This window comes from Clostridium sp. CM042 (genome assembly GCF_055080995.1).
Window position 1 is genome coordinate 1,325,275 of sequence record NZ_CM143646.1, and the last position, 115,343, is coordinate 1,440,617.

Genomic DNA, 115,343 nt, shown 5'->3' on the forward strand with positions numbered 1-115,343 from the left:
AATATAAAATAATTAAAACACAATGCAGATTAAAAACAGAAATTATGGTTGTGCAATATAAATATAATGAAAACATGAATGATTTAAAATATTTGATTGGAGATGGATATAATGCAAAAAAGAAATGATTTTTTAACCTTTATGGCAGCCTTAGTTCCTGGGCTTGGATATATGTACTTAGGACTTATGAAAAAAGGAATACAAGCAATGGTTATATTTTTCATGGTAGAACCCTTATTTAGATTTATTGGGTTAGGAGGATTAACAAGCGTAATTCAAATTCCACTTTGGTTCTATTTGCTCTTTGACACATTCAATATCGCTCATAAGCTTGATCGAGGAGAAAATGTATGTGACTCTGACTTTATATTTAGTAATTATCATAATTTCAATAAGAAAGAAAATCTAAATAATGATACTATAGAAAACATGAAAGATAAAAGTGGGCTAATAGTCGGCTGTGCATTGGTGATAATAGGTGTTCTTTCAATTATTAATAAATTATTTGGAAGTAATGCAATATATGATTTTATAAAACAGAGCATAGGAATATACTTTGTACCAGTACTTTTTATATTTGTGGGGGTATATCTTCTAGTGAAGCCACATCAAAAGAAATAGTATAATTCCTTTATAATATTCCTATATGTCATCCCAAGCTATTTCCTATATAATAAAAAGTTGTGTTTTTATGAATGTACGATTTTATATTAAATCGTACATTCGTTTATGACGCAATTCACGAAAAATGCGAATTAACTTCTACTTGTGATTATGGTCATTTGACGTAGATATGTTTTTTCAGCCACTGTCTGAAAAATTCCAGTTGTTCTTCTGTATGAAAATAGTGTTCTCCATGCTCCATTACTTGCAAATCACAGTCGAAGCGTTTTGCAAACGCAGATACCACATCAAACTCACATAAGTTATCTTCTGAACCATAGAGAATTGAAGTTGGATTATTCCAAGCAACAATAGGATGTTCTTTTACATAACAGTAGTAATCCCAATAAAGTGTTTGTCCAATAGGTGTCGATACTTCTGTTTCTGTTTCTAGTCTATTCTCACTTATGCTAAACCATGTCATCATATTATTTATGATACGTTCCATATTTACCACAGGAGAGATAAACAAACACTGTTTCAACAGCTCAGGACTATATGCTAATAGGCTAAAATATGCTCCCATACTACAAGCAAATACACTTATATTATTTGATAATGATTGTGCATAACGCATAATGACATTAAGGTCTTGAACACAGTTTTGAACTTTACAAGCATAGGTTTCATCCTTACGGTCACCATGTTCGGGCAAATCGAAACTAAGCACTTGAAAACCTATTACTGTTGCTTCTTCTGCAAATACAACAATCGTATCGTCTGCCTTATTTGACATATTACCATGTACCACTACGAATAACTTATCTGATTTGTCGCCCCACAAAATTGCAGGAATATTTTCTATTTTCAAATTTTGTTTTATCATTGTAAATCCTCCTCAATAAAATATAATATCAGCTGTAAATCCTAAACTCAATGTTTTAAAAACAATTAAAAAGTATTTAGGACTTATTATAGAATGCTTTTGTATGATTTTTACCGTAGACTTTGTATTTTTATATTTGCCCAAACTTGTAAAAAAAAATCTTGATTTTAATGTTACTTATGACTACACATCAAGCATGTTGTTACGCGCTTTATTTGCAGCTTCAATATTTTTGATATTAATAAATTATATAGGTAAAAATGCTTTTGAGCTTTCAAAAAAACATTTTTCCAAGCTTGCTGATTTTATATTTGGTTGCAGTGTAGCTGTGTTGTTAATGCTCTTAATATTAACAACAAAATTAGGGGTATACATAGTAATTTTTTCTTTAAATATTCGCTATATGCTAGGTATAATAGTAGTGTATTGGGTTTATAAAGGAATAAAAAAAATAATAAAATAAGTATCAAAGGGCATTCAACATAATTTTAATTATCTTGAATGCCTTTTGATCGTTTACTACGTAGTTTGAGAAAATTATAAATTAACTCACTTGGATATTTTTTCAAGTGGTGGCATGAAAGCACAACCCAATGCAAACACAATTAAAGTGACACTTCTATAACTCACACTTCTATAATTCATACCAATAATACTACAGAAAGATAGTACTATCACGACAAAAATAAATAATGAAATAATATAGAAAGCCATAGGAGTTTTTATCTTAATATTTCTTTCCAAAGCAGTCCATAATGCTTTGCTCCATCCAAATTTTATTGAGATTTTCATGAACAAAATAGGAGTCAAAAAATAAAGCACAATTCGAATTACTAACCAGAGCATTACTCACTCCCCCGTTTATCTTGCTTCTTAATTTTCTACCATTACGACGTAAAATACTTAATTAATTATATCATTATTACCAAAATTTTATATAAAAAATCAATGGATGATTTTAGCCAAAAGATTAAATGGATACATAATAATTTAAAACTTGAAATTTATGAAGATAATCTAAATTGCAATTAATCTATATCCAACCCCTTATTATTATTATTATTATTTATTAGCAATAGTTAATACTATTAATGCTCATTTTAAGAATATGCTTTTCTTATTTGCTTGCAATTCGTTTGATAATAGATGAATGAATAATTCTTCAATAACAGCGATACTTGCAACCATACAAATATATACATCAGCACATCTGATTGAACAAAAGCAAGTGATAGTGGGAATGTAAATAGAACAATACCCTATATTTAAATCAGCTTCTCAGGAATAAATTTAGAAGAAATTCTCTTTATTAATATATAATCAATTATCAGGAGAACAGCACCCGCTGTAAACATAATAAGGTTATTGAGCATAATTACACCTGTCATTTGACCTACCAATAGAATAATTACAGGAAGAACAAGGATGCCGCTTACCTGCTGTGCTTCCTGAAAGGTTTTTGATTTTGCTGATACCATCACAGTGAAGGTTAAGGATAACAAATTAATAGCAGGTGAAATCCAAAGTATTATAATGAGCCATTTTATATCTGGAAAAATAAGTCCTCCAAAATATATGAAGCCACCTATATTGATTATTATGCCAAAAGCTATAAATGAAAGCAGAGTTATAATATAGGATGGTATAAAAACGCCTAAAATCTTTGCCCTTAGCAGTTGTTCCATGGATATTGGTGTATAAAGTAGTGTCTCCATTGTCTTATGTTCTTTTTCGCCTACTAAACTACTGGCGCCAATAATTCCTGAACACATTATAGGAATTATAAGAAAGTATGATGGAAATAAATAATTTATAACAATTTTTATTACAAGTTGTGCAGGGCTATATGCCTTATATTCAGAAGGCAGCTTTTTTAGAAGAGATCCGAACCCTCTTAAAACATCTGAAGCATTCCCGATATAATTGACACCGATAATTAATGCCAAAGGTATAAGTACGGTGAGAACAATTGGTACAATAGCCATTGGCACAATTACCCGCTTTGAACTTGTTATCTCATTTAAATCTTTTTTAATTAATACTTTTTCACTTCTATTCATATTAATCCCCCCATTATTACAATAATACACCGTCGGCTGTGCCTTTTATATACATAAAATACAGCTGCTCCAGGGACCATTTCTGTTGTACAACCTCATAAATTTCTCCACCGTTTGCTATTATATTATGTATAATAGCATTCACTTCTTCATCCCCTGAAATAGATTTACTATATAGATTATGATCTTCATGAATAAGTCCAAATTTCTCAGAAATATTTTTTCCCCTGATTTTTAATTGAAGACTTGCATTTTTCTTTGACGCAAGTTCATCAAAAGTACCGAATCCAAGAATATTACCATTATTTATAAAGCCATACAATGTGCAAATATTTTCAGCGTATTTTAACTGATGAGTGCAAAGAAAGATTGTAACTTCATTTTCTTCTGCAAGTTCTTTTATAAGTTTTGAGACATTAAGTGCATTTTCTGGGTCCAAGCCAGAAGTAGGCTCATCAAGAAATAAAATTTGAGGATTGTGAATAATAGCTATAGCTAGAGAAACTCTCTTCCTCATCCCTGTACTTAAAGCTTGAACCTTCTTATTTCTTATATCTAGTAATTCCAGCCTTTTTAAAATGAAATCTATGCGTTCCTTCAGCAGCTTTTCTTCCATACCGTGCATTCTTCCAAAGAATATTAGATTTTCCTCAGCGGTAAGATTTTCATAGCAGAAAGAACTTTCGGTCATAACTCCACATAATCTATGGAGTTCAAGATTATGTTCATTCACAGGCTTTCCTAAAATTTCAGCATGACCTGAGGTTGATGAAAGAATTCCATTGAGAATTCTAACAGTAGTAGTTTTTCCCGAGCCGTTAGGACCAAGAAATCCAAATATTTCACCCTTGGGTATACTGAGACTTATATTATTTAAAGCATTAGTATTTCCATCATAAGATTTTCTAAGATTCGATATATTTATTGCATTCATTTTTTTCACCTCACAATTATTAAACGTAGACTGGGACAAAAAGTTCAAAAAATTTACTGCAAGTAAAAAATTTTCATTTATTAAACGAAGGGGTAAAATACAACCACAGTATTTGGGAAATAAATGATATAATTGAGGCAACATAAGATTAAATACATGGAGGTCATAGACTATATCAGAAAATACAACAACAGTAGGATTTGAAGATAAATTATGGTTAGCGGCAGATAAACTTAGAGGAAGTATGGATGCATCTGAATATAAGCATGTAGTACTAGGTTTGATATTCTTAAAATATGTATCAGATTCTTTTTCAGAAAAATATGATGGGCTAGTAAAAGAACATGAAGACTTTGAGGAAGATAAAGATGAATATACCGCTGAGAGAATATTTTGTGTACCGTTAGAAGCTCGGTGGAGTGAAATAGCAACACATGTTACTTCTGTAAATGCAAATTATCAATAGATATATCCGTTTTCTCTGAAACTTCTTTAATCATCATATCTAATTACCCCTTTAATATAAACTTTGTTTTAGAATATAAAGCTTCAACATAATAAAATATACAACCTATACATCTAGCAGTATATTATTAACTTAACTATAACCCATGAAGTCAACTTCATGTCAAGTATATATTTAGCGATTTAGCGTATCTTCTCGGTTTAATTAAGTAGTTATCACACCAGGGCTTTGCGGATATATTCTCCGAAGTTCTCAGAGTGTCAAAAAGGCAAAGTGTGTTGGCTATCAACAACCATTCACCTTGCCTATACGAGACTTTGTTTTATCTACCCACCTTTGCAACTGCATTTTTGGCATATTTGCGGACCTTGCTTAAATCGGTTTCGTTTGGGTGATTCCGATTTATGAATACCCATGACTGCCCTTTACAAGTAAAAGGCTCATCAACAACCCTTATTCCTTTATTCTGTACGAGCTCTTTTATGTCAGTGCCGATTTTAGCTTGCCCTCCATATGTGGCAAAGATAGCTGCGTTTTTTATCATTTTCGGATCTAATCGGTCAATTAAGGAGAGTGTCCTTTTATTTGCTTTTCCAAAATATAACCCATCTCCAATGAAAAGTAAATCGACAGGCTCAGAAAAAGAAATAGGGTCTTTTCCTAACAGTTCAGCTTGGATACTTAGCGTATCAGCTATTGCGCGTGCGAGTTTTTCCGTATTGCCTGTTGACGAGTGATAAATTACTTTGATATTCATAGTTGCCATATTAACCTCCATTTTATAAACTCTGAATCTCTTGTTTCAGAGAAGCGATAAACTCCGCCTTATGCAATGTCTTCTAATTAACTGATCATGGGCATCGCCAATTTGGCACTACCACAGGGGTTGCTATAATCAATACATAATTTGACCACAAAAAACTCCCCTGACAAAGCTCTATTTTACGCAATATTCTCCACCAACTGTATTCTCATACCATTTGGATCCTTTATAAAGAAATATCTAACATGCGGGTTAGGCTGGGTCGGCCCGCTGTCAACATTGATACCTTTTTCTTTAACCAAAACAAGCATCTTATCAAGAGACTCGACTTCAAATCCCCAGGAAATATCGTTGCCGACAACTGTATCCCTTCTCTCATCGTCGCAAATGAGCTCAATTTTTGTTTCTCCTTTGCCTAAAAATGCAATCTCCACTCCAGGCCCTGCATTAAATTTGCTAACCACCTCAAGCCCTATGATGTCTGTATAAAACCTGATTGATTCTTCTAAGTCCTTTACGTTTAGGGTACTCCAACAAAATCTCATAAAACCACCTCACAAAAATATTATAGTGTAAAAATAAATCGCTAACCCTTTAAAATAATTCTCACAAATATTATACAAGGTTAAAATTGTAGGGATTTGTTACATAAAACTATATAATTTTACGCTTATTTCAATATTTATTTAGTTATAATTGGCAACTATGATCTTTTACTTTGTATTATTCTAAGAATAAAGGATGAAAAATTATTTGGCTTTCGACCTAATATCCAAGTTAAAACATTTGGATTACCGACAAATCCATGTTCATTATAATGCTTAAACATCTTTAATAGTGTATTTACTTTATAGTCCCCTAATCCAACCTTTTTTAATTGTGCTGCAAACATTTCGTCCTGAGGCGTTTCAACTATTATTTCACGACCAAAATGTTGTTCCATAGCTGCTATCATATCAGACAAAGATAAATTTTCAGGTCCACAAAGTTCATATGTAGCCCCCTTATAAGCTGGACTTGTGAGAATTATAGAAACAGCCTCAGCTAAGTCTTCTAAGTCAAGCAAACACATGCGAGTTTCTGATGAAGTAAAAAATTTTTGTTGAAATATACTTTTTTCAGTAAGTGACTTCCAAGACTCGAGGATATTCTGCATAAACACTGCTGGCTGAATAATAGTATATGGGATTCCCGAATTCACTAAAAGCTCCTCAACCATGAGTTTCTTCTGATGATGTGGCATATCTTGAAGTACAGAATGCAACACTGAATGGTATACGAAATGCTCCACTTTAGCCTTGCGAGCAGCGTTTATTATCATTTGTCCTATCGCGACTTCATCGGGGTTTACAGCAGAACATATGTGATAAACCGTACTGATTCCGCTTAATGCTTTATCAACCGCCTTTTGATCCATCATATTTCCTACAACTACTTCCATCTCGCCTAAGGATTTAATTTCCTCAACTTGTTCGGTCCTAAAAACGAAAGCCCTAATCCGCTCTCCTTTAGATAATAAAGCCTTAATGATTGCACGGCCAGTTTGGCCATTTGCTCCAGTAATAAGTATCATAAATATATCTCACCTTTCAATATTTTAATATTTTAATAAATTCTTTGATAGTAAATTTAGTAAAGAGGTTAATTCCTTCAAATGACCATCCTCAAGTCCAGACATTAGGTTAGTAATTAAGGTGTAGTGCACTGGCAGAATCTCGTCCAGTATTTGTAATCCTTTTGAACTAAGGTGAACCAAATAACCTCTCTGATCACAAGGGTTGGGGATTTTCTCTATGAATCCTTGATTTTCAAGGCCTGCTAATAATCCTGTCATAGTTCCCTTAGTAACCTCAGCCTTTGTGCTAAGCGATATTGGAGATAATTGATAATCACTCTGCCTATACAAAAGCATTAAAATAGTAAATTTCCCTTCCGAAATACCATACTTAGAAAAATGCTCATCAAATATTTCTAAAATATCAGAAGCCGTTCTGAGAAGTGCTATACAAGTTTCAACTGCTTCTACATTTAGACTTGAATAATGGCTAGAATATTCTTTTAAAATCTCCTGTTTTGGCATATCCCTAAGGCTAAATTTATATCCTTTAATAATAAAACCCCCTCATATTCATATAGTAAGCCACCTTACTTCATTTGTAAAGATATATTTTATTATAAAAAGAAATATATTTCAGCTTCTTAATAAAATTTACTTTCCTTCTATTCTCGGGGTGCAGTTTTTGATATATCTGCTCTATGGCTACATCACTTAGCTTTCTGGTTTGACATATATCGCTACGCGTCTTCGGAAGAAGGGCATCAAAACCAAATCTATTATATTCTGATTCCCAATTAGAAAGTGTTAATAAAAAATGTTCCTTGAAAATTAAATGGTGTGATATTTAGGCATAACAGTATCAATTACTTTCCCGTTTTGAAATAAAAAGTTACATCAGCTTTTTGTTGATGTAACCCGTATAATAGTTAAAAATCATTTTTTCTTAAATTCCTTATTATCTAAAATAATAACCCCTAACTTATCTTCCTTTGCTTCCTTTGCTGCCTTCTTTGTGTGATTTACAAGTTTTATAACGTCCTGGTATGATTGTTTTACTCCCTTTACAAGCAAGGGCACTCCTATAAAATCAATTTTTAGCCATCTAGAAAATAATCCACCAAAGGTCATTGGTAATGGAACAGTTGGTGACGTATTGGAAAATATAATTTTCTCATTTAATAGATTTTGTTTATGAAGCATAGAAGCTAAATTATATAATCCAGGAATCAAAACCTTTGAACGTCCCCTACCTACAACATAGACTTTATTTCCATCTTCATCACTTCCATAATAAAAAAGTTCTCCACGATTTCCATATACTAACTTATTAAAGTTAGGTAATTCCAATATTTCATCCTTAGTCGGTTCTCGGGTTTCATCTAGCATTTTTAAGTGATAGGCAATTGCTAAAATAGATGAGTGGGTTCCGCCATAACAATTATATATGTATATCATTTAAATCACCTGATTTCTTATTTTTTAGCTTTGTTTTAATAATTGTAGTATATGCATTAAACATTGATATTAAACATCCTTTGAACACACTTTCTCAAATGCCTTAAATGTTTCTACAATCCTTTATACATAAAATAAATATAATATGTTGCAACGAAAAAAAGGTAGCTCTTAATGACTCTAAGATTAATTGTCGGAATGGAAATAAAGTTTAATCTAGCCAAACTAATCTCTTAATAATTTCATTGATCTATGTGCACTTCCATCAGCATTAACAATATCATCATCTGTAAGACCTGCCTCAACTGCAATATTATAAGCTTTACCAAAATACCCTACATCCTCCGATTTGTGTGCATCACTTCCCAATGAAAATTTAACACCCATATTCTTTAACTTTTTTATTGTTTCAATATCCATATTCCTATGACCTCTGTTAATCTCCAAAGCAGTATTTCTTTCAACAGCAACCTTTCCAATTTCGATAATATCTGGATTAACATGCTCTAAAGGATGATTTAATATTGCAATTTCATATTTTTTAATGGCATTAATTGCAGCTTCTGTATAATTCCTCAATAAAAATGGATTTTGTACTGCTCCAGGATGATAACCCACACAAATTATATCCAGGTAATCAATTACTTCATCTTTAATATCTATATCCCCTTTTTTATTAACAATATTACATTCTACGCCAAGAAGAATCTTAAAGTCATTCTCCTTCAATAATGAACTCTTATTAAGATCATCAATTGATTTGCGTAATTTTTCATATTGATATAGTTTCATCCCGAAGGTAATATGTTTATAACCATGGTCTGTTATGGCAATTTCTTTTAATCCTCTTTTTATTCCAGCTTTAACATTTGATTCAATACTTCCTTTTGCATGTTCTCCTAAAATAATATTAAATAAGGGAATATGTCCCTTTGCAATATTAGTATGAGTATGATAGTCTCCAATAATCTTAAAACTCATTTTATCCCCTCCATGGTTTAACATCTTTTAATTAGCCGCTTCATTATCAAATTGAAAAGCTTCTTGTATCCACATATGTAAATTCCTTATGGCATGTTTATCATCCAGTTTTAGTTTGCCCATATTACTGGATAATACTTATCTCCTATTGGTGGTAAATCATTATTTAAAAAAGACAGGAAAATCAATTGCAAAAGCTACATTAACACCTATGAGTGAGATTTTGAGGGAAATAAAGGGTTTTTGGTATGAACGATCAGCTTAACACTGTAAATGAACCGACAGAGCTTACAGGTATCACCATTAGAGGTAGCGCCAATTTTTCCGACAACAACCCCTCTAATACATAAAACGGATAAATATCTTATAATTTACCCACTCTAAGAAATAGTAGTCCATGGTACTTAATGGTATAATTGACTTAAAACTATTGCGTAATTGTTAAATATTGTGGTGCGATGTTTATATTTGAGAAAAGAGGTGTTGTTTTGAAATTAGTATTTTTAATTGGAGATACTGCTGTCGGTAAAATGACAGTTGGACAGGAACTGACCAAAATTACGGATTTTCGATTATTCCATAATCATATAATTATTGAACCTGTAATAGAGACATTTGGATATTTTTACGGAAAAGCAATAACACGAATGAGGGATGTTATTTTTGAGGAATTTGCAAATTCTGATTGTTACGGATTAATTTTCACATATATGTGGGCATTTGACCAGAAATCCGATTGGAATTATGTAGAACATGTCTGTGATATTTTTAGAAAACATAGTGCGGATATATATTATGTAGAACTTGTTGCACCTCAATCTATCAGACTACAAAGGAATGCTACTGAAAATCGTTTGAAGCACAAAGCAACAAAAAGAGATGTTGAAATGTCAACCCAAAGACTCATTAATGATGACAACAACTATCGTTGTGTCAGCAATGATGGCGAAATTCCATTTGAAAATTATATAAAAATCGACAATTCCAATCTTCCAGCAGAAATTGTTGCAAAGATGATAAAAGAACGATTTGACTTATAATATCTTAGAATATAAATATTAGTTATACATTGCAACAGTAAGACATATGACGAATTAAAAAAAGTGGTGGAAAGAAATGAACTGGATTGGTATATTACCCGTTTTAATGGTAGTATTTATTTAATATATAACGTACTTTTCCCCTCCCTAAATAAAGGCTTTATGCTATTTTTTTGTTTCTCCTGGCGGAGTATAGTTTTGGCAATTCAACTTCTCTTTTGTAATCATTTTGCTAATTTAACTTCTGGCATAATGAAACAGATGGACGATGGGGAACGTTATGAAATTAAGGATGTCTATGTGGGTAAGGAAAAGACGCTAAAAACAAGGCTTATTTTATATAAACTAACAAAGGCGCAATTGAAAAAAGAACTGAAAAATCTGTGAAGGCTATGGCGTCGCGCCAACATTTCCGACTTATATATATACACCACATAGAAACGCCTTAGATAATTGATTTTAATGTTGTTTATATATAAACAATGTAGGGTCTATGTTTATGGGAAATTTGTGCCAAAGTATAGTAAATTATGATAATATTACATAGAGAGTTACGACACAGTTGTATTCTATTCTGTAACAAGGAGATGATTATATTGGATATGAAAAAGAATAAATTATTTGCATTACTTAATTTTTTTATTATTTTCTTAACGTTTTTTATAGGTTTCGAAGTTATCAATCTAAAACGCAATCTAATTAATTATACTATCCTGGCAATAGTAAATGGAGGAGTAATGTACTTATATCCGAATCTATTTGATAACAAAAATTAATTCATAAACTTCTTTTTTTACGCAACAACTAGTTTCAAAATTGGAAGCGATTTTAGATGATTACCCAACCGAGAACTATGTTCTGGATGCTTATGGATGGATTACATCCCGTAAGAAAGACCAGCTACTAGAATTGTTTGCAAATAAAGACACTGTTACGAACGGTGCATCTGTAAGTGGTGCGTATATCGAAATGCTTAAATTCAATCTTACAAGTATAAATCTTGAACTTAAATGCCCTGAGCAAACACCTACACCAATAGAAAGTAAGAATCCAAGAGTTGAGGAACTGGAAAAAGAAAATAAAAGGTTAAGGAATTAATTGTGATTTGCAACTGCTCCTACTCTTTAGATAACTAGAATATTTCCTATTCTTTTCTTCCCAATTTTGATTATATATTGTTCTTTGCTTTTTTCCACTTTGATCACTCCAAATCAAGATATTTTTTTAATCACATCATAACTTTCAATTAGTTCAAACTGTCCAAATAAAGTTACCATTTTAATTTTAGCGAATAATACTTCCTTGTTCGCATAGGGTAACTCTTTAAGTCGTTTAAATGCCATCATTACGCTATCACCACAGTAAAATACTTTTTCTTTGTCATATCCTCTGTTAATCACCACTAAATATTTTTCATCCATAACCACACGCTCCTATGTTTTGCATATAAAAATAGTGTTACAATGTACATATCCCCAGAAGGAATTATAAAAAATGAGGGGCAAGAAATTATTGTTAAGTTTTTTTAATAAAGTCGTAAAATAGGAAGACTTTACTATAAAAAATTATTATTAAGAAAAACTAATAAAACATAAGTATGGAATAGTAAGGAGCTTAAAAATTTGGCTTCTTTTTTATTTTGTCAATTTAATATTTATACATATTGTAAATTTCGTAATTTGGGCTAAATTACGTCGTACTTGGCACATATTTTTTATAATGTTTTAGGATTAAATTTGCACGATTATTAATCACTAAGACATTCTCTAATTCTGCCTCATTATATTTGCAATTTTCAAAGGATATTATTATATAATCTGTATCATCAAAATCTCCATAAAAGGAACAAGCCATCCCTTGTCTATGGCTCCTTTTAGTCTAACTTCATAAACAATATTGTAATCACAAAGGGCTAAATACTAAGTCAATTAGTTAATTTTTTCTTTACCACACACTATATTATTTCTAGCTTCATCCTGTTTACAGGGATTTTAAATGTGGAACGTATTATTATATTTGAAAATTCATCACCCTCATTGAATAATTATTATAAGATCGTCAATAATTTAGATATCCTACTTTAGTTAAAAAATTATTTACAAAAGCTTATAAATAGATTAGCAAAAGATGCAAAAGTAATTCTACATCCGATGAATAATTTGAGAATTATTTATAGGAGGAATTGTCATGAAGCATCTTAAAGTAGGATTTTTCGTAGTATCCATCATAATACTTTCCATACATTATAAGGTAGTGGAGATTAATTTTAATATCCTGTCAAAGAATGTAGGGACTATTGCTGTATGGATAGCTTGTACTATGCTAGGAGCGATTATTTCATCCTGGCTTGAATAATGAGACGGAGGGTAGCTTCAATAAAAAGAAGTTGCCTTTTGCTTTTTACAAATTATTTACAATTCGCAATGTTTAGTAAGTTCGACATATCACAGTTACTGCATTTTGTTCGTCAATTATATCATACAATATATTCTCAATATTGCTCTTAATAATCACAGCTGTTCCTGTTATTGTAACTTAAAACAACCGATATAATTTATATATGAATAATGTTTCCTGCACTTGCTTTTTCTAATCGATTGATTATAGAATTCCCTAACCCACTGTTATTGGGAGCTTGTATATAAATATGACTCACATTCAGCTTATCACATTCTCTAATCAAATCAAACATCTTTTGTGCAGCTATATTTAACATTTTAAAGCTTCCTAAACTATATATATGTTGATAGCCATTAAAATCGTTTAAAAATTCTTGAAAACAAATTACAACATCATTCTCATTTGCATTTTCTTTAATCCATTTAGAAGTTTTTATATAATCTCCTTCGACCAATGTTAGTGCTGCATCTGGTGCATAGTGTCTATATTTCATTCCTGGAGCCTTTGGAATTTCATTTCCCTTCACGCTTAATAAATCCTTTTTATATATAAGATTTGGAATTACATTACATATGTCATCCAAGCTTATTGCTCCTGGCCTTAGAAGTATTGGGGCTGGAGTAGACATATCTATAATTGTTGACTCTAACCCAATTGAACACGGCCCCCCATCTAAAATACAAGGAATTTTTCCATTTAAATCATTATAGCAATGCTCGGCACTAGTAGTTGATGGCTTTCCTGATAAATTTGCAGATGGAGCTACTAATAAAGTTCCGCTTTCTTTAATTATATCCCTTGCTATTTCACTTTTTGGAAATCTAACTCCTACAGTTTTCATTCCTGCAGTAATTGTATCTGAAATGCAATCTTTCTTATTAAAAATCAAAGTTACTGATCCCGGCCAAAAAGTACCAAATACCTTCTCTGCTTCTTTTGAAATATCTTTACATATATCATAAACTTGCTCCAATTTATATATATGTACCAATAATGGATTATCCTGCGGCCTTCCTTTAACTTCAAATATTTTTTTTATTGCATTTTCATTAAAAGCATCTGCAGCTAATCCATAAACAGTTTCTGTTGGAATTGCAATAACTTCACCATTTCTTAGATACTCTGCACCTTTTACAATATTTTTATAATTAATATTTAAATCTTTAACATTTAATATTTCTGTTTCCATAGATAAACTGCCTCCTATTTGCGTAATTTGTTTGGTATCATATACAAGAACATTGTCCCTACTTCAATCATTTATTCCTCTCTCCAGTAATATCTGCATCATCTGGCCCATCAGTCAAATTGCCTGAAATTAAAATTGAATGTCCCCAGAATAAGTCACTATCATTGTACCAAAATTCGAATTCACCATTTGGGTTTATAGTAATTTCTTCAAGTATTATACAATTCCTGAATTGCTCAGATGTTATCTTGTCCTCTTCTTCCTCAAGCCAACTTTCATTTTTGATTTTCAATAATTCATGTACAGCAAGCTAGCGCAGCAACAGTTTAATCTTAATGGCTATGACTTCGACGTAATTCAAGTAATTGGACTTACTAACTCAGATCCTGTTTCTGCTGAATATCGTTGGCTTAAACAAATAATAGAGCGTCTCATATAGGTAGAATACGTTTATGTTAGTTATAAATACCATGGATTAATATGGTAATTCTATTGACGTTGCTGTCCCATTACTACCTAATCCCCTATAAGTACAAGAGTGGGAACTTTTTCGACATTAGTTTACCATATCTCCCTAAAATACTCAATAAAATGCTTATAATATGTCCAAGTTCATTTTCCAAAATTAAAACCGGAACTTTTAATTTAAAGATCTGGTTATTCATTACCATATTTAGGAATTTAATTTTCAGTACAGGACAGCTATGTTCTTTATACCCCCTATACCACGTCTTGTACTAGCCTTGAGACAGGAAAGACTTGTTTCACTATTTTATATAACATCATATAAGATTTCCAAAAATCATTTAATTATATTTCCTCTCTGCAAACTGCATACCTAAGCAACACACCGAATGCAAAAAACACCACAACCATACTCACCATAACTGCATATGGTCTCCAAATCCCCATGTCAAACTGAAATCCAGACACTTCATTTATAATTTGTGATGATGCCAGTGGCAATGCATTTAAGATAAATTGGAAAAATTTCCACGGAAGCTTAATAAATAAAGACATGATGATATAGAAAATATTTATTCCTATTCCTATTGATGTAGCAAGGCTTGTACTTGCTGTTTTGTAGGATATCCATCCCATAATAGTTGTTAACGATAGCACCCCTAAAAGTTCACTTACAAACATTAAGAGTATTCCACTTCCTAATGTAAAGTTACCTATAGAAAATAATGCAAATACCTTTAAACTACTCTTTAAAGTCTGAAGTCCAGTAGCTGAACCTAAAATTAATACGCTGCAAAGTGTTGCTGCCAAAGTTAAAAGCAAACCATATATCATAACAGGAAGAAGGCGAATGCCCATCATCTTTTTGCCAAAAACTGTTGCATACATAATTTCCATACTACCGTCTTCCATGCTATCAGAATAGGTGGATGCCGCAAAAAATGTTACCATAAATATAATTATTAGATAAAGAACCTTAAGAATATTAAAGCTTTCAGTCCAAAGATAATAGCCTTCATATTGATAAAAAGGTGTTTTCACCTTATCTAGTTCTTCCAATGCTTTTGCTTGATTATTTTTAGGTATTTTTTCTATAAGTGCAGTAGATTTCTTTTCCCAACATGCATAAAAATTTTTGGCATAATAATCAGGAAATTCGGTTAGTTTATCTTCATTGTATAGGATTCCTGGATAAGAATAAACTAACCGACTTATAAACGCTATGAGTGGATTATATTTTATTTCATCTGACTTTTCGTCCCGCACTTTTTCTAGACCTAGCCATAATTTACCTTCAGTCATTTCACCAGCATATACAGACTCTTCTTTAATGACTTCATGTAGATTTTCATTTATTGCTATAGTGCGTAGATTTAATACACATGTAAGCAAAAGTAGACCTATTATTGAGAAGAAAACATATCTTGTAAAAAGGCGACGCTTTAATTCTTGATATATCATCTCCTTACCTCCTTCTATAGTTAAGTGTTGTAAAAATGGTACTAAGTAAAAATATAATTGAGCTTGCTATGAGCAAAATGGATGGCATCCATAGAGTCTTCCCTAAAATTGTAATGAATGGAAAGTCTATAGATTGGAAATATGAAAATCCTATTCCTCCTGGTATAAGCATCTTAATTATATCCATATTCCTAGAGGGACTAGTGATAAATGTGCTTAAAATAAAAGAACCTAATATTGTAAGTATCGAGAATTGGATGGCTTTTGAAGATTTTTCAGATATAGATGAAATCCAAGTAGAAAAGCTTGACACTATTAAAATTCCTATCCAGCCTACGATAAATACATTTCTAAGTAAGTCACCTTGAGTATATGGGAGAAAACTTCTACTTAAAACCTGTATTGAAGTATTTAAAGCATCAGCAGGTAATAAATACTTTAATAGCAAAACATAAAGACCAACTCCACAAAGATATATAATAGATGCCATAATTAAAGGTATACTAATTTTTGCTATAGTGAGGTTTTTCCTGCCTTTTGCTGTAGTAGTTATAATTTCATCCATTCCATTTTCTTTATCATTGGTTATTATGGAACTTGAAAAAACCCCTAACATAACCATAAGTACAAATGAGAAAAATGCAATATGCACAATTCCAGCGTTCCATTGCATAAATCCAGTGTAATAAGTATAAGGTTTTTTCACTTTATCCAATAGAGAGAGCGCTAAGGTCTTTTCATTTTTATTAAGTGCATTTTTATCAATATAATTACCATAGAATAAATCTTCATTTTCATAAAAATTCATTCCTGCATCCTTAGGAATATGCAAAAGGTCACTTGCTGATTCTCCTATCATAGTTTTCAAGCGAAACTCCTGGAGAATTAATTGGTCAGCATAGACAGTATATTTCAACAAGTCTTTAGTAATTACTACATCCCTGTCATTATCACCTTTTAATGACTTTAGAAAAATATCACAGCCACTTTGAAATTTATCTAAAGTCATTTTCCCTTCAGTGCCTACTCTATCCTTACCTGCTGCTTCTATTGCTGATCTACCTTTATATTCTTTGTAAACTCCTTGCTGCAAAAAGTCTTCAGTAGCTCCCCCTACAATAAACCATGTCCATAATCCTGCCAAAGCAATTGCAATTAAAACATATGTTAGAAGCCTTTTAAAATTTAGTTGTCTTTTTAACTCTTGAAAAAACACATCCATTTTTATACCTCCTTAACTTTTGAAAGGTAAAAATCATTAAGAGAAGGTGAAACTAATTTACTATTTTTTAATGGAATATCTGCAACATAACGAATTGAAACCTTCCCACTAGATTCATTACGAAAATTCATAATTTTATATTCATTTTCTAGCCGTGAAAGTTCATTTTCATCAATAACAGTCTCAAACACATTACCATCAAGTGTTTCAATTAAAGAATGAGCTTCTCCTGCTGCAATTACTTTACCTTTTTCCATAAGCACAAGGAAATTAGCAATAAATTCAATGTCTGAAACAATATGTGTAGATACAATAATGATTTTTTCTTTGCTTATTGCAGTTAAATACTTACGAAATTTGTTTCTTTCCTCAATATCTAAACCAGCAGTTGGTTCATCTACAATTAAAATATCAGGATTATTTAACATAGCTTGACATATTCCAACTCTACGCTTCATACCTCCGGAAAGTTTATCAATCTTTTTTTTTCTAACTTCCGACAAATTAAATCCATTTAATAATTCACTGATTCTTTTATTTCTAATTTCTTTATTAAGCCCCTTTAAAGTTCCAATATAATGGAGAAAATCTTCGACAGATTGATTTTTATCATATCCAAAGTGCTGAGGTAAATATCCTATTTTATCTAGATACGAATCCTTAAGGCTGGCTATATTTACATCGTCTAACATTACTTTACCCTTACTTGGCTTTATATTAGAAGCCAGCATTCTCATTAATGTGGTTTTCCCCGCACCATTTGGTCCTAAAAGTCCCCAAATCCCTGGAGTAAATTCAAGATTTATATTATCAACAGCCTTTAAATCTTTAAACTCCTTAGAAATATTATAAGTAAATAATTTCATATCTTTTTCCTCCTTATTAAATCAATAAAAAACCTTTCTTTCATCTTCAGTATAACTGAGATAAAAGAAAGGTTTATTCATAAATTATTTAGTATTTATAAAGATTTTATTAAGAATTGGGTAGAGTAATAATAAATACAGTATGTCCATCCTGACTTTCCGCGTCTATTGAGCCCTGATGCTTTTGTACAATTTCTCTTGCAATAGCCAAACCAAGTCCTGCCCCACTTGATTGACTTCTTGACTGATCTCTTCGATAAAATTTTTCAAATATAAGTTTTATTTCCTGCTTACTTATTACGTCACCATCATTTTCTACAAATAATCGCATATTACATTTTCCTATTTCACCCTTTATTTTTATGACAGAATCCTTGTGGCTATATGCTATAGCATTCTTTAATAAATTGTTTAACACCCTGGCAAATAGTGATCCGTCGGCGTAAATCTTAATACTCGGAGTAAGGTTTATATCAAATTTCAAGTTTTTCTCCTTAAGTAAAGGATATAGTTCCTCAGTCAACTGTTCTAGGAAAAACTCTGCATCTAATAAACTTTTATTCAAAGGGATTTCCTGAAGACTAAAGCGAGTAATATCAAAAAACTGATTGGTTAAATCTTCCATTCTATAGGATTTTTCCAAAAGTTTCTTTATATAGTCTTTACGAACCTCCTCTGGTACCTCAGATTCATCTAAAATTGTGAGATAGCCAACGATGCTTGTTAATGGAGTTTTTAAATCGTGTGCTAAATAGGTTACAAGGTCATTTTTCTTGCTCATCTCCATTAATATCTCCTGCTTCACAAGTTCATTCTCATGTCTAAGTTCATTTATCTCAGAATCAATTAGTTTTAGTTCTTGAACTTTTTCAGGTATCTCTCCTTTGCTGAGCAAAGAAATTCTTTGCTCTAACTGAGTTATTATCTTTTTTCGTTCCTTACTTTGTGAGTATCTTGATGTATAGTAAACAACAATCGCTAAAAGAAGAAAACTTCCAATAACCATATCTCTCAAAAATTCTGCCACAGTTAATTGCAATTTCAAATCAATAAATAACATTAATCCTATAAATATAAAAAAAGCTAAAATAAAATAATTCCAGTTCCATTTTTTAATCTTCAATGATATAGCCTACCCCCCAAACAGTTTTAATATATTCCGGATGTTCAAAAGATTCCTCCATTTTTTCTCTTAAGTTTCGAATATGAACTGTTATTGTATTTGTAGATTTTGAATAATACTCCTCCTCCCTCAACAAATGAAACAACTTTTCTCCATTTAAGACATGTCCTTTGTTTAATAGTAATATTTCAATAAGGTTAAATTCTGTAGGTGTTAGTTTTAGTTCCTTGCCATTGAAATTAACATGTCTACTATTTCTATCTAAGATTAATCCTTTATAATATATAGTATTATTTTCCTTTGTACCTTCCCCATATTCCTTGTATCGCCTAAGCTGAGCTTTAACCCTTGCCATGACTTCCAAGGGATTAAAAGGCTTAGTGATATAATCATCTGCACCATAAGTAAGGCCTATTATTTTATCTTGATCCGCTGTTTTTGCAGTCAGCATTATTATAGGAAATTTGTATTTGGTGCGTATATTTTTACAAATGTTTAGCCCACTTATATCTGGCAGCATTAAGTCCAAAATAACTAAATCCAGCTCTTTATCTTCAAGAACTTCAAAAGCTCTCTTACCATTTTCAGCTTCCCATATTTCAAAAGATTCAGCTTTTAAATAGATTTTTAATATATCTCGAATATCTTTATCATCTTCAACAATCAAAATTCTCTCCATTTAATTCCTCCATATGTTTATATTAAAAAACTTATAATATTCTCAATTCCATTTAAACATATTATACCAAATAAAATTAGTGTATTCATGCTTATTTATATTTTTTACTAAGTTCAACATGGATTCATCACAATTCTCTCTGCGGCCTATATAGTTCTCTGTGTACGCTTCGTCTTGCTGTTACCAGCTTCAACGCAATACTCGATATGAGTGGTTGGTTAGACCCTTCTCAACAGGGACTTTCACCCTGCAAGTAAATGCCAAGCTTTGCTTCTCTCCTTAATGATTAAAATAACATATTAATCACATTCATAATATGAGAAACTAATAAAATAAAAAATGTGTACAGGCTATATTATTTCAGTAATTGATAGTCTGGGATCTAAATTTTAAATAATATCCACCTACAAGTACCCATCTCATATTTAATCTCATATAACCTTTCAGCTCCGTCAATTACACTCTGACACTTATAAATAATCATAACATTACCTGCCAATTTCTCAGTATCTTTTACTATAACCTTATCTATTTTTATAACTTGCATAGGTTCATCGCCTACTTGCATTCTAAACCTTATAGGCTTTATATCGCCTTTATTATCAGTGTATGAAACCATTTCTATAGGTAATGCTAAAACCTTCATTTATTATAAACCTCCTTAAAGCATTGCGCTCATTAATGGATAATCTTCCTCACCATCTGCCATTCCACCACACATACTATTTAGCCCTGAATGAAGAAAACAAGACCTAACTACAGCTTTTGGCCCATATTTTAATCTTATTTTATCAACGGTATCATTTATCTTTTTATCTTTTTCATAATCAAAACTATCTAGCAAAGAACACTGATAAAACTCATTACTACAAAAGTCTGTGATATGTATCCCCAATTGCCTTATTGGATTGCCTTTCCAAACATTATCAAATAAATAGCATGCTATTTCATATATTTTGCGAGTAGAGTCAGTTGCTACAGCTACTTTCTTTTGACGAGAATAAAATATTAAGTCGCTCCCCCTGACGCTTATACTTATCACAGTACAACAATTGTGTGAATCTCTTAAACGCATGGAAACTGTTTCACACAAGGATAGTAACACTTTATGAGCCGTGTCTTTATCTTCCACATCAAAAGCTATTGTTGTAGAATTACCTATACCCTTCATTTTAATATAATTGCTCTTGCGGACTTCTGAAAATTCGATGCCATTGGCGTAATTCCAAATAACTTGACCATGACTCTTTAATTTATTCTTTAAAATATCCAAATTATAATTTGCTAATTCTCCAATAGTATTAATATTTAAATTGTGCAATTTAGGTGCTGTCGCTCTACCTACCATAAATAAATCTTCAACAGGTAATGGCCACATTTTATGTTTTATTTCATTTGGGAAAAGTGTGTGAATTCTATCTGGCTTCTTAAAATCCGAAGCTACCTTTGCAAGCAATTTATTATTTGATATCCCTATATTCACTGTAAACCCAAGCTCATTCTTTATCCTCTCTTTTATAGTTTCAGCGAGTTTCAAATAGTCAGGATATAAATGTTCCATATTAGAAAAGTCCAAAAAACTTTCATCAATTGAAAAACGCTGAATACTTGGAGTGTATTCTAAAAATATTTGATGCATAGCTTCGCTACACTTCATATATAATGAATATCTTGGAGGTACAATTATTATTCCAGGACACTTAGCCCTTGCACTATATAAAGTCTCTCCTGTGTGAATATCAAATTTTTTAGCAGGCATTGATTTAGTTAAAACAATTCCATGCCTGCTTTCTTCATCTCCGCCTACTACAGATGGTACCGCTCTAAGATCTAACTCTTCCCCTTGTTGAAGTCTATATGCAGCTTCCCATGATAGATAGGCACTATTTACGTCAATATGAAATATCAATTTACTCATAGCATAAATCATCTTCCTTTTTATTAATCTTAATTTGCTCATATTAGAACATCAGTTCGTTATACTTATTATATACTACTTGCTTACTTTTTAGAAGCAAATTCGCATATTTTTTTTGTAATATATGTATTTCACATAGATTATTTCACTATGATGGGAATTCTATTAGTAACTATTCCCAAGGATCAGGTGCCTATTCATCAAAAAATCAAAAAGAACCAGCTAAATTACACCAGTTCTTTACTATTTCCATATATATTTAATTAACTGAGCTTATGCTTTTAATGCATGTTCTTCCATATTTTCTGTAAGTCTTTTTAATTCACTTAAATAATGGCTATTTTCTTTTGATTCTTCTATTGCTTCATCTATTATTTTTTCATCTGCTTCATTCGGATTATATGAATAGATGTGCATCAGTAAATTTATATAATAACAGCTAAATTACCATAAATAATCAATAATTTTAGGTACCGATGATACAAGAATTACACCTACAATAGCAACTAAAACAACTTTAATTAAGTCTCCTTTTACATCCTTTTTATTTTTATCCATTAGTACACCTATGACTATCCCAAGAAGCATACCCAATCCAGCTCCAATAGCTATATTATCAAATATTGATCCTAATGCAGCTCCGAGTGCTAATCCAATTCCAATTCCAGCACCAAGATAATAATTCTGTTTATCTTTTTTTCCATTATTATTGTTTTTATCAGACATATTCAACCTCCTTTACTGCGCTTAATCTAACTATTACGCAATAATTTCAAGTCAATTATACCATTATGTACCATAGATTACTATTTTTTAGCGTGGTTTTTGTAGTTCTAACTCATATTCTGGTATGAAATCTGGCGTAGTGCAAATGTTTCTGCAAGTTAAGCATGGGCCATCCATTTCTGAAATCGTATCTTTTGCAAAAATACCCAAGCCCTTATTTTTATAACCTACCCATAAATAATTGCTTGCAAACTTTTTATATTCCTCATCCACAGTTGTTGCAGGATTTTCGCTTTCTTGTATCACATAAATACAGTGGGAGTATAAATCGCCTTTTGAAGTCGTTAATTTATCTTCTGCGAAGCTATGCATCATCTAAGAATATGAGCAGCTCCGCAGGTGATAATTTAATCTAACTCCATAAACAATATTGTAATCACAAATGTAAAAAAGCTACACATCCCAATAATAATTAGGAGTGTAGCTTTCTCATGTTAAAAAACTAGAATTTTACAATATCTATTTAAGTTTTAATAAACCCGCTAAAATCAATCTCTGTAAAGCTGTGTTTTCATGCAGATTTGCACCAAAGTTAATTAGATACATTGATTTTAATACATTTCTCAGTATCCTACTTATCTTACTTATAAAATTTTATATATTATTTTAACTTGCTTGCTAGTTTTATATTTGATATAACCACTGTACAAGTAGTAAATATTGTAAAAACTATAAATGATACTAAAATAACTAATACATAAGTAGGTATAATTTCACCTAATATACTATAAATCTCAGGGTGAATATAATAACTATTAAAATTAGTCATATTGTACGGTAAGAAGTTCTTAAAAAAATGATTTAAAATAAAATCGTTATTAGGTAACATAGTCATTATAGCTAAAAAGAATGTTACAACTACCGCTGATGATAGAATCTGCTCTACTATCACTGTAAATAAGAGTGTTATAGACACCATTACTATAATTGCCATAAACCCTATTGTTACATTTAATAAATACTGCTGTAAATAAGTTATATTATAGGGGCAAAATAAGTAATTCACACTACTTTGAATAGGTAAATTTGCTCCCTTAAATCCAAGGATTGATAACCTTGAAAGCGAAAATATTAATACAGCTGTACCATAAATTACCGCACCTACTTCAAATCCTGTTATTATTTTAGCTTTAACTAAAGTTTTTTTACCATGTTTAGTTGCAATGTAAAGTTGTTTCATTTTTGTTTTGGGATCTTCTGCAAATATAGGTAAAATGATAAATGGTACAATAAATATGATAATTGTCACAAAGTCTATCATATCATTATTTAGGTTTTTCCAACCTTCAGCATATCCTAGTTGTAGGGGTGTATTAAGTTCTTCACCCTTAGATGCTAATTTGTCTATATCATCTACCATAGCAGTTCCACCTAAATTTACTTTTACATTTGATAATCTTTGTTTGTAAAAGTTACTTATATCATCATCTGTAAGCTCTTCTACTAATTTTTCAAAGTTTGAAGCAACTAATGTCACTAAATTTGAATTATATAAATACTTACTTTTATCTTTTCTATCTACAACATCCCTTAAGGTCTTTTCGTCTAGTAATTTATCATGTTTATTCAATTTTGATTCTTTTAAATTGTCTGTACTAGATATAATAATGTTTCCTGATGAATCATATACATTATAATTGTTCAAAGATCCTAAACTACTAAAGATAGAAAATATTAAAATAACTACAGAGAATATAAGGAAATTTCTTAGACTTAATATTCTTTTTCTTTCAACTCTTATAATTTCTTTCATTTAATTTAACCACCTAGTCTAATATTTAAATTTTTATTTTCAATATACTTTTACTATTATCTAATTTAACTTATATCGCTTATACTGTCTTACTGTTAAACATCTTATAATTAACATATAGATACATGCTATCACAGCAAATACTAATGTATAAGGAATCATTATATCACCTATAAAATAATAAATTTCAAAGGCATTTGGTGTAGCGCTATAAAAACTTGTGGCAAAATAAATAGGATTTAGTTGTAATTGTAGCGTATTGCTTGTATATGTTAACCTTTCAAGTATATATATACTTGATAAAGATAGCAGTGTGGCTAATTTTGAATACTTAACTTTTATAGATATAAGCATGACTAGATTTGCAACTATTAATACTCCTAAAAGTCCATGTGCAATCATAATTAATACCCCTGTTCCTGCACTTATGTTATATAAACAAGTGTACCACAGATTTTGTATAGACACGCCCCACCCTTGCAAAGAGGCTACAGCTCCAAATTCTATTAAAAGTGTCCCTATAAATATTATATAAACTGCTACTGCAAACATATTTCCAGCTATAATTCTTGCATTCATACTTTTCTTTCTTCCAAATTTAGAAGATAGTGTAAGTTCATCTATTCCATTATTGCTATCCTTTGAAAACAATGAGCTTAAGGCAAATCCTACTACAATAAGAACAAGCAAATATTGTCTTTCATATTGCCATATAAAGTGAGTTAATCCTTCATAATAGTCTACCTTAAAAGGAGTTTCTAATTTATCTATTTTTTCATTTATCATATCCATATGATTATCTGTATATTTAAACCAATTATTTGTATTATGAAATCTTATCGTATCACTTACTGATTTTTTATATTGACTGTAAAATTCTTTCTCTGATTTTAGAAAATCAAAGTCTAAATCCATCATATTGTTAAATGTATCCTTACCATAATTAGCAAAGTTTATAATATGGTTTGTATAATTATACTTCGTCGTAAGATCTAATCCAAGGCTATCTTTAAACTCTTGTTTTTCTTTACTTGAATTAAATTCTTTAACTAAATTATCTAAATAATCTTGATTCATTACTCCCTTTATATTCTTTGACTCATTTTTGATTGTTCTAAAGGATTTTATACCTTTTACTTCTTTACCATCACTAGTAATAGCTACAGAACTATCATAGACGGCTATAAGATTAGTTATTGTGGAAATTACGATAAGTGATACTACAGCTACTATAGTAAGTTGAGTCCATATCTTTCTAAATTCATATTTTACTAATTCTTTCATCATATTAACTCCTACTCTTTATAATTATTTCCATGATGTATTACTTTCCATGAACTATCCTTTGAATCTCTTACTAAAAATATATAGCTATATACATCATCTTTTTCAGTTTCATATTCTTCTATATATATATTTTCATTATCATATCCATCAGCAACCCCTTTATCTTTATCATCATAAATTGCATTTATTCTTGGATCAAGACATGGTGCTATATCATACCCAGATGGAGATCTTTTAGGAACTTTTAGTTCATTTTCAATATAATCCAATATAACTTCAAAATCTTTTTCTTCTAAATCATCAATTATGGGGATATTTTTACTTTGACCTGGTAACTTATTACCTGTTCCTGCATATGATTCTGTCGCACCATTCTTAACAGCAACACTTTCTTTTCTTGCCTTTCTTATACTTTTAAGAGCCTTATCTAATTCTGTATCTTTTTGATCTTCTGGAAGTCTGTCTATAACCTTTCCATCTAAACTATTTACATCATCACTTCTTGGGCTACACCCTACAGAAAATGTCAAACTCATAAGTATAGCTCCCATTATCATTAATTTTTTTGTTCTTTTCATTACAATCACCTCGTTATTTTTTTAACAAATGTATGTATATTATTACCTTAAAAATATAGATAACCTTATAATTAAACTATTGAAGGTCTACCTAAAGGCATGTAGATACATAATAATCTTCTAAACTCGGTTCTAAGGGTTTATTTGTAATGCCTTCATATTCATTTCCTACATATCTTACACGTATGTTTTGTCTTTCTTGTTTTCTATGTATTACTTTTCTTTCTTGACTTATTTTATTAAATGTATCTTGGTCAACTAATGCTTCCCAAACTCTACCTCTTACTTTTTCAACTAAGTTATCAATATTGTCTGCTTCTACTACTTCCCCTTTATTAATTATTATTAAGCCATTTGCTATTGCTTCTATATCTGATAGAATATGTGTAGATAATATAACTATTTTATCCTTTGACATAGCACTTATAATATTAGAAAACCTTATCCTCTCTTTAGGATCAAGTCCTGCTGTTGGCTCATCAAATATCAATATCTTAGGGTCATTAAGTATCGCTTGTGCTATACCTACTCTTCTTCTCATACCTCCTGAAAAAGACTTTACTTTTTTATTTGCTACATCATCCAAATTTACAAACTTTAGAACCTCTGGAATCTTTTTATCTAACTCATATCTTGGAATACCTTTTAATGTACCCATATATTCTAAGAAGTCTTTTGCTGTAAAACTTGAAAACACATTATAATCTTGTGGCATATATCCTATTATATCTCTGTACTTTTCATCAAGCTCTACTATATCCTCTCCATCGAAGGTTACATTTCCCTTAGTTTGAAAATCAACGGTAGTCAGAATTCTCATAAGTGTACTCTTTCCTGCTCCATTTTCTCCAAGAAGTCCGTATGTACCTGATTTTATTACAATATTTATATCTTTTAATGCTTCTTTATTTCTATATGTTTTATATAGGTTTTCGATTTTTAATTCCATCCTTACCTCCTTATTGTATCTAACTTAAAAGTATTTTTCCTATTAAAGCTTAATAACTTAGATCAATTACAAAAGTATCTAAGTTATTAAGTTTTATTTTTACAGTTTATTAATTACTTTTAATTATCCAAGTTTATGATAGATATTATTTTACCTTCACTTACAACGCTAGGAATTATATTATTTTGTATTAACTACAAATTCAGAGTATTTATTTCTGAATTGAATGACGGATGAATCCGGTAAACTACTTGGCGAAATGATACTATTGATGCCATAATAGCTACAACTAAAACTATTGCAGCAATTTTTCCATTTTTACGTTTTTTATTACTTAAAATTTGATCTATTCTACTTTTTATTATATTAGATTTATTTAAATTTAAATATGATACAAACATAGATGAATTAAGTTTATTTTTATACTTCATAGTATCTAATAATAGGAGTGAATACTCTTTGATTTCATTAAGTGTGAATTTCTTTGTTACTAATTCATCACAAGATAGTTCACACTGGTCATTAAAGTATTTTTTAAATAAATGTATAATTGGATTAAACCAATGAATAATCGTTGCTACTGTTAAAATTACTTTTAATATATTATCTTTTCTTTTATAGTGAATTAACTCATGTCTAAATACATAATTTAAATCATTATATGTATAATCTCTATTTGGAATTATTATCTCAGATTTTATAAAACCTACAATCATAGGAGAGTAAATTCCATCTAATTTATATACTTTAATATTTCTTTTTATATTTAAATCTTTTTTATGTTTTTCTAACAGGTTATAAATACTATTATCAGTAATTTCTTTCTTTAAGTTATTTAAGTTTATATAAAGTTTAAAATGATAAAATGTGTAATACATTGCAGTTAATATTGCACCTATTATCCAAATACAACATATTATTTTTAAATAATCAATGTTATTATTTGGCTCAACAATAGTACCTATACTACTAGAGTTCTCTATATAACTTATTGATTTTAAGAATTCTGGCATTGGTATAATTATTTTTCTAATAAAGATACACCTTAGTGTTATACCTATACATAAAATATAATTAAACATTGATGTATACTTACTCAAAAACTTTTCTTTTAATACTATTACTATAAGTATTAATATACTCACATAAAGACTTATATTTAATACTTCTTTAAATATACTAATCATTTGTTATCACCTATTTTTTATCCATTTTTCTAACTCTTTTATGTCTTCCTCGCTTATATCATCACTTTCTCCAAGAGTACTTACAATACTAGTTAGAGATTTGTTATGGACAAAACTAAAGAACTCTTTAGTTTCAAACTTTATATATTCTTCGCTACTAATTAGCACAGTATATATTGTGTTTCTTCCATCCTTTTCTGACTTTAAAAAATTCTTATCAACTAGTCTTGAAAGAACCTTTCCTGTAGTCGGTTTTAACCAAAAAAATGTTTTAGCCATATACTCTGCGACATCTTTTGAAGCTACCTTAGTCGTATTTTGAGCCCATATGTATTTCATTGCTTGATGCTCTGTTTTAGGAAGTTTTTTCATAAATAATTTCACCTCTTTTCCAAGACAATTGTCTAACTGTTTAATTTAATTGTATTAGACAATTGTCTTATTGTCAATAATAATTTATTTTATATAGAATAGTATTAATTTTAAAGGGCAGTTCCTAAGCTTAGTTCAAAGTTTTTATCTACCCCTATCATTTTACTTAAAGATTTCAACTCAATTTTATAATTTTTAATTAAATTTTCTATATTTTTTCTTAAAACATCTTCATTATGATTTAAGTTTTTAGAAACTACAGCTCTAATTATATTAATTTCCATTATAGTCTCCTTTCACAATATTTATAAATTATCCTTACTTCATACTTTGAATAGGTTTGGATTCAGATGTTGAGCCGATAAAAATTATCACCCTAAGTATATACTTAAATGATGATAGCCTATAAAATTGCTCAATTTCTGAAACAAGCTATAGAACGATGCCGCGTTTGCACTACTATGGAGATTCAATCTTTTCCCTCTTTCTGAAATTAGCTTTAAACTTAAGGTTGTTAACTGTAATTTCCACAAATGTATCTAGAATCCTTCTAAGTTCATATTGTTTTCTAAAAATAGACGTACTTTCCCACTCCCCTAAATTGCATTGGGAAATGGACACTGTGGTAGGGAAACAGGGTACAAAGACTGTGATAATGGTGTTAAGCGAAAGGGTACCTCGCAAAGAGTTGATCTTTAAAATACCATCTAAATCGCAGGTAGATGTCGTGAAGGTATTAGACAAATTGGAACGTAAAATGGGAATGTTATTCTCTGAAACATTTAAAACAACCACCTGTGATAATGGCTGAGAGAACCTTAATTTTGAGGGTATTGAAAACTCCGTAAGGAATAAAGGAAAAAGAACCAAAGTGTATTATGCCCATCCTTACAGTTCATGGGAACGAGGCACAAACGAGAACATCAATAAAATGATACGTCGATTTATCCCCAAAGGCGTAGATATTTCAGCATTTACCGGAAAGCAAATTATGCAAATACAGCATTGGATTAACAATTATCCTAGAAGGATTTTCAGTGGTCTTTCTGCTAATATATTAGAACAGAAAACCGTTATAGCTTAACATTATATTTTTCTTGAATTTATGGACATTTTATATTGCAATCTACAGGACAACCTGCTTTGCTCAAAGATTGTTGTATTTTTTATTCTCACAAAAAGAAGTGAATGCCTTTGAGGTATACTGTGAGCCCTGATCACTATGAATTATTAATCCCGTAGTGAGCTTATGATTAGATATGGCTTCACTAAGTGTATCAATAGCTAGTTCTGCGGTTATATTACTAGCTATTTTAGTGGCTACAATACTTCTATCATATAGATCTAAAATAGAACAATTGTACATTATCTTACCGCTAGAAAGATGTATATAGGTGAAATCTGTGCACCATTTTCACTGTGAAAAATTTTCTCTATATGTTTCAAAATTAATTTCTTTTGTCTATTATAGATACTTTTTCTGAATTTCAAATAATTATAATATGCATTGGGTGATAGCTCAAAACGGCGTAATAACCATCTGACGCCAAATTCCTTATTGTTGGTAGATATAAACTGGTAGATTAACTGTCTATTTCCTTGACGAATAATGCCACAGCTTTTTTTAAGAAAGCATTTTCCTTTTCTAATTCAAGAGTTCGCTTTTTTAGTAATTTATTTTCCTCATAAACACTAGGAGATATTTTTTCTACATTCCAATATGGATAGATTAAAATGAGATGTATTATGATAGCTGAAATTATTTGTGCTATATCTACATTCCAATATGGATAGATTAAAATCATAATTGGACAAATTTCAAGTGCTTCACTCATATCAATCTACATTCCAATATGGATAGATTAAAATGAAAAATGGTAAAAGTTTAGCTGATATGTTTGGTTATCTACATTCCAATATGGATAGATTAAAATTTCTATTGTTAAATTCGGCTTAATCACTATAGCTGTATCTACATTCCAATATGGATAGATTAAAATACCCATTTCCATATAGAGTGCTCCAACTTTGATATGCATCTACATTCCAATATGGATAGATTAAAATTTTAAATAATATAATAATGAGTATTACTGAAGTATTATCTACATTCCAATATGGATAGATTAAAATAAGTATTGTTTCAATTTCCTTTTCAGGTAGTTCTTCCATCTACATTCCAATATGGATAGATTAAAATTACACAGAGAGAAGCTGTTTATTCAAAGTCACCTACATCTACATTCCAATATGGATAGATTAAAATTAACTTACTACTGTTGCTGCGCAGCTTATAAAATATATCTACATTCCAATATGGATAGATTAAAATCTAACCCAATCGTTGCCCGTATTTGTTGGAACGGGCTTATCTACATTCCAATATGGATAGATTAAAATTAGAATAACCGCACCGTACATGAGCAACAACCTAGCCAATCTACATTCCAATATGGATAGATTAAAATTAATTATTTTGCACTTGATATTGAAGAAATTCATACATCTACATTCCAATATGGATAGATTAAAATTAGATTTAAAAATACCTCCAATATTGAACATTCCTATCTACATTCCAATATGGATAGATTAAAATTTACCTCCTGTGATTTTAAGTGTGGCACACGCTAAGATCTACATTCCAATATGGATAGATTAAAATAAGTAGCAGATGAACTTGCTAAAGAAACACCAGTTGAATCTACATTCCAATATGGATAGATTAAAATAATTAATTCCTCCCTTTAATTTAATTGGGTACCTGGATCTACATTCCAATATGGATAGATTAAAATACCTCTTAAAACTTTTATTGCAATTGAGCGGTGGTAATCTACATTCCAATATGGATAGATTAAAATGAGTGATACAAGACGATGCCTTAAAAACAGGATTAGATCTACATTCCAATATGGATAGATTAAAATTATGATGTTTGATTACTTAAACGACAAAGGAACCTCATCTACATTCCAATATGGATAGATTAAAATCCGAAAAATAATACATGATAACAACCCAGTTTTGACAATCTACATTCCAATATGGATAGATTAAAATGAAGATGTGATAAATATATTTCTGTGAATTGTGAAGAATCTACATTCCAATATGGATAGATTAAAATTGTTATTTTTATGTGATTTAAGGAGGTGATAAAAAAAATCTACATTCCAATATGGATAGATTAAAATATAAAACCATATAGAGAAGAAAATGGGTTTGATCTAAATCTACATTCCAATATGGATAGATTAAAATTATTATGTTTGATTCGATAGATGGAGATTTACTAGAATCTACATTCCAATATGGATAGATTAAAATTAAACTTACTATTGCTGTTTCTGCTGCTTCTGTAAGATCTACATTCCAATATGGATAGATTAAAATTGCTGCTATGGAAATGTTTTGGAAATGGTATTTACTTATCTACATTCCAATATGGATAGATTCAAATATTCTTCACTGCTCCACTCGTCTTCCAATTTTCTCCATCTACATTCCAATATGGATAGATTAAAATTGTATATGAATACTACATTAACAATGAGATAGCTTAATCTACATTCCAATATGGATAGATTAAAATAAGTTTACAGTTACCGCAGAAGAATGGCGAATAAAAATCTACATTCCAATATGGATAGATTAAAATCATAGACCAAATATTCAAGGAAACCGTATCATTATATTTATCTACATTCCAATATGGATAGATTAAAATACCCAACACAACGTATACAATCTCTTATTGGTACAAATCTACATTCCAATATGGATAGATTAAAATTAAAAATATCTTTACCACCAACAATTAATGCTTTAATATCTACATTCCAATATGGATAGATTAAAATCAACTCGTAATGCAGTATATAATTATCAAAATAACCAATCTACATTCCAATATGGATAGATTAAAATCACCTTTACGATAATCCTCTATATACGCAATAACCTAATCTACATTCCAATATGGATAGATTAAAATCGATAGGGTTGAACTACACCACATCATCAAAGGTAAATCTACATTCCAATATGGATAGATTAAAATTATGTCAGCAAAAGGTGAAAAAATAGTTTTAGGCAGATCTACATTCCAATATGGATAGATTAAAATCTAAAGATATTACTATATCTCTCAACGGCTCTTGTATATCTACATTCCAATATGGATAGATTAAAATGCGTTTGCCCTTTAAGTCCCTATTAGTGGGCGTTTCAACCATAGTTTTTGTCGATGTCTTTTTATTATATATATTATTAAGTTAATAATACCATAAACTTAATATTTTGATACCGTAAAACCTTAACGCACTACGGTTTGTCGTACTCCCGGTGTTTTCACACTATGTCACATCGACAGTTCATTAGTATTAATAAAAGTTAGATAATGCATCATCATTTTTACCCCAAAATTCCTTATCAAGCCATCTTTCGTTTCTACTTTTAAATATTATCACAGAATCTAATTTCTTCCTAATAAATTTATTTAATTCTGCATTTAATTTTGCTCTTTGTCCTTCTGTAATCTCACCTTCAAATACAGAATTTTGGATATGGGTTAAATATTTTTTACATATTTTAAAAACTTTGCCCAATACCTTTTGTCCATTTTCCTCTCCACTTATGTCATATACCAAGACAACATACATTGTATTAAACTCCTCCTACCACCATATTTTGAAACCTTCATACTCTTTTTCATCCATTATATGTTTTATTAATTTATAACACTCAAGTCTTATTAAATGCTGATATGTCACATCTTTTGATAACTCTTTATGATAAATTGTTGTTTTCAACATTTGATCAAACTTCATTGATATTGTTTTAGATGCATCTTTGGTTAAATGAAGGTAATTTAAATCTTTTGTAAAACAGCTTGGCGTTATTTGATTTTTATTTAACAATGAAAAAATTATTCTATCCCCTAAAATTGGTTTAAATACTTCAGCTAAATCTAGGCTTAATGAAAATCGTCTTACTCCTGGTTCATGTAAATAGCTGATGGTAGGGTTAAGCTGTGTTCTATATATTTCTCCTAGCACTCTTGTATACACTAATCCATTAACAAATGAAATCATTGTATTTATCATATTATCTGGAGGATTTTTTACTCTCTTTTCAAAATCTATTTTTTGATCAACAATAGTATTCCATGCTGAATAATATTGTTTTCTAATATTACCTTCCACGCCCATTAATTCATTAATACTCTCTGTTTTTAATATTTTTTTCCTAAGAGAATCAATTTCTATCATTTGTTTTCCTACATCTTTACCTCTACCATTATAGTATCTTAGATTTCTATAGATATTAGCAGCAGCAGCGTCTATAAATTTCCTTGCTATACAAAGTCTTTTTTGATTGTCTTCATAGTGTCTAACTTGTTTTACTAGCAAATTACCTGCAAGTAACGCCTCTTTAGGATAAAAACTCCCTGTATAAAAACTATAATAATTGAAAAAATGTATAGGTATTTGATATTTTGATGCAAAATTTATAAACTTCGTATTAAATTTCATTTCCGACATGATATATATATCTTCAACTTGTTCTATGGGAATATCTCTAGTTTCATTTTCACTATTTGTAAATTGCAGTGTATTGTCTTTTCTATGTATCTCACCATTATTATATATATAAAAGCTTCGTTTCAATACGACTCCTCCCTTTCATTAAATATAACACAATTCAAAATATGCACATTTCTTGCAAATCCTCTTTTTTTCAAGCATTGGTGGCAAATGTGTATTTACAATTTCTTTTATATCTATTAAAACGGATTCTATATATTTTTCATCCTCAGCTGTTAATTCTACATCAATACTTTGCTTTAGAAGAGGGTAGTCAATCTTTCCCTTAATGTCTTTTACCCCTTTTTGTTTTAGATAATACAAATAATATTTAACCTGCATTATTCCAGCTTCTTCTATTTTTTTACTCTTTTTCACTTCATGCAATATACCCTTACTTTTTATATAATCAATACTAATCACATCATCTATATTAATATGTTTTTCTTCTCTTTCGTAAGCATTTTCATCTAAAACCTTTCCTATTTGAACATTCTCATTGTCTGCTTCCATTTGTATCTGATTGTAAAAGTACCATAGTTTTTTCTTACAAACAATGTAATAATAAATCATCATACCAGTAATTGGCTTATCCATAACAATCACTCCCTTTACAAGAAATTATCAAAGCTTTCTTCAAGTCCCTTTACTTCTTTGCCAGTTAATCGTATAAATCCCAATTCGTTATAATTGCAATTTACAACATTTACAAATTCATATCTACTTAGTTGAACCTTCTTAATAAGTACATTTGACCCTTTAAAATATATATCATATATACCAACAGGCACAGTATACTTTTTAATTTCTTCTTTTAACTTTATTTTTTCTAATTTTATTTGATCTATCTCTTTTTTCCCTAATTTTCGATTTACAACCTTTAATAGTTTTCTAGAGTTTTCATCTATTTGATCTTTATGCTCTTCATAGATTTTATTAGGTATTACATCATAAGATGTTATATTTCTTAATTTTGCATCTTCTTTATCTATTTCATAAGGAGGTAAATCTGTTATCCACTTTGTAAATTTATTGTAATTAAATAAATAATCGCTGCCTTTTAAATTTTCTGTTGTTAAATATTGATTTATAATATTTATTTTATTCCTTTCAGTTAATATCCCATTTACATCTTCTAATGCCTCTTTTGATAATTCATATATTTTCTTGTCAATAAAACCTTTAGTTCCTTTAGTTCCATTTGTCAAAAGGTTATTATCTATGTTTAAAAACACAAAGCAATTAGGTTCTTCTATAGATTTCATGCCTTTCCTGTTACACCTACCAAGCCTTTGAAATAATCCACTTATATCCGAAAGTTCTGTAAACAAATAATCAAAATCAATATCTAAACTCGCTTCTACAATTTGTGTAGAAATCCATATGCATGTCCCAATATTTTCAGTTTTTCCAACCTCTAATATTTTTCTTTCTTTTTCGGCTCTTTCACATTTTATAAATTTACTATGTAGTATATTTATATTTGATACTCCTTTTTCTAAAAGCTCATTGTATATTTGCTGTGCTTTTTTAACAGTATTACAAACTACAAGTATTTTATTACTTATACCCTTTTCACTGTTTTCTTCAAATTTATTATATATACTATCAGTATCAATTTGGCTATGATAAACCTTAATATTATGCCTTTTTATATCATTTATAAATGTTTTCTCTTCAAACTCAATCGGATTTTCTCCCTCTTTTAATTTATCTCTTATAAACGGCGCTAATGTTGCCGTTAGAATTGCAATCTTTCCTCCGAATTTATTTACTATTTTGAGTCCATAAATTAAATATGCAAGTAAATCTGCTCCATACATCTGAATTTCATCAATGACTATTTTGGAATAAGATAATGTAGCAAGTTTAAGTTCATACCCTTGATATTTAAAAACAAAATCAAATAATTGATCTAGTGTTGAAATACTAAGAGGTATGGAAAGCTGTTTACTCTGATTATAATAATCCATAATATCCATTTCATCATTTTTATCGTTATTATAATAACTTAACGAATCCGAATGAAGAAGTGCTAATTTAGTTTGAATTTGGTTTTCATCTAGAATTTCTTCTTTAATTCTTTTATATATGGAATTTATAGCTGTCTTTAATGGTAATATGAAAAAACCTTTATTATTGCCAATCCAATGAAGTCCTGCCTCTGTTTTACCCATGCCCGTTTGGGCAACAACCACAATGTTATTATTTGTATTTTCTTTACAAAACTGTTGAAGCTCATTCCAGTTCGCATTACTGTTTTCACTTCTCCATTTTTCTAATAAATTATCAAGACCACCGTTTAGAAAATCATTTTCATATTCAATTGAGATTTCTCCACTTGAACTATAGTCACACTTGTGTAGAAATCCTTTTATAAGAATTGCGTCCTGATTTTCTGTTACTTTGTTTATATTTTTAGTAGTACTTCTTTTAATTACATTAACTTTGAAATCACTTAATAGGTTCTTTATTAATTCTTTGCTTCGCCCATTTTCTATTATTCCAATGTTATCACAGTAGTTATGATGATTTAAAACAGCAAATGCTACTTTATAGTAATCATCTACATTCTCAAATTCATTTTTATCTATAAAATATAGAGATAACACATTGTGTGCTATCTCCGTGTTTTCATTAAACTTAGTATTGTTTTTTATTCTTTTCTGAAATTCTCTATTCGCTTTACCATAATCATGATATTCACAAGCAATTTTTGTAAGTTCATATATATTATGGTCTCTGATATATCTTAAATTTTGCAATACATCAAGATTTCTTAATAAATCATCGGTGTGCTGCCTTATTGTTTTGTCAGGTTTTGCATTGTAATTGGATAAATCCATACTATCACCCCTAATTAAAATTAACTATATATGACTTTTCTTTACTTATATCAAAATAAAGATTATCACTTCCATCTTCTGCTGAATATTCAGAAGTGTAAACAACTTTCTTTTTTTCAAAAATCCGTTTGTTATCCTCTATAATATAATTTTTATTTAGATAATACTTTGTTCCATCCGCTGAGGTTCCTTTTTTTGATCGTAAATTTACATATTCATTTTTTATAAGTTCATAATTTATATATGCAGAATATTCACTAATAACTTCATCTTCGTCTTCAATCCCATCTACAACATCTACAAAACAAGCTTCTTTAACATCTACAAAATCTTCACTTCTACCAATTGATTTTAAATTATATATATTGTCTTTAATTTCATCAAGTGTATTTTTATCACTCTTTATATGAAGTATTAATTCTATATTATTTAAAACCTCATAATATTTTAAAGAAGTTGTAAGGCTTGCAAATCTTGAATATGGTATTTTATATTCTTCGTTCTCATAATCCTTCAATCTCTGCTTAATTGTTTTTTCTAATTCCTTTATCTCTTTTTCTCTTTTAGAAATCAATTTATGTGCTGGTGAATCGGCTTCACACTTTTTCTTTTTATCTACTAATACCTTTTTACGTTTTTTAGTAAGACCTAACACCTTCTCAATTCTATCTTTTTTAAATTCCGCAATTTTTTCTGACAAATCTTTAAGTCCTCTGTACTCTTCTAGCAACTCTTTATTCATAACCTCTATTGTAATCCCTTTTCTAAAATTATTTCCTGTAGATGCTTTAGCTTTGGCTACCTTATCAAATGCTGTTGATAAGAGATTCTGATTTTTCATTTTCACTAAGATTCCTCTATCATTCATAATAGTGTTCAAAAAACAATAATCCGTATAAGGTTCTTTGTGCATAGCTTCATATTTGCCCTGAATACTAATATCCATTGGATGATATTCTTTATACCCACATGCACTGTGCAATGCTCCAATTATTGTTGAAAATGGAGGAAGTGGATAGGTCATTTTATTTAAAACAGTTTCTTCTTTTTTATAATTTGCACTGCTTTGCGTTAGTATAATTCTTAAAACTTCCATGCTTACACCCCATAATGTGTGTTAACTTGATTCCTTAAATCCTCAAAAAATTTAGAAACACTAATCAATGGTAATTCACTTTTAATTCCATATTCATTTTTAAAATTGCCACCTTCAAGCAGTGCCACATTACACCCTTTTTCAATTCTATCTTTTAAATCTTCAGTAATTAATAGTTTGTCCTCTTTCACCTTTACTACATTCTCAAAATAATGAGTTTTTCTATCAGTTAGGCCACCTACAATAAATAGTGGTTCCGCATTATCCAAATTTCCTTTTACCACTAAATTAAGAGTTTCAATTGTATCTAATATAGCAATAACCCTATCTGCCTTTTCCTTAGCATCAGCCTCTGGCGTTTCAAAATTCTCGTCCCTACCTATCATTTCAAGATCAATAGTTATACTATACATTTTCATGGTTTTGTCATACTCATATTGGTATGGCATAAGTCCACATTTTCCCGCATCTGCTTGTAGATTTAAACTATTATTCTTTGCAAAATTTGATGCAAGATAAAGATTATTATGAAATCTTGTTTCATTTACAAAATCATCACAAGCAATTGCATCAGTTAAATAGAAGGAACTCTTTCGAATATATGTATTTCCAGTTGTATTCATATATCCACCCTCTAAGGCTCTGCAATTTGTAGCATTAAGCTCATCAGACACAACTTTTTGATTTACTTTTTTATCTACCACAGTTTGTAGATCCCCATACATGCCACTTTGTACCATTATAGCGTTTTTAAGACTCTCTCTACTCCTTGTTGCATAACTCTTACCATTTTTAAAAACTTTCTGAACACTTGATATATTTCCAAGACCCTCTCCGTAATTAGATGTCATATTTGCCACAACTGTAAGTGTTAATGCTTTTTTATTCATCTTTTTTTCCTCCATTATCTTTATTAGACTCATTATTAAGTGCATTTATAAACGTATAGGCTATATTTTTATTTTCATCAAAGTTCTCAAATAAGTCATATGCAAAGTGAAAAACAACCCCCGAATAGGAAGATAACTGTAATAATATTTCACAAAACCTTTCGTAATCTTTAAATGTTATTGCACTTATTAACTTCTGCTTATAACTATTTACTTTGTTTTCTGGAATTTCTTTCATTACTCTTTTAGCACTTGCATAAGCAGATTTCATTTGCTTATCCATTTTATCCCCTCCATAAATTAGTGTATTAATTTCTATGAGTGTTTTAATATTATATGTGTAACCGGATTTAGATTTTAATAGTATTTCTATTAGAGCATCAATTTTTATATTATTTAATATGTTATCTGTGACTATTTTTTCAAAATTCATATAATAATTATCATTAACTTTATATTTCATCTTAATAGCTTTATAATTTTTTATTTCTGCGAATATTTTGATGGCATCTTTTCTAATATACAACGTTTCAAAATAATCAACATCTCTATTTTTAATAATTACCTCAACATCAAAGTCTATAAAGCCAGAAGAATTTTTCAAATCGCAGAACAATGTACTTCTAGGATTATCACTATTACTAATCAAATTATTTGTATCAAAAAGTTGCTTTATTGAATAGTTGTTATTTATAAAAAACCCTTCATATGACTTTGAAAATGCAAATGGAATAAAATCAAATTCCTTTTCATCCTCCCACTTATATGTTTTGAAATCCCAATTATATGAGATTGATTTGCCCTTTTTAGGTACATCTACGTTATAATTTTGTATTCTACAAATGACACCCGACTCTGCAAATAGACTGTTAGTATTGACAAAATTCGCATACAAACTTTTTCCACTCCTATATGTTTCTTTTATCAATAATAGTCTGTTTTCATTAATCTTTTGTAATATAATTTCTTTGTTTTCGCCTGAAAATTTAATTTCTCCGAAAACCTTTTTCATAATAACATTGGCTTTTAATTTATCATTTACTAATTTTATTTGATCATCAGTAAATTCGTTATTATCTAATATTTGCTCAATTACCCTATGATGCATAGCACTTTCAAAATAATACTCAACAAATAGCAAGTATCTTTCCTCTGTAATTTTTTCGCTATCATATGATATAACATCATCATCAATTTCATATAAGTTAGATTGTACCTCGTATTGCTTAAACACAAGATAATCAAAATATTTTATTATTCCCACTATACTAGCACCGTATCTCCAATCTGAGGCTTCCATTTTAGTGTTGAATTTTTCATTTTCTATTATGCTTTTCATAGTGTCCCCTTCCTCATTATTTCAAACATTCCGAAGCCACTTGATTTGCGACTTCCAATGCCCCCTGTATACAAATAATTGAGCAATGCTATATTACCTTTCAAACTAAACATACCTACCGTAACTTCTACAAATTGTGAATGGTGTCTAACCACAGTTTTTTTACATTGCACCGGCATTATAGAAAAGCCCTCTAAAATAGAAGTGGTTAAAGTACTAGAATTAGATATTTGAAACTCTAACACTTTATTAAATGCTTCATAGAAGCCTACTTTTTCATAAGAATAATATGTATCTTTGTTATTTCCCCTACTATGCTCTCTTACACATAAAGGAGATTTAAACATAATATCAATACTACCTGTTGTAATCGCAATTTCTTTTTCAATTAAAATATCTTTTACAATCATTACATTCTCATTTGCCAAAGGATAGAGTTTGTTTTTCTGCATTGATAAAGCATTGAAAAATACTATACCTGTTCCTATATCACCTGTGCTAAAAGTAATATTAATTTTTCTATTTGGTACTAATATTTTTTCTTTTGTAAATTTACTACTTGGTATACCTACTGCAAATGTAAAAGGCTTGTCCTTACCTATTTCATAATAAGTACTAAAATGTTTACCATTATCATATGCAGTTAAACTATGTTTAAATAAACTAATTACAGATGGTCGGTAATCCAAAGGTAAATATTCATTTTTCAACTCTAATTCTATTTTAAATCTCATCGTTTTCTCCTCCCTAAAGTTTAAGCCTCTATTTATATAATTATCCAGCTTCATACTACCTAATTGATTAGTCTTAACCCCCAAGTTGAATACCACTTTTCGGTATCACCCATACGAATATTGTAAAGCTTTAAATATCTTTTAAAAAAACCCTTTAATATTATAGTATTCATTACATAATATAACCCAATATGAATTTATTGTAAAACAAACAAACTCTAATGTCAATGTTTTATTACATTTTTAGAAATTTATCATAAAGTATTAAATATTATCCATTGTTTATGATTAGTCTTTATCATATAATATTAAATATAAACGTTTTTTTTAATCTATCCACTTTGGAATATAAATTTAATTTTATAATATTCCTATTTTTAATTATTTAATCTATCCATATTGGAAATTAATATATAATTATCAACAACATAAAAATGTTTACAGTATGCTTTACTCTACTTTTCCACTATATTCTTCCATGGTTTCAATTACTATGTTGAACATCTTTCCCAATTATTATTTATTGTTCCACACATTAACACATATACCCTTCTTTTACACCTAAATATCTGATATTTCACAAATATCTTTATAATTTAATTCATGACAATAACATAACTTGCCATGTAACCGCATAGTTCTAATAACAATTATCGTAGGTTAATGCATCTTCTAAGAAGATAATCAGCTTCGCCGAAGATGATTTAACTGTACCTATTGAGTTTTGTTCACTCTTCTTTATTAAATATTATCTTGTATACATTACAAATTACCTTTCTTTCAAATCAAAGTATTGTTATCTAAAATTACAGGCATATGGTCACTTACACCTATCCAATCTTCAAATTCACCTATCTCTAAACCATTAACTTTTTCTTTTTCACAGAAAAAATAATCTATATGATAAGGTTTTTCTTTCTTTCTATACATAAAGAATGTGGGTTTGTTTTCTTTACCTTGAACCTCATTTTCTTTTAAATGATAGCAACTATATAACCCTAGTCCTTCTAATCCATTTACTACTGATGAATGCGTCCTACGCTTATGCTTTTTATCCCAGCAGCTATTACTATTAAAGTCACCACAAATCAACATATTTTTCAACTTTTCATTATGTATTTGAAAATAAACATAGATATCTTCTATATAACTGCCACATCCCCATACTCCTAATAAAGAAAATTTATCATTAACCGTACAAGAAATAAACCATTCTAATCCATATGTTTTCCATTGGTTATCTTTCAACGTTATTGTATCTTTTGCGAAAATACCCAAGCCCTTATTTTTATGGCCTACCCATAAATAATTGCTTGCAAACTTTTTATATCCCTCATCCTCAGTTATTTCAGGATCTTCGCATTCTTGTATCACATAAATATCAGAATTTAATTCTGGAATATATTTATATTTTTTCCTAAATGCTCCATTACAATTCCACGAAACAATTCTCAACTAAATTATCCCCTCTCATCAAAACATTATTTTTCCTTACGTCTATATATTTACCATTGTTTAATGCATACCCACTAAAAGGAACTTTGCCAACATTTCTTTATAAACAACACTTTATCATTTGTTCTGTTGCATTACCCTCATATTCCCACCATATGCTATAATAAACTCATCCAATCACCAAAGGAGGTCCCCCATGAAAACCTACAACAAACTAGTCCGCGACAAAATCCCTGAAATCATTGAATCCGCTGGTAAAAGCTTTGATATTCACTATGCTAAAGAAGAAGAACTACTACCATTACTCGAAACCAAATTAAATGAAGAAGTATCAGAATATCTAGAAGCTAAAAACCTCGAAGAACTTGCTGACATTATGGAAGTTCTATTTGGTCTTGCAAGTACTCTTGGATATTCTGAAAAAGATTTAATTAATAAAAGAAATGCTAAAAAAGAAGAAAGAGGCGGCTTTGAAAAAGGCATAGTCCTTGAAAGTGTTTATGAATAGTCAAAACCATCCATAATTTTTCTCTATGGATGGCTTTGTCATCATATTATTTTTCTAACTTCTCAAGTCTTTCTTTATAAAATCTCCTAGTCCTATAATCAATAATATCTTTAAAATGAGCTATAAATGCAGGATTTTCAATAAATTCACCTAAATCATCCTTTAAGCAAAAATATGACTTATCTCTATAAAAGAAATCTTTTGCAGAATTTAAAAATGCCTTTATTGGATTTTCTGCAATTTTTAGATAATCCTTTTTACTAAAGTTCTTAAATTTTTTACTTGAATCATGTCTCAAAAGATCCACTACATTTGAAGGTTTATCATAAAAATTCCTAAAGCTTTGAAAAATGCTTTCTTCATCTATTTTCAAATTTATGTTACCATTATTATAAAAAGCTAGGAGTAATGGCATTTTATAAGTCTTGGTCATTGGAGTCTTTTCAATATTATTTAAAAATCCATAAGCCACAGTTTTTAAAAATAGTTTCTCTTCATCTGAAATATCATTTATTTTATTTAGAAAGCCTAAATAATCATTAAATATATTTAATTCGCCTCTGGATCTTATTACATTGTAAAGATCATCATCCATGTAAGTATACATTTGAAGTCTACTTGGTCTGATTTTCAAGTCTTCTTTTATTCTATTAAATTCATCCACTATTAGATCAAATATGTTCTTTTGCCGCTGCATCATCTTATTAAATATATCAATTACCTGAAAATCAAAGTCTACTATACAATCCTCAGGATATTCTTCTTCTCTAGGTAATTTACCTTGTTTAGCCTTTTTGGCAATGTCCTTTAAATCCCCACTTAGAAAGAATGGAATCAAGTGAGCCTTTTTATAATTACCTATAAAGTCTAGTATGTTTAAATATTTCTTATCTTTGTACTTTCTTAAACCTCTACCAAGTTGTTGAAGAAAAATAGTTGGAGATTCTGTTGGTCTTAAAAGTAATATCATATCAATTTCAGGAATATCTAAGCCCTCATTAAACATATCCACAGAAAATATAATATTCAATTCTCCTTTTTTCAATTTATCCACTGCTTCGCCTCGTTGAATTGAGAACTCAGATTGCTTGCCACTCATTACAGCACAAGCCTTTATTCCATTTTCATTGAAATATTTACTCATGTAATTTGCATGTCTTCTACTGCTGCAGAATCCTAAAGCTCGTCTACTATTATATTTTTTATAATGTTTTAGAATTAAATCTGCACGTTTATTAATCATCAATGCATTTTCTAGTTCTGTCTCATCGTATTTACCATTTCTAAAAGATATTTTTGTATAATCTATTTCATCAAAAACTCCATAGTATCTAAAGGGAACGAGCCAACCCTTGTCTATTGCTCCTTTTAATCTAACTTCATAAACAATATTGTAATCACAAAGGGCAAATACATCTTTGTTATCCAATCTCTCTGGAGTTGCAGTAAGTCCTAAAAGAAATTTTGGAGTAAAATATTCTAATACATTCGCATAATTACCTGCTGCTGCATGATGAAATTCATCTATTATAATATAATCAAATTCATCCTTTTTAAAATATTCATCACATAGATACTGCTTTTGCCCCAGGGTTTGGACTGTAGAAAATAGCACATCACAATTACTATCTTTATTTTTACCACTAAAGAATCCAGTTTTAATATTAGGCCGAATATTTTTAAAAGATGTTTCTGCTTGATTTAATATTTCTTCTCTATGAGCTACGAATAGAATTTTTTGAAAATCAAGTGAATCAAAAGCTGCTAAATAAGTTTTACCTATGCCCGTTGCAGCCACAACTAATCCTTTATCTAAGCCTTCTTCTCTACATCTTTTCAGCTCATATAAAGCCTCAATCTGCGCACCTCTAGGTTCATACAATTGAATTACTGTACCAAATTCTTCTTTGTTATCCTCAGCTTTTTCTAAATAATTAAAGATTTTAGGTCTTTTCCATACTGATGAATATCTTCTCATCTCTTCATCATCAATAATTATAGAATGATTTAAAAATAAATCTTCAAAAACACTCTTAAAATGTGTAAAATCATCTAAGTTTTTATTCTTATTTAATCTATAATTCCACTCAATGCCACTAGTTAATGCAGAACTCGACATATTAGAAGATCCTATGAAAATATCTCCATCTTCTTCATATTCAAATATGTATGATTTAGGATGAAATGATTTATTAGCAATATTATAAAACCTTAAATCTACTTTATCTCCTAGAGCATCCTTTACTAAATATAATGCTTGAGGCTGAGTGATATTAAGATAGTTTCCTGTTAAGATTCTAATTCTAACGCCTTTACCTGCCATCTGTTTTAAATCATTTATAAGCAATTTCACTCCTGATTCCATTAAAAATCCTACTATAATATCTATGGTCTTTGCCATTTTTAATGAAGCTGTTAATTTAGGTAGTAAATAATCATTACCCCCTGTAGAACAGTTTGAATCACACTCTAGATTCGCCTCTTTAAATGCAATGGAATCACTGGTGATTGTTCCTTTATTAAAAGTATCTATTTCAACCATCATATTCCACCAACTCCCCTTTTACTTTTCTTTTCTAATTAGTGCTTCAACAACCCCATATGTTCTTACTTTAATAATTCTTCATAATTATTTTTTATTATTTTAAATACAATTTCACTAAATCCAGATTCCGACCTTAGTATAGGAAAATCTTCCAATGTATCATTTATAATTCTTTTTATCTCTTCTAAATCAATCTTAGGTAGATCGTAATCATACTCTTCTAATATTGGTTTATAATTATTCCTTGTGAACGCTGTTGAATACCAGGTATTTTCTAAACCTTTATTATTAAGAACTCCTGATAATCCTAAATTATTATCAAAATTTGGTGCAAGGCCTATTAGTTCTCCATCTTTTCTTAATATACCAAAGTTAAATGTATGTCGATCTATGTTGTAACACAACGCATCCATAAATGTAATATTTAAAAAATCTTCTATATAGCCAAGTTCTTTTATAATACTTATAGAATCATCAATTTCCCAATAGTCACGAACAAAGCTGAACATTGGCTCGAAATCCACTTCGCAATTATTAGTAAAGTCTTTACATTTAACTAATGCTCCATCTTCAATCGCTTCATATTTAACAGCATTGAATCCAAGCGTAATAGCAATATTTCCTATTAATACTTCAGCAAAATTTTCCTTCAAAGTACCTTTTTTTATCATGTACCAGTATCCATCGATGAGCTTCCAACACTTCTCAAAACTTCCTATGTTGGTTAATTCAGGACTTATATCTACATCTTTAAAGTTTATTTCTGTAGCATTACCGTATAAAGCAATAGTATTTAGTCCATCAGATAACCTACTTCTCACTTCACTATAAGTTATATCTTCATTGGACCATTTTAACCAATAACTATCTGTAATACTTATAGCTCTAGCTTTAATAACTATTTCCTTAGGCACCTCTGATTTAACACTTAATCTTCGCCTTACTTGTCTTGAATTTGTCCTATGAGTGTCTATTACTCTAGTTTGTAGCCAGGCTTCTAAAGCATCTACATTCTTATTTATCATTATTGCTGGTAATAGGTTATCATCCATAGACTTTACAAACTCTGTATCTTTTATTTCAGCTACTTGTTTGTCCTTATACATCAAATACCCAGTAAAATTATTTTCTACCTTCTTTGAATATTTCTTTGCTATGTCTATAAAATCTATTTTTTTCATATATCCCCTCCACACTTTAATGAATATTCTAATTCTCTTATATTATAACCAAGCCTTGTATTTTAAACAACGACCATCGCTAGCTTAATAATTCTACAATCCTTTAATTTTTTATTTAGAGAAAAAATGTTATAATTATATTTGTAATTATAAAAAAGAATAAATGAAGTGTTCGTTTAGAGCATACCTTTACGTAGGGTTGTTTGTTTTTAAATTAAAATGGAGGTATTACACATGGAAAACAATAAAATAAAAACGAAAGTTTTAAGACCTAAATTTGATAGCGATTTAGATATCATAGAGTTATCTAAGGAAAATATAGTGGATGAAGATATATTTTCTTATGGAACTATTAGTGATTGCTCTTTAGAAAACCATAAAGCAGACATGGTAAATTTTAAACAAGTTATATTTAAAAAAGTTATTTTTAATAAGATAGCTTTTAGACGTATAGAACTTGTGGATGTGAGATTTGAAAATTGTGATTTATCCAATGTAGATTTTAATGAGGCTTCATTACATAGAGTAGAATTTGTGAACTGTAAGATTATTGGTATTAATTTAAATGAAGCCACCCTTAGAAATGTGATTTTTGAAAATTGTAACGGTCAATTTGCTTTTTTTAGTTATTCTAATTGTAAGCAAGTTGCATTCCTTCAATGTCAATTACGCTCTTCCGACTTTCAAAATTCAAAATTTTTAAAAGTTGAATTTCAAGAGTCTAATCTACTCCATGCTCAAATGAATTTTACAAGTCTTAAAGGAATAGATTTTACTAGTTGCGATCTTGAAGGTATAGGAGTAAATATTGCTGATGTTAAGGGTGCAATAGTTAACACTATGCAAGCTGTTTCTCTATCGAGCATACTAGGTCTCATTGTTAAATAATCACCTTTATACCCCTGCCATGAACTAATACATGTAAACTTGCTTATATTTCTTTATAAATAGAATTGATAGTCCTATAGTTATAAACTCCGCAAAAGGTACTATAATCCAAACACCGTTTATACCTAGCATGTTAGGCAAAAACATGAACCCTATAATCACAAAAACAAATGCTCTTGAAAAAGATACTATAGCTGAAATCTTCCCATTTGAATATGCTGTAAAAATTCCTGAAACATAAATATTTGCTCCTACAAATAAAAATGCAACTGAGAAAAGTTGAAGACCATTTAATGCTATATCAAAAACATCACTATCAGGACTTGCAAAAAATCCAACTATAAAAGGTGCAAATGCTAAGCATACTATAAAAATCAAAACTGAAGATATCAAAATAAACTTCTTTGAATGACTATGAATTTCTTTTAACTTATCTTCATTTTTAACACCATAATTAAAACTTACCATTGGCGCTACTCCACACACAAACCCTAAATAAGTAGATGTCATTAAGAAGTGAGCATATAAGACTACAGTAACAGCCGCCACTCCATCTGCCCCTGCAAATTTCATAGCAACAAAGTTAAATAAAATTGTTGTTATAGCCGCAGAAAGCTCTGTAACCATTTCCGATAATCCATTTGTGGCACTTTCTAATATAATCTTAAAATTAAACTTTGGAATTACATATTTTAAAGTAGATTTGCTAGACATAAAATAGAAAAATGCAATTATTAATGTAATAAACGCCCCTAGTATAGTTGCAAGTGCTGCACCTACTATTCCCATATCAAATATAACCATAAACATATAATCAAAAATTATATTAATAATTCCACCTAGTATAGAAATAAACATACTAAAATTAAAGGATCCTTCTGCTCTAAGGAAATATTCAAATAGTATCTTGACTATGAAAATTGGTGCAGTTACCAAAAAAATTATGCCATAACCCTTTACATAAGGCATTAATTCATCTGTAGCACCTAATAATTTAAATATTTCTTCTTGATAGATATATCCAAAGACACTAATAAATACTCCTATAACTAAAGTTACTAATAGCATTAAAGAAAATCTACTATTAGCTTCCTCATACTTATTTTCACCCATAGATATAGATATAAGTGCACTACCACCTGTTGCAAACATGATTCCTATACCACACAAAACACTTATTATTGGAAGCACTATGTTAATGCTTGCCAAAGCATCCGATCCCACAAATTGTGCTACGAAAATACCATCTATAATTGTATATAACGATATAAAAACCATTGAAATTATAGCTGGTGAAACAAATTTAATAAATTCCATAAAACTTAACTTTTTTGAAAACAATTTCTCCATAAATATCCTCCATATTTTAAATTCATACTATTTAACGACAGTTCAGAAGGTAAGTCTCCCACTTCTATAAGTTGGAGTTCTATACTATAACAAAGAGAAAACCTCAGTGGGAGTATAAATCTCATTCTGACGTCGTTAATATTTCAGCTCCTCAGGAGATGATTTAATGACACTTTGTATTCTAAGGTATATAGTTACTATATACGCAATAGCCTTATTAAAATAAAGGAGAACTTTAAAATGAATGATAATAAATACTTTTCAACTGGAGAGTTTGCAAAACTTGCAAATATTTCAAAGCAAACTTTAATTTTTTACGATAAAAAAGGAATCTTTTCTCCTGAATATAAAAATAATAACAACTTTAGATATTACTCTTTAAAGCAATTTGATACTTTAGATTTACTAATTACTCTAAGAGATATCGGTTTATCACTTGAGGATATTAAAAAATATTTAGATACTAGAACCCCACAAAATGCTATCAATATATTAGAAAAAGAAAACAATTCATTAAAAAAACAAATAGAACATTTAAAAAATATTGAAAAAAAGATTGAGAATAAAATAGATATAACAAAGAAAGCTATAGAATCTGAATATATTTCAGAACCATATATCAAAGAATGTGATGAAGAATTTATCATAAAATCAGAACAAGTTGAAAGTAATGACTTTAAGATTATAACAATGGAAATGATAAAATTTATGAATTTTTGTAAAAAAAATCTCTTTTTTAATAATGAAAACCCCATTGGCGCAATTGTTGAAGAAAAAGATATAAAAAGTAATAATTTTACAAACTTGCACAAATTATATATTAAAATTAACTCTAATATACATAATGAGTACTTATATATAAAACCAAAAGGGACTTATGCTTGCATAAATCACAAGGGTAGCTATGAATCATCGAGTACATCTTACTATAAATTATTAAACTTCATAGCACAAAACAACTATGAAATACTTGATGATTCTTATGAGGATTGTTTGCTAGATTCATTTTCTTGTAAGATGAGTAATGACTATTTAACTCAAATCTCTATTCTGGTAAAATTTTATTAATTACTCTTATTTCTAGCTAGACACATAAGCCCATTACTGAATTACTTTTATATTGTCAATAGAAACTTTTTATAAAGAAAAGGATAACGATTTAAACATCTTTATTTACTACGTTAATTTATTGACATTTTTGAACAATGTTATTATAATAAACAGTGTTCACTGGCCAACATATAGGAGGTGCAAATTTGGGGATAACCAAAAGACGCGAAGCAGATAAAAAAGTACTAAAACAAAAAATATTCGATAGCGCAAGTAAACTGATAATAGAGCATGGTTACGAGAAGCTGTCTATTAGAAAACTAGCAAATGAAATTGAATACTCCCCTGCTATGATTTACAACTATTTTAAGAATAAGGATGACATTATAAAAGCGATTGCCCTTGATAACTACGATAGAATATTTAGAGAGCTTTTATGTATTGATTTTGAAAGTATGACACCTAAAACAGCTTTAAAAACAGGCCTTTTAACACTTGCACAGTTAATACTAAATCACAGAGAACAATTTAAGGCTACGCTTTTAAGTGGTGTTAATACTACAGGTGAGATGGCAAGTGATAACGGCGCTATGGATCTGATTATAAACATACTGAATAAAGGGGTTTCATTAGGGAATTTTGTTATAGATAATACCAAGTTTACAGCATTTCTACTAACTACAGGCATCTTTGGTGTGGTGAATATGTTTGTGTTAAATAATATTTATGATGAAAATATGATAAATGCAACAATAAACGCTTATGTAGAAATACTTGTTAAAGGAGTTACTAAATAATGAAAAGAGGTAAAAAAATTATAATTTGGATTTTAGCAGTTATTGCTTTATTTATTCTAGGTATATTAATATGGTTTAAGATTCCTTATTCACCCATAAAATCAAATTTCACAAAATTAACAAATTATCAAATAGCAAATATGAAAACACAAAGTGGGATTTTTACCACAGAGGATATTTCAAAACTACCCTCACCAGTGCAAAAATATTTTAAGTATTGCGGATATATTGGTGCACCCAAAATGTCAAACATGAAAGCCTATTACTACGATGTTGATTTTGTATTATTAGGTAAACCGAAGCTCAAAATTAAATACACCCACTACAATTTTGTAGATAAACCAGAGAGGATTGCATTAGTTGACACAAGCATGTTTGGTATCCCTTTTGAGGGTATTGATAAATACCAAGATGGCATAGGTTCTATGAAAGGCGTTATCGGAAAGGCTATAACTTTATTTAATGAAAAGGGTGAAGGCATGGATAAATCATGCCTTGTTACCTACCTTGCAGAAGGTTTATTAATGCCAAACAGTTTTTTGCAAGACTTTATTAATTGGGAAGAAATTGATGAAAACCACGCAAAGGCTACTATAACCTATTATGGAATATCAGCAAGTGGAATCTTCGCATTTGATGATAATGGTGCAATCACAAGTTTCACTACAGATGATAGATCATATAGCGATGTAAATGGTAACATACAAAAGGTAAAGTGGTCAGCAGTTTGCGAAGAGTATAAAGATATGAACGGAATAAAGCATCCAACAACTCTAAAAGCTATATGGCACTTAGAAACAGGAGACTTTATATACTTTGATAGTAGGAATATAGCAGTAAAATATAACGTTACAAAGTAAATCTAATATTGTTATGACATAACGAATATAACACAACTACAATGAACATAGTCCTATAGTTATAAACTCCGCAAAAACTTTTTATAAAGATAATGATTTAACATCTTTATTAATCTAATGCATGTAAAAGGGATTTCCATATTTAGAAATCCCTTTTGCATAATATTTTTTTCGAAAAATTCTTTTCAACTTCTATAAAATACTAAATACATAGCATTTCTAGCACTCTTATTTTAAACTAAAAGGCATCGTATATTTAACGTTTCCGCTTAACACTGAAGTAATATTTAAATCTTGTCTTACCTCTCCGCAAATGATTACCTTTATATTTTCAGGCTTCCAATCATCTCCCGGAGCGGTGTATATAGCTTTTCTTAACCATGTATTTGTAATAGTATCTGCATTAATAGTTTTAGGTAAAGTCAAATTATAGCTGTCTGTTTGATTTCTTTCAAAATCATTTCCCGGATTGTCCAAGGGCAATTCAAATTTCTGCCCATCCTGTGTTTCAATGCCAAAGTATACATAATCGTTGGTACTTGCATAATCTAAGTCTGCTGTTTTAATAACAACTTGTAATTGATTAAAGTTAAGTGATCCTACTGGCACAGTATTCGATGCTTCATTTATAAACCTATATAGGAACATTGCTATACTTTTTTGAGAATTTGGTAATGCTTCTCCTAGCGAATAATCCCAATCTGCATATGAGTTAGACATTGTTGATTTGGAAAAATATAATGATTTTGAAAGCTTTCCCCAGTAAGTATTGTTTTTTGTAATCCAATTTGAAAAATCAGCTGTTGTAATAACATTTGCATATACTGGCTCCTTAGTCGTTCCATTCATTGTATTAAGAAGGTATTTTCCTATGTTATTATCGGCATATGTCTCATATTTGACATGTCCTACGCTATCTACCGCTGTAATATTCGCAGCATGATAAGGGCAGTTGATATCTCCTAAGTAGTGAATAGCTTGTCCAAGTAGTTTTGAAGCATCTTGGTAATTCCCCTTTTTCCATTCATTTAAAGCCAATGCTGAAAATTTTCTACTTTGACTGTCTGCTGTTTCTGTAACAGTATAACTAGTATACCATGGCGCCGTATGAGTGAAATTATATCCTGTATCTGGATCCCAGAAGTGGTCTTGATACAAATCATATCCATTTGGATCAAAATCTGGGAAAGTAGACCCAATTTTCAAATCATTAATATATTGATTTAAAAGTTCTACATTGTCTTTTACTTTCTGTGGTTCACCTGGATCTAAGTCGTTATTTAACATTTCCACTGCTTGATCCGCAATCACTGCATGAGTTCCTGTTCCATCCTTATTACCATTCCAACCGTAAGCTGTACCGGTCGTAAAAAATGTTGCAACTGTAAAGATTAATATAATCAAAGGTTTTGTCTTCTTCATAATTACATTTCCCCCTTTTTTACTTTCAAAATTTTTCTTCTTTTATTATAATTATACATATTTATGTAAAGGTTTAAATATCATTTGCATGATTGGTTGTTGAAATGTCATAATCGAATATTTTTTGTAAATTTGCGGGTAATTTTTCTATCATTTTATTAAAAGAGCAATGTTCAGTATAAATAAATTTTCTTTTTCTTCTATTTGAATTAAACCATCATATTTGTTTACTATGTAATTTATATTTTCAAGTCCGAACCCATGGTTTTCCTTATCGGGATGTGTTGTTTTATGTTCCTCTGTACCTTCCTGTTTTGCTCTGTTTGTGCTATTGATAATTTTAATGATTAGATGTGCTTTTTCTATATACATTTTGATTCGAATGAACTTATTTCCATCTGCTATATTTTCACAGGCTTCTATGGCATTATCTAGTGCATTTCCTAAAAGTACAGAGAGATTCACAGAATCTATTTTAATATCTTTAGGTAGTTTTATATCTATATATAGTTCAATTTTTCTTTCTTTTACGATAGATAACTTGAAATTTAACAGTGCTGCAATAATAGGAATATCTATATTTAGAATAGTATTAATTTCCGCCGTTTGATTTGCTAGTTTTTCAGAATATTCTTTTGCGACATTTATTTCTCCGGTCTTTAAGAGCCCGTAGATACAATTGATATGATTGTTAAAGTCATGCCTCTGTGCTCTTAATGTATGAATTAACTCTTGTATATTGTTCATATAAAAGATCTGCTTTTTATATTCTATTTCTTGTAGAGACCATTCTACTTCTTTTTTTGAATAGAGTAAAATTTGCTGGATGATTTTCATGATAACAAAACTGAAAAGTATTATACAAAGGGTAATGAATCCTATAAAAAAATTGGTTTTAAAAAAAGATTTTCCCTCATATATATTAAAAAAAATAAAATTAAAAAATATATTTATCATTAAAACAATAGTAATTTGGTAAATAAGAATTTTTTTTATATAAGAAGTGCTTACTTTAAATTGTATAAAGAATTTCATAAAAAATAACAGGACTATTCGGGTGGTCACTGCATTGATTACTCTATAAATATTTTTTTGCGCAAGAAGACCTGGAGAAACGTGAAATACCATACTTTTAATAATAACACCGAGAAAATCAAAGGTTGCCAGACATCCCATAAACAGAATCATTACAAAGAGTAGATTTCTTAAGTTGCAATTAAGGGTTATAAAATAAATTACAATAGTACCACATAAAATGAGGATAAACCCTAAAAAGTTTGCATTCCCTAACCCTTTATTTATAAGTTGAAGAAGGATGCTTTGAAATAGAATAATGAAAACAACTGTATAATTATTTTTAATTTTTTTTTGAAGAACTAGAGTAAGGATAAAGTACAACATGTAACATTCTAGTAAATTAATTGAGAATTCAAAAGCTTCCCATAAAAAGTACATGTATCCAACCTCCTAACGGAATAAATTATGACATGAAATTCTCCTAACTTCATTCACACATGCTCTGCTTACAGGAATATATAGATTTATTTTTTCCATATAAATTTGTTGATTTTTGTAAAAGGAGATTTTCTTATTATTTACAATAAATCCTTGATGGCATTGGGTAAAATAGGTCATATCTAAATAATATTTTAAGTTTTTAAAGCTATCATTAAATTCTAAATTCTTTCCCTTGCACACAGCAATGATTTTTCTCAAATGTTTTTCAAAATAGTAGATGGAATCGTATTTAATGTTGTAGATACCTTCCTTAGTTTGAATGGTTAGCTCTTTTTCCTCTTCTACATTGCCATAGGTAAGTTTCAGCTTTTCGGATATTTCTTGAAATAAATTTCCAAATCTCTCTTCCGTGATCGGTTTGATGATGTAGTCAAAGGCCCTTATGCTAAAAGCATGCAATGCATAATCTTTAAAGCCTGTAATAAATATAATGATTGCATTTTTATAAAGTTCCCTAATTTTTTTTCCTGTTTCCAGTCCATTCATTCCTTTCATTTGGATATCTAAAAAGCAAATGTGTACAGGTTTGTATTGTATTTGGGTAAGTAATTGTTCACCACTGTTAGAAATAATGATATGAAAATTTTGTTCTTTGTTTAATGATTCCATATATTTTTCAATAACTCTTACTTGAACAGGTTCATCATCACAGATTGCAATTGTATATTTCATAAAAATCACACCTGCCTTTAATTTTTTTGAATACTTTGAATTTCCAATTCTATACATTATATAATCTAAATCTATTTACCCCTAAAATATTCTATTTAGCATAATTCAACAAGCATTCGCAATTATCCTGCGAATATTTCATATTCTTTTATATGTCTATATAATGTGGGAGTAGCAACTGGATATTATTTTCATATATAAATTTAAATATAGAAATGGTAATGAGTTTGTCATTATGTTAGACTTAATGACAAACTCATTACCATGGTCACCTAATTTTCAGTACTACTAGCTGAAGCACGTAAAATCTTGTTGAACTTCTCAAATCTAGTGCTTAAAATACATAAATATATTTCAATCTCCTTGAATATAGGAGCTAAATTATCCATCATACTCAACCAAAGCCTTTTTTAAATTTCTTACTCCACCCCTTGGATCATCTACATCCCCTATATATCTAGGAATCAAATGCACATGTAAATGGTTTATGGTTTGCCCAGCATAAGTTCCTACATTAATACCTATATTGTATCCCGCTGGTTCGTATTGAATATCAAACATTTCTTTTACCTCATGCAGTAAGCCATATATTGCTTTAATCTCTTCCTCCGTTGCCTCAAAAAAATTTTCAAAATGCCTCTTAGGTATAATTAAACAATGACCGTTATTTACCGGGAAATGATCTAGTATAGCAAAAGCCAGTTTATTTTCTACTATAATTTCTGATTCATTGGTATTACAAAATATACATTCTGACATTTTATTTCCTCCTTTTATTTATCTTATTTCCAATTCTATACATTATGTAATCTAAATCTATTAACACCTCTAAAATATTCTATTTAGCATAATTCAACATACATTCGCAATTATCCTGTGAAATTCGTATAAAAAATAAATTTTATATGATTGAGGACAAAAAAAACAATGGTAGGCATTAAATGCCTACCATCATACTCAACCATTGCTTCTTTTATTCTTTGCACTATAATATATCTTTTAAATTAGCTGAATGCTTAAAATACTGTAAGAATCTTTAGCCTCCAATAGTACATTCTAATCCATATTCCTCTACTATTTTTTTAAAGTTATTCATAGTATCCTCATCTGGAGTTTTAATTTCCTGTCCCATTATATAATCTAATCCTAGGTTCTCATACTTATTTGCCCCAAGCTTATGATATGGTAATAAATCTAAGTGCTGTACTGTTCCTAAACTTTTTGCAAACTTAGCAATATCAGATATACTGTTTTTATCACAATTAAATTGTGGAATAACAGGTACTCTTATAATAAGCTCTTTGCCTAAAGTAGCTATTTTTTTAGCGTTTCTTATTATTATTTCATTACTTACATGAACATGTTTTTTATGTTTTTCATCATCTAAATGTTTTATATCTAAAAGCACTAAATCAACCAAAGGAATTATCTTATCTATTGTCTCTTCACTAGCATAGCCTGTAGTTTCTATTGCAGTATGCCATCCCATTGACTTGCAAGCTTTTAAAAGTTCAATTGCAAATTCTGGTTGCATAAGCAATTCGCCTCCAGATAATGTAACTCCACCTCCAGAACGTCTAAACTGAATAGTTTCTTTCTTTAGTTCAGTCATTACCTTCTCTACAGTAGTTTCTTCTCCAGATTTAACAATACCTCCTGGATAACAATTTTCAGCACAAAGTCCACAACTTGTGCATTTTTTTCTATCTATTCTTCCAGGTGTTAGCATATCAATTGCACCTACTGGACAATTTTTTTCGCATTTTTCACACTCTATACAATTTTTTTCATTAAACATAATTTGAACTAATGGATCTTGTGATTCTGGATTACTACACCAATCACATTTTAAAGGACATCCTTTAAAAAACACTATTGTCCTAATCCCAGGTCCATCATGAATAGAAAATCGTTGCATATTAAAAATTTTGCCTTTTTGCTTATAATTAATTCTTCTTATCGGCATCTGATTTTCCTCCTTTTTAGAAAGTTTGTTCAGTTCTCTTTATAATATCATCTTGAATTGCTTTATCTAATGTTATAAATTGAGCACTATAACCGGCAACACGTACTACTAAATCTCTATATTTACTTGGGTTCTTTTGTGCTTCAACAAGAGTTTTCTTATCGATTATATTAAATTGTACATGCATACCCTTTTGATCGAAAAAGCTTCTAACAAGTGATGCTAAATTATTTAATCCAATACTTCCTTGAATTGAACCTGGATGGAATTTTTGATTTAATAAAGTACCATTAGATGCAATAAAATGATCTAATTTAGCTACTGAATTTATAGCAGCAGTTGGTCCATTACTATCGGCTCCTCTAACTGGAGATACACCATCTGCTAATGCTTCATGTGCTTTTCTACCATCTGGAGTTGCTCCTATAAGATCACCAAATAGGATATTAATTGCTGCTGGATATAATCCCGCGTGGAAATTTCCACCTCTTGGATTTTTATGTTTTGCAACTTCTTTGCAGTAAATATATGCTCCTTGTCTTGCTAGTTCATCAACTTCATCAATATCATTACCAAACTTAGGTGCTCTATGAATTAACATTTGTCTTAAGTCCTCAAAATCTATCTTTGAAGTTGAATCTTCTTGACCAAAGTTAGTATCTAAAGCTTCTTTTAAATCTTTTAAAGTTATCATTTTAGTATCAAATACAAGTTCTTTAATAGCTGCAAAAGAGTCTCCTACATTTGCAACACCAACACCTTGTGGTCCTGTAAAGTTATAATGTGCTCCACCTTCTTGAAGTGATTTACCATCTGTTATACAGTCATCAACCATACAAGATAGGAAAGGTAATGGGGCTCTTTCTGCATGAGCCATATCAATAGAATTGTCTGCCACTGATAATTGATAAACAAAGTATTCCATTTGTTTCGTGTAAGCTTCAACAATTTCTTCAATAGACTTGAACTGTGTAAATTCTCCAGTCTTAGGTCCTATTTGTTTTCCATTACTCATACCATTATTTATAGTGACTTCTAATAGTCTTGCTAAATTAAAGAAACCTGAATCATGCCATCCTTCTGTTTTACCTGGTTTTTGCGGTTCAACGCAACCAATAATTCCATATTCTCTAGCATCTTCAATTGTTAATCCATTACTAACTAGTGCTGTAATTACAACTTCATCATTATAAAATGCTGGCATACCAAGTCCTAATCTGCTTAACTCACAACATCTTAATAAGAATTCATCTGGAGTTTTGTTCCATATTCTTACTGAGAATGAAGGTGCTGCTAATCTTACATGAGCTGTAGCATCTATGCACATGTATGATAAATCATTTGTAGAATCTTTGCCTTCTCTAGTTTGCCCACCTACACATAGGTTTTGAAACAATGGATATCCACCAAATGCTCTTGTTGATACTTCATCACGAACTTTGTTAATATCATTTAATTTAACCCATACACAATCAATAAGTTCTTGAATTGCATCTATGTCAAAATTTCCTGAATTTAATTCCATTTCATAATATGGATACATATATTGATCAAATCTTGTTGGAGAAATAGAATGTCCATTTGATTCTATATTTATAACTGCATGTACAAACCAGAATGATTGGCAAGCTTCATAAAAATTAGTTGCCCCATTTTCAGGTACTGTTTCACAGTTTTTAGCTATTTGTAATAATTCTTTAGCACGTACACTATTTGATTCTTTTGAAGCCATTTCTCTAGCAAGCTTTGCATATCTATGTGCATAGTTTATTATTGCTTTGCAAGAAACTACGATAGATTCCCAAAATAGTTTTTGCTTGATATATCCAGGATTCTCTTTATCAGCAGCCTTAATTGCACATTCAACTTCTTCAATAACACCTTTATATCCTTTAGCTAAAATCTTAGCGTAATCTACAGATACATGTCCTACTCCATTAAGATAATAGTTTGCAACTGTAAATACATTTTCATTCATTGCCTCAATAGTTTCTGGATACATGTATGAAGTAGCAAGTTCATTAGTAGTTTTACCTTCCCAATAATTAAATACTTCTGTAAGTTGTGCTTTTGCTTTTTCAGTAATTTGGAATGAATCACCTTTTCTCTTTCCTATGGTTTCAAATTCATCTTTAATCCACTGGTTTGAGAATTCCGGAAAAATTTGAGCTGATCTTGCTTCCTGAGTAAGACTTCCAACTACTAGCTCTTCATCTCTTATAATAATAGGAATTTCATTTAATATCTTTTCAAGTGCTCTAGCCCTACGAACTACTGCAGGTTGTCCTTCTGTCTCTTTGAATGATTCTGTTATTAATAACGCTCTATCAACTTCAATACATGGAACTGCTAAAAGTATTTGTTCCTTTAATGCTACTACCCTCTTTGTTGGTTTACTAAATCCATCTTGTAGAATATACATATTAAAACTTCCTCTCTTAAAATAATTTTTTATTAATCCAAATTTTATCTTTTTAAATAAGATTTTGTTAAATTTATAACTATCAAATGCATATATAATTTATAATATGTCCTCGATGATTGCATCGAGGACACATTATAATTGTTGTAACTTATATTTTCATTTATATTAAATTATCTTATCGAAGCTGCAATATTAAAATGCTGATTTAAATAATTCAACAATATCTTTCTTGTTTCCTTTTCTTGGGTTACTGAATGCATTACCATCTTTTAATGCCCATTCAGCCATATATTCGATGTCTTCTTCTTTAACTCCTTGTGATCTTAAGTTAGCTGGAATTCCAACATCATTTGCAAGTCTAAACATAGCATCGATAGATTTCTGAGCTGCATCTAGTACTGAAAGTCCTTGTATATTTTCACCCATGAATTCTGCTATATCAGCAAATTTCTGTGGATTTGAAATAACATTCCATTTTTCAACGAATGGAAGTAATATAGCGTTAGCTACTCCATGAGGCATATCATAAAGTCCACCTAATTGGTGAGCCATTGCATGTACATAACCTAAGTTAGCATTATTAAACGCCATACCAGCAAGTAGTGAAGCATAACACATATTTTCTCTAGCTACTAAGTTTTCACCTAGTGCATAAGCTTGTCTTAAATTGTTTGATATTAATTTAATAGCTTGGATAGCTGCCGCATCTGTAACAGGATTAGCATCCTTTGAAACGTATGCTTCTATAGCATGAGTCAAAGCATCCATACCAGTTGCAGCTGTAAGTCCTGCAGGCTTTCCAACCATTGTTAGTGGATCATTGATTGAAACTGATGGTAAGTTTCTCCAACTAACTATAACAAATTTAATATTAGTTTTAGTATTTGTAATAACGCAGTGACGAGTAACTTCACTAGCTGTTCCAGCTGTAGTATTAACAGCAATAATTGGAGGAAGTGGATTTGCAAGAGTTTCTATACCTGCATAGTCAACTAATTCTCCTGGATGAGTTGCTAATATACCTATACCTTTACCACAGTCATGTGAACTTCCGCCACCAACTGTAATAATCATGTCACATTTTTCATCTTTGAATACTTTTGCACCTGCAATTGCGTTTCTATCCTTAGGATTTGGCTCAACATCATCATAGAATACAAAGCTAATTCCTGCTTCTTTTAATGAAACTTCAACTTGTGCTACTGCACCGCCCGGAAGACTACGAAGAAACTTATCAGTTACTATTAACGCTTTTTTTCCACCTAAAATTTCAGCTCTTTCGCCTACTACTTTTACAGCTCCTGCTCCCATAAAGTTAACCGCTGGTGCTAAATAATCATACATTCTCATTTATTATTCCTCCTTAGTTTCTTTGAACATTGTAATTTGTTGAATTGTAGCTTAACCTCTATTTTTAAGGTGATATTAAAATTTTCTTAATTATTAATACATCCCTTGTTAATTTACTAACTATCTCAAGTATAAGCCTGTCTAATTCAAATTTCATTGAAAAATATTGCATTCTTGTAGAAAAACATTACTCATTTTATGTAAATTTCCACAGTAATTTGTCGCATTTAGTGTTTTGCATAAAAAAATAGCACTAGTTTTAGTCTAGTGCTATTTTTCTACATTATATTCATTTCTATAAACGGCCGGGGTTATCCCTTCAATTTTTTTAAATACTTTTATAAAATAACCACAATCATCAAAACCTAAATCCAATGCTAAATTGCTTATTGGGACATCAGACTCCTCAAGCAATTCTTTAGCTTTTTTAATTCTCACTTTATTTATATAACTGGAGAAATTCTCATCAATACTTTTTTTAAAAAGCTTACTAAAATAGCTAGGACTAATGTTACACAATGATGCCATATCATTAAGGGTAATTGCGTACCTATAGTTCTTTTGTATATAATCTAATGCTGGTTTTAAAATAATATCGCATTTGTTCTCACATTTTATATTATTTTCATCTTCATTAAAATCTAATTTAACATTATTCTTCGAATTTTCTTCCACTGTTTTCACTTTATTAGCATTTTTTAATTGTAACTTTGTCGTCTTAAATGAACCAACAGTTAAAATTTTATCATTATGTTTGTTTGAAGTTATTTTTAATAAGGCTTCTTCTACAATATAGTTACTAATATGAAAAATCATGTTAGCAACAGATTTAACTCTGTCCAAAGTCATCATAGGTAACTTTTCATATAAAACCTTAAGTTCGCCTTCTTTTTCTAATTCCATCTTAAAATATTTATTGTTAACTATTTGTTCTAAATCTTCCTTTTCTTCATCTTTAATAATAACCTGTCCTGCCATTACAGCGCCAAAGTATTGTCCATCTATTACAATAGGAATTGCAAGGTCTATTACACCTACATGACATATATACAGATATGGTTGTTGTAATCTAGCAGCCTCGAGTCCCCCTCTAGCGTCACATTTTTCACAAAGGTGACCCACGTCTAGATGTAATCTTACAAATTTACAAAATTCACTACACTTACTATGTGTAGTAATCCTTTTTCCTTTATAATCAACTGTCACCATAGCAATCCCCGTTACCTCTGCTATATTATCCTGCATTTTTTGAAAATTATTCACATTAATAATATTATCTAGATGTAACAAACCATTATGCAAATTACTTCCTCCATTCATGACTATTTTTCTATATAAGTAATATTACCATCAAAAATATAAAAATAAAAGCTAATTTCCATTAAAATCAGATGAGATAGAGGCACGTATTATTGTTTATTAATTAAGCTAGCAACTTTTGCTTAATTAGCATAACACATCGTGCGTTAATTATACATGCTATTATGAATATTCTATACTTTGTGATAACAAAAATAAAATAGATAGGCACTAAATGCCTATCCATCATAATCAACATTACTTATATTACCATGTTTCTAACTTACATAAATGATTCTGTTTCTATATGAGATATTTTATTATTGCAAATTTTTTTATCAGCCCAATTTTTACCTTCAATAATGCGAGAAATAATCATTGCAACCCCAGTATCGCCAGTAGCGTTAATTGCTGTTGCTGGCGCGTCTGTTATTGTTCCAATTAAAACCATAATTGGAATTGAAACAACAGGAAATCCAAAAGCAGCTACAATAAATATTTCTCCAACATATCCACCAGCTGGTATTGCACCCATTACTGATGATGCTACTACAGATACTACAATAGCAGTCAATAAATTTTTTGGATCTAAAAAATTAATCTTAAAAATAGAACACATAAATGCAATTTTTAAAATTGAAGTTAAACACGCCCCATCTTTATGAAGATTGCACCCCATAGGAATAGTAATATTCTTAATATCTTCTGGAATGCCAATGTTTTTTGAGGCAATAAGATTACTTGGAATACTCGCAGCACTAGAGCATGTACCTAAAGAGGTTAGAGCTGGCGGAATAATATTTTTCCAAAAATTTCTAATTCCTCTGTTTCCATCACCAATGAAGGCGAAAATAGTATTTGATAAAAAGAAATATATTACAGCCGCTATAAAATATATTAATAGTGCTCTTGATAGTGGTCCTGCAATTTCATCACCATACTGCCCAATCAAAGTAGCAAAGAATGCACCTAGTCCTATTGGTGCTAAAAGCATGACATATTCAACCATTTTCATAATAACATTAGATAGTGAGTCAAATAATTGCATTACAGGTTTTCCTTTTTCCCCTATAGCAACAGTAGCTACTCCAAAAAACATAGAAAAAACAATTAAAGCCATCAAATTTTTTCTTGACCACAACAGTGAAAAGTCATTTACTGTAAACATCGATAAGAAATTACTATTGCTCTTCATATTCTTTACTGTTTCATTCATAGCTATATTTGCTCCATGAGCTGGATCAAACACCACACAGATGACAGCCATATAAACGCTGGCTATGATTTCTGTTACAATAAACAATACCATCATGATAGATAATACTTTACCAAGCTTTTGCAAATTCTCCATATTAGCAATGGAAGATACTAACGATACGAAAATCATAGGTACTACACAACAATATAACAAATTTAGAAAAACATCTGCTATCGGCGTAAGAACTACAGCTTTGGGTCCAAGTATCCATCCTACAATGGACCCAATTAACATTCCACCAAGGAGAATAAAAGAAAATTTATAATTCTTTAAAAACTTCATTAACCTTCCCCGCCTTCTATTTTTACAAACAATTGATATTCTTTATGATGTTGTCTACAGCCTTTTCAACATATTTGGGATCGGTAGCCATATTGAGTCTAACAAAACCTTTGCAATCTTTACTAAACAATTCACCTAAATCAACAGCAAGTCTACATTTATCCTGTATAAATGTTTTTGCGTCCTTAGGATCGATATATTCTCGTAAATCTAACCAAGCAAGATATGTTCCTTCTAATGGAGTAATAATTATTTTTGGTGTTTTTTCATTCAGTCTGGTTTTAACATAGTTATAATTATATCGTATTACATCTAGTAAAGAATCTAACCACTCTTTTCCATGACTATAAGCAGCTTCTGCTGCAGTTAATCCCATGATATTTACTTCTGTTTGATTAACAGTTTTTGCATAAGCATCATAGGTAGCCATTATTTCTTCATTAGATATGATTATATGAGAATTTAATAACCCAGCTAGATTAAAAGTTTTTGACGGTGCTGTAACTGTTATTAAATTATCTGCATACGCTCCCCCACTTACAATAGCTGCCGGAATTTGAATGTTTTTTCCAACTATAATATCCTGATGGATCTCATCTGAAACAACAAGTACATTGTGTTTTTTGCATATAGACAAAACCTTATCCAATTCTTCTTCTGTCCAAACTCTACCAACTGGATTATGAGGTGAGCACTGGATAAATAATTTGACATCATTTTCAATAATGTTCTTTTCAAAATTCTCAAAATCAATGGTATATACTCCGTTGGTATTAATTAATTCTGATGTAATCAATTTTCTTCCATTATCTTTTACCGCATTATGGAAGGGATAATAAACGGGAGTAATAATAATTACTGAGTCATTAGGTTTTGTAAAAGCATTAACAAACCAGTATAAGGCAAGAACAACGCCAGTTGAAAAACGCATCCATTCTTTATTTATCGCATAGTTATGTTCATTCTTTTCCCAATTAATAAAGGCATTATAATAGGATTCAGGTACATAAGAATATCCAAATATTCCGTGTTCAATTCTTTTCTTCATTGCATCAATTACAACTTCGGGAGTTTTAAATTCCATATCTGCAACCCACATAGCAATTAAATCTTTATCACCATAGCGCTTATCTAGTGCATCCCATTTTAAGGAATTTGTCCCTAATCTATCTATTGAATACTTTTCGCAAAATTCTTTAATATTCATAATAAAACCTCCTCTTTTCTTTATAAGTGAGCTATTGCAGTTCTAGCAGGAGAGCTTCCTGTTTTAAACCGTTTTCAATAGTTACTAAATAATCTTTATCCATATAATCATCTAACAGGGTTATATTACCATACTACTGTGACTAGGTCAATGCACTACTGGATCATCTCTCTAGATGCTTTGTTGTTATTTTTGAAGGTAACTCAGTTTACATAAATTCTATTTGGAGAACTGTATCCTAGCTAAGTATTAATCAGAATATCATTTGCATAATTTTGCATTTAATTTTATAATATGGTAATAATGTATATAAATATTAAAATAAAAGGGAGTGAAAATTATGGGCTTACCCGCAATTTTAGGTTTACTAATTGTCATAGGAAGTTTAGTATGCTTATTTTATGCAGTACCAATAGAGAAATAATATAAAAGAGTATATAAACGAAGGGGCTCAATCAATATGTCAAAACAAAAAAAGAATCACAAACTAAAAAACTTTATATTTTATCTTATTTTCGGATTAATATTTACTGGAATTACTGCTCCATTAATTATATTTCATGGTCCGTTTATTAATGTAAAAAAAACGATTGTGGATGCTTCAATGACCACACTTACTCACCAATGGATTGCGAAGTCGTTTTTATCCGATGCGGAAATCCAAAAAATCAGAAGCGAAGATGCAGTTCAAACTATGCAGCAAGGCACTAATAATCTTATTAAGTTTATTAATTCCCATGACAATAGTATTGAAAGATATAATATTTCAAATGGAATAAAGTTCACAGGCTATGTACTTATTATTAAAGACCCAACAAGAGTTAAAGTTGGCTATAGTAATAAACTGGGAACCCAGGGTGAACTAACAAGTCAAATAGCACAGGATAATGGTGCTATTATAAAAAGCAATAAATGACACTCATTTACTGCTTTTTATTTACATTAATTCTTTAATCATCTGTATAAACAAAATAGCAAAATGAAATTGATAATATAGTTCTCGACTTTTATAACAGTGGAAGCCCTTACTCCTCAATAAATGAAGCCAATTCTTTGTTAAATCTATCTTTCTCATCATAGAATAATGCGTGGCCACTGAATTCAAATGGTACAAGTTTAGAATTCTTAATGCCTTGTCTTTGTGCCTGACCTAATGGGAAGAGACAGACTTTGTCATGAATACCATGAAGAATTAAAGTTGGAACACTTATTTTAGAAAGATCAAAAAATAAACGTTCCTCGCCTAGCCAACTGGTTGAAGTTGCCGCAGTGGCCCAACCTGCTGCCTGTAGTCCCAATTGAAAAATCCAATCTGAAAATGCCTGGGTTATATGCTGAAAGAAAAACATGTCTCCAAATCCCCTCAACATTTTAGGTCGATCATTATATGTTTGATCAATGATATCTTTAACAACTTCCGCTTTCAATCCATAAGGGAAATATGGACGCTGGATAAGGCTGGGTGCTGCTGCTGCAAAAAGAGCTAGTTTGGATACCCCGTATTCATTGTGCCTGGACATGTATCTAATAGCAATCGCTCCTCCTGTGGAGTGCCCCGCTAGTGTAAAATCCTTTAATTTAAGTGCATCTACTACACCTCGAACATCGTCTGATAATCTATCGTAGTCATAGCCTTCGAACGGCTTATCGGATTTACCGAATCCCCTCTGATCTATACCTATACACCTGTATCCCATCTTTGGAAGTTCATTAAACTGATATTCAAACAACTTATGACTTCCGGGCCAACCGTGAAGAAACACTATTGTCTTTTCACCCTTAGGGTTAATATCCTCTACATAGATTTTTACATTTTCTTCTACTCTAATATAATATCCCACTAAATACCTCCAATAATAATCTTACATTTATATACTATTCTATTAGAAATAATTATGTTAATTAAAGTTATACATTCATAAAAAAAAAGAGGCATAACATTGTTTGCTACGCCTCCTTCTTCTCTATAACTAATATTTTTTATTTATAACCACATTTTACGAGTATCTTTGTGCTATTCTCAGAATTTTTCTCGTTTATCATTAATACAGGGCCAGTACAACCCATTCCACTCTCGCAGTATATTCCTTCCGTCCAGAGGGCAGCACATGCATCATCGAGTTCTAAAATATCTATACCTGGTATAGCAAAAGTAACTACTTCCTTGGGAGGAAGCGCAACTTTTTCTTCTGATGATTTTTCACTTTTACTTAGTATCCTATCAATTAACTTTTTAAGTCCAGCTTTTTCTGCATCTTTATATTCATTTTCAGCTACAATCATAAGATCATTTTGTACACACTCAAAACAATATTTAAGTGCTTCACAAATAAGAGGTGCGCCAGAGGCCCTTGATATTATGTTAATAATTTTATCATATGTTTCTCCAACTCCTGGCCCATATCCATAACCTGAAGTTTCATAATCTCCACCAGTTGTATAAGATGAAAGCATTTTAATAAGAAGGTTTCCAGTAAGTGAATCGCAAACCAGTACATCTGGAGTTCCTGCAAGTACATCATTACCTCTCATCATTGCCCCACCATCGGCTCTTAATGAATCTGCAAATTCAAAATTATAACCAGACTTTTTTAATTCACCTAAGTTTCTTTCAACTTCCCTTGCTCCATCAATATTTAAAATTCCTACTTTAGGATTTTTTATTCCTGTGGCTTTTGCAACTGCAATTCCACCTATAGCATTTTTCAGCATGGCTTCTACTCTATTAGTTGAAGTAGCACCTGTGGTCGTAGCTATTATCATATCGCGTCCTTTTGCTGGAGTAACAGCCCTCCCTACTGTAGAAACTCCTATTGGAAAATTAAAATGTTGTGTAACACAACCCTGTATTTTTCCTTCCTCCAAAAGTTTCAACATTTTATTGTGCCCGTCCTCTGCAGAAGCTACTTCAACTACTTCAAATTCACAATCAACCTTTTCACCTATCAGTACAATATCAAAGCTTCCATATTTTTTTGATGCTAGTGTGCATGCTTTTACCATTTCAGAAATGCCATGCTCCGAGCCATATGTTGTTATGCCTATTTTAATTCTCTTTTTAAAGCTTCCACTTTTAATACCATCTGCTATTTCATTGAAAGCCTCTGCTATGGCCTTTTTTGCTTTTATGTTTCCCATAAAATCACTCTCCCTACAATCATCAATTATTCGCTTATTAGCATTTGCGCAAATTTTTTCATGCTTTCTGCTATCATAATCTTTAGTTCTTCATTTGAAACTTCAGCTCCATCATCTTGCTTTCCGGAATTCTTTTGCACAAGTACTGAAACTCCATCAAATAAATTAGTCATTCTTCCAAGGAACAAGCTTCCTTTGCCAATTAACATAAAATTATTCATTCTCCCTTCCAATATTGCACTAATTCCATGTCCAACTATTGGTACTGCTGATGGAATATGTCCTTGTGTTGGAGCAAATCCGGGATAGCCATGCTTTTTCACAAAGCTTGGAAGTTCTTTTCTGTCTAATTGTCCGTTTTTAACAGCAAGAGCACCGATCATTTTATAGTTTTGAGTTGGTACATCTCCGGCTCCAGCAGGCTCCGTTATATCGGGAGTTTGAAGCTCTGGAGCGTATTTATCAACATCAGTTATTTTCATTGAAGCATTAGTTAACGGTTTTAATACTAAAGCTTCAAGTACAGCTTGAGGTGCTGAGCCATCTCCAATTGTATGTTTTCCAATGATATCTGTTCTTATTTCAGGGCTTATGCCATCATTTTCTGTTATAAGTAGTGCGAATCCTCCAAGGCAATCCTCAAGAATTGGAAGTCCTTTTTTTACATGGTCTCGTCCATTCATTCCAAGCTTTGAAGTACATCCGCCTGCAAAAACTATAACATTTTTGAATATTCCTGATTTTACTAGAGCAGAAGCATTTATTATTGCATGAACAGGTGCAGCGCAAAAACCTCTCATGTCAATACCAGTTGCTCCTTTAATACCAGCAATTTCACCACATGCTTTGGCAAGATTGCCTCCTCCTCTTTGATTCATATCTCCTACTGCTTCTTCAGAACATTCAATTAAGTAATCAACTTCACTTACATCAATTCCAGTAAGTTTAACTAACTGCATTAATGCAAGAACACCTGAAGCCTTAACAGCAAGGTTTTCAAGCATAACATGTGCTGAAAGATTTATATCTACATCATGAGCTTTTTTTACACACCCAATTAGATCATCACCAAGATATAATCCTTCTGCATCTTGAGTATCAACTAATTCTTTTATGATAGCTACATCCTCGCCAACGCCAAGTGCTTCAACTTTTACGTTAAGTAATTCATGAGCAGCAAATTTTTCTCTAACACTTTGCGTAAAACCTTTTTCTAATACTACTAAATCGAATACATCTGAAACCTTAAGCAATCCGTAAAATTCATCCTGCGACATTATTTCTCCGAATTTTCCTGCTTTTTGAGCACCTTCAATTTTTGAATTGTTCCAAGGTCTTTTAATTTCTAAAAGCTGCTCTGGCATTATGTTGCCTATATAAGTTTGATTAGGAGGATATGCTACTACATCCTCAAAAGTTCTTAAATGATTCTTTGCCTCTTTTAAAAATTCTGAATCCGGATTGTTTTTTCTCTCAACTGCAGCTGTTGTTCCGCAATGCATTACCATATCTGGAGTGTTAATAAGAATATAAGATGCTTTTTTCACTACTGGAAAGCTCATTATTTCATTCCTCCTTTATTTTAATTAACAAAAGTGAAGATAAATATCTTCACTTTTGCACTTTTTAATAATAGTTTTATTCTTCAAAAACCTTTTGCCCATCAACTGGGGTTTCTAATGCTTTAAGTGCTTTAGCTACCAGTTTATATCTAAGCTTTATTTCAGCCTCCTTCTCTAAACTAGGGTTTCCTAGTGGATGTGGGATAGCTATTGTTGGTACTATTCTATTCGCTCCAACTGTAAGTGAAATTGGAACTACTGTGCACATGTGGACTACTGGAAGTCCTCCACGCTCTATTTCTTTAACGAGTGTTGCACCGCAACGTGTACAAGTTCCTCATGTTGACGTTAATATAACAGCATCCACGCCATCAGCTAACAATTCCTTTACAATTTGTGCTCCAAATTTCTTTGAATTGGCAACGGATGTACCATTTCCAACCGTAGAATAAAAATATTTGTGAAGCGAACCTATCTTTCCTTCTTTTTCCATTTGTCTTAATACATCTACTGGAAGAACTCTGTCACAATCAGCATTTGCATAAGTTGGATCAAATCCACCATGTGCGGTTTCATATGTCGCCTCTGTTAAATCGTCAACACCTAAAATGTCATATTTGCCAAACTTTGAAGCGCTTGAGGATTCAATATGGTCAGGGTTATCTTTTGGAACTATTCCACCCGATGTAACTAATGCAATTTTAGCTTTGGTTATGTCTTTTATAGCTGCATTTGGCTCTACCCTATCAAATACAGGCATTACAAACTCAGTTGCAAATCCCTCTCCTTTAAGCTTCTTAACGAGCATATTAACTGCTCTTTTTGAACCTCTAACTGTATCAAAATAATTCTTTCTTATTCCTCTTTCAATATAACCTTCCTCTGCAGGTGATCCTATTTCTTCACCGTGAACAAGTTTTAAACCAAGCTTTACCATAGCGGGAAGAGCTTGCCTCATACCAACCGCACTATTTCTAGTCTCAATTATATATGCGTCCTTTTTATATATGTCAGCACCAGGATTTTCAATATACATTGCTGTAAGCACAGGAACATTTAATTTTTCTTTAACTTCTTTTGCAACAGCACCACATGCCATTCCATATCTTCCTGCATTAAAAGCTGGGCCTGCAATTACTAAATCAGGGTTGTAACTTTTTATCATTTCAATTACTTCAGCTTTTGCTTTTTCTAGATTTTCATTGAAATATGAATCTCCACAAATAACAGTAGCAACTATTTCAGCTTCACCTTTGAAAATTTTGTTTAGCCCCATTCCAGGTCCAACGAAACCTTCTCTTACTTCTGGTTTATAATTTGCCTCTTCTTCTCCGCCTATACCAGCATAAAATTGATTTATATAATGAACTACCTTAATCAATTGAGTTTCCCCCTTTTCTCATATTTTTACTTTACCTTTTAAACTGAAAATTAATATTTTGAAAACTCATCTCTTATTGTCTTTACTTCCTTAATTATATCGTCAACGTCTAGAACCATTTCCATCATTCCACACTGCTCATCATAAACCGTTGCATCACATTCATCTTTTATTTCTGGCTCAATCATGTGATAAACCGCAAGGCCAAGTTCAATTCCTGCAAGTGGGCCTGCAAATGTAGGGTCTCCCGCAGCTACTGTTTCAGCTGAAAGTCCTGAAGCTTCTGCTTCTGCTCCACCAAGTATAACTACAATGTTTTCTGCACCATTCTTGTCTGCTAATTCTTTAACTCTTTTTTGGATCTCCAGATCCATAGCACCAGCGGCAGTTCAGACAAAGCATTCTGTGGAAGCAAATATTACTTCTGCTCCTGCAGTTTTTACGCATTCTTCGATTGCTTGGCCTGGTATTCCATCTCTATCACCTATAGCAATTACTTTTTTATCTTTTAACATTTATATCATCCTTTCTATAAAAAAATTAGTATCCTCTTGTACTTAAAGTATTATATCCAACTTCGCTTGTTGCTCCAGTAATTACCTGGATTTCAGCTTCAATTGAGCCGTCTTCTCTCAAACTTCCAAAATGTCCTCCAGCAATAACATTTGCATTTTCTGGATGACCGATAATTTTCTTCATTGTGGGAAGTACAATAACTTCATTTGCATTTCCAGCAGTTACTACTGCATCGCCCTTAGGAGTTGAATCTGCAAGTGATTGTGAAGCTCCATCTTGACCAGCATATTCATCGGTTATTAGTACTGTTTTAATTCCTAGTGCTGAAATCTTGTTACAATTCATAACTAAATCTGCATCTGGATTACCAAACCCCTCTTCAGAAATTATTACTGCATCTGCACCTAAATACTCAACTAATTTTGCAGTATAGCTTGAAGATCTTTCTTTATCTGCAAGGTATACAGTTTCGTTAGTCAATACACATCCAAGGAAATTGTAGTCAATACCATGTCTCTCATACAAATCCTCAATTACAGGATGATTCATATGAACATATGATGGGTTCTTATCACAAGCTGAAACACAGTTTCCTGAAACAATAGCACCATCAAATATTTCCGTTGGGTATATGAATGTAGGTATTATTTTCTTTGCATCAACTCCATATACATAGGTGTCATGAAGAAGTCCCTGACTTTGAAGCATATACACATATATTACTTTAGGAAGATCAGGATACTGTTTTACCTGTTCTAAAAGAGGAAGTGTTTCGAAAGTCTTAATTTCATCAGCCTCAAGTTCTCTTGCACATTCACCAAGATATGTTGCAGCCTTAAATCCAACCATTCTAACAGCTTCTTCGTGATCATGTGGAAGTACGCTTTTCTTTGTTTCACATGTTATTACAACATTGTTTAATTTTGAAAATGGTGTATACTTAGCACCAATTCCACTCATGTCAATGATTCCCTCCTGGAACCCAACAATATTTCCGGTAGTTACAACAGCTGCACCTTTCAAAACATTTGTTCTTCCATTTCCAACTGTATCAACCTTGCTTATAAATCCTGGAAATATTCCACCGCTACCTGATACCTTTACTCTTGGCTCAATAACGTCTTTAACTGGAATTATCCTTGTCTCATCTCCTGGTCTTGCAATTTCAATGCTAATACTTTCAATTCTTTCATCTCCGCCTATATGTGCAAGCAGTTCTTCTTTATTTACAAAAAGAACTCCCTTTTCAACCTTTGTGCTAGTGCCAAATTGAACATCATTAATTTTAATTTCACCAAGTTCTAAACGCAAAGTTTCCACCTCCAAAATAGTTTAGTCATTTATTACAATGTTTCATAAACGCTTTTAATAAAATCCTCTACATCATCAATTGTTTCGATATTTTCAGGGGTAATAGTGCTTATTTTCTCGTTATTTTTATAAATTATCATCGTTGGGAGTCCAAGTACTCTTTGAGATATAGCGAGTCTTCTAGAACCACCGATATTAAGGCTTGCAAATTTGATTTTATCGCTATATTTGCTTTCTAGTTCGTGTACTCCAGGCATAAGTTCCTTACATACTTCACATTTGTCACCCCAGAAATCAACAAATACTGCTTTTTCAGAATAAGTTACTACTTCATCATCAAAATTTTCCTTTGTCAAACTAATCATTTTAAATTCCCCCTAATTTTATTTATTTGCTATATATACTTCTGCAGAAGTTGCCGCTATTGCGCCATCAGCAGCTGCAGTTATAACCTGTCTCAAATTCTTGACCCTAATATCTCCAGCTGCGAAAACGCCTGGAATGTTGGTTGCCATGTCATCATTCGTCATTACATAATCATTATCATCCATATTGACTCTACCTTTAAAAATTTCTGAAATAGGACTGTACCCGACAAATACAAAACACCCATCAACCTTCACTGTTTGAACTTCATTAGTTTTAACATTTCTAACCTTAAGGCCTTCAAGTATTTCATCGCCTTCCGCCTCATCTATAACTGAATCGTATATAAATTTGATTTTTGGATTAGCAAAAGCTTTTTCTTGAATTGATTTACAAGCTCTTAATTCATCTCTTCTATGAATTACTGTTACACTATCTGCAAACTTTGTGAGATAAATTGCTTCAGTTATAGCGGAATCTCCACCGCCATTTACGGCTACATCGAGCTCCGTGAAGAAATCAGCATCACAGGTAGCACAATATGAAATTCCCTTGCCGCGTAGCTCATTTTCATTTTTAAAACCTGCTAATCTGGGATAAGCACCTGTTGCAATTATAATAGTTTTAGCCTTATATGTTTCTTTTTTGCATTTAACAGTTTTTATTTCACCTTCAAGTAAAACATTTTCTACAGTATCTTTTGCAAACTTTGTACCAAATTCCTCAGCTTGAGTTCTCATTCTTTTAATCAATTTTGGACCAGTGCACTCTTCAATTGAGCCAGGATAATTTGCAAGTTCATCTGTTATTGCGGCCTGTCCTCCAAATTTTCCTCGTTCAATTATTAGAGAATCAAGTCTTGACCTTGACGCATAAAGTCCTGCCGATAACCCCGCTGGGCCACCCCCTATAATTATAGTGTCATAAATATGTTCCATTTTTAAACCCCCTAGTATATTACATTTGTTTTCAATTTAGACCATGACTTATAATATCGTAATCTATTAACATGAAATCATTTCGCACCGCATCTGACCATGCTGGTGTTCCCCTATCTTTAATGAATTTTTCAGTTGTGTGTATCGATTCTTCAATAAAATTAACTGACTGTAAATCTATTACTTCTTTTTTTGATTTTGTTATTATTACAGTTTTGTAGGGCGTTTCATTTGGCTTTATGCTGCTTGAAAGCGGATGCGTGAGCAAAATGTGTCCCTTATGAACATGGTTTCTTACAGTTTTTAGTACATTCATTATTCCAGTAAAAAATTCGACTTCATATTTTTCGCCAAATTCATCAAGGCATCTTGGGTTATTAGTTACAATCAATATTTCTTCTATCAATTAGTCCCTCCTTCCAAATACATTAATTCAAGTTTTTTCCACTTTTAAATAAAAAAGGACAGAGATAAAGCTCATTTAAGCTTTATCTCTGTCCTTTTTACCTGAGAGATTTACTCCTTCGGTGCAATTGCTTTCCAGAGTTATATCAATCTTCGGTCCTTTTGCCTGAGATATTCATATTACAGCGCATGTAATACTTGCCCCTTCGGCTATCCATTTAAGGATGTTATATTAAATAACTAAGCTTAAGCTTAATCTCCCGAAAACATCATCTATCAATATTCAAAAGTACTACAACTCTATTATAATCTACTTTTTAACAATGTAAAGGGTTAAAATTGAAATACTATCTATAAATTGAAATAATATACACTTTTAAAAGAAAATTTATTGAAAAACTTATAACATCTCTATAAATGCTGCCATTCTTGTATTAATTTGACCTATATCTGTTTGAGAATAATCCGTTTCGATACTCATATATGGGATATTTTTCTTATTGAAAATTCTCTTTAATCTAAGAGTTTCTACATTATAGGTATGACAAGCTTGAAGTATTACATCGACTACTCCATCAGCTTTATATTCTTTACATAACTTTTCTAATAAATCTATTCTGTTATCATTTGGTGTCATACAAGAGCATCCAATATTTAAATATTTTTCTGTTAAAGCATAAAGAGGCTCCTTGTTTTCATCAACCAAAGTCTCTGTTGTTTTAGCTCCACCACAGTTTTCATAACATACCACTACTCCACCATTCTCTTCTATGGCCTTAATTATTTTTTCAGTTCCTTGTCCTAGAGGACATCCTGTAATAAGTATTCTCTTTGCATCACTCGAAACTTCTCTTTCCCCACTATTATACCTATCTAGCGCCTCACTTGTTACGCTTTCAAGATCTTTTATCAATACTTCTTTATCCAATTTAAATCCTGCCCCAGATAGAACCTTATGCATTTCATAGCCTGTAATTGCTGGTGGCTCTAGCTGTCCTAGCTCATAAAACTTTCTTAGAGCTACTCTTTCCCTATTTTTAAGCTTAATAGCTATTTTAAGCTTTTCATCTGTAATTTCAACACCATAAAAATTTTCTAGACACTTCTTAAGCTTTACTAATTCATTGCTCCATAGTTTATAAGAATCCTCATCATTACAGTTTTGAGGAAGCTGCATAATATGAGTCTTCTTAATATCTGCTAAATATTCATACATCTTCTTTTTCCCATCACAGGTAGTCTCTCCAACAATCATATCGGAAAAATAAAAAAAAGGACATTTATCTGTAATTGCAAAGCCATAAGATGCTTTAATTAATGGGCATAGATTTCTTGGTAAATCCCTTTCGGCATCAGCTATAGGTTCCTCTGTCATACTGCATAATGAAACTGCAATAGCATCCGCAGCCATTATTATTTCTGTTGGTGTGAAAGTACAAAACACCCCCACAACCTTCTTGCCTTCATCTTTTAAGTTCTTGATGCTTAAAAAAGCATTTCTTCTTGCTTCACTAAAATCTTCAAATTTTTCTGGTAGGTTATTCATTAATATATCCCCCTCCGTTATAATGCTTCATTAGAATTTCCTTCAATTCTGCTTGCCATTATAGCCGCTCCAATTGCACCTGCATACCTTGCCATTTTTTGAGTAGCTACAGGTGAACTCAATTTTTCTGAAAGTCGGTCCACAATAAATGGACTATCGCAAAGTCCTCCTGTTAAGAAATAGTTATGAGAATCGGAATGTTTTTGACACAGAGATTTTACTTTACCTGTAATAGATTCTATTACACCAAATGCAATGTCTTTACGTTTTTTTCCACTACCGATGAGACTAATGACTTCAGATTCTGCAAAAACAGTACACATTGAACTTATAGTTGTTCCACTTCCCTTTGTGGCCTCAGTGCAAAGTTCATCAATATCAAAGCCTAGTGTTCCAGCCATTAATTCTAAAAATTTACCAGTACCAGCTGCACACTTATCATTCATAGAAAAATTTGTAACCTTACCACTTTCAACAGTTATAACTTTTGTATCTTGTCCACCTATATCAATCACTGTACAATCCTCTTGTAATAAATAATACGCCCCAACTGCATGGCAGGTTATTTCAGTTATTGTTTTATCTGCATAGGGTACAGAAACCCTTCCGTAACCGGTTGCAACTATTTTACTATTACTAGAGGTCATTCCTAGTTTTTCTATTGCTTGTCTTATTTCCTCAGATGTTTTGACACTACTCCAACCTGTTGGGTAAATAAAAGTATTTTTAATTTTATCATGTTCAAGAATACACACCTTAGAAGCAGTTGATCCAATGTCAATTCCTATGTATAGCATATCCTTCACCTTCACTTTCTTATTGTACATAATGGAAATACTGCAAGTTTCTGAAAGGGGATAATAATATAAAGCAGTCAATAGTTGCTAGCTTTTGATTATGATATTTAAATATTTGTATTATGTCCTATTATCAAATTCCAAAATTTATATACTTACTACTTAATCTTACTTATATTTTTCTCGCTAATTAATTGTACATCATATTTTTTGTTTTTACTAGTATTTGCAAGTTTTATAATCAAATTGTATATTTCCGAATTTTTAATTTTAACCTTTTCACTATTATGGACTCTAACTATTTACTAGAAGAACCTGGATTTATTTCAATCCCTATTTTCATGGGAAAATCTCCCCCAAGAATGTTATTTAAAGAAAAAAGATTAAAAATAGCGGCTAATAGCTGTCAAGGTGACAAGTAGGTTTGATACATGGGCGGACACCGTGATACGTGTACCCTACTTACCTAAAAATAGGCCGCATAATGGAATTAATATCCATCATGCGACTATATATAGTTTTATAAGTATTGCATCAAGCCTATTTGTATTTGAAATATCTTTTTTTTAAACCTAGTAAAATATATTCTAATAGTGTCATTTGGGTATACTTTGTGAAATATATCGTTAATATTTAAGTGTTATCTATAAATCATCATATATATAACCAAAATTAAAATTGGAATACACAAAATTATACGTATTGTTTCAAAAATAGTATCCACTTTTTTATTTTCATACTCTATTTTTTTAAAAAAGAACTTTTCCAGCAAAAAATATGTTGGTATTAACAATATGGGGATTAAATTAGGCTGGTTATTTCGAATTTGTTGCCACGTAACCTTTTTTAGTTAGCATTATCAATACTATAATTCTACTTTTATCAAAACAAATTATTCGCAATTTGTTCACGCCCCTCGGGTGTCTTTGCGAGGGCACATGACTGAGCAAGTTAAAGATTTTTCTGTGGCAACAGAAAAATCAAGTTTAACTGTCAACTCTCAACTATAAAAAAGTTATCCACATTGTTTTCCGCAAGCTGTTTCCTATATAATAAAAAAAAAGCCCCTCAGGGCTTTAAATTTAATTGGCGGGAGTATGTGTGAATCGAACACACCCAACCTGGTCTTAGCAGGTCAACACAGTTTTGAAGACTGGCAGGCACACCAGCACCTATCTACTCCCATGAAAATTTAACTCTAATACCATTTTATCACGAATAATCACAATATGATATCTTTTGTAAAATTAATTTTTATTTCCACCTGCTATGAAAGTACCCTACTATCTCCCTTACGTTTAGTGAATTTTATGCCATCCAAATGTTCTAGTAAAATAAGTCCATATTTTCTATTAGTATTCATCATGTCTCTAAACTGTGCAATAGTAATGCTTCCATTATCATCAATATAATTTTTAACCTTATACTTTACCTCTTTATAATAGTCACTTAACAGGCAGCATTCTGTATTTATTTTAAAGAGTATTTCTTCATCAAGTAGTAGCTCAAATACCATAGTAAAAATCTTTTTATCCTTTGAATCCTCGAGTAATTCCTCATATTTTGGTGGTAAACAGTGTGCATCTTCAAATGCTTTTATTATTCTATCTCTTTCTGATTGTTGCTGCTTTGTAAGTACTATTTCATAACCATATTCACCTATAAACTTGCTTTTAAGATTAATTACTTTTTGTTGCTCAAGCCCAAATAGCAAATCATCATAGGTCTTCTGTTTTATATTTTTTCCGAATAGTTTTGTTTTAATTTCTTCCTTTGAGATTCCAATCTTAAGCGGGTTAATTTTATGATAATCCGATGTAAGCTTTAGAAGTGTGTCTACTTTTTTATTTAAATAGTTTATATGAATATAAACTGGAGAATCTCCACCGTTAAGCTTTATTATCTTTTGATTTAAAACTAAAACATTAAGATTTCCCTGAACATCTCCTTCATTTTTACCTAATGATTTTAATATATCAGAAATCCTTGGAAATTCTGAGCTTAGTTTTTCCACAGTTTTTTCAATAATGTCCTCAGAGTGCCCACTTTCTTTTATTTTAAGCTCTTCTATGTATTCCTCATGAAACCTCTTAGCCTTTGATGCTGAGGGTTCTATTATTGAGCCTCCACCAATTGTATACATTGGAGAAAAATTTCTAATTACAAATCTATCATTCCTTTGAGCTGTAAGAGGCTTTTCAAGCCTAAGCTGTACATACGCTCCCTCGCCTGGATTTATTTCCTCAAGGTCAAGTATTACTACTCTGCAAATAATTTCGCTTGTTCCATGGTACAATCTTACCCTTTGTCTATTTACAAGAGGTTTTGAAGTGCTCAATAAATAATAAAGCTTACAATCTACCATAAGAGATGGCTCCATTACGTTTTCTATTGAAATGACATTTCCTCTTTCAATATCTTTAGTTTTAACATTCGCAAGGTTTAAGGCACACCTTTGACCTGCCTCTGCGACTTTAACTGGATTATCATGCACTTGAATTCCTCTTATTTTGGACATTAATTTTGAAGGGTATATCATAACTGTTTGTCCTTCTTCAATTCTACCGCTAATAACAGTTCCAGTTACAATAGTTCCAAAGCCACTTACCGAAAATATCCTATCAACGGGAAGCCTAAAATGCCCTGTTATATCCTTTTCACGTACCTCCTCAGTCATCATGTCTATTTCACATGCAAGCCCTTCAATTCCTTGCCTAGTTTTAGATGATACGCAGTGGACTGGTGCATTCTCTAGGAAACTACCTTTAAATTGCTCCCTAACGTCTTCTTTCACCATTGAAAGCCATTCTTCTTCCACCATGTCAATTTTAGTAAGCACAATAATTCCTTTTTTTACATCAAGTAGTTGAAGTATTTCAAAATGCTCTCTTGTCTGAGGCATAACACCCTCATCGGCAGCAATTACCATTAAAACTATATCAATAGAACTTACACCCGCCAGCATATTTTTAATAAATTTCTCATGACCAGGAACATCTATTATTCCTGCTCTTCTTCCAGACGGGAGATCAAAACAGGCAAATCCTAAATTTATCGATATTCCTCTGTCTTTTTCTTCCTTTAAGGTATCAGTTTCTCTACCTGTAAGTGCTTTTACGAGTGATGTTTTACCATGGTCTATATGTCCCGCCGTACCAATTATAATATGTTTCATAGTTATCACCACCATAAATAAATTTTTACTTTAGTTTCATTTTTTTAAAAGCTTCCGATATTACTTCAAAATCATTATCATCAATGGTCCTTAAATCAAGTATGACCTCATCATTACTTACGCGTACTATAATTGGAACTTTATTTAGTCTAAGCCTTTTTTCAATTTTCTCTGAGGAAAAATCACTACTTTTAACTTTAATTACAAAGGTTGCTATCTTTGCCTCGGGCATTGAACCACCACCTACCATAGAAAAGTCTTCGCAAACTTTAAATGTAAAATTTTCTGAATTTGAATTAAGTTTTCTTTTAAGCTTCAATGCTCTTTTTTTTTGAAGCTCCTTAGAGCTTAATATCATATAAAGTGTAGGAATGTTTTCCACAGCTTCATTTTCATCAAAGTAATATTTAAGTGTGCCTTCAAGCGCCGCAAGAGTCATTTTATCAACTCTAAGTGCTCTAGTAAGTTGGTTTTTTTTCATCATATCTATGTATTTCTTTTTACCTACTATAATCCCTGCTTGAGGTCCTCCAAGCATCTTATCTCCACTAAAGGTAATAACATCTACCCCTTTTTTTACGCTTTCTTGAACTGTTGGTTCATAAGTAAAACCGTACTTTGAAAAATCAACAAGAGTTCCACTACCAATATCTTCAACTACTGGAATATGATTTTTAAGTCCTATTTCAACTAATTCCTCAGTAAGAACCTCAAGTGTATACCCAAGAATTTTAAAGTTTGAAGTATGTACTTTTAATAATACCCCCGTGTTTTCATTTATGTTACTCTCATAATCATAAGGGTGAGTTCTGTTAGTTGTCCCAACCTCTACTAGCTTTGCACCGCTAAACCTCATTACATCTGGAATTCTAAAAGAACCCCCAATTTCTACAAGCTGTCCTCTTGATACAATTGCTTCCTTATCGCTGCACAGTGTATTTAAAGCCAAAAGTACTGCTGCTGCATTATTATTAACAACCAATGCAGCTTCGGCCCCTGTGATTTTTGTAATGATATCTTCAATATGACTGTATCTGGATCCCCTTTTTCCATCAGCTACGTTATATTCAAGATTGCTGTAATTCTGGGTCGTATTTAATACACCTTCTACTGCATTTTTCGAAAGCCTCGACCTTCCCAAATTTGTATGAATAATTACTCCAGTGCAATTGATTATCTTTTTAAAACTTACAGAACTTTTTTCCTCTATATTTCTTTTAAATTGTTCAATAATATCTTGTGTTTCAAAGTTTTCTAAATCTCCAGATAAAATGTTTTTTCTAAATAGATCAATTGTTTCCCTAAGCGCATCAATAACTTTAACTCTCGAAGTGTTTAACGAAACCTCAATTACAAAAGCTTCATTTAAAAGCCCATCAATTTTGGGTAATTTTCGTAGCAGTAAATTTTTTTCCATTTTTATTCTCCATTCTGTTTTTACTCTACAATAATATATTTATCTCCATATGGAAGAACTTCACCAATAATTTCAGATTTTAATTCAAGTTTTGAAAGTTCTTCAATTAGTTTTTCTGCTTCCTTTTTAGTACATGAAACCAGTAGTCCTCCAGATGTCTGAGGGTCAAATATAATATCCTCCATCCAAGGTTCAACATTTCTAAGCTCGTATTCCCCTTTTATATAATCCCTATTTTTATAAGAACCTGCCGGTACTAAACCCATTTTAGCGTACTCTTTTGCCTCTTTGATATATAGTATTTTATCCTTCCAAAGCTTTAATTTAACTTTTGAGGCCTTAGCCATTTCAAAGCAGTGTCCCATAATTCCAAACCCAGTTATATCCGTACAGGCGTTTATTTCATGTGATGCTATTATTTCTCCCGCATATTTATTCAAAGTAGTCATAACCTTTACTGCTTGATTATATGCATTAACAGATGCCACGCCTCCTTTTATTGCAGTATTTACTATACCCGTGCCTAAAGGTTTTGTAAGTATCAGTACATCGCAAACCTTACATCCATAATTTTTCAGAATTTTATCCGGATGCACAAAACCAGTGACTGATAATCCATACTTGGGCTCATTATCATCAACTGAATGCCCTCCTATGACAATTGCTCCCGCTTCAATTACTTTATCTGCTCCACCTCTAAGTATTTCTCCAAGTATATCCATAGAAATACAGGTTGGAAAACAAACTATATTAAGTGCGAGCGTTGGTTTTCCTCCCATTGCATATATGTCGCTTAAAGAATTAGCTGCTGCAATTTGTCCAAAAGTATATGGATCATCCACTACAGGAGTGAAAAAGTCCAAAGTTTGTATCATTGCCATTTCATCATTTATCTTATAAACAGCTGCGTCGTCAGAAGTTTCAATTCCAACAATCAGATTTTTATCAACCATTTTAGGTAATTCGCTTAATATTTTAGAAAGAGCCTCCGGCCCTATTTTAGATGCTCAACCAGCCGATCTTGTCATTTCTGTAAGTTTTTTCATCAAAATGGACCCTCCTTTTTTGCTCTATATTTAAAATTTTTATTCATAAAGTATTATATAATACTTTACATAATAAAATAATTTGATTTAGTTACTAAATAATCTTTATCCATATAATCGTCTAATAAGAATATATTACCATGCTACTACGACTAGGTCAATGTTGAATCCTAGTCATAGTTCACTATGAATATACGATTTTATACGAATTAGAAATAGATACTACTTTTGTATTTATATAATTGAATATAACTATATAAACTAAAAACCTCACATTTTGTGAGGTTTCTAATATTTACTATACTATAACTACATTTCTGCAACCATTATACGTCGCTATCTCTCCTAATTCCTTCATGATTTCCTCCTTAGGAGTGTAACTGTTTATAGTTTCAGATCGTACACCCATTTGCCTATATTTTATAAGTTTATATCTTATATCTGGGTTTAACGACACAATAAATTTGCTAATTTTATCTACATTTTTGTGATTATCTAAAACTTCTGGTACAATAACCGTTCTAATTTCATAAATTTTATTTAACTTAGCTAAATATTTTACATTTTCTATAACAATAGTATTTCCCATACCCGTAAGTCTCTTATGTTCCTCATTATTATAGGATTTTATATCTACCATTGCCATATCCATTACATCCACTAGCTCCTTATGTTCCCATAAAGGCACCGAGCCATTGGTATCCACAAAACATGTTAAATTCATTTTTTTAACTTCTCTAAATAAATGCGTTAAAAACTCACTTTGCAGGGTACACTCACCACCTGAGACTGTAATTCCAGAGATAAAAACTTTATTCTTCTCTATCTCGCGTACGACTTGTTCTACAGTCATGCTTTGTGCTCTAGGGGAGCTATTCCTTTTGCAAAATTTTATACATTCATCACATTTACTACAGGCCGCTTTATCCCATACTACATTAGAATCCTTAAATTGCAATGCATTATTATGGCAAGCATCTACGCATTCCCCGCAACTATTACAAATATTTATAGTCTCTGGGTTGTGACAATAAGAGCAGTTAAAATTACACCCTTGCAAGAATATGGCAGTCCTATTTCCTGGTCCATCCACCGAGCTAAAGGGAATAATTCGGTTAACTAGTCCCTTAATCATTTTTTCTTACCTTTCTTTCCAGTACCTTTTGATTCAGAACTGTCCCAAGTCCTAATGCTACTGTATCCTGTAACACCTGCTGACCCCTTTGTAATTTTTCCATTTCTGATCTTTTAACAAGATATCCAGTAATTCTTATTACATCACAATCAGTAGAATATGCTGAAAAATATCTCATTTGCTTTTTAAAGGCACCTTTGATAATATCAAGCACATACTCCGGATTACTTTTAACTGTACTATCAAAATTAAATATATCGCCTATTCCTGAGGGAAAAAACTTATGGAATTTAGCCGCCTCTACTATATGCTGCGGAAGCTCTGGCTCATCTCCAATTGGAATCCTGCATCCTGGACTTATTCCCATATCAGACTCAATACCCACTTGAGCATGTAACAAATATCTACCTTTTGATATATTGCAGTGAGGATCATTATATTTATTAACCTCAGCTTCTAACTTTTCAATAATTCTATAGCCTAAAGTATTAGCTATTTCACCGTGACCAAACCTATTTTCTAATTTAGAAGAGTCAATAAAACAATTTACACATTCAGCAAGTCCAAACATCCCAAACATGCCTGTGAAGTTATCTTTACTTATTAATTCTTCTTTTACTAAGAAATTAGTCTCAAAGAAACCACTTTCCTCCACTAAAAATCTAATCCTTTCACGCATATACCCAGCCATTTTCTCTACTGCATCCGGCAATATAACATTTATAAATTCATCTTGGTTTTTTGCTTTTTTAGCAAGCCTCGCTAAATTTAATCTAGATAAAGTGTAACTTCCCCCACCTATAGTTAATCCATTATAGCAACTAACTATGCCGTAATTCCCATCAAACTCATTTGAAAACATTTCATGATTAGCAAAACTTGGTTTTGCAGTTATTAATGCAGTGTTAATTGCATCAATAGCAAAATCATCTGGAGTACTTGTACTATATTTTAAAGTTAGGTTAGGAATTGCATTTTGCAGTTCTCTTTCCGCTCTTAATATTAATCTTCCTGCCTTAGTATCTTCTGGCCCTATATTTGCATGGCAAAAAGAATCCGTTATGGTTCTGTCTATATGTGTTAAAAATAATTTTATAGCATGAAAAGCTTCTTCTTCATTTAAAATAAACGGTTCCAAGAGATAATCAATATTCCCTATATATACTGGGAATGAAGAAATTGATGGTACATGTCTGTATAATATTAATAAACTATTTGTAGCCTCCCAAATATCCTTTGGTGGCGTGAGTCCTAAAAATTCACTTCCATTTTTCATGAATTTCTGATAGTTAGGTACTATATACCTAGGTCTATAAGGTGCATGGCCTTCAAAAAGATCACATATTATTCCCTCATCTCGAAGCATCTGAGTATCTCTTCTAATATTTAGAACGTCTATACTGTCTTCCGCTGCTCTAGCAAGAGTTAATACCTTTTGCTCATAGGTTAGGGTCCCATTTTTAATAATTTCTAAAATGTTGTTCATTATAACACCACTCCATTTAAATTATTTTAACCACATTTTAAAATTGGTTGTTTAACATATAAGTATGTTAATTTGTTATATGCTGTTAATAATATTCTATATTGAATGTCTTTCTTTTGCAAAGGTTTTTTACATTAATCTATAGGAGTTATTTAATAATTATCATTATGGTTGAATGCAATAAAGTCAAGAAGATCTAACCACTTTGTGATTAAAAATCCTTGACTTTCAATATTATTCTCTTGTTGGCAACACAAGTCTTCAGTTTATTGTATTTTTTCCTATACTATTACTATTCTACAGAAATTGCATCAACAGGGCATTGTTCTTCTGCTTCCTTTGCACTACTTACGAGATTTTCTGCCACGTCATCTGGCGATGCCGCAGCTTTTCCGTCATCTTCCATTTGAAAGATTTCTGGACATACCCCTGGGCATAATCCACATCCAATGCATGTATCCTTATCAACGTGAGCCTTCATTAATAACACCCCTTTAATATGTTTTTTTATTTGTTAACTATATATGAAGCTTTATTCAACTTTTTCAAAGTCTGATTTTGGAACCCCACATAATGGACAAACCCAATCTTCTGGTATATCATCAAACTTAGTACCTTTTTCTATTCCACCATCTGAATCTCCTTCTTCTGGATCATAAATGTATCCGCACACTAAACAAACATATTTATCCATAAAAACATCTCCTTTAAATTTACTTAATATTATAAACTACTTTATAGTCTCCCCTATATGTATTCAAATTACATTTAGCAGCGGCCCTTGTTTAAATTATAATTATAAAATTAATGTTTTTTATCCGAGTATTTGCTTTAAATCATCTTCTGGATTGCTTATAGGTTTAATATCAAAAGTATCAACTAAAAATTGTAATACGTTAGGGCTTAAGAAAGCTGGAAGCGTTGGTCCAAGGTAAATCCCTTTTACTCCAAGTGAAAGTAATGCCAATAGGTCAGCAACAGCTTTTTGCTCATACCAACTTAAAACAATTGCCAGTGGTAGATCATTAATGCTGCATTTAAATGCATCAGCTAGTGCTGAGGCTATTTTAACAGCAGAATATGCATCGTTACATTGACCTACATCTAATAATCTTGGAAGTCCTGCTACCTCACCAAACTCTAACTTATTAAAACGATATTTCCCACAAGCTAAAGTAAGAATAATACACTCCTTAGGCACCTGCTGTGCAAATTCAGTGTAATAGTTTCTTCCTGGTCTTGCACCATCACATCCTCCAATTAAGAAGAAGTGTCTAATCTTGCCTTCTTTAACTGCATTCACTATTGTTTCAGCATGACTTAAAGTTGCTTTATGACCAAATCCTACTAGAATTTCTTTAACTTCTTCATCTTTTTCAAATCCACCGAGTTCTAGTGCTTTCTTAATCATTTCAGAGAAGTCCTTATATCCATTCTCATCATTAGATATATGTTTTAGACCATCCCAACCAACAACACTTGTTGAGTATATTCTATCTTTATAAGAATCTCTTGGTTTCATTAAGCAATTTGTTGTCATTAAAATACAACCAGGTATACCATCAAATTCTTTTTGTTGATCTTGCCATGCTCCTCCAAAATTACCTACTAAATGTTTGTATTTATTGAGCTTTGGATATCCATGGGATGGTAACATTTCACCATGTGTATAAATATTTATTCCCTTGCCTTCTGTTTGCTCAAGTAACATTTCAAGATCCCTTAAATCATGACCAGAAACTACAATGAATGGACCCTTTTTAATGTTTACATTAACCTTTGTAGGTGTTGGAGAATTGTATTTCTCATTATTGGCTTTATCTAATACCTCCATAACCTTAACACTCATATCTCCAGTTTTAACTAAATACTTGATAAGATCTTGTAGATTTAAACTATCATCAGTCATTACTGCTAAACCTATAAAATAAAAATCATCTACTTCATCGCTATTATATTTAATACATCTAGCTTGGTGTGCATAAGCTGCAATTCCTTTTAATCCATATTTTATAGTTTCGCGAACTGAGCGGATATCAGCATCTAAGTCTTCATTATACATAACGCCAGCTTTTTTAGCATCTTCAAGTATCTGCTGCTTAGTATCACTTAAATTATATAAAGCTTCCTCAGAATTCACTTCTTCCCCTGTTGCTTTTTTCCTGGCATCTTCTTTTATTACTTGAGATCTTTTAAGCATATCCATATGAGATTCAGGATCAAAATTTACATTAGTTAATGTCATAAACAATGAATTTTCAATAAATGAAACCCATGACTTATCAATTTTTTCGCCTTTGGCTAAAAGTTTAGTAGCGTAACAGCTTATGCCTTTTAACTGATAAATTAGCAAATCCTGTAGTGCTGCAATTTCTGGTGTTTTTCCACAGACTCCTACTTTGGTACACCCTTTTCCACCGAAAGTTTGCTCGCATTGAAAACAAAACATTTTCCCTTGCATATGTAACCCTCCTAATTTTTAAAACGTCTATATAATATTTTGCACATTCCAGGTGTAATTATACAAAATAATAACGAGAATACTTATATATGTTTAGATTTTGCTTTTATTTAAACTAGTAACATATGTTACCGACAACATGATTATATATCAGTATAATAATCACATAGAACAGGCACAGACAGTGCTTACAAAAGAGAAAAATGGAGGTTTATTATATGGCTATGTTTTGTTATCAATGTCAAGAAGCAGCTAATTGCAAAGGTTGTACGGTAAAGGGAGTTTGTGGTAAGACTGAAAGTCTCGCAAAGGCTCAGGACTTGCTAATTTATATAACTAAAGGAATATCTATATACGGTGTTAAGGCTAGAGAGAATGGCATCGTTAATAAAGAAGTAGATAATTTCATAATGGAAAGTTTGTTTGCAACTATAACTAATGCAAATTTTGATAGAAATGTATTTATTAAAAGAATAAGAGAAGGTTTAAGATTAAGGGAAGAAGTAAAAGGTCAGCTTCTTAAAGCTGGAATTAAGTTAAGTGATAAAGGCGAAAATGCTAGTTGGCTTACAAGGATATTTAATACGTTTGGATTTGGCAAAGAGGAGGAATTAAACTTACCCGATGCAGCAATTTGGTTTTCTAATGACTTAAAAGCATTTGATGAAAAAGCAGGAAAAGTTGGAGTACTCTCAACAGAGAATGAGGATATAAGATCTTTAAGAGAATTATTAATTTATGGACTTAAGGGAATGGCTGCATATGCTAAGCATGCGAATATCCTTGGATATGACGATGATGGGCTTCATTCATTTACTCAAAAGGGATTAGCTTCTACTTTGGATGATACTTTAGGAGTGAATGAACTTGTAGCTCTAGTACTTGAATGTGGTAAGTATGGTGTTGATGCAATGGCTTTACTTGATAAGGCGAACACCTCTAGTTATGGAAATCCTGAAATAACAAAAGTTAATATAGGAGTTAAACATAATCCAGCTATATTAATTAGTGGTCATGATTTAAAAGATATGGAAGAGTTATTAAAACAAACTGAAGGCACGGGAGTAGATATATATACTCATAGTGAAATGCTTCCAGCTAACTATTACCCTGCATTTAAAAAGTACAAGCACTTGGTAGGTAATTATGGAAATGCGTGGTGGAAACAGAACCAGGAATTTGAAAGCTTCAATGGACCGATACTTATGACTACAAACTGTATTGTAACTCCAAAAGCATCTTATAAAGATAGAATATACACTACAGGAGTAACAGGTTTTGAAGGCGTTAAGCATATAGCAGATGGAATAAATGGAAAATCAAAAGATTTTTCTCAAATAATTAAACAGGCTAAAAAATGTGCGGCACCTAAAGAAATTGAAAAAGGTGAAATAGTAGGAGGCTTTGCTCATAATCAAGTGATAGCTCTTGCGGACAAAATTGTGGATGCTGTTAAATCTGGAGCAATAAAGAGATTCTTTGTAATGGCAGGCTGCGATGGACGAATTAAAAGCCGAGATTACTACACAGAATTTGCTGAGAAGCTACCAAAGGATGCAGTTATACTTACAGCCGGTTGCGCAAAATATAAATATAACAAGTTAAATTTAGGTGATATTGGTGGAATTCCAAGAGTATTGGATGCAGGACAATGTAATGATTCATACTCATTAGTAGTAATTGCACTTAAACTAAAAGAAGTATTTGGATTAGATGATATAAATGAACTTCCTATTTCTTATAATATTGCATGGTACGAGCAAAAGGCAGTTATAGTATTACTTGCATTATTACATTTAGGAGTTAAAAATATTCATTTAGGACCAACCCTTCCAGCCTTCCTATCACCAAACGTCGTAAAGGTATTGGTTGACAGCTTTGGTATTGGTGGAATAAGTAATGTAGATGATGATATAAAAATGTTTATGGAAGCATAACACTTAGAATTACCTTTGTTCTAATATAAGCAATTAAAAAAAGGCCTATAAATAATTTTGTGTAAACAGAATAAAAAGTACTCTTTCTTGGCAATAATTGAGATAATTTAATTCTCAAAGATTGTAAGGAGGAGTATTTTTATGTCAACTATTTCGAAAGAACGAAACGGACAACTCTGTTGCTACCTTACTAAGATTTTTTCTCTAAACATTTTTCCGGATCAATCTTTATTAAATTCCAATTCCCCTTTTCATCTTTTTTATATTGTGCTATTTCTATATCAGTATCATTAGTTAATTGAAAAAACATAAACTTATAATCATTACCATCAGTACCTTTGAAATATATATTCTTTACATATCCTTCTTGTTTTGTTGGATATCTTTCCTTTACTAATGAACACCAATTTCCATATTTAATATCCACTACAAATTCAGCATTATGACTCCAACCATGATAAGGTGCACATAAAAAATCCTCTCCGAAAAGTTGAACATCAGAAATTTTATACAAATTACCTTCTTTAGATATTTCAATAAAACCATAATAATAAGCAAAGTTAGAGATATTATCTTCTGTACCTTTAATAGTTTCAATCTCAACAAAGTATTTCATTGTATTTAAATCATTATTTAATTCAGGAACTTTTTTTAGTTTTATTAGATTTATATGAAGTATATTTTCAAAAAATTTAAGGTACTCATTATAATTTAACTTATCTCGATATTTAGAGGATAAAAAATTATATGCCACTGGATAAGGTATTTGTGCATTACCCAGCGTTCCACAGCCTGCTCCCTTCCCTTCTATTGGCCTCGCCGCTTGCCTTAAAACGCTGAAATAATTAATTATTGTATCTTCTGGAGTTTTAAGCAAATTACTGGGTAATGTAATTTCAGAGGGCTTTTTATTGTAGAAGTTGTTAAAAAATCTAAAATCAGAAAACCTATCATTAATAGAAGGTAGTTTTGATGGTCTAAAATATTTTTCTATGTCTTTCCCTTCGCTATTACTAAACTGTTTATAAAACCGTCCTCCCATTTTTATCTTCATAGAATTTCTATTTTTATGATATGAAATAAAAACAACAAATATTAGTAATAAAGCTGCTAATAATCCAATAATAATTTTAAAAACTTTATTCTTATTTAATTTTATAAGCTTCATCTATTCCCTACCTTTTTAATATAATTAGTTAAAATATTATATTAAATAAAGTTTTATAATAGACTTCACTAAATGTAACTTCGTCTCATTATTCTAAATTAATTTCTACAATAAGTCCGCGGATAAATAATATTTCTAATAGACCTCTTATATATCATTCTATTTTTAGAGTTCTATTTATCATTCCTTTATTTAGTCTTTTAATAGCTTAGAAAGTAAACCTATTATTTCATCTACTTTTTCATCTCCCCTATTATTTAGAAAGGCATCTTTTACACAATGATTGAGATGTTGTTTTAAAATCAATAAATTAGCTTTTTTCAATAAAGACTGAGACGCAACTATCTGGTTAGATATATCCATACAGTACCTTTCCTCTTCAATCATTTTAATTATGCCTTCTATTTGTCCTTTTGAAGTTTTTAAAGCCAGTATAGCTTTTTTCTTTTCTTCATTCATATTTTATCCCTCCCACATGGAGTTTAATTGTAAATTAATATTGAATTTATGTCAATATTAATAACAAAAGATCAAAACTTCGCAACTAAATTCCAGTTCTCTAAAACTATGTCACGGCTCCTATTCATTAGTGATGTCTAAAAAGACTCTATTATTACATCCATGATTCCCCCACATACCATCCCTTCATCTTCAGCGATGGCGCCTGACATATCTATGCTTTTAATTTGATATCCACCATTTCCGAGTAAGTTACGGGCGTCATTAATTATCGTGCCTTCGCTACACCCTCCGCCGATACTCCCTAAAATCTTACCATAGGGCCATACAAGCATTTTAGCCCCTGCATTTCTTGGAACTGAACCTTTCGTGGAAATAATTGTAATGATTGCCTTTGGAGAATTTTCTTCTTTGCACAATTCCATTAATACTTCATGGTCAAATTCTGGCCAATTAGTTTTCGTATGCCTATTAATAACATTGGTTATATCACCGAGTCGTCTATAACTGATGACCTGAGATATAATAGAAAACGCTATCTCTTCTGGTGTAACTGCTCCTATCTCAAGACCTATAGGGGCATTGACTTTGTTTAACTCCTCTTGAGGATATCCTTCACTTAGCATTTGCTCCATGACGCTTTTAACTCGCCGTTTTGAACCAATCATCCCAACATATGCAGTATTATGTTTTAAAACTTGTCTTAGACAATCCATATCATGCCTATGACCTCTAGTTACAATAACAACGTAAGCAGATTTATTTAAACTAATTAAGTCGAAACAGTTCTCGAAACTCTCACAAATTACTTTTTTAGCAGTAGGAAATCGTTCACTATTAGCAAATGAGGGTCTGTCATCGATAACTGTAACTGAAAAACCTGCTTTTGAACCAAACTCAGCTAAGGGCTTAGCTATATGTCCACCACCTAAAACTATTAAGCGTGGTTCTGGAAAATATGGTTCAATTAAATAAGCTTCACTTTCACTAACTTTTACAAACTGAATAATTCCAGTTTCTATTGCATATTTTGCCTTTTGGTAAATTAATTCATCTAAATCAGATACGCGATTATGGGCATTCAGATTTTCCTCTGTAAAAAGTGTTTTGTTCTGATATGGTTTATTTTCACAATTTTTGTTATCCAACATTGTAATCATAACAGCATTCTTTCCTAAGCCCACTTCATCCAGTAAGTTTTTATAGGTATCTACATTCATGATTTTATTCCTCCAAGCTTACTTATCATTTAAAAATCACCTTTGATAAATTATTTATGTCTATAAACGAGCGAATTAACCAACAAATTATTACTTTATTATAACAATATATCCTGAAATTTCAATAACATTGCTGAATATATTTTAACATAAAGAAGAGAACCCTATTTAACCTCTCTATTCTGTCTATCTACTGGATAACAATCAATATTGCTCCAATTAGCAAAATTGATTATATTATAACAGATTCAAATTTAACTAAAAGCCTTTCGAATAACTTCAATAAATTTAACGCAAAAATAATTATAGCTGAAGATTAAGCTCTTCAGCTATTTTTGTAACGTAAGTACTAATGCTTCTACACTATTCCCAACCATATCATATTTACAATCATTGTATAGTACCCCCTATTCTTAGATACAATGACCGTCTTTATAGCTACAGATGGTTACTGGTTACCTGTAGTTCCAGTTGATCCTGTAGAACCAGTATGCTTTGCATCAGGTACGTTTTCACTTGCTTTGGGAACTGCAGTTTCTACAATGGGAACTGATGTATTATTAGAAGGCTCTTTGGTGGAAAACTTCCCTAAAACTCCAATAATCATAACTAAAATAATTGATTCAATAATTACCATTGCCTTTTTATTCTTACTGGTCTTCTTATTTAACATTCTTCATTTTCAATATTTTGTACATGTGGAGCCAATTCATATAGCTTAAGATCAGATTCACGGCAAGTGCTATCCATCCCACACCTTAAGGAATGGGATGGATAGCACGAAATTGTAATTAACAATTTCTGTTTGCTTATTGACTTAACTTCATATAATTCACTTCTTTAAAGCTATTTATAACTAAATCCGCCATGGAAATATCTTGGCTTCCTGCAGCATCACTATTGATTCCTACACACTTCATACCTGCTTTTTTAGCCGCACGAACCCCATTATGAGAATCCTCAATAACTATACAATTTTCCGGGCTTACCCCAAGCTTCTCTGAAGCAAAAAGAAATATATCTGGTTCAGGCTTACTTCTCTGTACATAGTCACCGGTAACAAAAACTTCAAAGTATTCTTCTATTTGAAATTTCTTTGCAATAGCCTCAATTACATTTAGTGGAGATGATGAGGCAATGGCTAGCTTTATTCCATTCTCATGAAAGTCTTTTATTAGCTCTTTCACCCCATCAATAAGAGTTATCTCGCATTCATCTGAATTAAGGTATTTAAAATATGTACTTCTATCATATTCAATTAACTCATCAAGTGTTTGATTAAGCTTATATTTATTTTTTAGAGCTTCCCACATATAATGAGAGGTCGCTCCTACAAAAGAGTGATGCTCATCTCCTGTAACCTCTATGCCTAATTTTTTATAAGTCTCATTTTCCAGCTTCATATGTGTTGGTTCACTATCAATAATTACTCCATCCATATCAAATATAACTGCTTTTAGCATAAAATCACCATCCTATCTATTTTTCCTAGTCTTTTTTTATCCAAACTTATCATCTCCTTATAACTATAGCATTCGAAATAATAAATATTTCATACTACCAAAATAAATCATTCACACTTTTATTTCTACCATTTTTATAGAATTTATTCAGTATCCCCAGTTCCTAATAGCTGTTTTTTAAGGTCATCAAAATCATAAGTTCTCTGGTCATAATCGCAGAATCCTCCATTTTCATATTGTGACTTAAGCTGCAATTAAAGTTTTCCTCCTTTTCTAGCTCCTACAACATTATTAACCATTTTCTATCATCATCTTTATAGTATACAATCCTTGTTTTCTCAAGATTCAGCTGCAATCCTGAAAATGCCCCCCCTTAGAATAGCCAATAAAAAAAGATAACTCCTGTTCACAATACAGAAATCATCCTCTTAATCTAGCGCAAACTTTCTTGAATTGACCTTAACAAAGTACCGATTATTATTTCATAATCTTTTGATTATCATCCTTGTGTGGTGAATTTTTATTTTCTATAGTATTAATCATGTCTTTAATTGCATTTACTACGTACTGAGGTTGGTCTATATATATATAGTGTCCAGAATTTGGAACTGGTATTCTTTTAGAATAATTAGAGCAGCTAAGCCAATCTTCTTGTTCTGCGTTTACAACTGCTTGATATATGGGTCCCATACCTTCATCAACTGCTGATAAACAAGTTAATGGTATATTTCTAAGTACATCTCCTGCTTGGTACACCTGCTGCTCACTTTGTAATGCTTCATCTATTGTGCCATCCGCTTTTAACCATTCTCTTCGTTAATTCTGGTTTATTCTTATTTCTTTACCCAAACATGGGTGATTTCCCCAAATACAAATTTGCGATAATGGTTTGCTTCTTTGTAAGCTTCGTTTATATAGTCTTTAGTTTCTTGTGTGTAAAAATCATTGGGATTGGGGGTAGTAAGTTGCGTTAATTTACATTCAATAATTAGTCTGGCTTCTTTGAAAGACATATCTCCGGAAGGAGTTTGAACACTTGTCAATTCAACTTCTTTCATTTTCTCACTATCTCTTCCTGATTTACTTCCCAAAAAGAGCATTTGTTCCTTATATTCATTCGGGAAGTAAGATAGCGTATATGTTTGCTCTTTTTGAATTATTTCAAGCGTATAACGGTCTGATCGAAGAATACACCAAGTGGTGGGTTTTTTGAAAAGAATCCCCAAACCGCCTCCACTGCCTATCATGGAATTATAATAATCTTCCTTGCCCGCAGTAATAACCGTAAAATCTTTTCCTACCAACGGACCTACCAACGTAAGTACATTGTCGCATATTTCTTCCGTAGAAATTTGTTTAAATAATTGATCAAAATTCATCTCTTTGACATTTACATCATTTGTTTTTTCTTTCATTTTTTCTCCTTTTATGTCTGGTCTATTTATAGTATTATTGTATATACTATATAACGGTTTGTCCTGTAGATTGTATATTGATTGATTTAAATTTACACATTTAAAATTCTCACCTCTTGAAAAAGAGTAGTTATGTTTCCTTGGCAACATAACTACTCTATCACTTTATTGTTTCCTTGTCAATAATAACGGGGGCTGTATCATACACTGATGTTTCAGCGTTTTGATACAGCCCCCGTTAGGCTACTTTTTATACAACCCCATTATTCAAAATCATTTCGATTTGTTATATCTACACCTTGCTTCTTTATTTCTGCATCCAAATGCCTACTATACTTTTCCACGAAGCTAAGCATGATATCAAATTGTTCCTCGGTTACCTGCTCAAATACGGCTTTATCCCGCTCTTGAAACTCTTTGTGCAGTTCCTCATGGACTTTGTTAATTACTTTCCCTTGCTCAGTAAGCCTAAAATAGATTTCTTTCTTGTTATCCGGTTTCTGGTAGCTTTCGATAATGCCTTTTTTTATGAGCTTCTTAGTCATTTTACTTATGGCACCCCTAGTCATATAAAAGGACTCCGCAAGTTTTGTCACGTTGGAATCTACATTTCTTCCAATGTATTCAATGCAATGTACTTCAGAGGACTTATAACCCTTAAGACTGTCTTTCATCTTAAACTTATTAAGCGAAACCATCTTGTTTAATAAGTCCCTGAAACCCATTATGACCTGTTCTTCTTTGTTCATGGCCTGTCCTCCCACCCGTTGGTGTATTAGCAATATTATATCAAACTTTTGTTTCTATTTCAACAATGTTAAAGCAATTATCTAAGAATTGAGCTACATCTGAAAAAATATAGACAAAGACGTATAAGCATTCGGTAAGCATATACCATTCATCGTTCGTGTTATTTCTATGAGATTAGCAGGAGTAAGGCGAATTGCTTGCTAAGTCCAAGACACCCTTGGAAGAAAGCTAAGAAAATCACAGTAAATATAAGTACAACGTATGGAAGCATACTTAAACCCGCTAACGTATTTGTAAGAATAGACATTGCAAGCATAGTTAAGGTAGTTCCAGAAAGTCCTATTAATAATAAGGGTCTACGACCAAATAATCTAATAATCCATTCCCACTATACTAAAAACTATTGATTACGTTAGTTAGGTACTCTTTACTTTCCTTTAATGCCTTATCACACATTTCTGAATGGTTATATAACTCTACACTTACATAATCTTCATAGTTATATTTCTTTAGGATTTCAAACACCTTCTGAAAGTTTATATCTCCTTCTCCAGGTATTTCATGATAGTGTACAAGTAAATTTTTATATTAAATGAAACATCTCAAAAAATTGAGAGTGATTGGAATAATGCACTACTTATTATTTTCAGAATAAAATTTTAAAGCTTCTCCGATAAATTTAGATGCACCACTGCCATATTTCTTGTCCATTACTTTTATATACGTAGGATTTGATAAATAAAGTTCTGCTGTATAACCCCAATGATTTTCTCCCTCATCTACTTTTAAAGCTTCATTTATTTTTCGGTTCTCATTTGCTATTTCAGAAACAATTTGTTGAATCTCTTTTGAAGTAGGGTCTTTACTTAAGTCAGATCCAAGTTTTTTATATAGTGTTTCTATTTTAGGCTCATAATCTCCCAAATAAACCTTTAAAGCTTTTCCGATAAATTTAGATGCACCCTCTCCATATTTTTTATCCATTGATTCTATCCACGACATGCCACTTCCATCATAGTTTTTTTCTAAGCCCTTAGGAAATTCCAACCAAAATTTTACTATAGTGTACCAATAATAATCTCCAAGCTCATTTTTAAAAACTTCATAATCTCTTTTAGCTATACTCGTTATTTCACCAGCAATATGTTGAATTTTATCTGAAGAAGGATCTTTACTTAAGTCGGCTGTAAGTTTTTTATATAGCTCTTTTAATTTAGGATGTCTATCATAAAGACAATCTTTTTTAAAATTATCAATTTGTTCTGCTTTAGTCATTGCATCACTATTAAAATTTTTCTTCATAGCTTTAACATATTTTTCAATACTTCCGTATTCCTTTATAGCCATTTTAGCAATTTCAGCTTCCTTAGATTTACATGTTTCAATAAATTCATTATATTTATCCATACTACCATAAGATTTAATTATAATATTTTTGTGTTCAGTTTTAAACTCTTCTAGTACATTATAATATTCACTCATATCAAATTCTTTAAAACTCATTGTGGTTTCTCCTTTTAATGTTTTATTTACAAGCTCTATTAAATCATTCAATCTGTTGCGTTTTAAAATAAGCAATTTTTCATGACTTTTTAGTGCTTGCATTTTATCAAAGTGAGCACTAGCCATGATTTCTTTAACTTCTTTTAGTGGTATATCAAGTTCCTTAAAAAATAAAATCTGTTGCAAGGTTTCAAGAGCTTCATCGTCATAAAGTCTGTAACCTGAGTCTGTGAAATTACTTGGTTTTAACAATCCGATTTTATCGTAGTAATGTAGCATGCGCACACTTATTCCTGTCAAATCCGAAACTTGTTTTATTGTTTTCATTGCTGCACCTCCAACTTTGATTTTAGAGCTATCAATACTGTCTAACACTCGCCGGCTATGAGTTTTTGTCAATATAATTAAACTCTATTTTTATATTACACTATGGCATAATGTTAGGGTCAACACTTTTTTATAATTATTTTTAAGAGTATCGAGCATCTAATTTAGTTATTATTATATAAAAAAGCTATGAATTTAGAAGTTTTCTACATTCATAGCTTACTATTTTACTTATTGCTCTGTATTGCGATTTAATAATTCTTCAAATCATTACATTTAATAATATTTTTCACAACTTCAATGTCTATAATATTTTTATATAAATGCTCTAAACAATTTTTCCATTCATACCTATCTTTAACCGCAATACCTATAAGTAAAACTAATTGTACTTGTTCTTTACTCCAAGTAATTCCCTTCTTTAATACAGCAACAGCAATAAAAGATTCATTTAATCCATCTTTATAATATCTCTGATATAAACATAATCAAATTTACACCTTTCCCATAAATCAGTATATTAAGGTAATAAAAAAAGAACCTTCCAAACATTTGTTTTGTTTGCTCTGGTTCAAGTTTTCTTTTCTTAAATATAAAGATAAGTCATCTTCTATATAAAACAATTTCACAAAATTAAATGACGTTCTTGCTTCGCGTCATCTCATTAATATGTTTGCAAAAAAACTTTTAAATTATTAAATTCAGTAATATAACTTTTTCTAATTCTCTCAACTATATTTCTAGCTATTGTTTCATCATACATATGTGATGTTCTATTCCTATCCAACATCATTTCGATCCAAATTTCCCCATCAACGATTATCTTATGCTTATATGCTATCTTAATAGTACTCCGTGGAGATATTGCCTCGTCTATTATACCCTGTTCTTCTAAATACGACTTCATAACTTTCCAACTTTGCTCAAATGTAAATTCAAATCTTTGAATAATTCCATCAATTATTATATCATCTGTAATATCCTTTTTTAATGCTTCGTCCAATCTAGCTAAGGCATTTACAAAATCGCTTACTTTTTCACCTAATCTCTTTCCCATTGTATATAACAACTCCTTCCTTTAATATATTCTTTATTAATTCTTCTTTATTTAACTCATTAAATGATAATATATCAAAACTTAAAGGCGTATTTATTTCGCTTATATCCATATTAATCTTGGCTAATGTCAAGTGCATCATTCCTGCTCCAACTATACAAATATCTATATCTGAATTATATTTATTATCGCCCCTCGCTCTCGATCCAAATAATATTACTTTTTCAATTTCTTTATACTTTTCAAAAATTTCTTTCAATTTAACAACCAATTTTTCATCAATCATTCTATTATTACCTTTCTAGATATATTTCTTGAATTTTACGCATTTTTTAGATACTAGTTTTCACCATATTTATTATTTTAGCACATATAAAATTATTTAAAACTAAAATATTGAAAAACACTTAAAAATAATAAACTATAAAAAGCTTTTAGGTGAATATATAAATGCTTTAATAACTTTTACACTATTGACTACATTCATTATTTGGTACTGGGCATAAATCACGTTAATTGAATTTTCTATCCATAATAAATTTTTAATTGCATAAATTAATAGCAAAAGGCATTTCTTTTGTTCCATCAAGATTCGACCAACTACCAATGTACTCCCCGTTTGAAAAAATCTTCCCTTTAAATACGCCTGTAATATTTTCATTATTATCCAACTCATTCATGGTAACATTATTGTCCATATCATAAACGCCTTTAAGTATAATATCCGTTTTATACCTATCATAATAATATGTTCCTGAAACCTCATTGCTGTTAAAAAAAAGTTTCATATGAACATTTAGATTCCTATTTATCGTCCCACTCATGGATAACTCTTTTTGATCTAAATTATCTAAATCAAATTCTTTTAATTCCCCATTGCTGTTATTATTCAACTTATTTGCTAAGCTTACCTTTAACTCTATATTATCTTCTGCAATATTGCTATTAATTGTACTCTTCAATTTTTTAGCATCAGCACTCTTACTATCCAATTTTAAAAGTTCATTTATATATTTCTCAGCATTATCATATTCCTTGCTACTTATAGCCTTATTTGCCAATGTTACATTTAACTTTATAAATTGTTTTTTACATTCTTCTATGTTTTCTTGTGCATTAGAATAAAATTCAACATTTCCTTTTGTTATTTTATTGAAATTTTCTATACTAATTAAGTAATCTTTATCATTCATTAATTTTCTACCAAATTGATAGTGTGTCTTATCTATTAGTTTTTTACTATCTTTATATTTCAATATTTGCTGCAACTGCGACAATGCTTTGTCAAATTCATTGCTTTTTAATAGCTCTGTTCCATATCTGTAATGTGTTTCCTTAATTTCTTCATCAGCATTTTTATAATGTAGTAAATCTCCAAATATTAGCAATGCTTCATTATACTTTCCACCGTTTAATAACTTTATTGCATTTCCATATTGTTGGTTTTTTATTACCATTGGTTTTATATACCTAATAGATGCAAAAATAATAAAAAATAATAATATTGTCAATAGAGAACTAACTTTAGCTGTTTGAAGCATTTTGCATTTTTTCTTTTGTACTATATCTTTTTGAATTTTAATTTGTTCTTCTCTTTCTTCCTCATCTCTTTGTTTTTCCTTTTTCACTTTTAACCTTATTTTTTCTTGGTAAATTTGATAATCATTATAGGACTTTTCTAAATACACTTTATTGATAATATCAAACTGCCATGTTTTATCTCGTCCACATCTGCAACACGCTAAGTTAGAGATATTATTTAATCTTCCGCAGCAACATAACCAACCTAAACCTTCTAAAGTTTCTGGAATGAACTCAATGCTGAAAGAATTTCCTTCTAATTTAATTCTTTTTAATTCGCCAATTAACATGTCCCCTAAAACATTTATCCTAGTTCTTTCGGTTATTTTATTTGATTGGCATTCTTTATTTATTTTCTTAATATCTCCATTTTTATAAAGAACTTTTTGAACATGTATGTTAACTTTTCTTACATTTTTATTTATAAGTGGTACAGCCACATTTTCACCAAAAGTATTATTGGGTTTTACGTCCAAGTCTTGATAAGAATGCATAACGATATTATTGTTTTCATTCATTTTATCTCCAGCATCATCAAAACATTCAACTGAAATATATACTGATGAAATATTTTCATTTGATATATTACATATTTTTAACTGAAGAACAACATTATCGTAAGCAACATCATAAAGTAAAGAACCGTTAATTATTTCTATTGGCCAATCTTTAAACCAATAATTAAGATCTATATACCTGATATTTGTATATCTATTTCCAGCCATTATTGTCCCCCCCGATTTATTACAGTGGTGGTAGAGTATTATTTAAATTATCGTTTTTAGGTCCACTATTTTCGTTTAAACCCTCTAAAAGATTGATGATTCTCTCGCTTTGCTTTATATTGCTGATTTTATCCAAATATCCAATCATAATGAAGCTAACTCCAAGGATAGCAAACATTGTTGCTAAGACAAAAAAAGAAGTTGACCTAGTTCCATTAATAATATAATTGTATGCATCTCCTCCAACATAAGAATTTTTGGTTAAAGATGACACATCACTAGAGTAATAGTTTGTAAGTTTATCATATCCTAAATAAATCATAACTGATGACACAATGAACATAACTGCAGATAATAAATTCCACTTTTCTTGTTTACTTTTATTCATTTCTAATACTTCCCTTCACTCAAAACATATTATTAGGTCCTTCGAATCATATTTAAATATATAAAATACATTATACTGACTATCTTAATACTATTTATAAGTAAGTCTCAATATGCCATATATTACACCATACTGTATGATTTTTTCAATTTTTTTCATTGGTTATACCCTCCCGATATTATCTTATTATTACACAACAAATACAAATTTGTAGGATATATAAAGATGTATATATTAGCAACAATAATATTGGTTTTATCCCTGTAAAACAGTAAAGTATAATGATATAATGAATTATCTGAAAATTATAAATTACGAAAGGAATGGTTTTTTATGAACCCAAAATTAGAAAAAAAGTACGGGCTAATTACTGCAATAGCAATGGTTGTTGGCATCGTAATCGGCAGTGGCGTTTTTTTCAAGGCAGAAAAAGTATTAACTGCAACTGGGGGAAGTCTTCCACTAGGTATTTTGGCTTGGGTTATTGGCGGTATTATTATGATTTCTTGTGCCTATACTTTTGCTGTAATGGCAACTAAATACGAGAAAGTAAATGGTATAGTAGATTATGCAGAAGCTGCTATGGGTGAGAAATATGGATATTATGTTGGCTGGTTTATGGCACTAATTTACTATCCAACATTGACATCAGTTTTAGCATGGGTTTCAGCTAGATATACCTGCGTATTATTTGGATTTTCAATTACAGGTGGAGAGTGTATGACTATCGCATGTCTATATTTGATAGGTAGCTATGCAATAAACGCATTATCACCAGTTTTAGCTGGTAAATTTCAAGTTAGTACAACTATTATAAAACTCATCCCACTGATTTTAATGGGTATAATTGGGACAATCGTAGGTATTAATAGTGGTATGACTATGTTTAATTTTACAACAGTAGTAAAAGAAGTAAATACTACGAATGCATTATTTACAGCAGTTGTTGCTACAGCCTTTGCATATGAGGGTTGGATTATTGCTACAAGTATCAATGCTGAATTAAAAGATGCAAAGAGAAATCTTCCACTCGCTCTTATCGGAGGAACTTTTCTAATTATGGCTGTTTATATTCTTTACTATATAGGACTAGCTGGAGCTGTAACAAACGAAGTTATGATGAAAGGCGGAGAAGCTGGAGCTAAATTGGCATTTCAAAAAACATTCTCCCCTACATTTGGTTCTCTAATATTTGTATTTGTTATTATCTCTTGCCTCGGAACTTTAAATGGATTAATGCTCGGATGTACTCGTGGTATTTATTCATTAGCAGCAAGGGGCTTTGGACCAAAACCAAAAATATTTAAACAAATAGATAGTGAGACTAATATGCCAACAAATTCATCTATACTGGGACTACTTCTTTGTGCTATATGGTTATTATACTTCTATGGCGCTAACTTAACAAAACCTTGGTTTGGATTCTTTTGTTTTGATTCATCAGAATTACCTATAGTTACTATTTATGCATTATATATTCCTATTTTTATTATGATAATGAAAAAAGAAAAAGATTTAAGCTCATTTAAAAGATTCGTAATGCCTATTATTTCATTAGCAGGATGCATATTCATGATAATTGCTGCTTGCTTTTCTCATAAAATGGCAGTTGTTGCATATCTAATTATCTTTATAATTATAATGGCTATTGGTTCTATGTTTTCAAACAAAACATCCTTTAATTAGAAGCTAATATCTAATTAAAGGATGTTTCTAATGAAGATAAGCTTCTAATCACGGTTATTTATATATGTATTAACAACAGAGCTTGTCCGCTTAGCATACAAAGAATACCTAGTAATTTAATCTATAATTCCATTCAATGCCACTAGTTAATGCAGAACTCGACATATTGGAAGATCCTATAAAAACATCCCCACCTCTTGGATCAGTCACATCACCTATATATCTAGGAATCAGGTGCACATCTAGATGGTTTATAGTTTGTCCAGCATAAGTTCCTACATTTATAATTCTTTAAATTGAATTGTATCGTTATCATCATTATGAGTATTATTATTAACTGGCAAAACAACACAACATATTATATAAAATAATATACCTATACCATATATTAGCGTTAAAAGTACCCAAGCTAATCTGATAACTGTAGCATCTATATCAAAATACTCTGCAATACCGCCGCAAACCCCGTCTATTTGTTTATCTGTTGTAGACTTATATAATTTTTTTTGCATATTTATTCCTCCAATTTTTAATTTTTAGAAGGTCCTATATTAACTTTTTTTATAATTTTATACTATATAAATAATTTAATTATCACTACTATCAAAAATATCACCCATACTTACCAACTTATAATGATATGTACCAATTATATCATAAATATTATATAATTTTCAAAACTATAAAAACCCCAAAAAATGATTTCTAAAGCGAATGTTTAAGAACACAGTACAATATATATAAGCCCTAATCAATGAAATTTATATTGTCCACTGATTAGGGCTTTAACTCAAATTGCTTTATTAGCAGTTGATAATTTAGAGTAAATGCTAATAAGCTCCTAAAATTGTATGTAACATACTTAATCTCCCTATAATATTATATATAAGTAACCTCTAATGGATTTCTATCAACTAATTTCTTATAGCTATACTTAGGATATCCGACCATAACGGCAGCTGTTATAATTTTGCCTTCTGGAATATTAAATAATTTAAGCATTGGTGAACCCTTAATGGATGCACAATACTCAAAAAATCCAGCCCAACAAGTTCCAAGTCCTAGTGAAGGAGCAAATAATTCTAGATAAGTCAGACAAGAAATAGAATTAGCCCTCCCGTTTGAAAAGACTTTGTCCGCAGTGGTTATAATTAAGTTTGGAGCACCTCGCAGAATTGAATCAACCCCGTCTTCCCTATAAGTACTGATTAATCCTTTTAATGCATCCTTTAGTGGAGATTTTTCTATCATTCGAATAGTAAGTTCAGCAGCTTTTTTAACTAATTGCTTATCCTCAACTACAACAAATGATATACCTTGACTATTACTTCCAGTAGGTGCTAGCCTTGCAATATCAACTAATTTTGTTAATTTTTCTCTTGATACAGACTTATCTTGATAATTTCTTATAGAACGACGTGCCCTTAGAAAATGCTCCGCCTGCTCTGCATTTAATTCAGCAAAATCTTTTGCATCAACTTGTTGTGCTAAAGGTGTTTTCTTATTATCTATAGCTTCCCTCGGGCATATAGCAACACAATGTCCACAGGCAATGCAAGTGGTATTTGCTACTTCTTCTGGTCCCTTTTCTCCCATCTTTAGAACATATGCTGGACATTCCTTAATACATTGTTCGCATTTAATACATTTTTTCTCATTTACAGTTATAAAATCCATTTTGTTCATCCCCTTTTAAAAATTTCACATTTTATTATCTAAACCCTCATTCGACCCATTCTACCATATAATCTTTGCTAAATTAGGGTAATGCTATCACATTACATATTGAAAATGATGTAACCCTATCGATAAGGGCAAAAAAAATAATGGATAGATGCTAAATGCCTATCCATCATACTTAATAGAAATTAGACTATTGACACGTCATTTATATCATTTATATTATCAATTCTAATTATCCTTATTTTACGTTGATCTTTTCTTACAAATTGATTTACCTTCATCCATTCACCATCCACATTTATAACTTCACAATCTATTGGTCCCACTAAACTTCCACTCACTGTAAGCGTACATCTTTTACCTTCAAGTTCTTTTAGTATTTCAGACATTTTGACTTCCCCCTTCATTGAATTCTTCATTTTTTTAACATCTTCTTTTAGTTTTTTAACTTTATCACTTAATCCCATATTTGAAATAGCTAAAAAGAATGCTAATATTCCTATATATTCCATAGTATTACCCTCTCCCCAATATCTAAATGCTCTCAATCACATTCTAGATGAATATATTATAGTATAAATTTGTCTATTAATCAAAATTAGCTATTAGTAAGTATTGTAAGAATTCTTGATTTTTCTAAACATTTTAGAATATTTTTAGAAATGATATAGTAATTTAATATAAGGTTATGTTAAACATCGTAGTGTGGGGGGGCAATATGAGAAAATCTTTTAACAAAAGGAATCCAGTAAGACTTTGGTTAATACTGTTAATTCTCTTAGCAGTAACAATAGTATATATGATTTTTGTTATTTCTTCGGATTTTGAAACTCCATTAACCAAAGCTAAATATATTAAAAATGGACAACAATATGAAGTCTCAATAAATGGGAATGATTTAGTCTCATATTCAAATACGTTTTTAGGAATGAAATACTTATTTGGTGGCACAACTCCCGCAATATTAGATGCTACAGGTAAATATGTAAAAGGTGGATTTGATTGTTCTGGGTTTATTCAGTATGCTTATAAACATTTTGGTATAAATTTGCCCAGAACAACTATGGACCAAATAAATAAAGGTGTTTCTATTAATATGAATAATCTTAAAAATGGGGATTTAGTCTTTTTTATGACAAATCCAGATCTTCCATCTCAAGTATCCCATGTAGGAATTTATATCGGAAACAGTAAATTTATACATTCTCCTAAAACTGGTGATGTTATAAAAACATCTGAATTAACTGGATATTATAAAGAAAAATTTGTAATAGGTAAAAGGATAATAAAATAATTGCACAAATTAAAAGAGGAAGTCAAAAATCGACTCCTTTAATTTGCATTATTAAGATCTAAATATTACACTTTCCTTATTAAACATATGTTTTGCTAGAATAATAGCAAGTATCGTATAAACTATCGACCATACTATTGTTATTCCTATATGACCATAATTATAAATTCCACTTGTAAGTTCCTTAACCACTGAGCTTACACTAAGCAATGGTATATTAAAATAAAGGAAAGGTATGTTTTTCGCATCCATAAACATAGTTCCATAAGCGGCAAATATCGGAATTATTGAAAATGGCACCAAATAAGTTTGGGCTTCCTTGAATGAACGAGCATATATACTTACCGCTAGTTCAAGAGCACCAAAAAACATTGTTGTTATTATTGCTATTACTCCAATTAAAGCTATTGCTTTGTAACTTAAGCCAACTGCTGAACTTCCATTTCCGAACATTCCATTAGGTATTTTCATTGAAATTAGAAGTCCAAGCATTGAACATACCGATACCATAAATCCCATTATTGTTATTGCAAAAAGTTTTCCTGTTAATATATAATGTCTCCCAGCTTTTGTTGTTAAAAGTGGTTCAAGTGTTCCTCTTTCCTTTTCACCTGCTCCTAGGTCTGTAGCTGCTGCAAGAGTTCCTGTTGCACTGTACAGGAGTATAAACATAGGAATCATCATACCTAATAACATTTGAGCTTGAGCATTTTCTTCCTTTTGAAAACTTGCTTCAGCAATTTTTATCGGCGTTAATATCCTTTCATCAATATTTATTTTTTTTAATCTATTCGCAACTATTTGTTTACTTAACTTATCTACTATTTCAGTTACCTTACTAAGTGCAATAGATGATTTTGTATTTGTATTATCATAAAAAATCTTTAAATCAGAAACATTACCACTTGAAACATTTGCATCAAAATCCTTTGGTATTTCTATAAAAAGCAATGCTTTTCCATCTTTTACTGCGGATTTCCCATCAACACCCGTTTTAAATTTAATAGTTTTATCTTTTTTTAATATTTTACCAAGGCTACTATTCCCATTATCGACCATCACGATATTTATATTTTTTTCAACAGAATCCTCAGCACTATTCATAGTTTTCCCCATAATAAAGCTAAGTACAGGCATTAATAAAAGAGGTATTAATAAACTTACTATTATTGTCTTTTTATCTCTAAGCATGTCCTTAAGTTCTTTAAATAATATTACACTAACTAATTTATTCATGATTACCTCCAATAAGATTAACAAAAATATCTTCCATATCTTCATTATTATATTTAGCCTTTAGTGAACTTATTGTTCCCTGTTCCACAACTTTTCCCTTATGGATTATTACAACTCTATCACAAAGCTTTTCAACCTCTACCATACTGTGACTTGAGAAAACAATAGCCTTACCTTCTGACTTACACTTAAATATAAAATCTTGAATAAGTCTTGTGGCAGAAACATCAAGTCCGGTGCTTGGCTCATCAAATAACATAACAGAAGGCTTATGGACAATACTTCTTGCAATTGCTACCTTTTGTTTCATACCTCTTGAAAATTTTCCTACCCTTTTATCTATAAATTCGCTCATTTCAAGTTCGTGTGTAAGCTCTTCAATACTTTTTTTTGCATCGACCATGCTCATCCCATTTAATTGAGCAAAATACATTATATTTTCTCTCGTTGTAAGCCTGTCATATAGGCCGACCTCTCCACCAAATAAAATCCCTATTTCTCCTCTAATACTCTCAGGCTCCTTTACTAAATCATAGCCTGAAATTTCTCCTTCCCCCTCGGTTACCTTAAGCATAGTCGCAAGCATTCTCATTATAGTTGTTTTTCCAGCTCCATTTTCTCCGATGAGACCTAATATTTCTCCTTTATTAACTTCAAAAGAAACTCCATCCACCGCTGTTAAATCTTTAAACTTTTTAGTAAGGTTTTTTACCTCTAACAATTTAATTCCCCCTTGATTCAATTATATACCTTCGTAAGTTCTGACAATTTGCAACAATTTATAAGTAAATTATACCATAGATTGCTTAAATATCTAGTTTTTTTACCCACTTTATCTACCGCTTCGTATACTTCAATGTTAATATCTTTATCTTTGTATTCATTGCCAATATACTTGATGAATCAGTACTCAGGCACAGTACATTTAATTCTGGATTTAATAAATCAATTTCATCTTATACATCTGAAAACTCAATTTTTATTTTTTGCTCAAAATCGTTTATGCCATTATCAACCCTCTTTATACTTTCTTCTCTGCCATCATGCTTCAATACCTTAACAGGAAATTTTATAAAAAACTTAGTACCAACTCCATATTTACTCTCAACTGTTATCGTCCCACCTTGTATTTCTACCAGTGATTTAACAAGAGATAATCCAATACCACTTCCTTCATAATTTCTTGTAAATGATTTATCTACCTGACGAAATCTATCGAATATTAGATTCACCTTGTCGCTCGGTATACCTATTCCTGTGTCTTCAATTGAAATAGTTATGTATTCTTCACCATCAGATATATTAACAATTATGCTTCCACCAGGATTTGTAAACTTTATAGCATTGGATAGCATGTTAAGCATTATTCTTTCAATTTTATCTAGATCGCAAGCCACTATCTTTTCCTCTATATCAGTATCAAATATGAGACTTAAGCCATTATTATTAATATACTCAGCTACAGCTACAGATAAAGTAATTTCCTCCACTATATTAACAATATTACAATTGACCATATTCAGTTCATAAAAACCTACATCTAATTTAGTTAAATCAATTAAATTGTTTATTACTTTTAGCAATCTAAAGCAATTATGTTTTTCAATATTTATATTATTAATAATCTTTTCCCTATTAATAAGATTTTCTTCATCATCAATACACATTCCAATAATTTGTATTGTACCTAATATTATATTTAAGGGAGTTCTTAGCTCATGAGAAACATTGGCAAAAAATTCAGATCTTAACTTCTCTATTTCAATAGCTTCATTCTGTAATGCTAATTCACTCCGTTTTTTATCTGTAATATCTCGCACAGTTGCTATAATTATTTCATCTTCATGAATCTTTGTAGCATAACTATTAACTTCTACCCAAAACTCTTTGCTACTTTTATTTTTAACTATAAACTCCAGTATCAAATGTTCATTACTACTTAACGATGCTATATCAACTTCAGTATTATCAGATTTTTTTGAGATAATATCGTATACATTCATGCTTATTAATTCATTTTGCGAATAACCAAACATAGTGGTGGCAGTTTCATTTACATCCATTATATTTCCATTAACATCATAAATGAATATTGAATCACTTACGGAATTAAAAATTGTACTTAGATATTTTTGGCTTTTTTCAAGTTCATTCTGAGACTTTTCATACGTAAGCTGCCTTAGACCACTTTCAGCCAGCGTCATAATAAGACCTGAATAATACTCAATTATATGCTCAACCTTCTTTTTAGAATAAATCGGTACCTTGCTTAATGCATCTAGATACTCTTTTTCATCAAAACCAAATTCCATTGCTTGTGCGGCAAAATATTCTTTATCTATTACTTCATCTTCATAAAAGAATTGGCTGAAAAAAATCGTAGCCAAATGCTCTCCTGAAATAACAATAGGTAATGCAATATTCCACATATTATTTAGACACTTATAAGATATGTATACACCATCCATAATATGATCACTAATATATTGATCACTACTTGAACATCGCATGCATGTAGCTGGATGAACTCTATGAAACTTAGTGCATATATCCTGCCATCCAGTTGCAATAATAATTGTGCCGTCTACATCAATAATTCCAATAGGAATACCTACAGTAGCGTAAATATTTTCAGCCATCTTTTTTAGTGAATCAATATTTATTAGTTCTGAAAAACTAACTTTTCTCATAAATAATTCCTCCTAAGTACATACCCTCTTATAAAAAATAATTCGCTTCACTATATCTTATTGCAAAATTTTACATTTTATTTTTAAAAACTTCATTAAAAACATTTTATCATAGTAGCTTTGCTAAATTAGGGGAATACTGTCGCATTGAATAATAAAACTGCAAAAAAATAATCATCCTAATTTAATAGGATGATTAAATAGAATTATTGGTTTTTCTAAACCTATATCAATAACCTTACTGCTGCTATAAATGTCATGATTATAATAATATATCTGAAGTTTTTTTCATTATTTTTTTAATCATAAGCATCCCTAAGAGTTCCCCTAAGGCAATTGCTGGCACCATACCAATACTAAGTAAAATTGTTTTAAAAGAAATATTATGCCAGAATAAAATTTGCAATGGTAATTTGCCCAAATTAACAAGAAAGAAGAACCAAGCCGTTGTGCCCATAAAATCCAACTATAACCCCTAGTAGTAAACCTATTATTGTCCATGGCAAAAGTTTTTTTATATTTTCCCAATTAGCATGTCTATTATAATAGAACACTGCAAAAACATCCCCTATTACTAATATAGGAAGTATAACCCCAGTAGATTCTTTCCCTCCAAATACACTAGCAATAATTGGTATAACAGGCATCAAAAACCCGCTTATTCCTGTCTTTGAAACGCCTACTAGGATAGCTGATATTATTAGCCATGACCATTGCATCATTGATAAATCAAACATATTAATGATTCTCATTGTTTTACCACTATTTTATTAGAAAAATCCAAGTTATTACATGTCATTATAAACCTACACAATAGAAAATGCAGGATTTCTCCTGCTCTATTCCTAATAAACTTCAATTAAAATTTTCTTAACTTATCGCCTGTGGTGCTGAAGCATTAACTTGACTTGAATTATTTAGGTCATTAAGGTTAGCACTAGTATTAGTTTGCATTAATTTAGATAAGTCATTATTGCTATTTGTACTTGGAAAAAGACTATCTGAACTAACATCACTTTCAACAGTACCGATACTTAAACTACTGCTTTTATCTTGAGAAGTCATAATCTGCATCATTTGTTGCATGACCACTTGTTGAAGCTGTTGAGCCTTTTGAGATTGTAATGATATACTATCTAGTCCGTTAACTATATTATCCTTACTATCAATACTAGAGGCGCTTGTCCCAGAATTATTTAAAGTCTGCTCTTGTGGATTGTTTACCATTTGCTTAAGTAAATCTTCAAAGCTAGAACTAGCATCCCCACTTGAGTCGTTACCTAAAACTCCTGTTGTTGATTGTGTACCTCTGGTGCCCATACTCTTCAATAATTGTGATATTTTATTAACCTCCAAAATTACTCCTCCTTTTTTATACAATAAAGTGTCATATTTTTCATTTTACTCTTTATGCCTTTAATTATCTACACTTTTTATAATTAAATCATCTCCTGCGGAGCTGCACAGCTTCGCAGAAGATGAATTGAAAACTACTCTGCAACTTATTGTAAAAATTGTTTAACAATGCCCTCTGCCATAACATCCGCCATCTTTAGAGCTTGGTTTTCGATTTCATCGTATTCTGTGATGCTTTTTTCGTAATTATTGGTAAGTATGTCAACTGCTTCAGATTTAGTCATTGCCAAGTGTTCATATAACATCATTTTCCAATTTTCTTGAGACCAATAAGGATTGATTCTACTAAGGAGAACTGCGATTTCATCTGCATTTGCGTACCATCTTTTCTCAGCATCCGCTACCTCTTTCTTATCACCCGCTTTGGCTGCTTTAACAAGTTGTGCGGCGATTACAAGATGACTTTTAAATAACTCACTAAATTGAGAAGCAATTTCATCCCCATAGAAAGCTTGTAATACTATCTTAAAATCTGTTGGATTTCGAAGAAGTCGCTTAGTAACAAAATCTACATCAGGTAAATCTTTTATTATGCTTGTTATGGTCATCCTCGTCCAGACAATATGTTGTTCCCAGAGTATACGCATGATATTTCTTAAATCTACTTCTGCTTCACTAATTCTTGTAGGAACAGGACTGTGCCGTTGAGCTAACATCCAAGATGTATCATATGGAAATAAATACATTGTTATCACCACTTTCTAATTTTTATATTATAGTATGGTTATTTTAACAATAAGTACCTATTATCCAATCATTAATAGCGATTATTGACATTACTATACAATCACAAAAAAACTCAATAAAAAAAATCCCATTAAAGCTCTCAAAGGAGACTTCATTAAATCATAAGTTATATTCATCTCAGGTAAAATATCATCCATAAAATTACAAATAATATATTGTCCCAGTGAAGTTTACTTCTGAATCTTCTTCATAGTCAATATACGCACCTTTAAGATCTACAACATTTTCATGTATATAGAATCCTTCTATACTTATTGTTTCTATTACATTATTTTCATTAACACATGTTGCCAATGTATCATAGTAATCTTCTTCATCATTATATATAATTGCAGTATTTAATATTCTAAATGTTGCCTCCCTTATAATTTTTCTATTTTTATTTATAATTTTCCCAAACTTAATTTCTTGTACTCCATCTTTTTTTTCTTTGTCGTTAAATAAAAAACTCATTCCTATTCCTTCCCTTCCTTTTTATTTTAATGATTGAATATCAATATTATTATAGTCAATTTTCTTATCAAAAGAAACATTTGATAATATTTGATTTAATATTATTATCCCCTTTAACTAACCACCATAGAATGTATATTTTAATTGATTTTGTAAACAATATACTATATGACCACTTTATGTAGTTGTATAAATAGTATTATTATTGAACCCGTTTGTAAAACAGCAATAAACGCACCATATTCAGCCAACTAACCAAGATTTAAATAATAACTATATAACTATAATAGATGTTCGAATGCTTATTAGCGAAAGGAAGTATATAAATGGTTGATATGTACTATAGGCTTGTAAAGTCAGGATTAAGAACAATTGAAAAGGTACCAGATCAGTTTAGAGATGCTGTAATTGCAGATTTAACAAAATCTGAATTAGACGGAAATGGCCATTCAATACCAATGCCATTTGTAAAAGAATGAACCCTTGGGGATGTTACTATCTCCTAGGGTTCATTTTTTCTATCGACATCTAAAAAATTACCCCCCTCGTGGTAGTGGAAGCATCCGTGACATATACTTCAAAGTCAAATTAACGGCTATATTCCATGGGTTGTTTGATTTCATCTACCTGACCCCTTTCAAACGCTGTTAATTCTCTATTTTACAGATACCCAAATATTGTTTTTTATGTAAAATCTCCATAGAAAGTCCTTTGCTTCTTCTGCATAATCAATGCCAATTCTCTTAGCTTCTATAATTTCAATTTTTTCTTCTTCAACTAAATCTTCTATATATAGTTTGCTTGTACATAAATCTTGTTTGTTATTTTCTTTATTTATATTCATGGCTATGCAGAGCTTAGAGGGGCCTGTTGTTAAGTTTTTTATTTGAGCTTTTGTCAATTCATTATAAGCTTTCTTAAATCTTAGCTTTGACATTTCGTCTATCCCTTCTATTGGCTGAATAGCTCTAATTAAAACCCCTTCAGGAATTCCCTCTTCTTTTGTTATCACATTGAAGCAATGATACATCCCATAAATAAAATACACGTATGCGATACCGGGCCTACCATATAGTGTTTCTAATCTAGGTGTTTTTTTTCCTCCATAAGCATGACAAGCCTTATCTATTGATCCAATGTATGCTTCTGTTTCAACTATTTTCCCTCTTAACTTTACTCCATTAACCTCATGCACAAGTATTTTCCCTAAAAGTTCCCTAGCAACCATTAAAGTTTCTCTAGCATAAAATTTTCTAGTAAGATTCATTCCAAACCCTCCTAATAAATTTATAAAATAGCTATTTTTAATACAAATTTTTAACATATCTTTAATTATATCTAAGCAAGTATCTTTAAGCAATGACGAACATAACTATTTTTTACAAAACATTGTAGGTATTAAAAAATCTAGCATTACTTATTGTTTTCTAGTAATACCATGTCACCTATAATTATTTATAATCATAGAATAGAATGTATAATGCCTATTCGTTTAATTGGAGGTTTTTACATGAGTAATAAATATAAAATTTGTGTATATGCGATCTGTAAAAATGAGGAAAAATTTGTTGATCGTTGGATGGATCATGTCAGCAACGCTGATGTTATTATAGTTGTAGATACAGGCTCTACCGATAATACAATTAAAAAACTAAAAGAAAGAGGCGCTATTGTTTATTCTATAGATGCTACTCCATTTCGATTTGATTATTCAAGAAATGAATGCTTAAAATTTATTCCAGATGATATTGATATTTGTGTATCCTCTGATCTAGATGATGTTATTGAGGATGGTTGGAGAGAGCATTTAGAAAATGCATGGACAAAAGAAACCACAAGAGGATTATATCTATATAATTGGAGCGTTAATACTGATGGTTCCCCTGCTGTACAATATACCTGGTCAAGAATTCATTCACGCCATGGATATAAATGGATATATCCGACACATGAGATTT

General features: G+C 30.8%; 117 protein-coding genes, 1 tRNA gene, 4 pseudogenes, 1 CRISPR repeat array and 1 riboswitch (2 of these 124 only partly in view). Of the genes and pseudogenes, 21 read left to right on the top strand and 101 right to left on the bottom strand.

Annotated features, from left to right (window positions below; translation table 11 throughout):
• Together ACWJJ7_RS06275 and ACWJJ7_RS06280 are read left to right on the top strand one after the other, a co-directional pair.
• Positions 1-128 carry the end of a hypothetical protein gene (locus ACWJJ7_RS06275; protein WP_216303638.1) on the top strand. 190 nt of this gene lie to the left of the window's left edge, so the window shows 128 of its 318 coding nt (coding positions 191-318); the start codon falls outside the window, past its left edge; its stop codon occupies positions 126-128.
• The gene (locus ACWJJ7_RS06280; RefSeq protein WP_462961241.1) at positions 112-621 is read left to right on the top strand and encodes a hypothetical protein; all 510 of its coding nucleotides are present in this window, start codon (positions 112-114) and stop codon (positions 619-621) included. Before ACWJJ7_RS06275 ends, ACWJJ7_RS06280 begins: the two co-directional genes overlap by 17 nt.
• 157 nt (positions 622-778) lie before the next feature.
• On the opposite strand, the gene ACWJJ7_RS06285 is transcribed toward ACWJJ7_RS06280, so the two are convergent.
• Positions 779-1,489, bottom strand: coding sequence for an alpha/beta hydrolase (locus ACWJJ7_RS06285; protein WP_462964410.1), 711 nt, complete (start codon positions 1,487-1,489; stop codon positions 779-781).
• 103 nt (positions 1,490-1,592) lie between these two features.
• On the opposite strand from ACWJJ7_RS06285, the gene ACWJJ7_RS06290 reads away from it, so the two are divergent.
• Complete coding sequence (locus tag ACWJJ7_RS06290; RefSeq protein WP_462964411.1) at positions 1,593-1,952, top strand: hypothetical protein; 360 nt, start codon at positions 1,593-1,595, stop codon at positions 1,950-1,952.
• Between the two features lie 86 nt (positions 1,953-2,038).
• On the opposite strand, the gene ACWJJ7_RS06295 is transcribed toward ACWJJ7_RS06290, so the two are convergent.
• The 3 genes from ACWJJ7_RS06295 to ACWJJ7_RS06305 form a co-directional block, all read right to left on the bottom strand.
• Entirely contained in the window at positions 2,039-2,335 is a 297-nt protein-coding gene (locus tag ACWJJ7_RS06295; protein WP_462964412.1) for a hypothetical protein, read from the bottom strand.
• A 419-nt stretch (positions 2,336-2,754) separates the two neighbouring features.
• Positions 2,755-3,549 (bottom strand): ABC transporter permease subunit, encoded by a 795-nt coding sequence (locus ACWJJ7_RS06300; protein ID WP_462964413.1) that lies wholly within the window; start codon positions 3,547-3,549, stop codon positions 2,755-2,757.
• A 16-nt stretch (positions 3,550-3,565) separates the two neighbouring features.
• The gene (locus tag ACWJJ7_RS06305) at positions 3,566-4,483 is read right to left on the bottom strand and encodes an ABC transporter ATP-binding protein (RefSeq protein ID WP_462964414.1); all 918 of its coding nucleotides are present in this window, start codon (positions 4,481-4,483) and stop codon (positions 3,566-3,568) included.
• Positions 4,484-4,655: 172 nt separating this feature from the next.
• On the opposite strand from ACWJJ7_RS06305, the pseudogene ACWJJ7_RS06310 reads away from it, so the two are divergent.
• A pseudogene (locus tag ACWJJ7_RS06310) lies at positions 4,656-4,931 on the top strand (type I restriction-modification system subunit M N-terminal domain-containing protein); the annotation flags it as partial.
• A 340-nt stretch (positions 4,932-5,271) separates the two neighbouring features.
• On the opposite strand, the gene ACWJJ7_RS06315 reads toward ACWJJ7_RS06310, so the two are convergent.
• From ACWJJ7_RS06315 to ACWJJ7_RS06340, 6 genes are all read right to left on the bottom strand, one after another.
• Positions 5,272-5,715 carry a flavodoxin family protein gene (locus tag ACWJJ7_RS06315; RefSeq protein WP_462964415.1) on the bottom strand — a complete coding sequence of 148 codons (444 nt, stop codon included), beginning with the start codon at positions 5,713-5,715 and terminating at the stop codon, positions 5,272-5,274.
• Positions 5,716-5,891: 176 nt separating this feature from the next.
• Positions 5,892-6,257 (bottom strand): VOC family protein, encoded by a 366-nt coding sequence (locus ACWJJ7_RS06320; RefSeq protein ID WP_165414617.1) that lies wholly within the window; start codon positions 6,255-6,257, stop codon positions 5,892-5,894.
• Between the two features lie 158 nt (positions 6,258-6,415).
• Positions 6,416-7,285, bottom strand: a complete 870-nt coding sequence (locus tag ACWJJ7_RS06325; protein WP_165414618.1) for an SDR family oxidoreductase — start codon at positions 7,283-7,285, stop codon at positions 6,416-6,418.
• Positions 7,286-7,309: 24 nt separating this feature from the next.
• Positions 7,310-7,792 carry a MarR family winged helix-turn-helix transcriptional regulator gene (locus tag ACWJJ7_RS06330; protein WP_462964416.1) on the bottom strand — a complete coding sequence of 161 codons (483 nt, stop codon included), beginning with the start codon at positions 7,790-7,792 and terminating at the stop codon, positions 7,310-7,312.
• A 411-nt stretch (positions 7,793-8,203) separates the two neighbouring features.
• Positions 8,204-8,725: a DUF3189 family protein gene (locus ACWJJ7_RS06335; RefSeq protein ID WP_462964417.1), complete on the bottom strand. Its 522-nt coding sequence runs from the start codon at positions 8,723-8,725 to the stop codon at positions 8,204-8,206.
• 225 nt (positions 8,726-8,950) lie between these two features.
• The gene (locus ACWJJ7_RS06340; protein WP_462964418.1) at positions 8,951-9,706 is read right to left on the bottom strand and encodes a PHP domain-containing protein; all 756 of its coding nucleotides are present in this window, start codon (positions 9,704-9,706) and stop codon (positions 8,951-8,953) included.
• A 488-nt stretch (positions 9,707-10,194) separates the two neighbouring features.
• On the opposite strand from ACWJJ7_RS06340, the gene ACWJJ7_RS06345 reads away from it, so the two are divergent.
• The 3 genes from ACWJJ7_RS06345 to ACWJJ7_RS06355 all read left to right on the top strand — a co-directional run bounded on the left by ACWJJ7_RS06345 (position 10,195) and on the right by ACWJJ7_RS06355 (position 11,844).
• Positions 10,195-10,746 (top strand): DEAD/DEAH box helicase family protein, encoded by a 552-nt coding sequence (locus ACWJJ7_RS06345; protein ID WP_462961248.1) that lies wholly within the window; start codon positions 10,195-10,197, stop codon positions 10,744-10,746.
• A gap of 198 nt (positions 10,747-10,944) precedes the next feature.
• On the top strand, positions 10,945-11,133 hold the full coding sequence (locus ACWJJ7_RS06350; RefSeq protein ID WP_462964419.1) for a hypothetical protein: 189 nt from the start codon (positions 10,945-10,947) through the stop codon (positions 11,131-11,133).
• Positions 11,134-11,562: 429 nt separating this feature from the next.
• On the top strand, positions 11,563-11,844 hold the full coding sequence (locus ACWJJ7_RS06355) for a hypothetical protein (RefSeq protein ID WP_462964420.1): 282 nt from the start codon (positions 11,563-11,565) through the stop codon (positions 11,842-11,844).
• Between the two features lie 113 nt (positions 11,845-11,957).
• Here the strand turns inward: ACWJJ7_RS06355 and ACWJJ7_RS06360 are convergent, their stop codons facing one another.
• A complete protein-coding gene (locus ACWJJ7_RS06360) occupies positions 11,958-12,167 on the bottom strand; it encodes a hypothetical protein (RefSeq protein ID WP_462964421.1) in 210 nt (69 codons plus the stop codon).
• Positions 12,168-12,933: 766 nt separating this feature from the next.
• Between ACWJJ7_RS06360 and ACWJJ7_RS06365 the strand changes: the two genes are divergently transcribed.
• The gene (locus tag ACWJJ7_RS06365) at positions 12,934-13,101 is read left to right on the top strand and encodes a hypothetical protein (protein WP_165414573.1); all 168 of its coding nucleotides are present in this window, start codon (positions 12,934-12,936) and stop codon (positions 13,099-13,101) included.
• A 199-nt stretch (positions 13,102-13,300) separates the two neighbouring features.
• Here the strand turns inward: ACWJJ7_RS06365 and ACWJJ7_RS06370 are convergent, their stop codons facing one another.
• Positions 13,301-14,335: an L-threonylcarbamoyladenylate synthase gene (locus tag ACWJJ7_RS06370; RefSeq protein WP_462964422.1), complete on the bottom strand. Its 1,035-nt coding sequence runs from the start codon at positions 14,333-14,335 to the stop codon at positions 13,301-13,303.
• A 67-nt stretch (positions 14,336-14,402) separates the two neighbouring features.
• Positions 14,403-14,627: a DUF2262 domain-containing protein gene (locus ACWJJ7_RS06375; RefSeq protein ID WP_462964423.1), complete on the bottom strand. Its 225-nt coding sequence runs from the start codon at positions 14,625-14,627 to the stop codon at positions 14,403-14,405.
• Between the two features lie 6 nt (positions 14,628-14,633).
• Here ACWJJ7_RS06375 and ACWJJ7_RS06380 point away from each other — a divergent pair, with 6 nt between their 5' ends.
• On the top strand, positions 14,634-14,774 hold the full coding sequence (locus ACWJJ7_RS06380) for a hypothetical protein (RefSeq protein WP_462964424.1): 141 nt from the start codon (positions 14,634-14,636) through the stop codon (positions 14,772-14,774).
• A 371-nt stretch (positions 14,775-15,145) separates the two neighbouring features.
• Here ACWJJ7_RS06380 and ACWJJ7_RS06385 read toward each other — a convergent pair whose 3' ends face one another.
• From ACWJJ7_RS06385 to ACWJJ7_RS06465, 17 genes are all read right to left on the bottom strand, one after another.
• Positions 15,146-16,261: a hypothetical protein gene (locus tag ACWJJ7_RS06385; RefSeq protein ID WP_462964425.1), complete on the bottom strand. Its 1,116-nt coding sequence runs from the start codon at positions 16,259-16,261 to the stop codon at positions 15,146-15,148.
• Between the two features lie 4 nt (positions 16,262-16,265).
• Positions 16,266-17,483 (bottom strand): hypothetical protein, encoded by a 1,218-nt coding sequence (locus ACWJJ7_RS06390; protein WP_462964426.1) that lies wholly within the window; start codon positions 17,481-17,483, stop codon positions 16,266-16,268.
• A 2-nt stretch (positions 17,484-17,485) separates the two neighbouring features.
• Positions 17,486-18,349: an ATP-binding cassette domain-containing protein gene (locus ACWJJ7_RS06395; protein WP_462964427.1), complete on the bottom strand. Its 864-nt coding sequence runs from the start codon at positions 18,347-18,349 to the stop codon at positions 17,486-17,488.
• Between the two features lie 109 nt (positions 18,350-18,458).
• Positions 18,459-19,472, bottom strand: coding sequence for a sensor histidine kinase (locus ACWJJ7_RS06400; RefSeq protein WP_462964428.1), 1,014 nt, complete (start codon positions 19,470-19,472; stop codon positions 18,459-18,461).
• Positions 19,462-20,151: a response regulator transcription factor gene (locus ACWJJ7_RS06405; protein ID WP_462960682.1), complete on the bottom strand. Its 690-nt coding sequence runs from the start codon at positions 20,149-20,151 to the stop codon at positions 19,462-19,464. Before ACWJJ7_RS06405 ends, ACWJJ7_RS06400 begins: the two co-directional genes overlap by 11 nt.
• Before the next feature lie 382 nt (positions 20,152-20,533).
• Entirely contained in the window at positions 20,534-20,797 is a 264-nt protein-coding gene (locus ACWJJ7_RS06410) for a hypothetical protein (RefSeq protein ID WP_462964429.1), read from the bottom strand.
• 15 nt (positions 20,798-20,812) lie between these two features.
• Positions 20,813-22,069: a DNA polymerase Y family protein gene (locus tag ACWJJ7_RS06415; RefSeq protein ID WP_462964950.1), complete on the bottom strand. Its 1,257-nt coding sequence runs from the start codon at positions 22,067-22,069 to the stop codon at positions 20,813-20,815.
• 273 nt (positions 22,070-22,342) lie between these two features.
• Positions 22,343-22,486, bottom strand: coding sequence for a hypothetical protein (locus ACWJJ7_RS06420; protein ID WP_462964430.1), 144 nt, complete (start codon positions 22,484-22,486; stop codon positions 22,343-22,345).
• A gap of 27 nt (positions 22,487-22,513) precedes the next feature.
• Positions 22,514-22,795, bottom strand: coding sequence for a hypothetical protein (locus ACWJJ7_RS06425; RefSeq protein ID WP_462964431.1), 282 nt, complete (start codon positions 22,793-22,795; stop codon positions 22,514-22,516).
• An 87-nt stretch (positions 22,796-22,882) separates the two neighbouring features.
• A complete protein-coding gene (locus ACWJJ7_RS06430; RefSeq protein WP_462964432.1) occupies positions 22,883-23,170 on the bottom strand; it encodes a hypothetical protein in 288 nt (95 codons plus the stop codon).
• A 286-nt stretch (positions 23,171-23,456) separates the two neighbouring features.
• A complete protein-coding gene (locus ACWJJ7_RS06435; protein ID WP_462964433.1) occupies positions 23,457-24,608 on the bottom strand; it encodes a hypothetical protein in 1,152 nt (383 codons plus the stop codon).
• Between the two features lie 60 nt (positions 24,609-24,668).
• The gene (locus tag ACWJJ7_RS06440; protein WP_462964434.1) at positions 24,669-25,892 is read right to left on the bottom strand and encodes a hypothetical protein; all 1,224 of its coding nucleotides are present in this window, start codon (positions 25,890-25,892) and stop codon (positions 24,669-24,671) included.
• Between the two features lie 11 nt (positions 25,893-25,903).
• Entirely contained in the window at positions 25,904-26,473 is a 570-nt protein-coding gene (locus tag ACWJJ7_RS06445) for a hypothetical protein (RefSeq protein ID WP_462964435.1), read from the bottom strand.
• A gap of 91 nt (positions 26,474-26,564) precedes the next feature.
• Positions 26,565-27,422, bottom strand: a complete 858-nt coding sequence (locus ACWJJ7_RS06450) for an ABC transporter ATP-binding protein (RefSeq protein WP_462964436.1) — start codon at positions 27,420-27,422, stop codon at positions 26,565-26,567.
• A gap of 194 nt (positions 27,423-27,616) precedes the next feature.
• Positions 27,617-28,609, bottom strand: a complete 993-nt coding sequence (locus ACWJJ7_RS06455; protein ID WP_462964437.1) for a M56 family metallopeptidase — start codon at positions 28,607-28,609, stop codon at positions 27,617-27,619.
• A 6-nt stretch (positions 28,610-28,615) separates the two neighbouring features.
• Positions 28,616-28,981 carry a BlaI/MecI/CopY family transcriptional regulator gene (locus ACWJJ7_RS06460; protein ID WP_462964438.1) on the bottom strand — a complete coding sequence of 122 codons (366 nt, stop codon included), beginning with the start codon at positions 28,979-28,981 and terminating at the stop codon, positions 28,616-28,618.
• 110 nt (positions 28,982-29,091) lie between these two features.
• Entirely contained in the window at positions 29,092-29,265 is a 174-nt protein-coding gene (locus ACWJJ7_RS06465) for a hypothetical protein (protein WP_462964439.1), read from the bottom strand.
• A gap of 320 nt (positions 29,266-29,585) precedes the next feature.
• Here ACWJJ7_RS06465 and ACWJJ7_RS06470 point away from each other — a divergent pair.
• A pseudogene (locus ACWJJ7_RS06470) lies at positions 29,586-30,065 on the top strand (IS30 family transposase); the annotation flags it as partial.
• Positions 30,066-30,128: 63 nt separating this feature from the next.
• Here the strand turns inward: ACWJJ7_RS06470 and ACWJJ7_RS06475 are convergent.
• The 10 genes and pseudogenes from ACWJJ7_RS06475 to ACWJJ7_RS06520 form a co-directional block, all read right to left on the bottom strand.
• A pseudogene (locus ACWJJ7_RS06475) lies at positions 30,129-30,383 on the bottom strand (DDE-type integrase/transposase/recombinase); the annotation flags it as partial.
• Between the two features lie 304 nt (positions 30,384-30,687).
• A CRISPR array of direct repeats spans positions 30,688-33,177; the repeat unit is 30 nt; unit sequence ATCTACATTCCAATATGGATAGATTAAAAT.
• Between the two features lie 189 nt (positions 33,178-33,366).
• Positions 33,367-33,645 (bottom strand): CRISPR-associated endonuclease Cas2, encoded by a 279-nt coding sequence (gene cas2, locus ACWJJ7_RS06480; protein WP_462960673.1) that lies wholly within the window; start codon positions 33,643-33,645, stop codon positions 33,367-33,369.
• A gap of 15 nt (positions 33,646-33,660) precedes the next feature.
• Entirely contained in the window at positions 33,661-34,653 is a 993-nt protein-coding gene (gene cas1b, locus ACWJJ7_RS06485) for a type I-B CRISPR-associated endonuclease Cas1b (RefSeq protein WP_462960672.1), read from the bottom strand.
• 18 nt (positions 34,654-34,671) lie between these two features.
• Positions 34,672-35,166, bottom strand: a complete 495-nt coding sequence (gene cas4 / locus ACWJJ7_RS06490; RefSeq protein WP_462960671.1) for a CRISPR-associated protein Cas4 — start codon at positions 35,164-35,166, stop codon at positions 34,672-34,674.
• A 14-nt stretch (positions 35,167-35,180) separates the two neighbouring features.
• Positions 35,181-37,415, bottom strand: coding sequence for a CRISPR-associated helicase Cas3' (gene cas3 / locus ACWJJ7_RS06495; protein ID WP_462964440.1), 2,235 nt, complete (start codon positions 37,413-37,415; stop codon positions 35,181-35,183).
• Positions 37,416-37,425: 10 nt separating this feature from the next.
• Positions 37,426-38,511: a CRISPR-associated protein Cas5 gene (cas5, locus tag ACWJJ7_RS06500; RefSeq protein WP_462964441.1), complete on the bottom strand. Its 1,086-nt coding sequence runs from the start codon at positions 38,509-38,511 to the stop codon at positions 37,426-37,428.
• A gap of 2 nt (positions 38,512-38,513) precedes the next feature.
• Positions 38,514-39,401 carry a type I-B CRISPR-associated protein Cas7/Cst2/DevR gene (gene cas7i / locus ACWJJ7_RS06505; protein ID WP_462964442.1) on the bottom strand — a complete coding sequence of 296 codons (888 nt, stop codon included), beginning with the start codon at positions 39,399-39,401 and terminating at the stop codon, positions 38,514-38,516.
• Positions 39,394-40,740: a type I CRISPR-associated protein Cas8a1/Csx8 gene (gene cas8a1 / locus ACWJJ7_RS06510; RefSeq protein WP_462964443.1), complete on the bottom strand. Its 1,347-nt coding sequence runs from the start codon at positions 40,738-40,740 to the stop codon at positions 39,394-39,396. The genes cas7i and cas8a1 overlap by 8 nt, the downstream gene beginning before the upstream one ends.
• Positions 40,737-41,474, bottom strand: a complete 738-nt coding sequence (gene cas6, locus ACWJJ7_RS06515) for a CRISPR-associated endoribonuclease Cas6 (RefSeq protein WP_462964444.1) — start codon at positions 41,472-41,474, stop codon at positions 40,737-40,739. Before cas6 ends, cas8a1 begins: the two co-directional genes overlap by 4 nt.
• Positions 41,475-42,254: 780 nt before the next feature.
• Positions 42,255-42,929 carry an endonuclease/exonuclease/phosphatase family protein gene (locus tag ACWJJ7_RS06520; RefSeq protein ID WP_462964445.1) on the bottom strand — a complete coding sequence of 225 codons (675 nt, stop codon included), beginning with the start codon at positions 42,927-42,929 and terminating at the stop codon, positions 42,255-42,257.
• Between the two features lie 196 nt (positions 42,930-43,125).
• Between ACWJJ7_RS06520 and ACWJJ7_RS06525 the strand changes: the two genes are divergently transcribed.
• Positions 43,126-43,437 (top strand): phosphoribosyl-ATP pyrophosphohydrolase, encoded by a 312-nt coding sequence (locus ACWJJ7_RS06525; protein WP_462960664.1) that lies wholly within the window; start codon positions 43,126-43,128, stop codon positions 43,435-43,437.
• A 46-nt stretch (positions 43,438-43,483) separates the two neighbouring features.
• Here ACWJJ7_RS06525 and ACWJJ7_RS06530 read toward each other — a convergent pair whose 3' ends face one another.
• Both ACWJJ7_RS06530 and ACWJJ7_RS06535 read right to left on the bottom strand, forming a co-directional pair.
• A complete protein-coding gene (locus tag ACWJJ7_RS06530) occupies positions 43,484-45,979 on the bottom strand; it encodes a DEAD/DEAH box helicase family protein (RefSeq protein WP_462964951.1) in 2,496 nt (831 codons plus the stop codon).
• A 65-nt stretch (positions 45,980-46,044) separates the two neighbouring features.
• On the bottom strand, positions 46,045-47,163 hold the full coding sequence (locus tag ACWJJ7_RS06535) for a HipA domain-containing protein (RefSeq protein ID WP_462964446.1): 1,119 nt from the start codon (positions 47,161-47,163) through the stop codon (positions 46,045-46,047).
• 234 nt (positions 47,164-47,397) lie between these two features.
• Here ACWJJ7_RS06535 and ACWJJ7_RS06540 point away from each other — a divergent pair, with 234 nt between their 5' ends.
• Entirely contained in the window at positions 47,398-48,051 is a 654-nt protein-coding gene (locus ACWJJ7_RS06540; RefSeq protein WP_462961289.1) for a pentapeptide repeat-containing protein, read from the top strand.
• Between the two features lie 24 nt (positions 48,052-48,075).
• On the opposite strand, the gene ACWJJ7_RS06545 is transcribed toward ACWJJ7_RS06540, so the two are convergent.
• Positions 48,076-49,401: an MATE family efflux transporter gene (locus tag ACWJJ7_RS06545; protein WP_462964447.1), complete on the bottom strand. Its 1,326-nt coding sequence runs from the start codon at positions 49,399-49,401 to the stop codon at positions 48,076-48,078.
• A 240-nt stretch (positions 49,402-49,641) separates the two neighbouring features.
• Here ACWJJ7_RS06545 and ACWJJ7_RS06550 point away from each other — a divergent pair, with 240 nt between their 5' ends.
• The 3 genes from ACWJJ7_RS06550 (at position 49,642) to ACWJJ7_RS06560 (ending at position 52,108) form a co-directional block, all read left to right on the top strand.
• Positions 49,642-50,469: a MerR family transcriptional regulator gene (locus ACWJJ7_RS06550; protein WP_462964448.1), complete on the top strand. Its 828-nt coding sequence runs from the start codon at positions 49,642-49,644 to the stop codon at positions 50,467-50,469.
• A gap of 188 nt (positions 50,470-50,657) precedes the next feature.
• Positions 50,658-51,248, top strand: coding sequence for a TetR/AcrR family transcriptional regulator (locus tag ACWJJ7_RS06555; protein WP_462964449.1), 591 nt, complete (start codon positions 50,658-50,660; stop codon positions 51,246-51,248).
• Positions 51,248-52,108, top strand: coding sequence for a DUF6544 family protein (locus tag ACWJJ7_RS06560; RefSeq protein ID WP_462964450.1), 861 nt, complete (start codon positions 51,248-51,250; stop codon positions 52,106-52,108). The genes ACWJJ7_RS06555 and ACWJJ7_RS06560 overlap by 1 nt, the downstream gene beginning before the upstream one ends.
• Before the next feature lie 228 nt (positions 52,109-52,336).
• Here the strand turns inward: ACWJJ7_RS06560 and ACWJJ7_RS06565 are convergent, their stop codons facing one another.
• The 10 genes from ACWJJ7_RS06565 to ACWJJ7_RS06610 all read right to left on the bottom strand — a co-directional run bounded on the left by ACWJJ7_RS06565 (position 52,337) and on the right by ACWJJ7_RS06610 (position 65,507).
• A complete protein-coding gene (locus ACWJJ7_RS06565; protein ID WP_462964451.1) occupies positions 52,337-53,530 on the bottom strand; it encodes a phospholipase C in 1,194 nt (397 codons plus the stop codon).
• A 150-nt stretch (positions 53,531-53,680) separates the two neighbouring features.
• A complete protein-coding gene (locus tag ACWJJ7_RS06570) occupies positions 53,681-54,277 on the bottom strand; it encodes a sensor histidine kinase (protein ID WP_462964452.1) in 597 nt (198 codons plus the stop codon).
• A gap of 720 nt (positions 54,278-54,997) precedes the next feature.
• The gene (locus ACWJJ7_RS06575) at positions 54,998-55,720 is read right to left on the bottom strand and encodes a LytR/AlgR family response regulator transcription factor (RefSeq protein WP_462964453.1); all 723 of its coding nucleotides are present in this window, start codon (positions 55,718-55,720) and stop codon (positions 54,998-55,000) included.
• A 381-nt stretch (positions 55,721-56,101) separates the two neighbouring features.
• Positions 56,102-56,479, bottom strand: a complete 378-nt coding sequence (locus ACWJJ7_RS06580) for an HIT family protein (RefSeq protein WP_462964454.1) — start codon at positions 56,477-56,479, stop codon at positions 56,102-56,104.
• 277 nt (positions 56,480-56,756) lie between these two features.
• Positions 56,757-57,686 (bottom strand): glycyl-radical enzyme activating protein, encoded by a 930-nt coding sequence (locus ACWJJ7_RS06585; RefSeq protein ID WP_462964455.1) that lies wholly within the window; start codon positions 57,684-57,686, stop codon positions 56,757-56,759.
• A gap of 16 nt (positions 57,687-57,702) precedes the next feature.
• Entirely contained in the window at positions 57,703-60,108 is a 2,406-nt protein-coding gene (locus tag ACWJJ7_RS06590) for a glycyl radical protein (protein WP_462964456.1), read from the bottom strand.
• Positions 60,109-60,303: 195 nt separating this feature from the next.
• Positions 60,304-61,461, bottom strand: a complete 1,158-nt coding sequence (locus ACWJJ7_RS06595) for an iron-containing alcohol dehydrogenase (protein WP_462964457.1) — start codon at positions 61,459-61,461, stop codon at positions 60,304-60,306.
• Positions 61,462-61,731: 270 nt separating this feature from the next.
• Entirely contained in the window at positions 61,732-62,763 is a 1,032-nt protein-coding gene (locus tag ACWJJ7_RS06600; RefSeq protein WP_462964458.1) for a PocR ligand-binding domain-containing protein, read from the bottom strand.
• Positions 62,764-63,043: 280 nt separating this feature from the next.
• Complete coding sequence (locus ACWJJ7_RS06605) at positions 63,044-64,300, bottom strand: dicarboxylate/amino acid:cation symporter (RefSeq protein ID WP_462964459.1); 1,257 nt, start codon at positions 64,298-64,300, stop codon at positions 63,044-63,046.
• Between the two features lie 22 nt (positions 64,301-64,322).
• Positions 64,323-65,507 (bottom strand): MalY/PatB family protein, encoded by a 1,185-nt coding sequence (locus ACWJJ7_RS06610; RefSeq protein WP_462964460.1) that lies wholly within the window; start codon positions 65,505-65,507, stop codon positions 64,323-64,325.
• 460 nt (positions 65,508-65,967) lie between these two features.
• On the opposite strand from ACWJJ7_RS06610, the gene ACWJJ7_RS06615 reads away from it, so the two are divergent.
• Positions 65,968-66,423, top strand: a complete 456-nt coding sequence (locus ACWJJ7_RS06615) for a hypothetical protein (protein ID WP_462964461.1) — start codon at positions 65,968-65,970, stop codon at positions 66,421-66,423.
• 109 nt (positions 66,424-66,532) lie between these two features.
• Here the strand turns inward: ACWJJ7_RS06615 and ACWJJ7_RS06620 are convergent, their stop codons facing one another.
• The 20 genes from ACWJJ7_RS06620 to hcp (ACWJJ7_RS06715) form a co-directional block, all read right to left on the bottom strand.
• Positions 66,533-67,348: an alpha/beta fold hydrolase gene (locus ACWJJ7_RS06620; RefSeq protein ID WP_462964462.1), complete on the bottom strand. Its 816-nt coding sequence runs from the start codon at positions 67,346-67,348 to the stop codon at positions 66,533-66,535.
• A 139-nt stretch (positions 67,349-67,487) separates the two neighbouring features.
• The gene (grdD, locus tag ACWJJ7_RS06625) at positions 67,488-68,645 is read right to left on the bottom strand and encodes a glycine/sarcosine/betaine reductase complex component C subunit alpha (protein WP_462964463.1); all 1,158 of its coding nucleotides are present in this window, start codon (positions 68,643-68,645) and stop codon (positions 67,488-67,490) included.
• 26 nt (positions 68,646-68,671) lie between these two features.
• Positions 68,672-70,207, bottom strand: a complete 1,536-nt coding sequence (gene grdC, locus ACWJJ7_RS06630; protein ID WP_462964464.1) for a glycine/sarcosine/betaine reductase complex component C subunit beta — start codon at positions 70,205-70,207, stop codon at positions 68,672-68,674.
• 76 nt (positions 70,208-70,283) lie between these two features.
• Positions 70,284-71,588 (bottom strand): glycine reductase complex selenoprotein B, encoded by a 1,305-nt coding sequence (grdB, locus tag ACWJJ7_RS06635; protein ID WP_462964465.1) that lies wholly within the window; start codon positions 71,586-71,588, stop codon positions 70,284-70,286.
• Between the two features lie 50 nt (positions 71,589-71,638).
• The gene (gene grdA / locus ACWJJ7_RS06640) at positions 71,639-72,103 is read right to left on the bottom strand and encodes a glycine/sarcosine/betaine reductase complex selenoprotein A (RefSeq protein WP_462964466.1); all 465 of its coding nucleotides are present in this window, start codon (positions 72,101-72,103) and stop codon (positions 71,639-71,641) included.
• 25 nt (positions 72,104-72,128) lie between these two features.
• Positions 72,129-73,415, bottom strand: a complete 1,287-nt coding sequence (locus tag ACWJJ7_RS06645; RefSeq protein WP_462964467.1) for a glycine/sarcosine/betaine reductase component B subunit — start codon at positions 73,413-73,415, stop codon at positions 72,129-72,131.
• A 32-nt stretch (positions 73,416-73,447) separates the two neighbouring features.
• Positions 73,448-73,780: a thioredoxin family protein gene (locus ACWJJ7_RS06650; protein ID WP_462964468.1), complete on the bottom strand. Its 333-nt coding sequence runs from the start codon at positions 73,778-73,780 to the stop codon at positions 73,448-73,450.
• Positions 73,781-73,798: 18 nt separating this feature from the next.
• Positions 73,799-74,719 carry a thioredoxin-disulfide reductase gene (gene trxB / locus ACWJJ7_RS06655; RefSeq protein WP_462964469.1) on the bottom strand — a complete coding sequence of 307 codons (921 nt, stop codon included), beginning with the start codon at positions 74,717-74,719 and terminating at the stop codon, positions 73,799-73,801.
• Positions 74,720-74,750: 31 nt separating this feature from the next.
• Positions 74,751-75,125, bottom strand: a complete 375-nt coding sequence (locus tag ACWJJ7_RS06660; RefSeq protein ID WP_462964470.1) for a GrdX family protein — start codon at positions 75,123-75,125, stop codon at positions 74,751-74,753.
• A gap of 78 nt (positions 75,126-75,203) precedes the next feature.
• Positions 75,204-75,273: riboswitch (glycine riboswitch) on the bottom strand.
• 251 nt (positions 75,274-75,524) lie between these two features.
• Complete coding sequence (locus ACWJJ7_RS06665; RefSeq protein ID WP_462964471.1) at positions 75,525-76,670, bottom strand: double-cubane-cluster-containing anaerobic reductase; 1,146 nt, start codon at positions 76,668-76,670, stop codon at positions 75,525-75,527.
• Between the two features lie 17 nt (positions 76,671-76,687).
• Positions 76,688-77,467, bottom strand: coding sequence for an acyl-CoA dehydratase activase (locus ACWJJ7_RS06670; RefSeq protein ID WP_462964952.1), 780 nt, complete (start codon positions 77,465-77,467; stop codon positions 76,688-76,690).
• Between the two features lie 1,087 nt (positions 77,468-78,554).
• Positions 78,555-78,651, bottom strand: a tRNA-Sec gene (locus ACWJJ7_RS06675).
• A gap of 83 nt (positions 78,652-78,734) precedes the next feature.
• On the bottom strand, positions 78,735-80,642 hold the full coding sequence (selB, locus tag ACWJJ7_RS06680; RefSeq protein WP_462964472.1) for a selenocysteine-specific translation elongation factor: 1,908 nt from the start codon (positions 80,640-80,642) through the stop codon (positions 78,735-78,737).
• A gap of 25 nt (positions 80,643-80,667) precedes the next feature.
• The gene (gene selA / locus ACWJJ7_RS06685; RefSeq protein WP_462964473.1) at positions 80,668-82,059 is read right to left on the bottom strand and encodes an L-seryl-tRNA(Sec) selenium transferase; all 1,392 of its coding nucleotides are present in this window, start codon (positions 82,057-82,059) and stop codon (positions 80,668-80,670) included.
• A 20-nt stretch (positions 82,060-82,079) separates the two neighbouring features.
• Positions 82,080-83,105, bottom strand: coding sequence for a selenide, water dikinase SelD (gene selD / locus ACWJJ7_RS06690; RefSeq protein WP_462964953.1), 1,026 nt, complete (start codon positions 83,103-83,105; stop codon positions 82,080-82,082).
• A gap of 298 nt (positions 83,106-83,403) precedes the next feature.
• Complete coding sequence (locus ACWJJ7_RS06695; protein WP_462964474.1) at positions 83,404-84,240, bottom strand: YjjW family glycine radical enzyme activase; 837 nt, start codon at positions 84,238-84,240, stop codon at positions 83,404-83,406.
• Positions 84,233-85,726: a YjjI family glycine radical enzyme gene (locus ACWJJ7_RS06700; RefSeq protein WP_462964475.1), complete on the bottom strand. Its 1,494-nt coding sequence runs from the start codon at positions 85,724-85,726 to the stop codon at positions 84,233-84,235. Before ACWJJ7_RS06700 ends, ACWJJ7_RS06695 begins: the two co-directional genes overlap by 8 nt.
• Before the next feature lie 292 nt (positions 85,727-86,018).
• Positions 86,019-86,207 (bottom strand): ferredoxin, encoded by a 189-nt coding sequence (locus ACWJJ7_RS06705; RefSeq protein WP_462964476.1) that lies wholly within the window; start codon positions 86,205-86,207, stop codon positions 86,019-86,021.
• A gap of 51 nt (positions 86,208-86,258) precedes the next feature.
• On the bottom strand, positions 86,259-86,420 hold the full coding sequence (gene rd / locus ACWJJ7_RS06710) for a rubredoxin (RefSeq protein ID WP_462964477.1): 162 nt from the start codon (positions 86,418-86,420) through the stop codon (positions 86,259-86,261).
• Positions 86,421-86,540: 120 nt separating this feature from the next.
• A complete protein-coding gene (hcp, locus tag ACWJJ7_RS06715; protein WP_462964478.1) occupies positions 86,541-88,187 on the bottom strand; it encodes a hydroxylamine reductase in 1,647 nt (548 codons plus the stop codon).
• Positions 88,188-88,405: 218 nt separating this feature from the next.
• Here hcp (ACWJJ7_RS06715) and hcp (ACWJJ7_RS06720) point away from each other — a divergent pair, with 218 nt between their 5' ends.
• Entirely contained in the window at positions 88,406-90,124 is a 1,719-nt protein-coding gene (gene hcp / locus ACWJJ7_RS06720) for a hydroxylamine reductase (RefSeq protein ID WP_462964479.1), read from the top strand.
• Positions 90,125-90,314: 190 nt separating this feature from the next.
• On the opposite strand, the gene ACWJJ7_RS06725 is transcribed toward hcp (ACWJJ7_RS06720), so the two are convergent.
• The 16 genes and pseudogenes from ACWJJ7_RS06725 to ACWJJ7_RS06800 all read right to left on the bottom strand — a co-directional run bounded on the left by ACWJJ7_RS06725 (position 90,315) and on the right by ACWJJ7_RS06800 (position 102,180).
• Positions 90,315-91,292: a hypothetical protein gene (locus tag ACWJJ7_RS06725; protein ID WP_462964480.1), complete on the bottom strand. Its 978-nt coding sequence runs from the start codon at positions 91,290-91,292 to the stop codon at positions 90,315-90,317.
• Positions 91,293-91,484: 192 nt separating this feature from the next.
• Positions 91,485-91,751 carry a metal-sensing transcriptional repressor gene (locus ACWJJ7_RS06730; RefSeq protein ID WP_462964481.1) on the bottom strand — a complete coding sequence of 89 codons (267 nt, stop codon included), beginning with the start codon at positions 91,749-91,751 and terminating at the stop codon, positions 91,485-91,487.
• A gap of 137 nt (positions 91,752-91,888) precedes the next feature.
• Positions 91,889-92,971 (bottom strand): XdhC family protein, encoded by a 1,083-nt coding sequence (locus ACWJJ7_RS06735; protein WP_462964482.1) that lies wholly within the window; start codon positions 92,969-92,971, stop codon positions 91,889-91,891.
• A 448-nt stretch (positions 92,972-93,419) separates the two neighbouring features.
• The gene (locus ACWJJ7_RS06740) at positions 93,420-93,644 is read right to left on the bottom strand and encodes a hypothetical protein (protein WP_462964483.1); all 225 of its coding nucleotides are present in this window, start codon (positions 93,642-93,644) and stop codon (positions 93,420-93,422) included.
• Positions 93,645-93,780: 136 nt separating this feature from the next.
• On the bottom strand, positions 93,781-94,434 hold the full coding sequence (locus ACWJJ7_RS06745; RefSeq protein WP_462964484.1) for an HAD family hydrolase: 654 nt from the start codon (positions 94,432-94,434) through the stop codon (positions 93,781-93,783).
• 477 nt (positions 94,435-94,911) lie between these two features.
• Entirely contained in the window at positions 94,912-95,190 is a 279-nt protein-coding gene (locus ACWJJ7_RS06750; protein ID WP_462964485.1) for a hypothetical protein, read from the bottom strand.
• A 77-nt stretch (positions 95,191-95,267) separates the two neighbouring features.
• On the bottom strand, positions 95,268-95,849 hold the full coding sequence (locus ACWJJ7_RS06755) for a flavin reductase (protein ID WP_462964486.1): 582 nt from the start codon (positions 95,847-95,849) through the stop codon (positions 95,268-95,270).
• A gap of 263 nt (positions 95,850-96,112) precedes the next feature.
• Positions 96,113-96,598, bottom strand: a complete 486-nt coding sequence (locus tag ACWJJ7_RS06760; RefSeq protein WP_462964487.1) for a MarR family transcriptional regulator — start codon at positions 96,596-96,598, stop codon at positions 96,113-96,115.
• Between the two features lie 167 nt (positions 96,599-96,765).
• On the bottom strand, positions 96,766-96,978 hold the full coding sequence (locus ACWJJ7_RS06765; protein WP_462964954.1) for an MFS transporter: 213 nt from the start codon (positions 96,976-96,978) through the stop codon (positions 96,766-96,768).
• 14 nt (positions 96,979-96,992) lie between these two features.
• The gene (locus ACWJJ7_RS06770; protein ID WP_462964488.1) at positions 96,993-97,124 is read right to left on the bottom strand and encodes a hypothetical protein; all 132 of its coding nucleotides are present in this window, start codon (positions 97,122-97,124) and stop codon (positions 96,993-96,995) included.
• Between the two features lie 108 nt (positions 97,125-97,232).
• Positions 97,233-98,429, bottom strand: coding sequence for a MerR family transcriptional regulator (locus ACWJJ7_RS06775; protein WP_462964489.1), 1,197 nt, complete (start codon positions 98,427-98,429; stop codon positions 97,233-97,235).
• A 251-nt stretch (positions 98,430-98,680) separates the two neighbouring features.
• A pseudogene (locus tag ACWJJ7_RS06780) lies at positions 98,681-98,875 on the bottom strand (hypothetical protein); the annotation flags it as partial.
• Between the two features lie 218 nt (positions 98,876-99,093).
• On the bottom strand, positions 99,094-99,486 hold the full coding sequence (locus ACWJJ7_RS06785; RefSeq protein ID WP_462964490.1) for a nucleotidyltransferase substrate binding protein: 393 nt from the start codon (positions 99,484-99,486) through the stop codon (positions 99,094-99,096).
• Complete coding sequence (locus ACWJJ7_RS06790) at positions 99,467-99,772, bottom strand: nucleotidyltransferase domain-containing protein (RefSeq protein ID WP_462964491.1); 306 nt, start codon at positions 99,770-99,772, stop codon at positions 99,467-99,469. The genes ACWJJ7_RS06785 and ACWJJ7_RS06790 overlap by 20 nt, the downstream gene beginning before the upstream one ends.
• 256 nt (positions 99,773-100,028) lie before the next feature.
• Positions 100,029-101,792, bottom strand: coding sequence for a tetratricopeptide repeat protein (locus ACWJJ7_RS06795; protein WP_462964492.1), 1,764 nt, complete (start codon positions 101,790-101,792; stop codon positions 100,029-100,031).
• Positions 101,793-101,811: 19 nt separating this feature from the next.
• Positions 101,812-102,180 carry a hypothetical protein gene (locus tag ACWJJ7_RS06800; RefSeq protein ID WP_165413236.1) on the bottom strand — a complete coding sequence of 123 codons (369 nt, stop codon included), beginning with the start codon at positions 102,178-102,180 and terminating at the stop codon, positions 101,812-101,814.
• Positions 102,181-102,513: 333 nt separating this feature from the next.
• Here ACWJJ7_RS06800 and ACWJJ7_RS06805 point away from each other — a divergent pair, with 333 nt between their 5' ends.
• Positions 102,514-103,866 (top strand): APC family permease, encoded by a 1,353-nt coding sequence (locus ACWJJ7_RS06805; protein WP_462964493.1) that lies wholly within the window; start codon positions 102,514-102,516, stop codon positions 103,864-103,866.
• 281 nt (positions 103,867-104,147) lie between these two features.
• Here the strand turns inward: ACWJJ7_RS06805 and ACWJJ7_RS06810 are convergent, their stop codons facing one another.
• The 3 genes from ACWJJ7_RS06810 to ACWJJ7_RS06820 form a co-directional block, all read right to left on the bottom strand.
• Positions 104,148-104,378, bottom strand: a complete 231-nt coding sequence (locus tag ACWJJ7_RS06810; RefSeq protein WP_462964494.1) for a PspC domain-containing protein — start codon at positions 104,376-104,378, stop codon at positions 104,148-104,150.
• A 367-nt stretch (positions 104,379-104,745) separates the two neighbouring features.
• A complete protein-coding gene (locus ACWJJ7_RS06815; RefSeq protein ID WP_462964495.1) occupies positions 104,746-105,543 on the bottom strand; it encodes a nitroreductase family protein in 798 nt (265 codons plus the stop codon).
• Positions 105,544-105,734: 191 nt separating this feature from the next.
• Entirely contained in the window at positions 105,735-106,061 is a 327-nt protein-coding gene (locus ACWJJ7_RS06820) for a hypothetical protein (protein ID WP_462960567.1), read from the bottom strand.
• Positions 106,062-106,267: 206 nt separating this feature from the next.
• Here ACWJJ7_RS06820 and ACWJJ7_RS06825 point away from each other — a divergent pair, with 206 nt between their 5' ends.
• On the top strand, positions 106,268-106,843 hold the full coding sequence (locus tag ACWJJ7_RS06825) for a C40 family peptidase (RefSeq protein WP_462964496.1): 576 nt from the start codon (positions 106,268-106,270) through the stop codon (positions 106,841-106,843).
• 51 nt (positions 106,844-106,894) lie between these two features.
• On the opposite strand, the gene ACWJJ7_RS06830 is transcribed toward ACWJJ7_RS06825, so the two are convergent.
• From ACWJJ7_RS06830 to ACWJJ7_RS06865, 8 genes are all read right to left on the bottom strand, one after another.
• Entirely contained in the window at positions 106,895-108,079 is a 1,185-nt protein-coding gene (locus ACWJJ7_RS06830) for an ABC transporter permease (protein ID WP_462964497.1), read from the bottom strand.
• Entirely contained in the window at positions 108,072-108,800 is a 729-nt protein-coding gene (locus tag ACWJJ7_RS06835) for an ABC transporter ATP-binding protein (protein WP_462964498.1), read from the bottom strand. The genes ACWJJ7_RS06830 and ACWJJ7_RS06835 overlap by 8 nt, the downstream gene beginning before the upstream one ends.
• 235 nt (positions 108,801-109,035) lie before the next feature.
• The gene (locus ACWJJ7_RS06840; protein ID WP_462964499.1) at positions 109,036-110,769 is read right to left on the bottom strand and encodes a PocR ligand-binding domain-containing protein; all 1,734 of its coding nucleotides are present in this window, start codon (positions 110,767-110,769) and stop codon (positions 109,036-109,038) included.
• 262 nt (positions 110,770-111,031) lie between these two features.
• Positions 111,032-111,190, bottom strand: a complete 159-nt coding sequence (locus ACWJJ7_RS06845; RefSeq protein WP_462964500.1) for a hypothetical protein — start codon at positions 111,188-111,190, stop codon at positions 111,032-111,034.
• Position 111,191: 1 nt separating this feature from the next.
• Positions 111,192-111,521: a hypothetical protein gene (locus ACWJJ7_RS06850; RefSeq protein ID WP_462964501.1), complete on the bottom strand. Its 330-nt coding sequence runs from the start codon at positions 111,519-111,521 to the stop codon at positions 111,192-111,194.
• A gap of 118 nt (positions 111,522-111,639) precedes the next feature.
• A complete protein-coding gene (locus ACWJJ7_RS06855) occupies positions 111,640-112,125 on the bottom strand; it encodes a hypothetical protein (protein ID WP_462964502.1) in 486 nt (161 codons plus the stop codon).
• Between the two features lie 146 nt (positions 112,126-112,271).
• Entirely contained in the window at positions 112,272-112,733 is a 462-nt protein-coding gene (locus ACWJJ7_RS06860) for an acetylglutamate kinase (RefSeq protein ID WP_462964503.1), read from the bottom strand.
• A 340-nt stretch (positions 112,734-113,073) separates the two neighbouring features.
• A complete protein-coding gene (locus tag ACWJJ7_RS06865) occupies positions 113,074-113,385 on the bottom strand; it encodes a hypothetical protein (RefSeq protein WP_462964504.1) in 312 nt (103 codons plus the stop codon).
• Between the two features lie 326 nt (positions 113,386-113,711).
• On the opposite strand from ACWJJ7_RS06865, the gene ACWJJ7_RS06870 reads away from it, so the two are divergent.
• Complete coding sequence (locus tag ACWJJ7_RS06870; protein WP_462964505.1) at positions 113,712-113,864, top strand: CD1375 family protein; 153 nt, start codon at positions 113,712-113,714, stop codon at positions 113,862-113,864.
• A 176-nt stretch (positions 113,865-114,040) separates the two neighbouring features.
• Here the strand turns inward: ACWJJ7_RS06870 and ACWJJ7_RS06875 are convergent, their stop codons facing one another.
• Complete coding sequence (locus ACWJJ7_RS06875) at positions 114,041-114,652, bottom strand: DNA-3-methyladenine glycosylase (protein ID WP_462964506.1); 612 nt, start codon at positions 114,650-114,652, stop codon at positions 114,041-114,043.
• A gap of 243 nt (positions 114,653-114,895) precedes the next feature.
• On the opposite strand from ACWJJ7_RS06875, the gene ACWJJ7_RS06880 reads away from it, so the two are divergent.
• Positions 114,896-115,343, top strand: the 5' portion of a protein-coding gene (locus tag ACWJJ7_RS06880; RefSeq protein WP_462964507.1) for a tetratricopeptide repeat-containing glycosyltransferase. 638 nt of this gene lie beyond the right edge of the window; 448 of the gene's 1,086 nt are visible here — the first part of the coding sequence; its start codon is at positions 114,896-114,898; the stop codon falls past the right edge of the window.

Coding starts and splice junctions, on each gene's coding strand:
- ACWJJ7_RS06280 (WP_462961241.1), top strand. CDS start 112: ATGCAAAAAAGAAATGATTTTTTAACCTTTATGGCAGCCTTAGTTCCT.
- ACWJJ7_RS06285 (WP_462964410.1), bottom strand. CDS start 1,489: ATGATAAAACAAAATTTGAAAATAGAAAATATTCCTGCAATTTTGTGG.
- ACWJJ7_RS06290 (WP_462964411.1), top strand. CDS start 1,593: ATGATTTTTACCGTAGACTTTGTATTTTTATATTTGCCCAAACTTGTA.
- ACWJJ7_RS06295 (WP_462964412.1), bottom strand. CDS start 2,335: ATGCTCTGGTTAGTAATTCGAATTGTGCTTTATTTTTTGACTCCTATT.
- ACWJJ7_RS06300 (WP_462964413.1), bottom strand. CDS start 3,549: ATGAATAGAAGTGAAAAAGTATTAATTAAAAAAGATTTAAATGAGATA.
- ACWJJ7_RS06305 (WP_462964414.1), bottom strand. CDS start 4,483: ATGAATGCAATAAATATATCGAATCTTAGAAAATCTTATGATGGAAAT.
- ACWJJ7_RS06315 (WP_462964415.1), bottom strand. CDS start 5,715: ATGGCAACTATGAATATCAAAGTAATTTATCACTCGTCAACAGGCAAT.
- ACWJJ7_RS06320 (WP_165414617.1), bottom strand. CDS start 6,257: ATGAGATTTTGTTGGAGTACCCTAAACGTAAAGGACTTAGAAGAATCA.
- ACWJJ7_RS06325 (WP_165414618.1), bottom strand. CDS start 7,285: ATGATACTTATTACTGGAGCAAATGGCCAAACTGGCCGTGCAATCATT.
- ACWJJ7_RS06330 (WP_462964416.1), bottom strand. CDS start 7,792: ATGCCAAAACAGGAGATTTTAAAAGAATATTCTAGCCATTATTCAAGT.
- ACWJJ7_RS06335 (WP_462964417.1), bottom strand. CDS start 8,725: ATGATATACATATATAATTGTTATGGCGGAACCCACTCATCTATTTTA.
- ACWJJ7_RS06340 (WP_462964418.1), bottom strand. CDS start 9,706: ATGAGTTTTAAGATTATTGGAGACTATCATACTCATACTAATATTGCA.
- ACWJJ7_RS06360 (WP_462964421.1), bottom strand. CDS start 12,167: ATGGATGAAAAATATTTAGTGGTGATTAACAGAGGATATGACAAAGAA.
- ACWJJ7_RS06365 (WP_165414573.1), top strand. CDS start 12,934: ATGAAGCATCTTAAAGTAGGATTTTTCGTAGTATCCATCATAATACTT.
- ACWJJ7_RS06370 (WP_462964422.1), bottom strand. CDS start 14,335: ATGGAAACAGAAATATTAAATGTTAAAGATTTAAATATTAATTATAAA.
- ACWJJ7_RS06380 (WP_462964424.1), top strand. CDS start 14,634: ATGTACAGCAAGCTAGCGCAGCAACAGTTTAATCTTAATGGCTATGAC.
- ACWJJ7_RS06385 (WP_462964425.1), bottom strand. CDS start 16,261: ATGATATATCAAGAATTAAAGCGTCGCCTTTTTACAAGATATGTTTTC.
- ACWJJ7_RS06390 (WP_462964426.1), bottom strand. CDS start 17,483: ATGGATGTGTTTTTTCAAGAGTTAAAAAGACAACTAAATTTTAAAAGG.
- ACWJJ7_RS06395 (WP_462964427.1), bottom strand. CDS start 18,349: ATGAAATTATTTACTTATAATATTTCTAAGGAGTTTAAAGATTTAAAG.
- ACWJJ7_RS06405 (WP_462960682.1), bottom strand. CDS start 20,151: ATGGAGAGAATTTTGATTGTTGAAGATGATAAAGATATTCGAGATATA.
- ACWJJ7_RS06410 (WP_462964429.1), bottom strand. CDS start 20,797: ATGAAGGTTTTAGCATTACCTATAGAAATGGTTTCATACACTGATAAT.
- ACWJJ7_RS06415 (WP_462964950.1), bottom strand. CDS start 22,069: ATGAGTAAATTGATATTTCATATTGACGTAAATAGTGCCTATCTATCA.
- ACWJJ7_RS06420 (WP_462964430.1), bottom strand. CDS start 22,486: ATGCACATCTATTCATATAATCCGAATGAAGCAGATGAAAAAATAATA.
- ACWJJ7_RS06425 (WP_462964431.1), bottom strand. CDS start 22,795: ATGTCTGATAAAAACAATAATAATGGAAAAAAAGATAAACAGAATTAT.
- ACWJJ7_RS06430 (WP_462964432.1), bottom strand. CDS start 23,170: ATGATGCATAGCTTCGCAGAAGATAAATTAACGACTTCAAAAGGCGAT.
- ACWJJ7_RS06435 (WP_462964433.1), bottom strand. CDS start 24,608: ATGAAAGAAATTATAAGAGTTGAAAGAAAAAGAATATTAAGTCTAAGA.
- ACWJJ7_RS06440 (WP_462964434.1), bottom strand. CDS start 25,892: ATGAAAGAATTAGTAAAATATGAATTTAGAAAGATATGGACTCAACTT.
- ACWJJ7_RS06445 (WP_462964435.1), bottom strand. CDS start 26,473: ATGAAAAGAACAAAAAAATTAATGATAATGGGAGCTATACTTATGAGT.
- ACWJJ7_RS06450 (WP_462964436.1), bottom strand. CDS start 27,422: ATGGAATTAAAAATCGAAAACCTATATAAAACATATAGAAATAAAGAA.
- ACWJJ7_RS06455 (WP_462964437.1), bottom strand. CDS start 28,609: ATGATTAGTATATTTAAAGAAGTATTAAATATAAGTCTTTATGTGAGT.
- ACWJJ7_RS06460 (WP_462964438.1), bottom strand. CDS start 28,981: ATGAAAAAACTTCCTAAAACAGAGCATCAAGCAATGAAATACATATGG.
- ACWJJ7_RS06465 (WP_462964439.1), bottom strand. CDS start 29,265: ATGGAAATTAATATAATTAGAGCTGTAGTTTCTAAAAACTTAAATCAT.
- cas2 (WP_462960673.1), bottom strand. CDS start 33,645: ATGTATGTTGTCTTGGTATATGACATAAGTGGAGAGGAAAATGGACAA.
- cas4 (WP_462960671.1), bottom strand. CDS start 35,166: ATGGATAAGCCAATTACTGGTATGATGATTTATTATTACATTGTTTGT.
- cas3 (WP_462964440.1), bottom strand. CDS start 37,415: ATGGATTTATCCAATTACAATGCAAAACCTGACAAAACAATAAGGCAG.
- cas5 (WP_462964441.1), bottom strand. CDS start 38,511: ATGGAAGTTTTAAGAATTATACTAACGCAAAGCAGTGCAAATTATAAA.
- cas7i (WP_462964442.1), bottom strand. CDS start 39,401: ATGAATAAAAAAGCATTAACACTTACAGTTGTGGCAAATATGACATCT.
- cas8a1 (WP_462964443.1), bottom strand. CDS start 40,740: ATGAAAAGCATAATAGAAAATGAAAAATTCAACACTAAAATGGAAGCC.
- cas6 (WP_462964444.1), bottom strand. CDS start 41,474: ATGAGATTTAAAATAGAATTAGAGTTGAAAAATGAATATTTACCTTTG.
- ACWJJ7_RS06525 (WP_462960664.1), top strand. CDS start 43,126: ATGAAAACCTACAACAAACTAGTCCGCGACAAAATCCCTGAAATCATT.
- ACWJJ7_RS06530 (WP_462964951.1), bottom strand. CDS start 45,979: ATGGTTGAAATAGATACTTTTAATAAAGGAACAATCACCAGTGATTCC.
- ACWJJ7_RS06535 (WP_462964446.1), bottom strand. CDS start 47,163: ATGAAAAAAATAGATTTTATAGACATAGCAAAGAAATATTCAAAGAAG.
- ACWJJ7_RS06540 (WP_462961289.1), top strand. CDS start 47,398: ATGGAAAACAATAAAATAAAAACGAAAGTTTTAAGACCTAAATTTGAT.
- ACWJJ7_RS06545 (WP_462964447.1), bottom strand. CDS start 49,401: ATGGAGAAATTGTTTTCAAAAAAGTTAAGTTTTATGGAATTTATTAAA.
- ACWJJ7_RS06550 (WP_462964448.1), top strand. CDS start 49,642: ATGAATGATAATAAATACTTTTCAACTGGAGAGTTTGCAAAACTTGCA.
- ACWJJ7_RS06560 (WP_462964450.1), top strand. CDS start 51,248: ATGAAAAGAGGTAAAAAAATTATAATTTGGATTTTAGCAGTTATTGCT.
- ACWJJ7_RS06565 (WP_462964451.1), bottom strand. CDS start 53,530: ATGAAGAAGACAAAACCTTTGATTATATTAATCTTTACAGTTGCAACA.
- ACWJJ7_RS06570 (WP_462964452.1), bottom strand. CDS start 54,277: ATGAACAATATACAAGAGTTAATTCATACATTAAGAGCACAGAGGCAT.
- ACWJJ7_RS06575 (WP_462964453.1), bottom strand. CDS start 55,720: ATGAAATATACAATTGCAATCTGTGATGATGAACCTGTTCAAGTAAGA.
- ACWJJ7_RS06580 (WP_462964454.1), bottom strand. CDS start 56,479: ATGTCAGAATGTATATTTTGTAATACCAATGAATCAGAAATTATAGTA.
- ACWJJ7_RS06585 (WP_462964455.1), bottom strand. CDS start 57,686: ATGCCGATAAGAAGAATTAATTATAAGCAAAAAGGCAAAATTTTTAAT.
- ACWJJ7_RS06590 (WP_462964456.1), bottom strand. CDS start 60,108: ATGTATATTCTACAAGATGGATTTAGTAAACCAACAAAGAGGGTAGTA.
- ACWJJ7_RS06595 (WP_462964457.1), bottom strand. CDS start 61,461: ATGAGAATGTATGATTATTTAGCACCAGCGGTTAACTTTATGGGAGCA.
- ACWJJ7_RS06605 (WP_462964459.1), bottom strand. CDS start 64,300: ATGAAGTTTTTAAAGAATTATAAATTTTCTTTTATTCTCCTTGGTGGA.
- ACWJJ7_RS06610 (WP_462964460.1), bottom strand. CDS start 65,507: ATGAATATTAAAGAATTTTGCGAAAAGTATTCAATAGATAGATTAGGG.
- ACWJJ7_RS06615 (WP_462964461.1), top strand. CDS start 65,968: ATGTCAAAACAAAAAAAGAATCACAAACTAAAAAACTTTATATTTTAT.
- grdD (WP_462964463.1), bottom strand. CDS start 68,645: ATGGGAAACATAAAAGCAAAAAAGGCCATAGCAGAGGCTTTCAATGAA.
- grdC (WP_462964464.1), bottom strand. CDS start 70,207: ATGAGCTTTCCAGTAGTGAAAAAAGCATCTTATATTCTTATTAACACT.
- ACWJJ7_RS06650 (WP_462964468.1), bottom strand. CDS start 73,780: ATGATTAGTTTGACAAAGGAAAATTTTGATGATGAAGTAGTAACTTAT.
- trxB (WP_462964469.1), bottom strand. CDS start 74,719: ATGGAACATATTTATGACACTATAATTATAGGGGGTGGCCCAGCGGGG.
- ACWJJ7_RS06665 (WP_462964471.1), bottom strand. CDS start 76,670: ATGAATAACCTACCAGAAAAATTTGAAGATTTTAGTGAAGCAAGAAGA.
- ACWJJ7_RS06670 (WP_462964952.1), bottom strand. CDS start 77,467: ATGCTATACATAGGAATTGACATTGGATCAACTGCTTCTAAGGTGTGT.
- selB (WP_462964472.1), bottom strand. CDS start 80,642: ATGAAACATATTATAATTGGTACGGCGGGACATATAGACCATGGTAAA.
- selA (WP_462964473.1), bottom strand. CDS start 82,059: ATGGAAAAAAATTTACTGCTACGAAAATTACCCAAAATTGATGGGCTT.
- ACWJJ7_RS06695 (WP_462964474.1), bottom strand. CDS start 84,240: ATGATTAAGGGACTAGTTAACCGAATTATTCCCTTTAGCTCGGTGGAT.
- ACWJJ7_RS06700 (WP_462964475.1), bottom strand. CDS start 85,726: ATGAACAACATTTTAGAAATTATTAAAAATGGGACCCTAACCTATGAG.
- ACWJJ7_RS06705 (WP_462964476.1), bottom strand. CDS start 86,207: ATGAAGGCTCACGTTGATAAGGATACATGCATTGGATGTGGATTATGC.
- rd (WP_462964477.1), bottom strand. CDS start 86,420: ATGGATAAATATGTTTGTTTAGTGTGCGGATACATTTATGATCCAGAA.
- hcp (WP_462964478.1), bottom strand. CDS start 88,187: ATGCAAGGGAAAATGTTTTGTTTTCAATGCGAGCAAACTTTCGGTGGA.
- hcp (WP_462964479.1), top strand. CDS start 88,406: ATGGCTATGTTTTGTTATCAATGTCAAGAAGCAGCTAATTGCAAAGGT.
- ACWJJ7_RS06725 (WP_462964480.1), bottom strand. CDS start 91,292: ATGAAGCTTATAAAATTAAATAAGAATAAAGTTTTTAAAATTATTATT.
- ACWJJ7_RS06730 (WP_462964481.1), bottom strand. CDS start 91,751: ATGAATGAAGAAAAGAAAAAAGCTATACTGGCTTTAAAAACTTCAAAA.
- ACWJJ7_RS06735 (WP_462964482.1), bottom strand. CDS start 92,971: ATGAATGTAGATACCTATAAAAACTTACTGGATGAAGTGGGCTTAGGA.
- ACWJJ7_RS06740 (WP_462964483.1), bottom strand. CDS start 93,644: ATGTTAAATAAGAAGACCAGTAAGAATAAAAAGGCAATGGTAATTATT.
- ACWJJ7_RS06745 (WP_462964484.1), bottom strand. CDS start 94,434: ATGCTAAAAGCAGTTATATTTGATATGGATGGAGTAATTATTGATAGT.
- ACWJJ7_RS06755 (WP_462964486.1), bottom strand. CDS start 95,849: ATGAAAGAAAAAACAAATGATGTAAATGTCAAAGAGATGAATTTTGAT.
- ACWJJ7_RS06760 (WP_462964487.1), bottom strand. CDS start 96,598: ATGAACAAAGAAGAACAGGTCATAATGGGTTTCAGGGACTTATTAAAC.
- ACWJJ7_RS06775 (WP_462964489.1), bottom strand. CDS start 98,429: ATGAAAACAATAAAACAAGTTTCGGATTTGACAGGAATAAGTGTGCGC.
- ACWJJ7_RS06785 (WP_462964490.1), bottom strand. CDS start 99,486: ATGGGAAAGAGATTAGGTGAAAAAGTAAGCGATTTTGTAAATGCCTTA.
- ACWJJ7_RS06790 (WP_462964491.1), bottom strand. CDS start 99,772: ATGATTGATGAAAAATTGGTTGTTAAATTGAAAGAAATTTTTGAAAAG.
- ACWJJ7_RS06795 (WP_462964492.1), bottom strand. CDS start 101,792: ATGGCTGGAAATAGATATACAAATATCAGGTATATAGATCTTAATTAT.
- ACWJJ7_RS06800 (WP_165413236.1), bottom strand. CDS start 102,180: ATGAATAAAAGTAAACAAGAAAAGTGGAATTTATTATCTGCAGTTATG.
- ACWJJ7_RS06805 (WP_462964493.1), top strand. CDS start 102,514: ATGAACCCAAAATTAGAAAAAAAGTACGGGCTAATTACTGCAATAGCA.
- ACWJJ7_RS06810 (WP_462964494.1), bottom strand. CDS start 104,378: ATGCAAAAAAAATTATATAAGTCTACAACAGATAAACAAATAGACGGG.
- ACWJJ7_RS06815 (WP_462964495.1), bottom strand. CDS start 105,543: ATGGATTTTATAACTGTAAATGAGAAAAAATGTATTAAATGCGAACAA.
- ACWJJ7_RS06820 (WP_462960567.1), bottom strand. CDS start 106,061: ATGGAATATATAGGAATATTAGCATTCTTTTTAGCTATTTCAAATATG.
- ACWJJ7_RS06825 (WP_462964496.1), top strand. CDS start 106,268: ATGAGAAAATCTTTTAACAAAAGGAATCCAGTAAGACTTTGGTTAATA.
- ACWJJ7_RS06830 (WP_462964497.1), bottom strand. CDS start 108,079: ATGAATAAATTAGTTAGTGTAATATTATTTAAAGAACTTAAGGACATG.
- ACWJJ7_RS06840 (WP_462964499.1), bottom strand. CDS start 110,769: ATGAGAAAAGTTAGTTTTTCAGAACTAATAAATATTGATTCACTAAAA.
- ACWJJ7_RS06850 (WP_462964501.1), bottom strand. CDS start 111,521: ATGAGAATCATTAATATGTTTGATTTATCAATGATGCAATGGTCATGG.
- ACWJJ7_RS06860 (WP_462964503.1), bottom strand. CDS start 112,733: ATGACCATAACAAGCATAATAAAAGATTTACCTGATGTAGATTTTGTT.
- ACWJJ7_RS06865 (WP_462964504.1), bottom strand. CDS start 113,385: ATGAGTTTTTTATTTAACGACAAAGAAAAAAAAGATGGAGTACAAGAA.
- ACWJJ7_RS06870 (WP_462964505.1), top strand. CDS start 113,712: ATGGTTGATATGTACTATAGGCTTGTAAAGTCAGGATTAAGAACAATT.
- ACWJJ7_RS06875 (WP_462964506.1), bottom strand. CDS start 114,652: ATGAATCTTACTAGAAAATTTTATGCTAGAGAAACTTTAATGGTTGCT.